This window comes from Rhizobium sophoriradicis, assembly GCF_025200795.1.
In the GTDB taxonomy this organism is placed as follows: domain Bacteria; phylum Pseudomonadota; class Alphaproteobacteria; order Rhizobiales; family Rhizobiaceae; genus Rhizobium; species Rhizobium sophoriradicis.
Window position 1 is genome coordinate 566,892 of the sequence record NZ_CP104152.1, and the last position, 111,517, is coordinate 678,408.

Here is a 111,517-nt window from a genome sequence, read left to right on the forward strand (position 1 = left end):
GCCACAATCTCGGCTTCAAGGCCTCCTACGCCAATGACGAGAACATGCTGATCGTCAAGGGCGACCGGGCGCTGGCCGAGGCCTATGCCGTCCATATTCTCGATGTCTATGATCACTACCGCTTCCGTGCCGTCGAGGCGGAGCTGAAGCGTCAGGGCAAGAAGGGCTGGTCGGGCTTTCTCAATGTCGATGACAGCTGGCAGGACCGCTACGTCAACCGCACCAAGGGTGCGCTGATGCGCTATTTCGCGGCGGGTTGAATTGTCTGCCGCCGTCAGCCTTCCGGCAGCGGCACGAATTCCTCCTCGTCGCCGGGAACGATATCGAAGCGGCCGGTGCGCCATTCCTCCTTGGCCTTTTCGATCCGTTCCTTCGAGGAAGAGACGAAATTCCACCAGATATAGCGCTTCGAGTTCAGCGCCGCGCCGCCGAAGAGCATCAGATGGCAGCCGTCGCTGCCGGCTTCGAGCGTGATCGGATCGCCCGGCCGGAAGACCAGCAGCTGATCGGCGGCGAAACGGTCGCCCGATATGACGACCTCGCCGGAGAGCACATAGACGGCGCGCTCCTCATGGCCCGCGCCGAAGGGAAAGCGCACGCCGGGTTGCAGGTTGAGATCGACATAGAGCGTGTCGGAGAAGGTGCCGACCGGCGATGTCATGCCTTCGAACGAGCCGATGACGACCCGCCCGCGCACGCCTGATGTTTCGATCAGCGGCATCTCTGTCTTTTGCGTATGGGCGAAGGAAGGATCGATCTCCTCCTTGTCGTCGGGCAGCGCCAGCCAGGTCTGCAGCCCCGACATCAGCAGCGGATGGCCGCGCAGATTGTCGGGCGTGCGCTCGGAATGCACGATGCCGCGGCCCGCCGTCATCAGGTTGATGTCGCCGGGGCGAATAACCTTTTCGGTACCGAGGCTGTCGCGATGGCGGATCTCACCGTCGAAGAGATAGGTGACGGTCGACAGGCCGATATGCGGATGCGGCTTGACGTCGAGCGCCTCGTTCGGCTTCAGGATCGCCGGCCCCATGCGGTCGAAGAAGATGAACGGCCCGACCAGCCGCCGCTGCCTTGTCGGCAGCGCGCGCCGCACCTGAAAGCCGCCGATATCACTGGTGCGCGGAATGATCAGATTCTCGATCGCATCACAGGCGAAGGCGTCGCCGGGCAGGGGATCTTTGCCTGGAAAGAAGGACATGACGGGTCTCCGCTTTTAAAGGATGTCGGCCACAGATAGCGCCTCACACCTCGCGCGTCCAATCGAGATAGGCTTGCGCTCAGATGGCAGTGAAGCCGTTATCGACGAAGAGGTGGGCGCCGTTGACGAAATTCGACTCGTCGCTGGCGAGATAAAGGGCGGCGCGCGCCACATCCTCCGGCTCGCCGATCCGGCCCTGCTGCGCGGCGATGGCGGCATCCGAGACATCGACGCCGAGCGCCTGCAGGTCGGCCACCTCGCGCAACCCGTGCGGCGTGCGGATGAAGCCGGGGCAGACGGCATTACAGCGGATGTTGCGGTCGCGGAATTCCACCGCAATCGCCCGGGCAAACATATGCACGGCGCCCTTGGTCGTGTCGTAGAGCACCTCCATCGGCGTGGCGGCGACCGCCGAGATCGACGAGGTACAGACGATCGATCCACCGCCCGCGGCAATCATCTTCGGCAGCACGGCCTTGGTCATCAGGAACATCGAGCGCACATTGACGGCGTGCAGCCAGTCCCATTCCTGAAGCGTCGTTTCCAGGAAGGGCTTGATGACGATCGTGCCGGCATGGTTGAAGAGCACGGTCACCGCGCCGTAGCGTTCCTCGACGCCGGCGACGGCGGCATTGACAGCGGCTTCATCCGAAACATCGGCCGTCCAGCAATCGGCCTCGCCGCCGGCATTGCGGATCGCCTTGACGGTCTCATCAGCCGCTTCGCCGTTGCGGTCGATGATCGCGACACGCGCGCCTTCGGCTGCAAACAGCTTGGAGGCGGCACCGCCCATGCCGGTGGCGCCGCCCGAGATGATGGCGACCTTGCCCTTCAATCTATCCGTCATTTGTCTATCCCCTCATGGTTCTGGAGGGGATCATAGATCGGACGCAAGCCGATCGCCAAGCGGCTTCGAAAGGCTGCTCCGATCGTTCAGGCGCCGTCCAGCGGCTCGACGCCCTGCGGCTTGCCGGCGCGGTCGAGCCGGATCTTCTCGATGCGGTTTTCGGCGGCCGAAAGCAGCGTCTCGCAATGTTTCTTCAGTGCTTCGCCGCGCTCGTAGATCTCGATCGATTCATCCAGCGCCACGTCGCCGCGTTCCAGCCGGGCGACGATGCTTTCGAGTTCGGCGACCGCCTTTTCGAAGGAAAGGCCCGATACCTCAGGCTTGGCGCTGTCAGTCATTCTCAACCCTTCATCATTCGCAGAATATGCATGCCCGCCGATTCGGCGAGACCTTCGAGATCATAGCCGCCTTCGAGCAGGCTGACGACCCGGTTCTTCGCGTGCCGGTCGGCCAGTTCCAGGACGCGGCCGGTCGCCCAGTCGAAGTCCTCGCCCGTCAGGTTGATCTGCGCTAAGGGATCGCGGTGATGGGCGTCGAAACCGGCCGAGATGATGATCAGATCCGGCCGGAAATCGTCAAGCGCCGGCAGCACGCGCGATTTGAACGCCTCGCGGAAATGGTCGCTGCCGACATTCGGCGACAGCGGCGCGTTGACGATGGTATTGTGCTTGCCCTTCTCCTCTTTGGCGCCGCTGCCGGGATAAAGCGGCATCTGATGTGTCGAGCAGAACAGCACGGAAGCATCGTCCCAGAAGATGTCCTGGGTGCCGTTGCCGTGGTGGACGTCCCAGTCGACGATGGCGACACGCTCGGCGCCATGCCTTTTCTGCGCGTGGCGGGCGGCGATCGCCGCATTGTTGAAGAAGCAGAAGCCCATCGCCGTCGTCTTCTCGGCATGGTGCCCGGGCGGGCGGGCGGCGACGAAAACATTGTCGGCGGCACCGGAAAAAACGTCGTCCACCGCCGCCATCGCGCCGCCGATCCCGGTCAGCGCCGCCTGCAGGCTCTTGACGCTGGCATAGGTATCGGCCTCCAGCTGGTTGATCCGATCGTCCTCCTCGGGGATCTCCCGCATGACGGCCATCAGGTGCTCTTCCGGATGCGCCAGCAGCACCGCATCCTCGCTCGCCTGCGGCGCCTGTCGGCGCTGCAGCCGCTCGAAATTCGGATGTTCCAGCGCCACATTGATGGCGCGGATCCGATCCGATCGCTCCGGATGGCCGGAAGGCGTCACATGTTCCAGGAAGATCGGGTGTTCATAAAGACGGGTGCTCATGGAGACACTCTATCGGCCGCTTGTGTCATGTTCCACAGCAGATGGGGCATCGCAGGACGATTTCAACAAGCGCTCCGCCGCATCATCTCGCCGGCGGCGACATTATAAATTCGTGTCATCTCAGCCGTTTACTTCGAAAAACCACGTGCTACTGTCGTTAACGGGGAATTTTGCAGGCAGAGTTGTTGATGAGTCAGTCGAAACGCCCGGGTGTGACGGAAATACATGTGCCGTTTCGCGATGTCGATATGACCGGCCGGATGTTCCTGGCCTCCTATATTTCCTATGCCGAGTCCGTCATTGCGAGCTTCTGGTTGGCGCGGCCTGAAGTCGAGGACGAGCCGGTCTATAGCGCCAGCAAGTTTACCTGCATTCTCCACCGCCCGCTGCATTACGACGAGCCGGCGATTTTCACCGCCGCCGTCGACAAGATCGGCGTGCGCTCGATCGGCTTCCTCGTTTCGATCGACACCGGCGAGGAGCGCGCCGCCGAGGTCGAGATCATCTGGCAGGCCCGCAGCCGCGAAGATCAGCAGCCGGTCTCGCTGCCGGAGGAAACACGCGACTGGCTCTATCGGTTCTTGGATTAGGCAATTCTATCTCGCTGCCATGCTTGCGACCAGATCGCTGAACCTTTCTCCCTGAATGCCGACATGGGTTCGCAGCAGGCGGCGGGCTTCGTCTCCGTCTCCTGTAAAAATCGCATCGACGATGGCGCAATGTTCCGAGAAGGATGTCGACAGGCGGTTACGCACCCGCAACTGCAGACGGCGATAGGGCCGCAGGCGGCGATGCAATTGCGCACATTGCTCCTGCAGGAAATCGCTGCGGCTCGCGGCGTAGATCGCCTTATGAAACTCCTCATTGTCATAATAATAGGCATCGCTGTCACCGGCAGCGGCTGATTTCTCGCAGCGGCCGTGGGTGGCGGTGATCGCTTCGCGTGACGCCTTGTCCAGCCGGCGTGCGGCGAGCGATCCGGCCAGGCCCTCGAGCTCGGCCATGACCTCGAACATTTCGTAAATGCGGTGCGGCCCCGGATCGATCACGATGGCGCCGCGGCGCGGACGGATTTCGATCAGGCCGATCGCGTCGAGCTGCATCAACGCCTCGCGCACCGGCGTCCGCGACACGCCGAACCGATTGGCTAGCACGGTTTCATCCAGCCGTTCGCCGGGGGCGAATTCGTAGGAAAGTATCGCATTTTCAATCTCATCCCGGAGCCACCGGCCGACATTCTCGGACATTTCTCGCGCTTCCTTCATACATAATTGCAGATCTTGTATACACAAACGTTGACGTCGTGTACGAAGAATGGCAATGTACATACTACAGACGAAGCCCGGCGATGGGAAGCAGCTGGTCCAACGGCGCGCACACCGCCATCAGAAGAGAGGAGAATGGCATGGCCGAGGCGTCTTTCTTCACCGACATGCTGCAAAGCATCACGGATCACGGACGCCAGCTGCTGTTTTCCGGCTCGCGCAATACGCAGGCCGCCGCCAAGGCCGATCTTGAGACCCTTTGTGAAATGTTGCTGTCGAGCCGCGGTGAAGCCTCCGGCATGGCCCTTGCAGCCGAGATCCTCGATCGCTGGGGCGCGCTCGACAGCGAGGGTGCGCAGAAATTCTTCCATATGCTTCAGCAAAAATTCGGCCCCGACACCGCCAGGCTCGATCAGGCGATTGAAGATTACCGCACGGACAAAAGCTCAGCCGCGGTCATCGCGCTCCACCAGGCAGCAGAGCCGCGGCGCCAGGAGTTGCTGCGCCGATTGAATCACGCGCCGAACGGCACTGCCACGCTCGTCCGCATGCGTCAGCAGCTGCTTGCTTCCAAGGACCGATCCGAAGCCTATCACGCGCTGGATTCCGACTTCACGCATCTGTTCGGTTCCTGGTTCAATCGCGGCTTTCTGACGCTGCGGCCGATCGACTGGACGACGCCGGCCTATATTCTCGAAAAGATCATCCGATACGAAGCCGTGCACGAGATCGCCGGCTGGGAGGAGTTGCGCCGTCGTCTGGCGCCGGCCGACCGTCGATGCTTTGCCTTTTTCCATCCCCGTTTGGCGGATGAGCCGCTGGTCTTCGTCGAGGTGGCGCTCACCCGCTCCGTGCCGAAGGCGATCGCGGATGTGCTCGACGAGGGGAGGGAGCAGATCAATGCCGACGAGGCGACGACGGCCGTCTTCTATTCGATCTCCAACTGCCAGGATGGCTTGCGCGGCATCTCCTTCGGCAATTTCCTGATCAAGCAGGTCGTCGAAGATCTGCGCAAGGATCTGCCGGGCCTCAAGAATTTCGTGACGCTGTCGCCCGTTCCGGGCTTTGCCCGCTGGCTTGCCAAGGTGCGCGTGACCGGCGATCGGTCCCTATCCCAAGCGGCCCTGGAAACGCTGACCCTGCTCGACGATCCGAACTGGCCGGGCAGCGAGAGCAGCGCCGCCGAAGTGGAGCGCGTGCTGCTGCCGCTTGCGGCGCGCTACTTCCTGACCGAACGCACACCGGAGGGCCGCCCCGTCGATCCCGTCGCCCGCTTCCATCTCGGAAACGGCGCCCGGCTTGAAAGGGTGAATTTTCTCGGCGACCGCTCGCCCAAGGCTCTGCAGCAGGCGCACGGTCTGATGGTTAACTATTTCTACAAGCTCGATGACATCGTGGCCAACCACGAGGCCCTGGCGCAACGCGGCGAAGTGATTGCCTCGCCTGCGGTCAAAAGCTTGCTCAGCCAGAACGACGAGGGCCGCCGCGGCGGCACTGGCCAGCAAGGTTCTCGAGCCTTCGCGCAACTGATGAATTCCACGCTTAGAGGAGGGCGAAAGTGAGCAACCATCTTTTCGACGCCATGCGGGCCGCCGCACCCGATAACGCACCGTTCATCCGGATCGATAGCACCCGCATATGGACCTATGAGGAGGCCTTCGCCCTTTCCGGCCGCATTGCCGGCGCGATGGACACGCTCGGCATTCGCCCCGGCGACCGGGTTGCGGTGCAGGTGGAGAAAAGCGCCGAGGCATTGATCCTCTACCTCGCCTGCGTTCGAAGCGGCGCGGTCTACCTGCCGCTCAACACCGCCTATACGCTGGCCGAGCTCGATTACTTCATCGGCGATGCCGAGCCGCGTCTGGTGGTGGTTGCCTCGGCCGCTCGGGAAGGCGTGGAGACGATCGCCAAGCGTCACGGGGCGATCGTCGAAACGCTCGACACCGACGGCAGCGGCTCGTTGCTGGATCTTGCGCGCGACGAGCCGGCCGACTTTGTCGACGCTTCGTGCGCCGCCGACGATCTCGCCGCGATCCTCTACACCTCGGGAACGACGGGGCGCTCCAAGGGGGCGATGCTCACCCATGGCAACCTGCTCTCGAACGCCCTGACCTTGCGGGACTATTGGCGCGTTACATCAGACGACCGGCTGATCCACGCCTTGCCGATCTTCCATACGCATGGGCTGTTCGTCGCCACCAACGTCACGCTGCTCGCCGGCGCCTCGATGTTCCTGCTGTCGAAATTCGACGCCGACGAGGTCATTTCACTGATGCCGCAGGCAACAATGCTGATGGGCGTGCCGACCTTCTATGTGCGCCTCCTGCAAAGCCCGCGCTTCGGCAAGGAGGCGGCAGCCAACATCCGCCTGTTTATATCAGGCTCGGCGCCGCTGCTTGCAGAAACACATACCGAGTTCCAGGCCCGGACCGGTCACGCGATTCTCGAGCGTTACGGCATGACGGAAACCAACATGAACACCTCCAACCCTTATGAGGGCAAACGCATCGCCGGAACGGTCGGCTTTCCGCTGCCCGACGTGACGGTTCGCGTCACCGATCCCGCCACCGGACAAGTGCTGCCGCCGGAGGAGATCGGCATGATCGAGATCAAGGGGCCGAACGTCTTCAAGGGCTACTGGCGCATGCCGGAAAAAACCGCGGCCGAATTCACCGGCGATGGGTTCTTCATCAGCGGCGACCTCGGCAAGATCGACCACGACGGCTATGTCCATATCGTCGGCCGCGGCAAGGACCTGGTGATCTCCGGTGGCTACAACATCTATCCGAAAGAGGTCGAAAGCGAGATCGACCAGATCGAGGGCGTGGTCGAGAGCGCCGTCATCGGCGTGCCGCATCCCGATTTCGGAGAAGGCGTAACCGCCGTCGTGGTGCGCAAGCCGGGCGCCGTGCTGGATGAAAAGACCATTGTCGGCGCCCTGCAGGACCGTCTCGCCCGCTACAAACAGCCAAAACGCATCATCTTCGCCGAGGACCTGCCGCGCAACACGATGGGCAAGGTCCAGAAGAACATCCTGCGGCAGCAATACGCCGATCTTTATACCGGGACGTAAGACGGCCGCCCTCTGGGAGGAGGGTCGGCGGCATCCGCATCAATTGCAAACAGCAACCACGGCGCTGGAGGCGTCGGAGGGAGGGGAATCATGGGTATTGAAATACTGGCCATAGGCCTGCTCGTCGCCATGTTCATCGTTGCGACGATCCAGCCGATCAACATGGGCGCGCTCGCCTTTGCCGGCGCCTTCGTGCTCGGCTCCATGACCATCGGCATGAAAACCACCGATATTTTCGCCGGCTTTCCGAGTGACTTGTTCCTGACGCTCGTCGCCGTTACCTACCTCTTCGCCATCGCGCAGATCAACGGCACCATCGACTGGCTGGTCGAGTGCGCCGTCCGGCTGGTGCGTGGACGCATAGGCCTGATCCCCTGGGTAATGTTCCTCGTCGCCGCCGTCATTACCGGTTTCGGCGCGCTTGGACCGGCTGCCGTCGCCATCCTCGCGCCGGTCGCGCTGAGCTTTGCCATCCAATACCGCATTCACCCGGTCATGATGGGCCTGATGGTGATCCACGGTGCGCAAGCGGGCGGCTTTTCGCCGATCAGCATCTATGGCGGCATCACCAACCAGATCGTTGCCAAGGCCGGCCTGCCCTTCGCGCCGACGTCCCTTTTTCTCTCCAGCTTTTTCTTCAACCTGGCGATTGCGGTGCTGGTCTTCTTCGTTTTCGGCGGCGCAAAGGTCATGAAGCAAGTTCCCGCAGCATCCCTTGGCCCCTTGCCCGAACTGCATCCCGAGGGCGTGTCGGCATCGATCAGAGGTCACGGCGGCACGCCGGCAAAACCGATCCGCGAACATGCCTACGGCACGGCGGCCGATACTGCTGCGGCGCTGCGTCTGAACAATGAGCGGATTACCACGCTGGTCGGCCTGATCGCGCTCGGCATCGGCGCGCTGGTTTTCAAGTTCAACGTCGGCCTCGTCGCCATGACCGTCGCCGTCGCCCTGGCGCTGCTGTCGCCGAAAACCCAGAAGGCGGCAATCGACAAGGTCAGCTGGTCGACCGTGCTGCTGATATCGGGCATCATCACCTATGTCGGCGTCATGGAGAAGGCCGGTACGGTCGATTACGTGGCAAACGGCATATCCAGCCTCGGTATGCCGCTGCTGGTGGCGCTCCTGCTTTGCTTTACCGGCGCCATCGTTTCGGCCTTCGCATCCTCGACCGCGCTGCTCGGCGCCATCATCCCGCTTGCCGTCCCGTTCCTCATGCAGGGGCATGTCAGCGCCATCGGCGTGGTCGCGGCCATCGCGATCTCGACGACGATCGTCGATACCAGCCCATTCTCCACCAATGGTGCGCTTGTCGTCGCCAATGCGCCGGATGAAAGGCGCGAGCAGGTCCTCAAGCAGTTGCTGGTCTACAGCGCGCTGATTGCCATCATCGGCCCGATCGTTGCCTGGCTGGTCTTCGTCGTGCCGGGACTGGTTTGACGACGGGCCGGCGAACCATTGCTTTCCGCCGTGGGCCATCGCCCGCGGCGGTCAAGGCATTCACGCTGTGAGCAGGCGTTCCGGAGTTCCACTCATTCCCTGCCGAAAGCGTTGATCGGAAATCTAACTCCGCCGAAGCTATAACATGCTTGAGTTGTAGTATTGATCGTCTCGCGGAATAGAGAAGATGTCGACTATTAATGTTTGAATTTCGTTGCATTTGGAGAGCCGACACTATTCAATATTTGGAGATGCTTATTTCCGTGATGTTGAAAATTGATCATGGTTCAATCGACCGACGTCTCATCTCTGCTGACGGATATGATTTATGGAAGTCTGTTCGGAGAGTGCAGCTGGCAGGATTTCCTCGATCGCCTTGCACAGACGTCGCCGGGCGGCAAGGCGGCGCTTCACTATCATGATCTGACCGCGTCCGTCGCCCATGTTCCCTTCATGTCGGGATTTTCGCAGTCCGAGATCGATCAGTTCGTGAGCCACTTCGCCTCGGTCAACCCCTGGATTCCGAGACTGGATCGCGTGCCGGTCGGCCAGGGCCTGTGCGGCGACGAGATCGTTCCACGCGAGGAGCTGGTCAGGTCGGAGTTTTACAATGACTGGCTGAAGCGGCAGACCGGATGCGAGACGAGCGTCGGCGTCTCGATCATTCGCGAGGAAAACCGCACGTTCATCCTGTCGGCCTGCACATCTTCCGCTGACCCCGATCTCAACAGCGAGGCGGCCAAGCTTTACACGCAGCTCGCGCCGCATCTGAGAAGAGCTTTCGACTTCATTCGCAAGCGCGATCTTTTCGCACCGCACGAACAGGTGACGCAGACCCTGTTCGACAGCATCGGCGTCGGATTGATCTATGTCTCGGAGCAACGCAAAGCCCGTCGCTGGAATAAAAGCGCAGAGGCCCTGCTGGCCGCCGGCTTGCCTGTGCGGATCGGCGCCGACGGCACGCTCGCACTTCAATGCGAGAAGACGGCTGCGGTTCTCGAATTCCTGACCTCCAGAAACGGCGTGCAGACCCAGCCGCACGCGGCGATCGTCAAGGGCGGGAACCAGGACAAGTACCGCATCACCCTCGTCCGGCTGCACTCCGATGCGTTCACAGAGTTTCTGGAGGGGCCGACCGTGGCGGTGATCGTCGAGCCGATCGTGGCGACGCCGCTCAACGAGCGGCGCGATTTGCTGATGCAGCTTTATAAGCTGACGGCAACGGAAATCAGGATCGCGACGAGCATCGCATCGGGTCATTCGCCAAGGGAAGTGGCGATGGCCGACGACATCAGCTACGAGACCGTCAGAACTCACCTGAGAAACATCTATGCCAAGCTCGGGGTCAATTCCCGTGTCGGCCTGGTGTCGCTGCTGATGCGGTGAATTCGGGAGGCGCAAGCCCGGTCTTCATGCGCGTGCGGGGTCGCCTGGCTCAAAATTCCGAACCGCTGCTGTTGTTGCGCGCAATGCACGGGAGGAGCAATCGGCCTAAACGCGGATCACGGTGCTTGTTCGAAACGGCCCTTGGTGATAGGAAAAGTGCATGGACAACACCGTGATCACCACTTTCGTGATGATGATGCCGCGCTCATAGCGTGGCGGGTTTCGTGCGTCCATAATGCACCAGCGACCGCCCTCGAGGCGGTCTTTTCATGGGTCGATCCGTCTCGCCGGCAACAAAGCCTTTGAAAGGAAACGCCGATGAACGAGATCTACATCACCACCTCGATCCCCTACGTCAATGCTGCGCCGCATGTGGGCTTTGCCCTGGAGCTCGTCCAGGCCGATGCCTACGCCCGTCATTTCAGGCTTCTCGGCCACGACGTCAGGTTCCAATGCGGAACCGACGACAACAGCCTGAAGAATGTCAGGTCGGCGGAAGCCGCGGGACAACAGGTGAAAGACTTCGTCAATGCGAATGCAGATCGGTTCGAGCGCCTGGGCCGCCAGCTCGATATCTCCAACGAGGAATTCGTCCGGACCTCCCGCGATCCGAGGCATGCCGCCTGCGTGCACGCCTTGTGGAGGGCATGCGCCGGAAATGGCGACCTCTACCGCAAGGCCTATGAAGGCCTCTATTGCGTCGGTTGCGAGCAGTTCTACGAGCTGTCGGAACTTGATGACGGACGCTGCCCGGAGCACGGCATTGCCCTTGAGATCATCCGTGAGGAGAACTGGTTCTTCCGTCTCTCCCGATATGGCGACCGGCTTATCGAGCTCGTCCAGAGCGGCGAGCTTCTGATCGTCCCGGCCCATCGGCGCAACGAAGTCCTCGCCCTGCTGCGGCGTGGCCTGACCGACATCAGCGTGTCGCGCAGCGCCGAACGAGCGCGAGGCTGGGGCGTTCCGGTTCCCGATGAAGATGAGGTCGTCTACGTCTGGTTCGACGCTTTGGCGAACTACCTTACAGGCCTTGGCCACGGGTCCGATCAAGCCCTGTTGCAGCGCTATTGGAAGGGCGGCCAACGCGTCCACGTCGTCGGCAAGGGCATTTCCAAGTTCCACGCCATCTACTGGCCGGCCATCCTGCTATCGGCCGGCCTGCCGCCGCCGTCGTCGATCCTGGTGCATGGCTATGTCACGGTGGACGGCAGGAAGATCGGCAAGTCGGCCGGCAACGGCATCAATCCCGAACGCATCATCCAGGCCTACGGAACGCCGGACGCGCTTCGATATTACCTGCTCCGTCATATACGCTCTGGAGACGATGGCGACTTTTCGGCCGAGCGTCTCGAAGCCGCATGGTCAGGAGAGCTCGCAGGACAGCTCGGAAATCTCGCCAATCGCGTCCTTACCCTTCTCTCGGCATCGTTCGACGGGATCGTGCCACCCGTGCCGGACAGCGACTTCGTTCAGCAGGCCATCCGCCTTCCGGAAAAGGTGGCTCAGGCTTTCGATGCCTACGAGCTTCATGTCTGCCTCGCTGATATTTTCGAGTTTGTCGGCGAGGCGAACCGGCGGTTTACAAAACAGGCGCCATGGGCGGATGCAAAAGTCCTGGCTGGCGATCCTCCTGCGGAAGACCGGAAGGCGGCCTCTGCTCGTCTTGGCGCCTGCCTAGCCGAACAGGTCTACGGCCTAGCGATCGTCGCCCGCTGTCTCCTGCCGTTCCTGCCGCACTCGGCCGCAGCGCTGCATTCCAGACTGGGAATACCGTCGCCTTGCCTCTATCGGGACCCGTTGATCGTGAATGGGGTCAAAGCCGCCCCGCAAACCGTGCTCTTTCCCCGGGGTACGACGGCGTGACGGCCACAGTCCCAGACAGAATACTCTGCGCTGTAACTTCGGCAGCGCAGAGCGAGGGCCCCAAGGTGACAAGGAGAAGGTATTCCAGCATGTCACAAAACTTTCATATTGGAGCGATTGCGAAAATCGAAAAATAATCTACTATTTTTATCAGGAAACAGGATTTCCTGAAGCAAACGAGAGGATACTGATTGGTCACATTTTTCACGAATGTCTTCCTCATGGCCTATTTCGCCCTGATTTGCGCCCTGCTCGTTGCGAGTGGCAAGCGCAGGTCGAAAAGCTCCGGCGATGGCGGGGGAGGCTGGTTCCAAGCCTCGGACGACGGCGGCTGTGACGGCGGCGGCGACGGAGGTGGAGGAGACTAGATCAAACTGAAATCGATAGAATGCCCGACCGCCTCAAGGCGGTTTTTTGTTGCCTGTGTTCCAGGCCCTACCTTGCTCGCAGCAAGGCTTTCTCCCGCAATCCATCAGCATCGAGACGCAGAGCCTGCGCCGCAGCAAGCGGTCTTGGCTTGCCGCAAACGCAAATGGCCGCCTTCGGGTGAAGACGGCCACTGCATGTATTTGCGATCGAGGCGCCTTACGCGCGCGCCGGCAGCAGGGGATAGCCGACCATGACGGCGCGGCCGAGCAGGGCGGCGACGAAAGCCTTGACCACGTCGCCCGGAATGAAGGCCATCGACCCGACGAAGGCCTTGGTGAAGCCGAGGCCGGCGACGGTCGCGAGATAGGCGACGCCGAAGGCATAGAGCACGACGATGCCGCCGGCCATGGCGGCGAGGAAGAAGCTCACCGTCTGCACCAGGCCGGATTGGCCGTGATTGACCAGGCGCTCGCTGAGATAACCGGTGACGAAGGCGCCGAAGATCCAGCCGACGAGGAAGCCGGCCGTAGGCGAGGCGAAGATGGCAAGCCCGCCGCGGCCGCCGGAAAGCACCGGCAGGCCGATGGCGACGAGGAGCAGCACGATCAGCACGGCAATCGCGCCGCGCCGGGCGCCGAGCACGACACCGGCCATCATGACGCCGAGCGATTGGGCGGTGATCGGCACGGGAATGAAGCCGAGCGAGATCGGCGGCAGCAGGCCAAGCGCCACGATGATCGCGGCAAAGAGGGCGGTAAGAACGAGATCGCGGGTGCTCATCATGAATTCCGTGGTTAAAATTGGTTAACTTCCATGCCGCCGAATGCCGCGCGCGTCAATCGCCGCGGCGATATTATCTGCATCTCGGAGCGTCAGAATGATCAGCGGCGCCAGCAGGCTCGTCGGCCGGACCTTCAGCCCGCGTGCCCTGTGCGCCTCGCGGATCGCTTGATAACGCTCGACAATCTCCGGCACGAAGCGCAGCACCAGCCCAAGCGCCAGGCCGATGTCGTCCGCCTGCACGAGGCCGGTGCGCTCGAGCGGGCGGGCAAGCGCCGTCACCTCGTCGATGAACTCCGTGATCGAAGTCGTCGCCGTCACGGTGGCGGCCAGCAGCATCAGCGCCGTCAGCCGCAACAGCGGCACGAGAGCCTGCTGCCACGGATTGAAGATCAGGTTGAACAGCGCCACGACGGCGATCGTCAGGAAGACCGGCCGCAGCCGCCTGAGCGCCTCGCCGAGCGGCAGGCCGACCATGCGGTAGACGACCGCCGTTATCAGCGCGGCGATCGAAAGCAGAACGAGGTTGTCGGTGATAAACAGCACGATGCCGAAGGTCGTCAGCGACAAGAGTTTCAGCCGCGGTGAAAGCCGGTGCATCACGCTGTTGCCTTCGACATAGAGCGACTGCATCAGGCGGCGATCTCCCTGTAGCGGGCGATCGCCTCGGTCGCCGGCGCATCGGCGGCAAGCCGCCCTTCGTGAAACAAGAGCACCCGCTCGAACCCGGCGATCAGTTCGAGATCATGGGTGATGACAATGGCGCTTTCCGGCAGGCCGGCGATGATGTTCTCGACCAGCGCCCGGTTTTTGAGGTCGAGCTGATTTGTGGGTTCGTCGAGGATGAGAATGCCAGGCCCCGTCGCCAGCACCGAGCACAGCGCGGCCACCTGCAACTCGCCGCCGGAAAGCTCATGCGCCCGGCGATCGGCGAGTGCCTCGGCGCCGAAGCGAGCGAGCACACCCTCGACCTTGGCCTCGATCTCCGCCTTGGTGAAGCCGCGCCGCTTCAGCCCGAAGGCGATGTCGTCGCGGACGATCGGCAGGATGATCTGGTTCTGCGGCGATTGGAAGATGAAGCCGACATCGGCGGACGCCGCCTTTTCGTCAGCCGTGTCGCGGCCGTTGACGATGACGCGCCCGACCGTCGGCTTGGTCAGCCCGTTGATCAGCCGCGCGAAGGTGGTCTTGCCCGACCCGTTGAGCCCGATGACGCCGATGCGTTTGCCGCTGACGCCAAGCGTTAGTGGTTCCAGCGCTACCCGCGTTCCGAAACTGACCCCGGCGCCTTCGAATTGTATGTCCAACTCAGTTCCTCGCATCCATGCGATCGTGCTGCCGCACCAGCCCCTCATCCGCCTGCCGGCACCCTGCCTGGGTCGAGCCACGCGTCTCGACCCGTCCTTTCGGACCCCCGCTCGCGGGGAGAAGGGATATGCCGCACCGTCTCCCTCTATCTCGACGCTGCGTTTGGCACGTCCCCTCTCCCCGCGAGCGGGGAGAGGGTTAGGGTGAGGGGCAGCCATTCGCGCCAACCTGACAGCAGCGCTTCTATACGGGTAATCCAGGGTGATGAAGAGCAAATCTCGATATCGGGTGGCTAGGAAGATTTTCCGCGGTATGATGCATCCATGACGAATCTGCTCTCCAATGCCGACGCCCGCCGGGTCTTCCTCGCCAAGCAGGGCCTCAGCGCCCCGCCGAACCGCGCCTTGACCAAGCAGGGCCTGCTGCAGCTCATCCATGAGCTGGGTTTCGTCCAGGTGGACAGCATCCAGACGGTGGAGCGGGCGCATCACCAGATCCTGTTTTCCCGCAACCAGACCTACAGGCGCGAGCACCTGACGGCGCTGCTCGAAAAGGAACGTGCGCTATTCGAGCACTGGACGCACGACGCCTCGATCCTGCCGAGCGCCTTCTTCGTCTATTGGAAGCACAAGTTCCGCCACCAGGAAAAGGTCTTGATCGAGCGCTGGCGCAAATGGCGCGGCGAGGGTTTCGAGGCGGCCTTCGAGGAGACCTATGAGCGTGTGCGTCGCGATGGGGCGATGCTGGCGCGCGACGTCAAGGCCGACGGCCATGTCTCCGGCGGCTGGTGGAACTGGCATCCGAACAAGACGGCGCTCGAATATTTCTGGCACACCGGCAAGCTCGCCATCGCCGGCCGCTCGAACTTCCAGAAGATCTATGATCTCACGGAGCGGGTCATTCCGGCGGAATTCCGCGAGCAGGAGGTCGGCCGCGAAGACTTCGTCGACTGGGCCTGCCGCAGCGCGCTCACCCGCCTCGGCTTTGCCACCCATGGCGAAATATCGGCCTTCTGGAACCTTGTCTCGCCCGATGAAGCCAAGGCCTGGGTGTCAGCCCATCGAGACGAACTCATCGAAGTGCTGATCGAACCGGCGCTCGGCGGCAAACCGCGCGCCTCCTGGGCTTTTGCCGATTTCCTCTCGACGCTCGACAGCTACCCCGCGGCCCCGCCGCGCATCCGCGTGCTCAGCCCCTTCGACCCGATGATCCGCGACCGCAACCGCACCGAACGCCTGTTCGGCTTCTTCTACCGCATCGAGGTTTTCGTGCCCGAGCCGAAGCGCGAATATGGCTATTACGTTTTCCCGCTGCTCGAAGGCGACCGACTGATCGGCCGCATCGACATGAAGGCGGACCGGAAGAAATCGACGCTCGATGTCAGGCGGCTCTGGCTGGAACCTGGCGTGAAGGCTTCGGCGGGGTGGCTCGAGAAGCTGGAAGCGGAGTTGGAGCGGGTGGCGCGGTTTGCCGGCGTGGAGAAGGTGGTGTGGTTGGATGGGTGGAGAGGGTAAGTGAATTAGCCGCTGCCCGTTACAGCGCCCTCGCAAGCGCGGCCGTAATAAGTGCCGGCGGAATGTAACGCCAGCAGCGGTATGTCTCTGTACGCCGACGGAGAGTTTGGCAACAACGCCAACCACACTCTCCGTCATCCCAGGCCTTGAGCCTGGGATCCATGCCACGACTGCCGGTGGATGCGGCGTGGATGCTCGGCTCAAGGCCGAGCATGACGGAGAGTGGGGTAGGCAGGAGAAAACCCATTCACCGCAGACGTTTTTCAACGCCATCCGCTAGCGAAAACGGACAGCCGCTCACGGCCTAAACTGATCTTGATGAGGGAGTCGCGAGGCCTCCCCTCAGCAAATCTCCGTCTTGCTGATCTTGATCCCGAAACCTTCGAGGCCGACATAGTGACGCTCGCGGCTGGTCAGCAGCTTGATCGAGCTGACGCCGAGGTCCTTGAGGATCTGGGCGCCGAGGCCGATTTCAAGCCATTCGCTTTCGCGGCTCTGCGCTTCGGCATGGGCTTCGCGGCCCTGGTTGCGGGCCTTGCGGCCGTTGTCGTAGTGGCCGACGCCGACGGAGCCCTCGCGGAGATAAACGATCACGCCGCGCCCCTCCGCTGCGATCTTCTCCATGTAGAAATCGACCGGGCTCTTCCTGCCGAACAGGTCTTCCGCCACATTTTCCGGATGCAGGCGCACCGGGATATCGATGCCGTCGCGGATGTCGCCGAAGACGACGGCGAGATGCTGCATCGGGTCCCAGGGCAGGGCATAGGTATGGGCACTGGCCTTGCCGAAGGCCGTGTCGATGTCGAAGCTCGCGCCATGCTCGACCAACGTTTCCTTGCGCTGGCGATAGGCGATGAGGTCGGCGACGGAGAGGAGCTTCAGGCCGTGCTTTTCGGCGAAATCGACCACCTGCGGCCCGCGCGTGACGGTGCCGTCATCGTTGACGAGTTCGGAGATGACGCCGATCGGCGGCAGGCCGGCGAGCCGGCAGAGGTCGACAGCCGCCTCCGTATGGCCGGAGCGCATCAGCACGCCGCCCTCGCGCGAAACCAGCGGGAAGATATGGCCGGGACGGACGAAATCGGCGGCCCCGACATTCGGATTGGCGAGGTTGCGCACCGTCAGCGTCCGGTCGTCGGCGGAAATGCCGGTCGTCGTGCCATGCTTGAAATCGACCGAGACGGTGAAGGCGGTCGTGTGGGCCGAATCGTTTTCCGCCACCATGGCGTTGAGGTTGAGGCGTTTGGCCTCTTCCTTCGGCATCGGCGCGCAGACGATGCCGGAGGTGTGGCGCACGATGAAGGCCATCTTTTCCGGCGTGGTGTGCACGGCGGCGACGATCAGGTCGCCCTCGTTCTCGCGGTCATCGTCGTCCATGACGACGACGATTTCGCCGGCCTCGAAGGCCCTGATGGCGTCGACGACGCGTTTCTGATCGTAAGACATGGACGCTCCTATTTCAGACGGCCGGTCTGGCCGCGGTCGCGAAGATAATGATCGGCGATGGCGCAGGCGACCATCGCCTCGCCGATCGGCACGGCGCGAATGCCGACGCAGGGGTCGTGCCGGCCCTTGGTGCGGACATCCACATTCTTGCCGTCGGCGTCGATCGACTGGCGTTCGGTCAGGATCGAGGAGGTCGGCTTGACGGCGAAACGCGCGACAACAGGCTGCCCGGTCGAGATCCCTCCGAGAATACCGCCGGCATTGTTGGAAAGAAAGATCGGCGTGCCGTCATTGCCCATGCGCATCTCGTCGGCATTGTCTTCGCCCGATGTTTCGGCGGCGGCAAAGCCATTGCCGATCTCCACGCCTTTGACGGCGTTGATCGACATCAGCAGCGAGGCGATGTCCTGGTCGAGCTTGGCATAGATCGGCGCGCCGAGGCCGGCGGGCACGCCCTCGGCGATCACTTCGATGACGGCGCCGATCGAGGAGCCGGCCTTGCGGATGCCTTCGAGATACTCCTCCCAGACCGGCACGATCGCCGCATCGGGGGAAAAGAACGGGTTCTGGCCGACCTGGTCCCAGTCCCAGTTGCGCCGGTCGATCTTGTGCTTGCCGATCTGCACCAGCGCGCCCCGCACGGTCACACCGGGCACGACGAGGCGGGCGATGCCGCCGGCCGCCACGCGCGCGGCGGTTTCGCGCGCCGAGGAGCGGCCGCCGCCGCGATAATCGCGGATGCCGTATTTGAGGTCATAGGTATAGTCGGCATGGCCGGGGCGGTATTGCCGGGCGATCTCGCCATAATCCTTCGAACGCTGGTCGGTGTTTTCGATCAGCATCGAGATCGGCGTGCCTGTCGTCGTCATCGTCTCGCCGTCGGCATCCAGCATCACGCCTGACAGCACCTTCACCAGGTCGTCCTCGCGCCGCTGCGTGACGAAGCGGGATTGGCCCGGCTTGCGCTTGTCGAGCCAGACCTGGAGATCGGCGAGCTTGAAGCGCAGCCCCGGAGGGCAGCCGTCGACGACGCAGCCGAGCGCCGGACCATGACTTTCACCCCAGGTGGTTACGCGGAAAAGGTGACCGAATGTATTGTGCGACATGTGTTCCCACGGCGGCGCCAGGCCGGTCGCCGCCGGCCGCGCCATTGCTTGAAAAGGCGCGACACTCATAGGCCAAAAAGCTGCTGAGGCAAAAGCCTTTCTTTGCGTCAATTCGGCCGCTGCCGAAATCCTGTTCCGTGCTGCAACAGGGATGGCCGCCACGACGCCGGCCGCCATGATAAACGCGGCGTCTTGATTATATTTAAAATCCTATTCATCAATGAGGCGGGAAAAGCCATTCTTACGGGCAATTTTCGCCATATTCAGGAGCTTATCTGTGGCCAGTCTTCTCGTGCAGCGTTTCAAAAGGATTGTTGCCATGCGTTTCGTCGTCGCCACGCTTTTGGCCACAGCAAGTTTCCTGTCGCCGATGAGCGGCTTTGCCGAGAGCGCCGACGTCGAGGCGACGATCAAGAAGGTCGACACGGCCAATCTCGTGCTGACGCTCGACGACGGCAAGACCTATCAGGCGCCTGAGGAATTCAACTTCGACGGCCTCGAAGCCGGCGTCAAAGTGATCGTCTTCTATACCGAAGTCGACGGCAAGCGCGTCATCAACGATCTCGACATCGTCAAGTAAGAGGTTTCTGGCGAATGATCCGGCGAGGTTCGCGCCGATCGCGGCCCATCACCCTAACCCTCTCCCCGTAAACGGGGCGAGGGGACTTGCCCGAGAGGTCGAGGGGAGCGAGAGAGTGCGGCATGTCCCTTCGCCCCGCGCGCGGGGAGAAGGTGGCGGCAGCCGGATGAGGGGCACATATCGGCGATCTCTTGGGCTAGAGCGTTTCAGGTTTTCACGGAAGCATATCCGGCATTGGCGAAGTAGTTGCTGCATTCGCTGGGCTCGATGGTTGTGACGAGGTGTCCGATGTGGCGCCAGGTGTCATCGATGGTTCGCTTCTGAGCCAGGCGCATCCAGTGCTTGATTTTGGCGAAAGCCTGTTCGATCGGGTTAAGGTCGGGGGAGTATGGCGGCAGGTACCAGAGCCGAGCACCAGCGTTGCGGATCATCTGACGGATGGCGACCGACTTGTGGGAGCCGAGATTATCCATCACGACGATATCGCCGGGTTTGAGCACCGGTACGAGTTGCTGTTCGACATAAGCACGAAAGCACTCACCGTTGATCGGTCCATCGAAGACACAAGGCGCGGTGAGCCGATCGCAGCGCAACGCGCCGAGGAAAGTCAGGGTGCGCCAATGTCCGTGCGGGGCGAAGCTGCGCAGCCGTTTGCCCTTCGGCCCCCAGCCTCGAAGCGGCGCCATGTTGGTCTTGATCCAGGTTTCATCGATGAAGACCAGCCGGCTTGGATCAAGGCCAGCCTGCCAGGATCGCCAGCGCTGTCGCCGTCGCGCGACGTCAGCGCGCGCCTGCTCAAGGGCGAACAGTGTTTTTTTTGAACCGTAGTCCCTCGCGCCGCAGAAACTGCCATACGGTGTCGTGGGATACCTTCACCCCTCGCGCGGCCAGTTCTTCCTTCAACCTGTTCAGTGACACATGCGGCGTCTGGTTGATCCGCTCGGCGATAAACGCTCGGTACGGCTCAAGAACCCGCTTGCGGTGGCCGCCCATCTTCCCAGGCGCGACAGATCCGCTCGAACGGTAGCGCTGAGACCACTTCACCGCTGAAGACACGGCAATACCGAACCGCACCGCCACCGACCGGCAGCTCTCGCCGGCTTCGATTGCATCAACAACACGCTTGCGAAGATCATTTGAAAGAGGTCGAGTCATCCGATGCTGGCCTCCACTCCAGCCAGCATCTTGAATCACAAAACAGCCAAAAACGGAATCCCTTCCGATTCAACTAAATCCAGATACGCTCTAACAACTTGCTCGTAACGCAATCCGACCTACTGAGCGAAAGGTGGCTGGTGACGACCTACAGCCAGACGATCGTCCGCTCGTTCGTGTCGATCCTGACGATCTGGTCCTGCGGAATGCCGCCTTCGGCCGCACTGCTCTTCGGCAGGTCGGCGATCATCTGGAAAAGCGTGCGGATGACGCCGCCATGGGTGACGCAGACGGTCGGGCGATCGACGGAGCGCAGCCATGCGCCGGTGCGCCAGGAGAGAATCTCATAGCTTTCCGCATCGTCGCCGGGCGGGATGAAATCCCATTTCGAGGCATTGCGTTCGGCCACCCGCTCCGCCTGCGTCGCCTTCAGCTCCTTGAGCGTCGAACCCTCCCAATCGCCGAAGGAAATCTCCACCAGCCGCGGATCGGTGCGATAGGCAAGCGGCGGCAGGCCCATGGCGGTGCGCATGATCTCCATGGTCGCGCGCGTCCGCCCAAGCGGGCTGGCGACGAAATCGAATTCGCCGACCGTATCGCCGAGAATCTCCGCCAAAGCAATGCCGTTCCGCCGGGCCTGTTCCAGGCCGATGGCGTTCATCGGAATGTCCTTCTGGCCCTGCAGGCGGCGCTCGGCATTCCAGTCCGTCTGACCGTGTCTGATCACATAGATAAGCACGGTCAAGACTCCGGCGGCATTTAGTCCTTGACGACCGAAATGTCCGGCGCGTCGACCGCCTTCATGCCGATGACATGATAGCCGCTGTCGGCATGGTGCACTTCACCGGTGACCGAGCGCGACAGGTCGGACAGCAGATAGAGGCCGACATCGCCGACTTCTTCGATGGTGACGGTGCGCCGCAACGGGGCGTTATATTCGTTCCACTTCAGAATGTAGCGGAAATCGCCGATGCCGGAGGCGGCAAGTGTCTTGATTGGTCCGGCCGAAACGGCGTTGACGCGGATGTTCTGCGGCCCGAGGTCGACGGCGAGATATTTGACGCTGGCTTCGAGCGCGGCCTTGGCGACACCCATGACGTTATAGTTCGGCATCACCTTCTCGGCGCCGTAATAGGTCAGCGTCAGCATCGAGCCGCCTTCCGTCATCAGCTTCTCGGCGCGGCGTGCGACCGAGGTGAAGGAATAGACGGAGATCTGCATCGTCTTGTTGAAATTGTCGGGCGATGTGTCGATGTAGCGGCCGGTCAGCTCGTCCTTGTCGGAAAAGCCGATCGCATGCACGAGGAAATCGATCTTGCCCCAGAGCTTTTCGACATTCTCGAAGACCGCGTCGATGGTGGCTTCGTCGGCGACGTCGCAGTGGCCGACCAGCGTCGCTTCGATTTCGGCGGCGAGCGGCTCGACACGCTTCTTCAGCGCATCGCCCTGATAGGTGAGCGCAACTTCTCCGCCCTGCGCATGAATGGCCTTGGCAATACCCCACGCAATCGAACGATTGTTGGCGACACCCATGATGACGCCGCGTTTGCCTGCCATGAGGCCGGATGCTTGAGCCATATTTCGCTCCCTAGGATTCTGATCGATCCTGCCTATGGCATAGGCCGTTAATCGGTTCAAGCTTGGCCTGGATCATCAACTGTTAGGGATCGTAACAAAGGGTGCGAAAGTCATAAAAATTTCATAGAAACAGACCTTCGCGCATGCTGCGCATGAGGTCGGTGATCTTGTCGTCTGGTTTTTCCCACAGGATAATGCGCAATTCGACGACGAGATCGCCTCTGCTGCCGTCTTCCCGCGGCAATCCCTGAGCAGGAATCCGGATCGTCTTGTCCGAGCCCGACCAGGCGGGAACGGTGATATCAAGCGGCCCGGCCGGCCCGTCGATGCGCGCTTCGGTGCCGAGCACGGCATTTTCGATGCTGAGCGGCAGCACGGCGTGCAGGTCGAAACCGTCGACGGTGAAGCGCGGATCGGGGGCGATGCGGATATTGACGACGGCGTCGCCGCGCTGCATGCCCGGCAGCTTGAAGCCCTGTCCCTTGAGCCGGATCTCGTGACCATCCGTCGTGCCCGCGGGCAATGCGAAGCCGATCTCGCGGCCCTCGGGCAGCGATGCGGTGATCCAGCCGCTCTTCAGCACGTCGTCGATCGTCACCGTCGCCGTCGTCACCTCGTCGGGCGCTTTTTCGAGGCCGGTATCCTTGGCGCCGGTGAAACGGCGCACCAGCGATGTCAGAATGCTGAGCGGCAGCGGCAGGTTGGCGCCGGCATTATTGGCCGCCTCGCCGGTTTCCTCATCGGCTTCGGCGGCGTCGCCCTCGGCGCGCTTGCCCGCTTCGGCCTGTGTCTGGCCCTGCGTCTGCTGATTGTGAGTCTGCTGATACTGGGTTTGCTGATTCTGGGCATGCTGCGCGCGACCCTGCGCCTGGCCGCCCGCCGCAGCGCGGGCCTGAGCGCCGAAAATGCGTTCCACCATCTCCTCGGCGCCTTCGCCGGCGGCCGCCTGCTGCCTGGAGCCTTCGGCCGCGGTCTTCTGGGCAGCCCGGGCAAGCTCTTCCATCACCCGCTCGGCATTGGCCTGCGCCGCCCTGGCGCGGGCCGCGGCCTCGCGTGCGGCCTGGCGCTGCTGCATGATCGTCTGTTCCTGCTTCTTGGCTTCCGCCATGCGCACGGCATTGTCGAACAGGCTGCGTTTGCGCGGATCCCTCAGCGTTTCATAGGCGCGGCCGATCTCGGCAAACCGGGCCGTCGCTGTCGGATCATCCTGGTTGTGATCGGGATGGGCAGCCTTGGCCATGTTGCGCCAGGCCGCCTTGATCTCGTCCGCCGCCGCGTCGCGCTTGACGCCCAGAATTTTGTAAGGATCGCGCATGTCAAAACCGCCGGTGTTGCGATGCGGGCGCCTGTCCTTGCCCGGCATTCCCGCCCAATATCAAAGTCCAATATTAACGCTGTGAGGCGCCACCGGCCGCGAAGGCAGGCAGAGCCACTCTCAACGCCGATCGTGCGGCCGAGTTGCTAATCACTTCTTATTTCTGTGGAGGGATTGGGAGTGTTTTGCCGGAAATGGTTAGCTCTTTGCTAAGCATTCGGCGGAAAGCCGGCAGGCGTTAACCTGTCGGCGCGCCGGATTAGTGTCAGCTTTTCCCGCCGGATTAGCGTCAGCTTTCCGGCTGGAAGCTCAGGAGTTGCCAGTTGCCGCCGCCGACGAGGCAGGTCTTGCCGTAGAATTTGGCAATGCCGACATAGGAATGCCGGGTGGTGCGGAACTGCCGGCAGACCTGGCCGGATTCGTTATTCTCGACGATCGTATCGATGACGCCGGCGCTGCCGGTCGATGCGTTCGCCCAGGGAAGCGGCTGGCCTTCGAGCCTGTTCACATCTGCCGAAGTTACGGCGTTGCGCACCGTCATCTCGTCCGAAAGCGTGTCGGTGCTCGGCGGCGTCTGCGGCACCGTGCCTGTCGCCACCGACCGGTCGACCTTGGCTTCGCTCAAGAAATCCATGCCGCCGCCAACGCAGCCGGAAAGCGACAGCATTGCGGCGCCGATGACCAGGAAGGCGCTGGCGCGTTGCCGCAGGCCCTTTGTATGGCGATATGACTTTGCTATGACTTCCACCCTGCATCCTGTCCAGTCATCAAAAGCTGGGCGAGTTTTGAATAATCCGGGGCATTTGAACCAATATGTCGGCAAACGAGTTAACAAGCGGTGACTTTACCGAAAGTGGCGAGCCCTTCAAGCTCTTTGCCGAATGGCTGAAGGAGGCGGAGGCCTCGGAGCCGAACGATCCGAATGCCGTGGCGCTGGCGACGGTCGACGAGGATGGTCTTCCCAATGTCCGCATGGTTCTCCTGAAGGGATTCGATGACGACGGTTTCGTCTTCTACACCAATTTCGAGAGCCGGAAAGGTCACGAAATCTTGGGTCAGAAGAAAGCCGCCATGTGTTTCCACTGGAAAAGCCTGCGCCGGCAGGTCAGACTGCGCGGCCCGGTCGAGATCGTCAGCGACGCCGAGGCCGACGCCTATTTCCAAACACGGGCGCGCGGTAGCCGCATCGGCGCCTGGGCTTCCAAACAATCCCGCCCGCTCGAAAGCCGATTCGCGCTCGAGAAGGCGGTGGCCGAATATACCGCCCGCTATGCCATCGGCGATATTCCGCGGCCCTCCCACTGGTCTGGCTTCCGCATTCGGCCGACCTCGATCGAATTCTGGAAGGATCAGGCATTCCGCCTGCATGACCGCATCGAATTCCGCCGCCCGTCACCGGTCGGGGCGTGGGAAAAGGTGCGGATGTATCCTTGAGAACCCTACCTGCCCATGAGCTTCAGCGGTATGCCGGAGGCAAGCGCCGAGACGTAGCGCCGCTTCTGGTAGAAGCCGTTCAGCGACATGCGCGGCAGATAGGCGGTGCTGGCGGCTGCCGGCAGCCCCGGCTGCGTGGTAACGGCGACCGAAAAGCCGAGATCGCCGGCAATCCGCGCCTCGCGGGCGGTGGCAGCCTGCGGCGTGCCGTAGGGATAGGCGATCGTATCGGGGCGGATGCCGGTCAGCCCCTCGACATAATCGGCCGAAACCTGCATCTCTATCCGCGCTTCGGCTGCCGGCAGCCGGGCAAGGGCGCGGTGGCTGATCGTGTGTGCCCCAAGTGCGGCGAGCGGACGTCTGGCAAGCCATTGCAGCTCACCGGGTCCCATGACCAGCTCACGCACGATTTCCGTCGGCTCGATGCCGTTTTCCCGCGCCAGGCTGTCGATGGCGGCAACGGCGCGTGCCTCGTCCGTACGGTGGATGTAAGCGGCAAAGCGGTCGAAGGCGTTCCACTGCTGCTGCGGACGGTCGAGCGCCAGCCGCTCCCGGCCGCCGCCGAAGTCGAAACGGATCTCGTTTCGGCTACGCAGCAGCACGGCGAGCGTCTCCCACCAGATGCTGTGGGAGCCTTCGGCAAAACCCTGGCTGACGAAAACCGTGAACGGCGCCTGGTGCCGTTCGAATACCGGCAGCGCATGCTCCAGATTGTTGCGGTAACCGTCGTCGAGCGTGAAGGCCGCAAACGGCCTGCCGCCCTCCGGCTCCGCCAACAGCGCCGGCACCCGATCGAGCGGCACGAAACGATAGCCCTCCCGCGTCAGCCGGCGCAGCGCCGCATCGAGAAAGGCAGGGGTGATTTCCAGATGCGCGTTCGGCTCGAAGGCCTGGCTCACATGCGGGCGGACATGATGCAGCGTGAAGACGACGCCGCGCCCGCGCGCCTCGCGCATCAGCCCGGCAGAGGCGATCAGCCATGACGCCTCGAGCCCGGCGCCGATCGCCACGCGTTTTGCCAGCCGCTTCAATTGTCCCGTCATGCCCCGCCCATCGCCTTTTACGGCAAACTAGCAAGAGCGGCTTAAGCCTTGCTGAATCCCGTTTGCGCACAGCTTCTTTCGTTTTTTGTTAACCAAGACGATGAAAAGACTAGAAAAATGTTAGGCGTTGCCGCAAAGTCGCGACAAACTTGCGGCTTCTGTCACATTACGACACAGGGCCGGCCATCGAGAGCCAGCGCATCAGGGGGAATTCCATGAGAAAGCTATTGGCGGCTGTTTTGACCGTGACGCTGGCCGTTTCGGCACCGTTTGCGGCTCTTGCCGGTAGCGCCTCGCTGATCCTCGATGCCCGCACCGGCAAGGTCCTTGCCGCCGAAAACGCCGATACGCTGAACCATCCGGCCTCTCTGACGAAGATGATGACGCTTTATCTCACCTTCGAGGCCTTGAAGCGTGGCAAGATCGCCTGGGATACGCCGATCAGAATGTCGAAATACGCGGCCGCGCGGCCGCCGACCAAGCTCGGTGTCAAAGCGGGCGGCACCATCACGGTGCGCGAGGCGGTCTATGGCATGATCGTCAAATCCGCTAATGACGCCGCCGCCGCCATGGCCGAGACGCTCGGCGGCTCGGAGAGCGGTTTTGCCCGGATGATGACGGCAAAAGCCCGCCAGCTCGGCATGAGCCGCACCGTCTTCCTCAACGCATCCGGCCTGCCGAACAGCAGCCAGGTGACGACGGCGCGCGACATGTCGATGCTCGGCGTGGCGCTGATGAAGAATTATCCGAATGAATACCGCCTGTTTTCGATGGCAAGCTTCAATTTCCGCGGCAAGACCGTGCGCGGTCACAATAACCTCATGTACCGCTACCAGGGCATGGACGGCATCAAGACGGGCTATACCAACGCCTCCGGCTTCAATCTCGTCAGCGCCGTCAGGGACGGCAACCGCCGCGTCGTCGGCGTCGTGCTCGGCGGCCGCACCGCCCGCAGCCGCGACGCCAAGATGGCGGCGCTGCTCGACCGCTATCTCGGTCGCGCCTCGTCTTCCGGCGGCGCCAGGCTGATGGCGAGTGTCGGCGCCAAGGAGGCCGTCGAAGTCGCTTCCGCCGCCGATGCGTCCGACGTTCCGGTGCCGCTCAACGCGCCGCGCCCTGCCGACGACCTCGCGTCGAAGAGCCTGGCCTATGCCGATGACGCCGTCGTGCCGTTGGACCGTCCGGTCGCGATGGACGAGATCCTGAACGCCGGCAAGACATCGAAGACCTCGGCGAAAAAGGCCGATGGCGACTGGCAGATCCAGATCTCGGCCGCCCCGAGCGCCGATGCGGCGCGTGCCCTTCTCGCCCAGGCGCAGTCGGAAGGCGGCGCGCCGCTCGTTTCAGCCTCGCCCTATACCGAGGCGGTTGGGGAGGGCGCCAACCGGATCTACCGTGCCCGCTTCGTCGGCTTCGCCAGCAGGGATGCCGCCGTCTCGGCTTGCGATGCGCTGAAGCAGCGCTCCTATGACTGCATGCTGCTGCCGGACCACGGCTGATCGCCGCCCGGCACTCAAGTTAATCCACTCTGGACAAGCATCGGGAATCAGCGTCTCCTCCATAAACAAAAGGAGAACGCTGATGTTGCGTCGTCTTGCCGACCAGTTCGAAATCTCATCCGCCGCCCATGTCGCTGCAAACGGTATCGAACGCGATGCCGATTGGTTTCTCTTGAAGCTGCAGGAAGAAATGGGCGAGTTGACACAGGCCTGGAACCGGCTGACCGGCCGGGGTCGTGCCAAGGGCCGTTCGCCCGAGGAAATGCGGCGCGATCTGGCCGACGAGACCGCCGACCTCCTCGGCCACCTGCTGCTGTTTGCCCGCAGCAACGATATCGATCTTGCCGCGGCGATCGAACGCAAGTGGCTGTTTCAGCCGGCGGAGCTGCCGAAGAGCTAAGGCATATCGGCTGCGTGAATCAGCCGAGCTTGTAGCGATAGAACTTGTTGTCCACCGCCATCAGCGGGAAGGCGCGGGGCAGGGCGCTCCTGGCAATCTCGGTAAAACCGTTCTTCTCGTAGAAGCGATGGGCAGCGACGAACTTGTCGGTCGTGCCGAGGAAGATATCGGTGAGGCCGGCGTCCCTGGCATGGGCGAACATGCGATCGAGGAGCAGCGCCGCCACGCCGTGTTCGCGGCCGCGCACCTCGGCGGCGACGAACATCTTGCGCAGCGCCGCTTGGTTGTGGCCGATATCCTTCAAGCCCAGCGTGCCGACGATCGCGCCGTCCTTGACGGCGACCCAGAACTGCCCTTTGCCGGATTGGTAGAAATCCGGGATGACCCTCAGGTCCGGCTGCGCATCGGCGGTGATGTCGATGCCGAATTCCTCGCGCTGGATCGGCAGGATCACCGACAGCACGTCGTCGGCGTCGCCTTCGGCAAAAGGTCTGATTTCGATCTCCGCCATCAGCTCCTCCCGCCTCAGGTCTGCGTGCCGCCGACCGTGATCTGATCCATGCGCAGATGCGGCTGGCCGACGCCGACCGGAACCCATTGGCCGGCCTTGCCGCAATTGCCGATGCCGGTGTCGAGCTTCATGTCGTTGCCGATCATCGTGACCCTCTTCATCGCATCAGGGCCGTTGCCGATCAGCATCGCGCCCTTGATCGGCGCGCCGACCTTTCCGTTCTCGATCAGATAGGCCTCGGTGCATCCGAAGACGAACTTGCCGGAGGTGATATCCACTTGGCCGCCGCCGAAGGAGACGGCATAAATGCCCTTCTTCACCGAGGCGATGATTTCATCCGGCGTCTTGTCGCCGCCGAGCATGTAGGTGTTGGTCATACGCGGCATCGGCACATGCGCATAACCCTGGCGGCGGCCGTTGCCGGTGGGCGCCATGCCCATCAGCCGGGCGTTCTGCCGGTCCTGCATATAGCCGACGAGCTTGCCGTTCTCGATCAACACGTTGTAGCCGGAGGGCGTGCCCTCGTCGTCGATGGTGATCGAGCCGCGGCGGTTGTCGATCGTGCCGTCGTCGACAACGGTAACGCCGGGTGCTGCCACCATCTGGCCGAGAAGGCCGGCAAAGGCGGACGTCTTCTTGCGGTTGAAATCGCCTTCCAGCCCATGACCGACCGCCTCGTGCAGCATCACGCCCGGCCAGCCGGAGCCGAGAACGACGTCCATCGTGCCCGCCGGCGCATCGATCGCCTCGAGGTTGACGAGCGCCTGGCGCAGCGCCTCGTCGGCGCCGAACTTCCAGCTTCCCGTCGCGATGAAATCGCCGAAGCCGATGCGGCCGCCCTGGCCATAGGAGCCGCTTTCCTGCCGGTCGCCATCGCCGACCACGACCGAGATGTTGATGCGCGTCATCGGACGGATGTCCTGGACGCGATGACCGTCGGCGCGCAGGATGTCGACCATCTGCCAGCTTGCCGCCACCGAAGCCGTTACCTGTCTCACCTTGTCGTTCTTGTTCCTGAGATAGGCGTCGATCTCGGTCAGCACCTTCACCTTTTCCTCGAAGCTCGGTGAGCCGATCGGATTTTCGTCGGCATAGAGTTTGCGGTTCGTGCGCTGGGGTGCCGCTGCATAGCTGCCGGCATAACCGCGCGTGACCGCACTGACGGCATCGGCCGCCCGTTTCAGCGCCGTGACGGAAAGATCGCCCGCATGCGCATAACCCACCGCTTCGCCGGCAACGGCACGAAGGCCGAAACCCTGCTCGGTATTGAAGCTGCCGCCCTTCAGTCGGCCATTGTCGAAGGTCAGCGCTTCGGCCTGCGCATGCTCGATGAAGAGCTCGCCGTCATCGGCGCCGGCGAGCGCCTCGGCGACAAGGCCCCGCATCGTGGCTTCGTCGGCATCGAAAAGCGTCAGGAGATCGGTGGTCATGGTCTGGCTCCAATGGGCATGCGGGAATGCGCTTACTCACCTAGATAGGGCTCTACCTGATAAAGAGTGAAGCCCTGCGGCGGAATTATTCTTTGTTGGGAGAAGGTACTCGGTCTTGTGCGACACTGGCCCGTTCAGCGGATGCTGCCCCTCACCCTAACCCTCTCCCCGTGAGCGGGGAGAGGGGACGTGCCCTGCGAAACGTGGGCGGGGAACCGAGAGGTTGCGGCGATGCCCCTTCGCCCCGCGAGCGGGGAGAAGGTGCCGGCAGGCGGATGAGGGGCGGACCAGGAGACGGAAATTGCCCTTACGGCAGCGCGTCAAAACCCTCGGCAAAACCCTTGAGGTCGACGGGGATGCCGATGCCTTCTTCGGGGGTCTGGAAGACGATGAAGGTTGCCTGGGCGCCGCTGCGGAAGGTCTTCAGCAACTCGTCCTCGAGCACGACTTCGGCATAACAGCCATCGGCGAAGCAGCGCACGAAATAGGCGCGGCCGATATCCTTGCCGTCGACATTGAGGCCGAGGCCGTTCGGCAGCAGCACCCCGAGCGGTGCAAGCACGCGCAGGATCTTCGACTTGCGGTCGGCCGTCTTCAGGACGACGACGGAAAGCCCGACTTCCGGCCTGTCTTCGGCGATGACGTTCTGCATCAGAGCGCATTGTTCGGCCGAAGCGCCGGCCGGCTTGTCGCAGACAACGGACCAGGCGCCATGATTGGATTTCACCGTGCCCGGCGCCTGCGGCTGCGTCTGGCCGGGCGTCACCGGTTCGACTTTCGGGCTGGCGGCGTTCGGCTGCTGCGGGGCAGGCGCCGGGGCGGCCGGTGCTGGTGCGGTGGGCGGGGCTGGGGAGGGAGCGGGTTGCTGTGCGAAAACGGGCGTCGCCGCGGCAGCCGCGATGCTGACAGTCACGACGAGCGACTGCGCGAGGGAACGGAAACCCATGAAAACCTCTGGATATCGAATCATTGCGGCTATTGTTGAAGCTGCCCACCGGAAATGAAAAGCCCCACCCCGTGAAAACCGGGGGACTGCGGCAGAAATTGGACCTTTCGGCAAGAATGTGCGGCGGCCGGATTGGCCGGAAAGGTGTTTTTTCATATGCTGATGAAAAACTTGTGATGTTTTGCCCTTCGGGCCTGCCTATGCTTTAAGCAAAAATGCCGCATAGACAATTGCTCTGGCCTGTTGCGGCAAATGCCAAACTGTGGTTTGAAGCGCTGAAGATGGCAAGGATTCTGCATTGGTTTTGCAGGTCAAGCGCTCGAGGGAGATAATAAGGTGATGAAGAAGGCTTATGCAGCTCTGACCGCGCTGGTCTGTCTGCTTTTTGCTTCCGGCACATATGCCGACCAGCCGACGCCGTGGCAGGCGACGCTGCAGCCGGCTGCGACCCCGATCATGCGGGAAATCCAGTGGTTCGAACAATATACCCTGTGGTTTATCGTTCCGATCACGCTCTTCGTTCTGATCCTGCTCATTCTCGTCTGCGTCAAGTTCCGCGCCAGCGCAAATCCGGTGCCCTCGAGAACGAGCCACAACACGCTCATCGAGGTCATCTGGACCGTGGGGCCGGTCCTGGTGCTGCTGCTTCTCGCCATTCCTTCCTTCAACCTGCTGACGGCGCAGCTGACGCTGCCGGAAAATCCTGACGTCACGGTCAAGGCGACCGCCACCCAGTGGCAGTGGAATTATGAATATGAGGGCTCGGGCGAAACGCCGCTGGCCTTCGATTCCTATCTCCTGAAGGATCAGGACCGTGCCGCCGCAGGCAAGGAAGACAAGTCGGTCTATCCCCGGCTTCTCGCCGTCGACAACGAGCTGGTGCTGCCGGTCAACAAGACCGTCCGCGTTCTCGTCACTGCCGCGCCGACCGACGTCATCCACGCCTTCGCGATGCCCTCCTTCGGTGTCAAGATCGACGCCGTTCCCGGCCGCCTGAACGAGACCTGGTTCAAGGCCGAGCGCGAAGGCCTGTTCTACGGTCAGTGTTCCGAGCTTTGCGGCAAGGACCATGCGTTCATGCCGATCGCCATCCGCGTCGTCTCCGAGGACAAGTACAAGCAGTGGCTGACCACGGCCGCCAGCGACCTGCCCGGCGCCTATAAGACACTCATGGCCGCAACCGATGGTCCCGCAAAGACCGTCGACGTCGCCGAAGCACAGTAATTAAAGGGGATCGGGACAATGGCTGGACCTTCCGCTCACGACGATCATTCTCACGGTCATGCCCATGATGACCACGCCCATGATCATGACCACGATCACGGGCACACGCCGAGCTTTGTCAATCGCTGGCTGTTTTCGACCAACCACAAGGACATCGGCACGCTCTACCTGATCTTCGCGATCATTGCCGGCATCATCGGCGGCGCTCTGTCGGTGGCCATGCGCATGGAGCTGCAGGAGCCGGGCATCCAGATCTTCCACGGCCTGGCCTCGATGGTCTACGGCTATGAGGGCGATGCCGCAATCGACGGCGCCAAGCAGATGTTCAACATGTTCACGACCGCGCACGCGCTGATCATGATCTTCTTCATGGTCATGCCGGCGATGATCGGCGGTTTCGCCAACTGGATGGTGCCGATCATGATCGGCGCCCCCGACATGGCCTTCCCGCGCCTCAACAACATCTCCTTCTGGCTGATCGTACCGGCCTTTATCCTGCTGCTGCTTTCGATGTTCGTTGAAGGTCCCGCAGGCGCTTATGGCGCCGGCGGCGGTTGGACGATGTATCCGCCGCTGTCGACCAGCGGCATGCCGGGGCCGGCAGTCGACCTTGCGATCTTCGCGCTCCATATTGCCGGCGCCTCGTCGATCCTCGGTGCGATCAACTTCATCACCACCATCCTCAACATGCGCGCGCCCGGCATGACCCTGCACAAGATGCCGCTGTTCGCGTGGTCGGTGCTGATCACTGCCTTCCTGCTCCTCTTGTCGCTGCCGGTTCTGGCGGGTGGCATCACCATGATGCTCACCGACCGCAATTTCGGCACGGCCTTCTTTTCTCCGGAAGGCGGCGGCGATCCGATCCTCTACCAGCACCTGTTCTGGTTCTTCGGTCACCCCGAGGTCTACATCCTCATCCTGCCGGGCTTCGGCATGGTCAGCCACATCATCTCGACCTTCTCGAAGAAGCCGATCTTCGGTTACCTCGGCATGGCCTACGCCATGGTCGCGATCGGCGCCGTCGGCTTCGTCGTCTGGGCCCACCACATGTACACGGTCGGCCTGTCGCTCGACGCGCAGCGCTACTTCGTCTTCGCCACGATGGTCATCGCCGTTCCGACGGGCGTGAAGATCTTCTCCTGGATCGCGACGATGTGGGGCGGCTCGATCTCGTTCCGCACGCCGATGCTCTGGGCGATCGGCTTCATCTTCCTGTTCACGGTCGGCGGCGTCACCGGTGTCCAGCTCGCCAATGCCGGTCTCGACCGGTCGCTGCATGACACCTATTACGTCGTGGCGCACTTCCACTACGTTCTGTCGCTCGGCGCCGTCTTCGCGATCTTCGCCGGCTGGTATTACTGGTTCCCGAAGATGACCGGCTACCTCTACAGCGAATTCCTGGGCAAGCTGCACTTCTGGATCATGTTCATCGGCGTCAACCTGGTGTTCTTCCCGCAGCACTTCCTCGGCCTCGCCGGCATGCCGCGCCGCTACATCGACTATCCCGATGCCTATGCCGGCTGGAACTACGTCTCCTCCGTCGGCTCCTACATCTCGGCCTTCGGCGTGGTGGTCTTCCTCTTCTGCGTCTTCGAGGCCCTCGCCAAGAAGCGCGTGGCGGGCGACAATCCGTGGGGCGAAGGCGCGACGACGCTCGAATGGCAGCTGCCTTCGCCGCCGCCCTACCACCAGTGGGAACAGCTGCCGCGCATCAAGTAAACTGTGCGGATAACAGGACGCCGCATCTCGATACGGCGTCCTGACATTGAGACATTCAGGACGGAATGATGACGGTCATCGACAATCACGAGGCGCTTGCAGAGGACGGCGAATTGTCGGAAGCCAGCGCACGCGATTACTTCGAACTCTTGAAGCCACGGGTGATGTCGCTCGTGGTCTTCACTGCTTTTGCCGGCCTGGTGCTGGCGCCGGGCCATATCAATCCGGTCCTCGGCCTGATCGCCATCCTCTGCATCGCCGTCGGCGCCGGCGCCTCCGGTGCGCTCAACATGTGGTACGACGCCGATATCGACGCCGTCATGAGCCGCACCGCCAAGCGTCCTATCCCGGCCGGCCGCATCGCGCCCTCCGAGGCGCTGGCCTTCGGCCTGGTGCTGTCGGGCTTTTCGGTCGTCATTCTCGGCCTTGCCGTCAACTGGCTGTCGGCCGGCATCCTCGCCTTCACCATCTTCTTCTACGCCGTCATCTACACCATGTGGCTGAAGCGCTCGACGCCGCAGAACATCGTCATCGGCGGTGCCGCCGGCGCCTTTCCGCCGATGATCGGCTGGGCCTGCGTGACGAACACGGTGACGATCGAGAGCACGGTGCTCTTCCTGATCATCTTCCTATGGACGCCGGCGCATTTCTGGGCGCTTGCCCTCTTCAAGATGCGCGATTACGAGGCTGTCGGCGTGCCGATGCTGCCGAATGTTTCCGGCGAGCGGGTCACCAAACATCAAATCGTCGCTTATGCGGTGCTGACGGCCGTCTGTGCGGTCCTGCCGTCCTTCCTCGGTTTTGCCAGCTACGGTTACGGCCTCGTCGCCGCCGCCCTCGGGGCGATCTTCGTCTACTGTTCCATCGCGGTCTGGCGCATGCCGGACGGCGATCTGAAGATGATCCCGGCAAAGAAGCTCTTCGCCTTCTCGATCTTCTATCTGTTCGCCGTCTTCTCCGCCCTGATGATCGACCGGCTGGCCGCCATGCTGGTTTCGCAAGCGGGAGGCTTGTTCTGATGGATCTCGTCAAGCTCACCGAAAAGCAGATGAAGTCGCGCCGCAACCGCAACATCGCCCTCGGGCTGGTGCTCGCCGGTCTCGTCGTTCTCTTCTACGTGATGGCGATCGTGAAGATGGGTGGGGGAGCAGCCGGATGAGCGACAAGGCCGCCGCACCGAGGAAGCAGGGGCGCAACAACGGCGCCGTCGTCATGATGTGCCTGAGCTTCGTCTTCGGCATGGGGGCGATGAGCTATGCCGCCGTGCCGCTCTACCGTCTCTTCTGCCAGGTGACGGGCTATAACGGCACGACCCAGCGCGTCGAGCAGATGTCGAGCGTCGTCCTCGACCGCAAGATGCGGGTGACCTTCGACGCCAATGTTGCGCCGGGCCTGCAATGGAATTTCAAGCCGGTCGAGCGCGAGGTCAATCCGAAGATCGGCGAAACCATCCAGGTCAATTTCGTCGCCGAGAATCGCTCGAACGAGATCCAGCGCGGCCAGGCGGTGTTCAACGTCACGCCGGGCGAAGCGGGCGCCTATTTCAACAAGGTGCAATGTTTCTGCTTTACCGACACGGACCTGAAGCCGGGCGAGAAGCTGGAAATGCCGGTCGTGTTCTACATCGACCCTGATATCGTCAAGGCGGTGGAATCGAAGGATATCCACACGGTGACGTTGTCATATACGTTCTATCCGAAAGAGGGTCCGAAGCCTGTCGCTTCGAATGAGGGTGGAGCGGTGAAGATAGAAAAGAAACTTTGATCAAGGCTCGTTTCCGGCTATGCCGGGAGCGAAGTGAGGAAGACATCCGGGGATAGCTACATGGCCGATGCGCACCAGAAGAATCACGACTACCACATCATCGATCCGAGCCCGTGGCCGATTCTCGCCTCGTTCGGCGCCTTCATCATGGCGATCGGCGGCGTCTGCTACATGCGCTACCTGAACGGCGGCTCGTTCAAGGTTGCCGGCGCCGAGCTCGCCAATCCCTGGCTCTTCTATATCGGCCTCGTGCTGGTTCTCTACGTCATGTACGGCTGGTGGGCCGATACGGTGAAGGAAGCCCATGAGGGCGCCCATACCCGCGTCGTCTCGCTGCACCTGCGCTACGGCATGATCATGTTCATCGCTTCCGAAGTGATGTTCTTCGTCGCCTGGTTCTGGGCCTATTTCGACGCCAGCCTCTATCCGAACGAGGCAATCCAGGCCTCGCGGCTCGCCTATACCGGCGGCGTCTGGCCGCCGAAGGGCATCGAGGTCCTCGATCCCTGGCACCTGCCGATCTACAACACCGTCATCCTGCTGCTGTCCGGCACGACGGTCACCTGGGCGCACCATGCGCTGCTGCACAATGACCGCAAGGGCTTGATCCAGGGCCTGACGCTGACCGTGCTGCTCGGCATATTCTTCTCCACCGTCCAGGCCTATGAATATGCTCATGCGCCTTTCGCCTTCAAGAATTCGATCTACGGCGCGACCTTCTTCATGGCGACCGGTTTCCACGGTTTCCACGTCCTCGTCGGCACCATTTTCCTGCTGGTCTGCCTGCTGCGCGCGCTGCGCGGCGACTTCACCCCGAAACAGCATTTCGGCTTCGAGGCGGCCGCCTGGTACTGGCACTTCGTCGACGTCGTCTGGCTGTTCCTGTTCTTCTGCATCTACGTCTGGGGCGGCTGGGGCGCACCCGTCGCAGCCGGTTGATCGGGAAGATATTGAAACGAAAGGCGGGCCTGGTGCCCGCCTTTTTTGTATGGTTCGCTCCATCCTCCGTCATTGCGCGGCTGCCCGGTTCGGAACAATGGCTGCCCCTCACCCTAACCCTCTCCCCGTAAACGGGGCGAGGGGACGTGCCCTGCGAGAGGTTAGTGGGGAACGGAGAGGTCGCGGCTATCCTCCTTCGCCCCGTTTACGGGGAGAAGGTGCCGGCAGGCGGATGAGGGGGCCGTCCCCGCGATCTCCTGGGACAAGACGGAGCGCGTGCATGGATGCCGAGCATGACGAACAGTGAGGCGTACGATTGGCAGGAGGCGGACACTCATCCATTCTTTGTCATCGATAGAGCATTGGCATGATCCGGGAGAGGTCTTGAGTGCTCCATCTGCAAAATTCCTGAATTCATAGAGGAGTAGGCAATTTGCAGATCCCCGATCGTTTTCATGTTGTCGAGACGGATGGATGGCTGGTGAACCACCGGGTGAATTCCGCTCTTCCCGGTTATCTCATGATCAGTTCCAAGCTGGACACCAACGATCTTTCCGATCTGTCCGAAGCCGCATTAACGGAGCTTGGTCCATTGCTGGCGAAAGCTCAGGACGTACTGAAGCGGAAACTGGGAGCGCAACGCATTTATATCGGCCGGTTTGGACACTCTCCCGGCTATCCCATCCATTTTCATGTGATCCCGATCTATGCTTGGGTGGAGGAACTGTTCTGGAAAGACAGCCGCTATCGCGTGCTTCAGAATTTTGCGGACGGGCCGGGAGAAACCCCGACAGACGGCGCTGAGCTGACGCTGTTTGTCTGGCGCGAGTTTTGCGAGCGCGCGCTGCCGCCCCAGGTTGAAGGCCGATCCGTCACGCAGACCATTGAATTGCTGCGGGAAGCAATGCGAGCTTGATCGCCAAACGCCGCTTACACCTGCTGGCATCCTATCGCCATCAGCGCCCGCCAGCGATTCTCTCGAAGGCTGAAGGTTCGGGGCTGCCGAGATCGAGCCGGTGGCGGATCGCCTCGGCGCATTCCAGAGCGGTCAGCACCGACGTATCGACCTCGATGTCGTAAATGCCGGGCCGGTGCACTTCGTCCTGCCATCGCTGCACCGGTTCGGGGATCGGCACGTCGTCGGTGGCGCGCAGATACAGTGTCTCGCGGCCCTCCTCTGCAACCTCCCGCCGCTGCATGATCGTCTCGATCGGACAGCGCACGCCGACGAACAGCACGGAAAATCCTTCAAGGCGCCGGGCGCAATCGCCGAGAATGCCGAGCGGCTGTGAGTAGCTGTCGTGATGGCCGAGATCGGCGACGACGTTGAGGCCGAGCCCGGCATGGATGGCGATCGATTCATAGAGGGCGGCATAGAGGAATGGTATCAGCTCTTCCAACTCCGGCCGCTCGCCGCCGGGTCTGAGGCCGATGCCGGGCAAATAGCGCCGTGGCGTCATGGCATTGTAGCTGTCGACGCCGAGGTTGATCCACGGTCCCTCGAATTCCTCCTGGATTGCCCGGGCGATGCTGGATTTGCCGCTCCGCGGGGCACCGTTCAGGATGATGATCTGCCCTGCATGGCTGTCATGGGTCATCGTTCTTCTTCTTCTTCTGTTTGGCGCGAATCGGTGAGGCGAAACCGCGCAGGCCTTTCCATTCGGGATGCGAATACATTATGGGAGAGTTAAGGCAGCATTGAACAAGCCGCGACCGCGAAGGCAACTGCGGGAAGGAATGGCATGAACGAGGACAGCGCTCATTTTCCCCCCGTCGATCCTGTTAAAACAGGTATCAAGGGCTGCTGCCCGCGCTGCGGTCAAGGCCAGCTGTTCGATGGCCTGCTCGGGGTAAAGCCGCATTGCGCCTGCTGCGGCCTCGATTATTCCTTCGCCGATTCCGGCGACGGTCCTGCTGTCTTCGTCATCCTGATCGTCGGCTTTGTCATCATCGGCATGGTGCTCTGGCTGCAGGTGAATTACGGCCCACCGATCTGGGTGCATATCCTGCTGTTCGGGCCGCTGACGATCATCCTGTCGCTGCTGACGCTGCGCTGGTTCAAGGGCATCCTGATCGCCATGCAATACCGCCACAATGCCCGCGAGGGACGCCTGAGTGACTGATATGGACCGCGCCGCCCCGCGCCGCCGGCTGCCTGTGATAACAGGCGTGCTGGTGCTGATTGCGCTCGCCATCCTGATCTCGCTCGGCACCTGGCAGGTGGAGCGTCTCCACTGGAAAGAGGGCCTGCTCGCCGATATCGCCGCGCGCCAGGCTGCCGCGCCCGTGCCGCTCGCCGATATCGAGGCAATCGCGGCATCCGGCGGCGACATCGAATACCGCAAGGTCACCGCTACCGGCCGCTATATCAACAACAAGGAGCGGCATTTCTTCGCCACCTGGCGCGGCCAGACCGGCTTTTACGTCTACACCCCGCTCGAGCTTGCCGACGGCCGGGTCCTCTTCGTCAATCGCGGCTTCGTTCCCTATGAGAACAAGGAACCGGAAATGCGCATGCAGGGCCAGTTGACGGATCAGCAGACCGTCACCGGCCTGGCGCGGGCAAAACTTCCCGGCAAGCCCTCCTCGCTGGTGCCGGACAATGACGTCGCCAAGAACATCTTCTACTGGAAGGACCTCGACGTCATGGCCGACAGCGTCGGGCTGGAGAAGGGGCGTGTCATCCCCTTTTTCGTCGATGCCGATTCAGCGCCCAATCCGGCCGGCCTGCCGATCGGCGGCGTCACCCAGGTCGATCTGCCGAACGACCATCTGCAATATGCCTTCACCTGGTATGGCCTGGCCGCCGTGCTCGTCGTCGTGGTGGCGATCTCCTGGTTCCGCAAGCCGGGCAACAAACACTCGCAATAGTATCGCTTCAATTCTCGACTATATTGGGCTAGACGTCGATTACGACCTCGCGGGACGTCGCTGTTGAAGCTGGACCTGGCCACGTTCTCCCTCATTCCTGTGACAGGTACAGGAATATGAATTCTTGACGGAAAAGACATGAATATTGCGGCGAAACCTCCCCTGACGATCAGGCTCTGCGGGCCGCGCGGCTTCTGCGCCGGCGTCGACCGCGCCATCCAGATCGTCGTGCTGGCGCTGAAATCCTATGGCGCTCCGGTCTATGTGCGCCACGAGATCGTCCACAATCGTTATGTCGTCGAGGGGCTGGAGGCCAAGGGCGCCGTCTTCGTCGAGGAACTGGACGAGATCCCGGCCGAGCATCGCGCCCAGCCGGTGGTCTTCTCCGCCCATGGCGTGCCGAAATCCGTGCCGGAGGATGCGGTTAGCCGAAACCTCTTCTATCTCGACGCCACCTGTCCGCTGGTTTCCAAGGTCCACAAGCAGGCGATGCGCCACAACCGCCTCGGCCGCCATGTCGTCCTGATCGGCCATGCCGGTCATCCTGAGGTGATCGGCACGATGGGACAGCTGCCGGAGGGCTCTGTCTCGCTGATCGAGACGATCGAGGATGCCGACGCCTACGCGCCCGCCGACCCGGACAATCTCGGCTATGTCACCCAGACGACGCTGTCGGTCGACGATACGGCCGGCGTCATCGCCCGCCTGCAGGAGCGTTTTCCCAAGCTCACAGCGCCGGCGGCCGATTCGATCTGTTATGCGACGACCAATCGCCAGGAAGTGGTGAAGCAGGCGGCCCCCGGCTGCGATCTCTTCATCATCGTCGGCGCGCCGAATTCCTCCAATTCCAAGCGTTTGGTCGAAGTGGCGCTGAGGGCAGGGGCGAAGAAATCGATCCTGGTGCAACGCGCCGCCGAACTCGACTGGGACGAGATCGGTGCGATCTCGACGCTCGGCCTTTCCGCCGGCGCTTCCGCGCCCGAGGTCATCGTCAACGAGATCATCGAGGCGTTCCGCGCCCGCTTCGACGCCCGTGTCGAACTGGCCGAAACGGTGCAGGAAACCGAGAATTTCCTGGTCAATCGCGAGCTGCGCAGCATCGAGCTGACGGCGGCCGACATGGCCTTCGTCAACGGCTAAGCCGAACCGCGGTCCGGCCCATCCACCATCCATAACGCGAAGACGAGACCTCACTTGGCAGTCTATACCGATATCGCCGAAGACGATCTGAAGTGGTTCCTGACCGAATATGATGCGGGAAGCCTGCTCTCCTACAAGGGCATCGCCGAAGGTGTGGAAAATTCCAACTTCCTGCTGCACACCTCCAAGGAGCCGCTGATCCTGACGCTTTACGAGAAGCGAGTGGAAAAGGCCGATCTGCCGTTCTTCCTCGGCCTGATGCAGCATCTTGCCGCCCGCGGCCTGTCCTGCCCGCTGCCGCTGCCGCGCCGCGACGGCGCGCTGCTCGGCTCACTCTCCGGCCGCCCGGCGGCGCTGATCTCCTTCCTCGAAGGCATGTGGCTGAGAAAGCCGGAGGCAAAGCATTGCCGCGAAGTCGGCCGGGCGCTCGCCCAAATGCATGTGGCGGGCGAGGGTTTCGAGCTGAAGCGGCCGAACGCGCTGTCGATCGACGGCTGGCGCACACTCTGGGAAAAATCCGCGGCGCGCGCCGACGAGGTCGAGCCCGGGCTGCAGGATGAAATCCGCAGCGAACTCGATTTCCTCGCCGCCGCCTGGCCAGCCGACCTGCCGGCCGGCGTCATCCATGCCGATCTTTTCCCCGACAACGTCTTCTTCCTCGGTGATGAGCTCTCGGGCCTGATCGATTTCTATTTCGCCTGCAACGACCTGCTCGCCTATGACGTCTCGATCTGCCTGAATGCCTGGTGCTTCGAGAAGGACTGCGCCTACAACATCACCAAGGGCACGGCGATGCTCGAGGGTTACCAGAGCGTGCGCCCCTTGAGCAGCGAAGAGATCGCCGCCTTGCCGGTGCTGTCGCGCGGTTCGGCGCTGCGCTTCTTCCTGACCCGGCTCTACGATTGGCTGACAACGCCGGAGGGCGCCATGGTCACCAAAAAGGACCCGCTCGAATATCTGCGCAAACTGCGCTTCCACCGCCAGATCGGCTCGGCCGCCGAATACGGGTTGAGCCTATGAAACACGTCGATATCTTCACCGACGGCGCATGCTCCGGCAATCCCGGTCCCGGCGGCTGGGGCGCGGTGCTGCGTTACGGCGACGTCGAAAAGGAGCTTTGCGGCGGCGAAGCAGACACGACCAACAACCGCATGGAACTCATGGCGGCGATCTCTGCCCTGCAGGCGCTGAAAACCCCTTGCGAGGTCGACCTTTATACCGACAGCGCCTATGTCAAGGACGGCATCTCCAAGTGGATTTTCGGCTGGAAGAAAAACGGCTGGAAGACATCGGACAAGAAGCCGGTGAAGAACGCCGAACTCTGGCAGGCGCTGGAAGAAGCCCGCAACCGCCACAAGGTGACGCTGCACTGGGTCAAGGGCCACGCCGGCCACCCGGAAAACGAACGTGCGGATGAACTTGCCCGCCGGGGCATGGAGCCGTTCAAGAAGGGTAAGGCGGTTTCGGTTTAGGGTGTGGCGGCGATTAGGGGGCTTACACCTGTGCCTGAAGGCTGCCCCTCACCCTAACCCTCTCCCCGTAAAAACGGGGCGAGGGGACGTGCCATACGAGACCTTGGCGAGGGACGGAGAGGTCGCGGCATATCCCCTTCTCCGCGCCCGCGGGGGTCCGAAGGACGGGTCGAGACCCGTGGCTCGACCCCAGTGGGGCCGGCAGGCGGATGAGGGTTGTTCTGTTCAGGAGGTGGATGTGTCATCTATTCCCACGACCATCGAATTGAGCTCAACGATAGATCGTATGGAGAACGTGTATCGTCGGCAGGACGAGGCAAGAGCACTTTTCGATGTCTATGAAAAGCTCTGTCAGCGTTTCGAACAGGATTTGGCGGACGAGCGCGATCTGTTACTTAGCAAGGCGGCAGCGCTGATGATGATTAAGTATTCGGTTGAGCAGACAGGGTCGCACCCGTCGCGCGGTTGAAGCAGGACACGGCGATGCCACGATTCCCCTTCGCCCAGCGGGGAGAAGATGCCGGCAGGCAGATGAGGGGGTGAGCGACGACAGGAGCGAGGCACTGAGCGCGAGCGAAGGGCAATGAATGGTGTGCCGTGCGGCCAGCGAAGTTCGTGCAGCATTTACCCCACCTATTGCCGCGCCACGACGGCGGCCCCCTGGATCAGCCGGTGCAGATATTCGAGCTTGGCCACAACAGGCGAGGAGAGCACGAAGGGATAGGCGTCGGGCTGGCCCATGCTGCGTTGGATGGCGTTGATCGCCAGGCTGAGCGGTACCCAGGCGCTGACCAGCTGCTCGGCGCTTTTTGCCCTGTAAGGGATGAAATCGACCTCGCCTGATATTTCCTCGTGGCCGCGCGGATCGATGGCGATGCCGAAGGCGCGCGCCGTCTCCAGCGTGTCGACAATATGGAGGTAGTGGGCGAAGCACTCGGCGAAATCTTCCCAGGGGTGGGATGCCGCATAGGCGCTGATGAAATTGTCCTGCCATCCCGGAGGCGGGCCGCCGGCATAATGTCTTTGCAGTGCGGCCGCATAGTCCTGCCGTTCGTCGCCGAAGACGGCGCGGAAATCCGCCAGGCCGTCGCGGTCGCGCACCAGCTTGTTCCAGATGAAATGGCCGGCCTCGTGGCGGAAATGGCCAAGCAGCGTGCGATAGGGCTCCTTCATCGAGCTGCGCGCCTGTTCGCGCGTCGCATCGTCGGCTTCCGCGGCGCGGATGGTGATCAGGCCTTCCTCGTGGCCGGTCATCGCAGGCACGACATGGCCGTCATTCTGCAGCGAATCCTCGAGGAAATCGAAGACCAGGCCGCCTTGCGGATCCTCGAGGCGGTCGGGGTGCGGCAGTTTCCAGCGCAGGAGCGAATAGAAGAGGTGCCGCTGCGCCTGGCCGATCCGCCGCCAGCGGCCAATGCCGTCCTCGGTATCGGTGTTCGGCACCAGCCGGTTATGGCGGCAGGCGGAGCAGAAGTCGCTGTCGCCCTCCACCAGCCAGTTGCAGATGTCGAGGCCGGCATTGGCGCAGAAGCGCACCTGCCGCTCGGGATCGGCAACAAGCTGCCAGACCGTCTCGTCGCCCGGCTCCAGCGCATGCATGGCGAGATCGCCGGGCAGAAACCCGAGACGATGGTTGCAGCGCACGCAGTGGCGGTTGTCGAAATGGACCACCTGATCGCAATTGTCGCAGGCGAAAAGCTTCATCGTCTTAATCTCAGCAAAGCAGCGGCGGATTAAAAATGCCCGCCGCGCGAAGGGCGCAGCAGGCATGGTTCATCAAGGATGCGCTTTCTGGTCAGAGCCGGTCGACGGCGCCCTTGAGCTTGCCCTTGACCTTGCCGGTTGCGACCTGCCCCTTGCCCTTGGCTTCCTGGACGGCGCCTTTGGCCTGCATGTCGCGATCATCGGCAGCCTTGCCGACCGCCTGCTTCGTCTTGCCGGCGATTTCGTTGGCCTTGCCTGAGATCTTGTCGCTGGTGCTACCCATGTAATATCTCCTTGTTGGCGTCGGACCTCTCGTCCGCGCGGGAAGGAAACGTCACTTGCAGCTATTCGTTCCAGCGACCGCCAGCCACGGCGCCACAGGCGTCAGGCGTGGCCGGCCTCGGCCGAAAGCATGGCGGCGGTCACGCCCATGCCGGCGAGCGCCCGCTCGTATTTGTCCTCGAGGCTGCGGTCGAAGATCAACTCCTCATTGGCCGGGCAAGTGAGCCAGCCATTGTTGGCGACCTCGTTTTCGAGCTGGCCGGCCCCCCAGGAGGAATAGCCGAGCAGCATCGTCGCGCGCTTCGGCCCGACGCCCTTGGAGATGGCGCGCACGATGTCGAGCGTCGCCGTCAGGCAGATGTCGTCGCTGACCGGGATCGAGGAGTCGCTGGAATAATCGTCCGAATGCAGCACGAAGCCGCGGCCGCTTTCCACCGGGCCGCCTGTCTGGATCGGGAAGTCACGGGCGCGCTGCGGCAGCACGATCGGCTCTTCCTGCTTGATCATGTCGAGATGCAGCAGCACGTCGGTGAAGGTGAGGCTCTGCGGCCGGTTGATGACGAAGCCCATGGCGCCTGCATCCGAATGCGCGCAGATGTAAATCACGGTGCGCGCAAAATTGCGGTCCTCCATGCCGGGCATGGCGATGAGGAACTGGCCATCGAAGAAGCCACGTTCCCGTCTGTTCTTCAGCGTCGATAAGGACATCGTTCCTCCTGCCGCCAGACCGCAAAAAGGCCCCGACAAGAGAAAGATGGGCCAATGTCACCAATCAATCAACTGAAAATGAAGATTATGTGGCCGTCCGCTTCTGGCGACCAAACGACACTTTCTGTAAACCTTTGTTCCATGATGATTATTTGTTTGGCACCCCGCCAGCTTTTCATGGCGGCCATTTCACTGGCCGCGACCGTTGCCCCCTTTTGTTCCGCCCGGGCGGAGATGAGCGCCTGGGCCGAGGCCGAAGGCGGCCGCATGCGCCTCGTGGCGCTGGCGCCCGATGCCGGCGGCAAAATCCGCGCCGGCCTGCAGATCGAACCGAAACCCGGCTGGATCACCTATTGGCGCGAGCCCGGCAACAGCGGCATTCCGCCTCAAGTCACCATCGCACCGGCAAGCGGCGTCACGCTTGAAACCATCGCCTATCCGGTTCCGAAGCATTTCTTCAAAGGCGCCATCGAGGATATCGCCTATGACGCGCCGGTGACACTGCCGCTGTCGCTGATGGCGGCCGGCAAAGGTCCGGTCGCGATCGACGCGACTGTTTTCATCGGCATCTGCAGGGATATCTGCATTCCCTTCCAGGCAAATCTGGCGGTGACGCTCGGTCCCGCCATCCAGTCGCATCCGCAGGAGGAGGCGATCCTTGCGGCCGCCGATGCGGCGCTGCCGAAGCCGCCTTCGGCCGATTTCAAGGTCACGGCGCATGCGGTCTCGCCGGACAGGAAGACGTTGTCGCTGACGCTCAGGCTGCCGGGCGGGGGAAGCGGCGGCGTCCCCGATATCATCGTCACCGGCCCGAGCGGCTATGCCTACACCAAGCAGATCGGCGGCAAACGCGACGGCGCCACCTTCAAGACCGACATTGCAATCGGCAAGCTGCCGAAGGATTATGATCTATCGGGCAAGCGCTGGAGCGTGCTGGTCATCGATGGCGGCAAGGCGATGGAAACCACGCTTGCCTTCGACTGAGCGGCACCTATAGTCGCCTGCGATCTTCTCGCGGCGCCCGCCAAGCCGGCATCCGCCGCAAACCAGAACAAAGGAGAAAACCCATGACCATCGCGATCGGCGACAAGCTTCCTGCCGCCACCTTCAAGGAAAAGACTGCCGACGGCCCGGTCGAAATCACCACCGATCAGCTCTTTGCCGGTAAGCGCGTCGTGCTCTTTGCCGTGCCGGGCGCCTTTACGCCCACCTGCTCGCTGAACCATCTGCCGGGTTATCTCGAAAACCGCGACACCATCCTCGGCAAGGGCGTCGACGACATTGCCGTCCTCGCCGTCAATGACTGGCATGTCATGGGCGCCTGGGCGCAATCCTCCGGCGGCCTCGGCAAGATCCACTTCCTCGCCGATTGGGACGCCGGCTTCACCAAGGCCGTCGGCCTCGAAGCCGATCTCTCCGCCGGCGGCCTCGGCCTTCGCTCCAAGCGCTATTCGATGCTGGTGGAAGATGGCGTCGTGAAGGCCCTCAACGTCGAGGAAAGCCCCGGCCAGGCCATCGTCTCGGGTGCTGCCGCGATGCTGGAACTGCTTTGAGTTTTCATTGCTGACAGTAAAAGGGGCGGCCGGTCGGCCGCCTTTCCGAGTTGTCAATCGTCGAGAAACTCGCTCAGCGCAGCATTGAACGCCGATGCCGACTCGACATTGACGATATGCCGCCCCGGCAATGACAGATGACGACCCTGCCGCACACGAACGGCGATGCTCTCCAAATCGGACGGCGGACATACCGGATCTTCTTTTCCGGAGACGGCAAGCAGGGGGTTGGTGATCCGCGTGATTTCTTCCCGCAAATCCGTGGTTGCCAGAGCCGCGCAACCGCCGATATAGCCCTGGACCGTTGTCGCGGTGAAACGATAGAGAATGTCTCGCACGATGCCAGGTTGGCCAGCGTTGAACGCCGGCGTGAACCAGCGTTCTGCCGTGGCCGCGGTAAGCCCGCCAAGGCCGTTTTCCTGCACGGCCTCCATACGCGCGACCCAGCTTTCGGCGGTGCCGATCCTGGCGGAGGTCGCACACACAACGATCTTGCCCAGACGTTGTCCGGCATGAATGCCCAGCCATTGCCCGGTCAGGCCGCCGATGGACAGGCCGCAGAAATGCGTCCGCTCTATCTCCAGCGCATCGAGCAGCGAAAGGACATCCTTGCCGAAGTCTGACAGCGCATAAGGCGGTGGCGGCGCCGACGAGCGACCGTGGCCGCGGCGGTCATAACGCAGCACGCGGTGGTGCTGTGACAATGCGGCTGCCTGTGCATCCCACATGTGCAGATCGGTTCCAAGCGAATTGCAGAACATGAGCCACGGCTTGCCGGCCGCACTCCTGTCACCGTCGATGCGATAGTGCAGGCGGTGGCTGGCGAGATCGAGATAGGGCATGGCTTGACGACTTTCGGTTTTTAGAAGTGTCTGGAGGTAATTTCCCGACGATCCGGCCGAACCTCCTATCCAGGCGTCGGCGCAGTTGCGACGCGAAGGCGCCGGCGGCCACATCGGGATGGCCGTCGGCGGAAGCATGCGTTCCGCACTCTTATGCGGCAGCCAGCACGACGGCGCCGGCGCGGCGGGCGTTGCTGATCGCGAAGATCAGCATGGCGAGCGCCGAGACCGCCGCGGGGATCGCGAAGATCAGGAAGTTCTGCTGCAGCGGCAGCTGTTGTGCCAGAAGCACGCCGCCGAGGGTCGGGCCGACGATGGCGCCGATACGGCCCACGCCGGACGCCCAGCCCAGCCCCGTCGAACGGACGGAGAGGTTATAGAGCTGCGCGACGCTCGCATAAAGCAGGATCTGCGTGCCGATGGTGGTGGCGCCGGCGATGAAGATCGCCAGGAACAGCAGCCCGGCAGGCAGATTGAAACCAATCAGCGCGATCGACAGGGCCGCCGCCACGAAGAAGCCGACGACGACCTTCGGAAGGCCGAAACGGTCGCCCAGCCAACCGCCGGCGATGGCGCCGACCATGCCGCCGAAGTTGAGTGAGAAGAGGCTGACAAGGCTCGCTCTTTCGGCATAGCCGGCTTCCTGCAGCACTTTCGGCAGCCAGGACGACAGCAGATAGACAAGCAGCAGGCAGCAGAAGAAGGCCACCCAGAGCATGAGCGTGCGCAACGTGCGCTGGTGGCGGAACAGTTCGGCGACCGATGCGGACGCGCCCTTGGTTTCGGTGAAGACCAGCATGTCGTCTTTGCCGAGGCGCGCCGACGGATCGATCTTCGCATAGATCCGTCTGGCTTTCTCCTGCTGGCCCTGGCGGATCAGAAAGCCAAGGGATTCGGGCAGCTTCCAGAGCACCAGCGGCAGCATCAGCAACGGCAGGGCGGCGACGAAGAACATCGGCTGCCAGCCATATTGCGGGATCATGCCGATGCCTAGCCCTGCGGCAACCATGCCGCCGACGGAATAACCGGAGAACATCAGCGCCACGATGGTGCTGCGGAGCCGCTTAGGGGCATATTCGTTCATCAGCGCTACCGCATTGGGCATCAGTCCGCCGCAGCCGAGACCGGCGACGAAGCGAAAGATTTTGAACTGGTCGGGCGAACTGGCAAAACCGGTCAGAAGGGTGGAAAGGGTGAAAAGCACGAAGCTGATCGCAATGCCCTTCTTGCGTCCGATCCTGTCGGCCAGGGAGCCGAAAGCGAGGGCTCCGAACATCATCCCGAACAGCGCCCAGGCCTGCAGCGCACCGGCCTGCGGTTTGGTCAGGCCCCATTCCGCAATCAGCGTCGGCAGCACGGTGCCGGCCACGAAGACGTCATAACCGTCGACGATCAGCAGCAGCGCGCAGAGCGCCACCACCGACCACTGAAATCTTCCGAATGGATTGTTGTCTATCGCTTCATTCACATCGATCGTGCGCATCATGGCTCCTCCCTGAGTTTTAACGCAGTCAGTATTGAGATGTCAGCCGGTATCGCCCCCGGCCACGGGCAGTACGCTGCCGGTGATGTAGGACGCTTCGTCCGAGGCGAGGAACAGGATCGGCGCCACCTGTTCCTCGATGGTCGCGTACCGCTTCATGAGACTGGATTGCTTCACCTGGCAGACGACTTCGGCCATCCAGGCCTTCTCCGCATCCGTATCGCCCGCGCCATTGCGCGGAATCCGACGCGCAGGCGCTTCCGTGCCGCCCGGTGCGGTGGCGACGACGCGGATGTTGCGCTCAGCCAGTTCCATGGCAAGCGACTGGGTAATGGCGTTCACGCCGCCTTTGGCCGCCGAATAAGGCACGCGATGGATGCCGCGCGTTGCATTCGAGGATATGTTGACGATGGTGCCGCCGCCCCGTGCGAAGAGATGCGGCAGGACGGCATGGCAGCAATAGAGCGTCGGCATCAGCGAGCGGCGGATCTCCGCGTCGATCTGCTGCGCTTCGAATTCCGCGAAGGGGCGCATGCGGATGGCGCCGCCGACATTGTTGATCAGGATATCGATGCCGCCGAAGCGTTGCTCGGCGAAGCGCATCGCGGAAACCGCGCCGTCATAGGTCTCCAGATCGGCATTGAAGGCGGCAGTTTCGGCGGCGCCGGCTTCGGCTGCGATCTCCGCCACGAAATCGGCGCGGTCGACGAACAGCACCTTGCCGCCCTCCTTCGCGGCACGGACGGCCACGGCACGGCCGATGCCCTGCGCGGCGCCGGTAACGACCAGCACCTTGCCGTCAAACCGACCGGTAACGCGCGGCGCGCTCATGCTGCCTCCTTCGCCGCCGCATTGGGCGTGAATTTTTCGTATTGGAAGCTGTTGGGCTTCACGCCGTTGGCGTCGAAATGTTTGCGCACCGCATCGACCATCGGCGGGGGACCGCAGAGATAGACGTCGATATCGCCGTCATGAAGCAGCTTGGCCGGCATATGTTGCGTAACCCATCCCTTACGCGGATGGCTCGAGGCCTCCTCGGCCACCACCGTGGTGAAGCTGAAGTTGGGCAGGCGCGCGGCATAGGCCTCGATCTCGTCGACGAGAACCAGATCGAGATCGCGCGTCACGCCGTAGATCAAATGGATTTCCTGCTCCGATCCTGCGCGGGCAAGAACCTCGAGCATCGAGAGGAACGGCGCAAGACCGGTGCCTCCGGCCAAAAACAGAAGCGGCCGCTCGACAATGCGCAGATAAAAGCTGCCCAGGGGCCCGGTCAGATTGAGCCTGTCACCGGGCTGGGCCTTGGCAAGCCAGCTGCTCATCAATCCACCCGGGATTTTCTTGATCAGGAAGCCGATGCGTTGCTCGCCCGGCGCTGTGCTGAACGAATAGGAACGGCTCCGGCCGCTGCCCGGCACGTCGATATTGACATACTGGCCGGGCAGGAAGGAGGGAGCGGCCTCTGCGTCCACATCCAGTTCCAATACGATCGCCGCATCCTTGTGCGGCACGACAGCCGCCACCGTGGCGGTGAATTTCTGTTGCCCGGTCTTGCAGGCGGTTGATGTCGTCGGCACCGCTATGACGCAGTCGGATGAGGGCCTCATCTGGCAGGTCAGCACCAGCCCGGCCTCTGCCTCGTCGGCGGTAAGCGCGTCATCGATAAAATCATCGCCGAGATCGTAGGAGCCGCTTTCGGCGCGACACTTGCAGGTGCCGCAGACGCCGTCGGAACAGTCCATCGGCAGGTTGATCTTGGCGCGATAGGCCGCGTCGAGAACCTTCTCGCCGCTCTTGCACCCGATGAAACGGGTTACGCCGTCTTCAAAATTCAATGCGATCTTGTAGCACATGACTCCTCCTCAAGGTCTCGGCTGCGCGCGCCGGCCTTCAGATGTGGTAGACGTCGATGACCTGGCGGATGTAGTCGTTCTTCAGCACGATTTTCTTCTTTGCGATCAGAAGGTTGTCACCGTGCTTGCGCAGAGTGACGAACATTGTGCCGAAGAACTGGTCGGTGACCTTGTAGCGGTGGTTCAGCGTGTGGAAGTTGTAGCGCACGTCCACTTCCCCGCTCCGATCCGCCAGTACCTCGACATTGGTCACGTTGTGGCTGGTTCGAGGCTCGGGGGTCGACGCGCCAGACCGCTCGGTCTTGATCCGAAACACGCGGTCTTCCAGGCCGTCGCGGTTCGGGTAGTAGATCAGCGAAATCTGCGACTGAGGGTCTTCGGTAATCCGATCGTCGTCATCCCAGGCCGGCATCCAGTAGGTCACGTCGGGTGCATAGCAGGTCAGCCATTCGTCCCACTCGCGATCGTCCAGGAGACGCGCTTCCCGATAAAGGAACGCGCAGATGGCGTCATGGGAAATGCTCATGGGACAACTCCGTTCTTTTCGGCGGACAGTGCCTGGCGCATCACCCTGGCCCAGTATTCGTGCTGGCGAACGAACAGGCCCTCGTCCTCGCTGCGCTCGCCCGACAGCAGCGGTGCGATGCCCATCTGCTTCGCGTTTTCGTCAGGACCATCGATCCAGAGCGGCGCACCCCGCGACAGGTCGTTCCAGAGCGCTGCTGTGCCTGCATATCCGGACTGGCAGGCGCGGAATTCTTCCAGGTCGTCGGCCGTGCCCATGCCGGACACGTTGAAGAAATCCTCGTATTGGCGGATGCGGAGCCGGCGATCGGCCTCGCTTTCGCCCTTCGGCGCGAAGCAGAAGATATTGATTTCGGTCTTGTCGACGCTGATCGGGCGGGTCACGCGGATCTGCGTGCTGAACTGGTCCATCAGGAACACATTCGGGTAGAGGCAGAGGTTGCGGGTCTGGTTGACGATGAAGTTTGCCTTCTCGGCGCCGACGCGGGCTGCGATCTCGTCTTTCTGGTCGTAGATAGGACGCACTTCGGGGTTCATCGTGTTGGTCCACAACAGGATGTGGCCGTTCTCGAAACCATAGACGCCGGCAATCGATTTGCTCCAGCTGTTGGCGTCGACCGCCTTCGTGCCCTCTTCCTTGCGCCGCCCCATTGTTGCGGCGTAGTTCCAGTGCACGGAACTGACGTGATAGCCGTCGCAGCCGTTTTCCATCTGCAGCTTCCAGTTTCCGTCGTAGATGTAGGACGAATTGCCCCGCAGCACTTCAAGCCCGTCCGGCGCCTGGTCGACGATCTGGTCGATGATGACCTTCGTCTCGCCGAGATAGTCCGCGAGCGTCGCGACCTCATCATTCAGGCTGCCGAACAGAAAGCCCCGATAATTCTCGAACCGGGGAACGCGCTTCAGGTCGTGCGAACCGTTCTGCGCGAACTGAGGCGGATACTGGGTGGTCTTCTCGTCCTTGACCTTGAGCAGCTTGCCGGTGTTGGAAAAGGTCCAGCCGTGGAAGGGGCAGGTGAAGCTGCCCTTGTTGCCGTGCTTGCGGCGGCACAGCATCGCGCCGCGGTGGGCGCAGGCGTTGATGACCGCGTGCAGCTCGCCGTTTTTATCGCGAGTGATGACGACCGGCTGACGGCCGATATAGGTCGTGTAATAATCGTTGTGTTCCGGAATCTGACTCTCATGGGCCAGATAAACCCAATTGCCTTCGAAGATATGTTTTATCTCCAGCTCGAAGAGGTCTTCGTCGGTGAAGATGTCCCGGCGGCAACGGAACAGGCCGGCCTCCTTGTCGTCCTGCACGGCAGTGGCAAGCAGATGATCGAGGTCTCTTGCTTTGTCGATGATCGCAGACATGGTTTTTCTCCCGCAAAGTGCGCAATAACCGGCGCAACCTTTGCAACAGTGTCGATGATGACGATGATATGCGGGCTGGCGGCTATTCAGCCGCCCTCCTTGCCGTTTACGCGGCGGCGCGTTTGCGCTGTTCGTTGATCTGGTTGTCGATGCCGTCCACCAGTGCGGTCAGATGGATGTCGAACGTGATCTCGGCGAATGGGCCGCTCAAACCATTGGCCTTGATGCTGGCCTCGTCGCTGCGCTCGATCAGGGCCGGAACCAGGCCGTCTCGCGTCGCATAGGCAAAATCGTCGTTGACCAGCGGATCGCCTTCGATGTTGATCTGGGTCGTCAGCTTGCGATGGCCGTCGGCGCTGATGAAGAGATGGATATGCGCCGGCCGCTGGCCGTGGCGCCCGAGGGCGGAAAGCAGCTGTTCCGTCGGGCTGCCCGGCGGCACGCCATAGCCGTGCGGCACGATGCTCTGGAATTTGTAACAGCCCTGTTCGTCAGTCACGATCGTGCGGCGCATGTTGAACGGCGCCTGCTTGCCGGTCGGGTCGAAATGCGAATAGAAACCGCGGGTGTCGCAATGCCAGACTTCGACAGTCGCACCCGGCTGCGGCTTGCCGTCAGAACCATAGACGGTGCCGTGCATGATCAGTGTGTGACCATTGGCGTCGGTGCCGTCATCGAGACGGGCAAAGCCGTGACAGACCGGTGCGCCGGCCACATAGAGCGGACCCTCGATCGTGCGCGGCGTCGGATTTTCGATGCCCAGCGCCTCATCGATCGCATCGAGGCGTTCGTCTAGGAAATGATCGAGACCGAGACCGGGCGAGATCAGGCCGGCCTGGCCGGCGGCGCCGATCTCATTGAGCCAGGCAATGCCGCTCCAATATTCGTCGGGGGTGATATCGAGATCGTCGATCGCCTTGAACAGGTCGGACATGATCCGATGGACGATCAGTTTGACGCGCGGATTGCCGCCGTCCTTGTCGAGGCCGCTGAGGACACTCAGAAAGTCCTGAATGTCGGGCCTGCCGAAAATCTTCACGCTCATTTTTTCCTCCTCTTGGATTGCTCAGAAAGTCGATGCGGCTTCCGTCCCGCGCCGAACATGGCGCTAGGTGTCGTCCTCGCGGATCGCCGAGGGATGCCGCAGCAGCGGCGTCACTTCGATGTCCATGAACTTGAACAACGGCAGCCCCGACAGGATCTCGTGCAGCTCCGTATTGTCCGTCACGTCGAAGATGCTGTAGTTCGCGTATTCACCGGCAATGCGCCAGATATGTCGCCATTTGCGGCTGCGCTGCAGCTCATGCGAATAGGTCTTTTCCCGAGCGATGATCTCCGCCGCCTCCGCCGAGGGTAGATCATGGGGAATCTTCACATCCATCCTTACATGGAAAAGCATCATCGCCTCCCTTATCCGGCAATGCTGATCGTCTTGCGCACTCTGCCCCGAACAAAGAACGCCATGCGATCCTCGTCCAGTTCGATCCCCAGTCCCGGTCCGTTGGGAATGGTCAGTTCGAAATCGCTGTAATCCAAAGGCGTGGCGAGGATCTCTTCGGTCAGCAGCAGCGGGCCGAAAAACTCCGTGCCCCATTGCAGATCCTTCACGCCGGCCATCAACTGCGCAGCAGCGATCGTGCCGATCGGCCCTTCGAGCATGGTGCCGCCATAGATGCCGATGCCGGCCGTCTCGGCGATGGCGACGACCTTGGCGGCGGCGAACAAGCCGCCTGCCTGCTCGATCTTGATCGAGAACACGTCGGCTGCGTGCGCCGTCACCGCTTCGAGTGCGCTTTCGGGACCGACGAGCACTTCATCGGCCATCATGGCGATCGGCGACCCGCGCGTCAGCCGGGCAAGCGGCGCCACACCGCACACCGGCTGCTCCACCAAGACGCAGCCCGCATCGGTGAGTGCCGCAATCGCATTGCGCGCCTCGCGTTCCCGCCAGGCCATGTTCACGTCCACACGAACCGAGGCCATGTCCGGCAGCGCCTTGCGGATGGCCGCCACGTGGCGGATATCCTCCTTGATCGACTTGACGCCGATCTTCAGCTTGAAGTCCTTGTGGCGGCGCCGGTCGAGCAGCGCCTGCGCCTCTTCGATATCCTTTGCGGTATCGCCGGACGCGAGCGTCCAGGCAACCGGCAGTTTCTCGCGACGCCGGCCGCCGAGCAGCTCCGACATCGACACGCCGAGGCGGCGGGCCTGGCAATCCAGCAACGCGGATTCAACGGCGCATTTGGCAAAGTGATTGCCCTTTACCGCCTTCCGAACGAGATCCATCGTCGCCTGTACGCGCGTCGGGTCGCGGCCGAGAAGCAGCGGCGCGATATATTCGTCGATGGTGAGCTTCATGCCTTCCGGGCTCTCCGGCCCGTAGGCGAGACCGCCGATGGTCGTGCCTTCACCGAGGCCATCGATCCCATCGGAGCAGCGAACACGCACGATCGTCATGCTCTGGCGGCTCATGGTGACCATTGAGAGCGTGTGCGGCCGGATGGTCGGCAGATCGAGTATAGTAGCCTCGATGGAAACGATCCGAATTTCCGCGCGCACTGCACTTCCTCCCTTAATTTGCAGGAAGGCTAGCCCTCGTTTAGGGTAAGGTCCAAGACTATATAGGTCGAACTCTATACCTGGGAGGTATAATAGGAATGGAGCTGCGCCAACTCCGCTATTTCGTGGCGGTCGCCACCGAGCGCAATTTCTCGCGCGCCGCGGAAATTCTCCACATCGCCCAGCCGCCGCTCAGCCGGCAGATCCAACAGCTGGAGGAGGAGCTCGGCGTAAGCCTGATCGATAGGTCCAGGCGGCCGCTGAGCTTGACGGAGGCGGGACGGTTCTTCTTCGACCAGACCTCGCAGATCATCGCTCGGCTCGAGCATATCCGTGATCAGACCCGGAGAATAGGAAAGGATCAGCGCGAACGGTTCGTCATCGGCTGCGTCGGCTCCACCCTCTATGGAGGCATGCCGGACCTCGTCAGGCGCATGCGGCAGCGCTGGCCCGACCTCGATATCGAGATCCGGGAAATGATGTCGACGGAACAGGTGACTGCGCTCAAGGAACGACGCATCGATCTGGGTTTCGGCAGGGTGCGTTTCAACGACAGGGAAGTCGAACGGCTGACGCTCCGAGAGGAGCGGCTTGTCGTCGCCTTTCCGAAGAACCATGCCAAATCCATCGCCAAGGAGCCTATCGCGCTTTCCGAGTTGGAGGGGGAATCCCTGATCATCTATCCCTCGACGCCCCGGCCAAGCTTTGCGGACGAGACGCTGAACCTGCTTGGCGAGATCAACGTCAATCCCGGACATGTCGAGGAGGTTCGCGAAATCCAGACGGCGCTGGGCATGGTCGCTGCGGGCGCCGGCCTCTGCATCATCCCCGCGGCCTCGCAGCGCCAGCGGCCGGACGATGTCTGCTATCGCATGATTGCCGACGAGAGAGCGACCTCACCCATCATCATGAGCTATCGCCGTGACGAAGCCGGCGGTCGGATCGAATCGATAAAGCTGCTTATCCGCGAAATGTATGCCGACAATCCACCCTGGCTCCAACTCTCCAATGTCCATCTGGATGCGCTCGAGAGTTGACGCAGGCCCGCCGGATGTGCCTCGTTCGCTCCCTTGAGGATGCATCGCGCTCAGGCTGACCCCGACCGGCATCCTAAGTGGAGCGCACGCCCGACGGCGAGTTTGCCAGAAACGCACCCCCAGTCTCCGTCATCCCAGGCCTCCGAGCCTGGGATCCACGCCCAGTCCGATCGAGGGCAGAGTGGATCCTCGGGTCAAGCCCGAGGAGGACGGAGGGTGGGGTGGCTTACGGAGCAAGACAGCACGGTATGGCAGAATGCACGCGTGCGGCACGGCCGCAGCATCATGAACCAAATTCGGCTCTGAAGCGTCCGGCTGTCAAATGGCCGCACCTTGCCGTCCCGCAATATCAAACCCGTCAAGAGGCTCCGCCTCAATCCCGCCGCAATCGTTATAACATAACAGTAATGTTATTACATTGTCAGGATGAGCCATGCCCCCGAACCCCGATCGCCCCCCCGTCAGCCTGCTGGGGCAATCGGCCTTCTCAAGGGTGATCGGCATCTCGCTGGTCATTGCAGCGCTCTGGCTGGCCATTCACTGGGCGGTTCTGCTGCCATGACGCGATTGATCCGGCTTGAAGATCTCACGGTCGCCTATGACAGACACCCCGCCGTCCATCATCTCTCCGGCGCCTTTGCGCCAGGCAGCCTGACGGCGATCGCCGGGCCGAACGGGGCGGGCAAGTCGACGCTGCTGAAGGCGATCATGGGCGAGCTGCGTCCCGCCGAGGGCAGGGTCGAGCACCGGCTGGGGCGGGCGGAATTCGGCTATCTCCCGCAGGCGGCCGAGATCGATCGGCGTTTCCCGATCTCGGTCATCGACACCGTCATGCTCGGCGCCTGGAAGAGCAGGGGAGCCTTCGGGCGTGTCGCGCCGGCCGATGTGAAAAGGGCGGGCGAGGCGCTTGCCGCCGTCGGTCTCGAAGGCTTCGGCAGACGCCATGTCGGATCGCTCTCGGCCGGCCAGTTCCAGCGCGTGCTCTTTGCCCGCCTGCTCTTGCAGGATGCCGGCGTCATCCTGCTCGACGAGCCGTTCACGGCAATCGACGCCCGCACGACCAGGGATCTGCTCGATATCGTCGCCCGCTGGCACGGCGAGGGCCGCACCGTCATTGCCGTGCTGCATGATTTCGAGCTCGTCCGGACACATTTCCCTCAGACCCTGCTGCTCGCCCGCGAGCTGGTGGGATGGGGGCCGACCAGCGATGTCATGTCGTCCGCCAATCTCATGAAGGCGCGCGCCATGGCCGAGCGCTGGGATGAGGATGCCGAGGCTTGCAGCCCGGCGGAGGCGCCGGCGGCATGACGGCTTACGATCTCTTCCTGGCGCCCTTCGCCGATTTTGGTTTCATGCGCCGCGCCCTTGTCGCCTGCCTCTGCCTCGGGCTCGGCTCCGGGCCGATCGGCGTCTTCCTGATGCTGCGGCGCATGAGCCTGATGGGCGACGCCATGAGCCACGCCGTGCTGCCGGGGGCGGCGATCGGTTATCTCGTCGCCGGCTCGCTCTCCTTGACGGCGATGGGCCTCGGCGGCCTTGTCGCCGGGCTGTCGGTGGCGCTGCTGTCCGGCGCCGTCAGCCGCATGACCGTGCTGCGCGAGGATGCAAGCTTTGCGAGCTTCTATCTCGCTTCGCTGGCGCTCGGCGTGCTGATCGTCTCGCTGCGCGGCTCGAACATCGATCTGCTGCACGTGCTCTTTGGCACCATCCTGGCGATCGATGCGCCCGCCCTTTATCAGATAGGCGCCATCACCTCGCTGACGCTCGTCATCCTTGCCGCGATCTACCGGCCGCTGGTGGCCGAATGTTTCGACCCGGGTTTCTTGAGGGCCGTCGGCGGGCGCGGGCCGGTCTATCACGTCCTCTTCCTGCTGCTGGTGGTGCTGAACCTCGTCGCCAGCTTCCAGGCGCTCGGCACGCTGATGGCGGTCGGCCTGATGATGCTGCCGGCGGCAATCGCCCAGCTCTGGTCGCGCAGCTTGGCCGTGATGATGCTGATTGCGACCGCCAGTGCGGCCGCCTCCGGCTATCTCGGCCTGATCGCTTCCTACCATCTCGAGCTCGCCTCCGGCCCGACGATCATCATGACTGCGGCGCTGTTTTACGCCTTCTCGATCCTTTTCGCGCCCTCCGGCATCGCCCGGCGCTTCTTTCCCCGCCCGCATCTGAAGGGCTGATTTCAAGGAGACTTCGATGATATCGCGCAGACTGCTTCTCTCCGCCGCCGCACTTCCCGCACTGATGGTGTTCTCGGCCGCACCCGCTTCGGCCGCAACGCTGAAGGTTGTGGCGTCCTTCACCGTGCTTGCCGATGTCGTGAAACAGGTCGGCGGCGACCATGTTCATGTCACGAGCCTCGTCGGACCGAATGGCGATCCCCATGAATTCGAGCCGTCGCCGGCCGATGCGAAGAACTTGAAGGCGGCCGAAGTCACCTTCGTCAGCGGCGAAGGGCTGGAAGGCTGGATGGATCGGCTGATCACCGCCTCGGGCTACAAGGGCAAGCCGGTGACGGTTTCCGAGGGCATCAACACCCGCACCATGGAGGAGGACGGCAAGACCATCACCGATCCGCATGTCTGGAACAGCCCTGTGAACGTCAAGGTCTGGGTCGCCAATATCGAAAAGGCGCTGTCATCAGCCGATCCGGCCGATGCCGCCGCCTTCAAGGCCAATGCCGAGAAATATACCCAGAAGCTGGATGAGCTGAACGCCTACGCCCATTCGAAATTCGACGCGATCGGCGAGGACCGCCGCAAGGTGCTGACCAGCCACGACGCCTTCGGCTATTTCGGCCGCGAATACAAGGTGAGCTTCCTCGCGCCGCTCGGTCTCTCCACCGAGAGCGAGGCCTCGGCCGCCGACGTCGCCAAGCTGATCGAACAGATCAAGAGCGAGCATGTGAAAGCCTATTTCTTCGAAAATTCCAACGATCCGCGGCTGGTCAAGCAGGTCGCCAAGGCAACGGGTGCGGCACCGGGCGGCGAGCTCTATGTCGAATCGCTCTCCGACGCCAAGGGACCGGCGCCGACCTATGAGAAGATGTTCCGCTACAATGTCGACCAGCTCGCCACCGCCATGGCGAAATCGAGCTGAGGGCGGTCGGATGGTGAAAAGCATGATGCCGGGATTCGCTTCGGCGTCATGCTCCCATGTCAAATCGCTTCGCGGCGTCGCTCGACGCCTTTGGCCGCCAGGACGTCATCCACGGCTGCCGACACCAGAAATTCCGAGAGCTGCCCCGCAGCTTCCGCGTCGCTTGAATCGGCGCCGATGCCCACGTCAAAGTCGATGTAACTTTGGAGTTCTGCCGGAAACCGGCCGACAAGCATGACGTCGGGCGCAGCAGCGAGAATTGACGTCACGGGGACGACGGCCAACTCGGCTTCCCCACGGGCGACAGCCGATGCTGTCTGTCCTCCTGGCGCAGCCACCAGCCGGGGCTTTACCTCATCTGCTATTCCCAGCCGATCCAGCAGACTGGAAAAATAGCCGCCGCTGGTTCCGTCACTGGCATAGGCGATGGATCTCGCGTTCTTCAAAGTTTGTTTGAACGCTTCTGTCGATCCGATGTCGAGTGGTCGGCTGCCTGCCTTGGCCGCCACCCCCATCCCGATTCTGCCGAACGCCACCTGGCTTCCCGCCTTGACTTTTCCCGAGGCGGTCAGCGCCTCAACCATATCAGGGTTGATGATGACGAGGTCGAAAGGCTCGCCGGCTTCGATCTGCTTCTTGACCGTGGGATTGACCTCCCACTTGGCCGCAACAGTCAAACCTGTGGCCATCTCGAACCGGGGGATGAGAGCAAGGACGGCGGGTCGGACAGCGATCGCGCCAAAAAGCCGGATTTCCTGATTCATGGCCCAGCCGTCCCAGATGCGCATTTACATATTGAGATCGAAGACCAGAATGCCGGCGAGGCCTCCGTCGGTCGAGGAGACGATGCGCTCGCCGACGACCACATGTTCGGGATGGACGAGATAGGCGTCCCGGGCTTCAGGGCTTTCGAAGGTGACGGCAAAGCCGTCGACGAAGCCGCCATGCAGCCCCTCGGGCGAGACATTCGGCCCGTATTTGATATCCACAATGCCGGGAATCACCTGTTTCAGCGCGACGATCGCGGCAAACAGCGCCTGCTTGTCGTCGATCGTCATGGCGGTCTTCAGCCGCAGGAACACGCAGTGCAGGATCATCAGTGGTCCTCCCGATTGTCGTTGCCGGCAGAATAGCGGCGAAAGCCGGGAGGGCAATCAGATTTATCGTCAACCGGACGTGGCCGGCAGGCGAGGTTACATCTGATCGCTTTCAGCAGGTGCGCGATTGTAGAGCTTGCGGATGAGCTCGCCGGACAAGGCGCGGGCTTCATCCTTCTGCGCCGGCGTCATCGGCCGGCAGGTATTTCTGAGATTGGAGCGGTCGAGCACCGTCGCGGCACCCGAATTGACGATGACGAGGTACCAGCTGCAGGAGGCGACCCTGTCGATGGCGACGGCGCCGTGGCAGCCGGAGTACAGGCAGAAGGCCACGGTCTGCTGGGCGACGTGATCGCCCTTCTGCGCCAGCGCCAGCGATCTCTTGAACTCATCGGTCCATCGCTCGCAATGCGGCTTGCCGGGCACGCAGGCCTTGGTGGCGGGAAAAAGGTCGGTCGCCTGAACCGGCGAGACGAACAGGGTGCTGACCGAAAGGGCGAGCAGAAACTTGAGCATTGAATTGTCCTTATGCAATGGGAAAGGAGGCGCATATCGCCGGTCGTTGGTCAATGACCATTCATGGGAGAGGCGCGCTGCGCAGGCGGAAAACCGGTCAGCCCGTTCGCCTGCGTTCAAGCCCTTTTCGTCAGCGGAAACCGGTCGCGCAGCAGCCGCAGCACCGATTCCGATGGGATCGGCGGCCCGAACAGATAGCTCTGCCCGTAGCTGCAGCCCATCTTGGCGAGCTCGATCGCATCCTCGTTGGATTCGATCCCTTCGGCCACCACCTTCATTTCCAGCTCGCGCGCCATCGCTATGACCGAGCGGAGCACGGTCGCCTTCTTGTCGCTGCCGTCGCGCACCAGCGCCTTGTCGAGCTTGATCGTGTCGAAGGGGAAGCGGGTGAGATAGGCAAGCGAGGAATAGCCGGTGCCGAAATCGTCGAGCGCCAGGCCAATGCCGGCTTCCTTCAGCTTCTGCAGTACCAGGCGGGCCTGCTCCGGATTTTCCATCACCATGGATTCCGTCAGTTCCAGCTTGAGCCGCGAAGGCGCGCAATGGGTTTTGGCGAGGACCGAACGCACGTCGTCATAGAGCTCGTTGTTGAGCAGCTGCACGCTCGACAGATTGATCGACACGAAGATCGGCAATTCGCCGGTCTGGGTCTGCCAGCTCATCAGGTCGTTGGTCGCCTGTTCCAGCGCGAACATGCCGAGCGGGCCGATGAGATCGGAGGCCTCGGCGATCGGGATGAATTCGGAGGGCGGGATATTGCCGCGTTTGGGATGTTCCCAGCGCATCAGCGCCTCGAAGCCGGCGACCTCGACATCCTCCAGCCGGGCGATCGGCTGGTAGACCATCGACAATTCCCTGCGTTCGATGGCGCGGCGCAGATCGGTTTCGAGCTGCAGCCGGTCGGTGCCGAAATCGCGGAAGGCCGGCAGGAACGGTTCGACGCGGTTGCCGCCGCCCCGTTTCGCCCGGTACATGGCAAGCTCGGCGTCGCTGAGCAGACCGCTGGCGCTCTCCTGCCTGTCCACCCAGGATGCGAGCCCGATCGACGCGGTCAGAATGATCTCGCGGTTGGAGAAGTTGATCGGCACCATGATCGCCTTGCTGATCGCATCGGCGAAATCGGCAACCTTGGCCGGATTGTGCTCGGATACCAGGATCAGGCCGAACTGGTCGCCGGCAAGCCGCGCCAGCGTATCCTGCGGCTTCATCAGCCGGCGCAGCCGCCGGGTCAAGGCGATGAGGATGTTGTCGCCGGCCGCAACGCCGAGCGCGTCATTGACCAGCTTGTAGCGGTCGATATCGATCACCATCACGGTGGGCCTGAGCGTGTCGCCGCCCGGCGCCAGCGCCAGCACCGCCTGCAGCCGGTCGAGGAAGACCTGCCGGTTCGGCAGGCCGGTCAGATTGTCGTGCAGCGCATCCTGCAGCAGCCGCTCGACGGAGTTCTTCTGCTCGGTGACGTCGACGATCGTGCCGACGCAGCGGATGATCTCGCCGTTGGAGCCGAGCACCGGCCGGGCGCGGATCAGCAGCCAGTGGAAATGCCCGTCCTCGGCGCGGATGCGGAACTCGTGATTGAGCCGCCCGCGCCGGTGTTCGAGCAGCACGTCGAGCGTGGCGCGAAAGCGGTCGCGGTCGTCAGGGTGCAGCCGCGGCAGCCAGTTGCGCGCCGCCCCGTGCATAGTGCCGGGGGAGAGGCCGAGTTTGACCGAGACATCGGGAATGGTGACGACGCGGTCGCGCGCCACGTCCCAGTCCCACACCATGTCGCCGGAGCCGGTCAGCGCCAGCGATTGCCGTTCGAGATCGGAAAACAGCCCCTGCTGGAAAGCGCCGCCGGCAAAGGCGTGCTGCATCACGGTAAAGCCGATCAAGAGCACGATCAGCACCAGGCCGCCGCCGAGCGCCGGCTGGATGATGTCGTTGTCGAGCCGGCCGGTGACGGTCAGCCACGCCCCGAACAGCCAGACGAGCGTCAGCGCCCAGGCCGGCACCAGCAGAATGGCGCGGTCGTAGCGGTTGAAGCCGAGATAGATGATCAACAGCAGCCCGGTCGCCGCCGTCAGCGCGAAGGACAGCCTGGCGATGCCGGCGGCAATCGACGGATCGTAGATCGCCACGCCGAAGAGCAGCGCCAGGCCGAGCACCCAGGCGAGCGTGGCGTAACCGAGATGCGCATGCCAGCGATTGAGGTTGAGATAGGTGAAGAGGAAGATGACGAAACTCGAGGCGAGCGCCACTTCGGCGCAGGCACGCCATATTCGCTGGTCGGCCGAGGCGACGCTGATCAGTTTGCCGAGAAAACCGAAGTCGACGCAGATATAGCCGAGCACCGCCCAGGCAAGCGCGGCCGTCGCCGGCAGCATCGAGGTGCCCTTGACGACGAAGAGGATGGTGAGAAACACCGCCAGCAGGCCGGCAATGCCGAGCACGATGCCGCGATAGAGGGTGAAGGCGTTGATCGTATCCTTGTAGGCGTTCGGCTCCCAGAGATAGATCTGCGGCAGCTCCGGCGTTGACAGTTCGGCGACGAAGGTGATGACGGCGCCGGGATTCAGCGTGATGCGGAAGACATCGGCCTCGTCGCTCGGCTGCCGGTCCAGCGCAAAACCTTCGCTCGGTGTGATCGCGCTGATGCGCTGCGAGCCGAGATCCGGCCAGAACAGCTTGGAATTGACCAGACGGAAATGCGGCGCGACGATGACGCGCTCCAGCTGTTCCTCCGAGACGTTGGCAAGCGCAAACACCGCCCAGTCGCCCTGGTGATTCTCCGAACTCGCCCGAACCTCGATGCGGCGGCGAATGCCATCGGCGCCGGCCGCCGTCGACACCTGGAAGGCCTCGCCCTGGTTGGCATAGATCTCGGTCGTCGCCGTCAGGTCGAGCGCGGTATCGTCACGGGAAATCTTCACCGGTTCGGCCGCCCGGGCAACACCCGCCGCAAGGGCGAAGGCCGCCAGGAAAAGGGCTGCGATCACCGCGATCACTCGTCCGGACGGTGACTTGGGCAGCATGCGGTCTCTGGTCATCGGCTGTCGGTTATCCTGCCTTTATCCGTATCGGTGGCGAGCCGTGAAAACATCACATGGTCGTGCCACTGACCGTTGATCTTCAAATATCCGCGCAGATAGCCTTCCCGCTGAAACCCGGCCTTTTCAAGCAGACGCATGCTGCGCGCGTTATCTGGAATACAGGCTGCTTCGATACGGTGCAACTCAAGCCCGGTGAAGATGTAAGGAATAACCAATTGCAGAGCGGCGAACATATGCCCCTGGCCGGCATGGCGTTCGCCCATCCAGTAGCCGATCATGCAGCTTTGTGCCGCACCCCGCCTGATATAGCCGATGGTGACGCCGCCGACGAGGGTGCGTTTTTCCTTGAGGAAAATGAACAGCGGGATCGCCTGGCCGGAAGCATATTCCTGCTTGCCGCGGATGACGCGGGCGCGGTAGGAGCCCTCCGTCAACTCGTCGCGCCGCCAGGTCGGTTCCCAGGGTTCAAGGAAGTTGCGGCTTTCCGCCCGCAGCCGGTGCCACTGGTTGAAATCCTGGTAGCGCGGCAGGCGTAGGAGATATTTGTCGTTTTCCAGTTCGACTGCATCCGGCTGCCGCGACAGGAACCGAAACACCGATTTTGGCATCGATCACTCCCGGCAGACGGATGTCGGCTCAGCGGCCTGCCTGCATCGTCCTCGGCGCCGAGACCGAAAGCGAGGCGGTGATGTCTTCCATCGGTGCGAGCTGTTCCAGCGGCCCGATCGCCGACAGCGTCGGCACCGTGTCGTAGAACAGCCGGCCGGCGAGATCGGTAAGCCGCTCGATGGTGATGCCTTCCAGCCGTTCCATCATCTCCGGATTGGAGATCGGTCGGCCGTAGAGCATCATCTGCCTTGCGATCTGGCCGGCGCGGGCGGCCGGGCTCTCCTGGCCCATCAGCAGCTGGGCGCGGATCTGGGCGCGGGCGCGCTCGATTTCCTTCTGGTGGATCTCATTGGCGGATTTGTGCAGTTCGTCGATGATCACGGGCACCAGCTCCGGCAGGTTTTCGCCGCCGGTCGCCGCATGAATGCCGAAGATGCCGGTGTCGGAAAAACCCCAATGGAAGGCATAGACCGAATAACAGAGACCGCGGAATTCGCGCACTTCCTGGAACAGCCGCGAGGACATGCCGCCGCCGAGGATATTGGCGAGGATCTGCGAGCAGTAGAAATCGCGGGCATGGTAGGGCTTGCCTTCGAAGCCGAGCAGGATCTGCGCATCCATCAGATCGCGCGGTTCGCGCACGCTGCCGCCGACATAACGCGCCGCTTCCATGACCGGCGGGGCGGATGGCGACGTTGGCAGGCTGGCGAAACGATCCTCGACCATGCGGAGGAATTCTTGATGATCGACGGCGCCGGTCGCCACCACGAACATGCGGTCGGTCGTATAGTTGCGGCCGAGATAGGCGCGGATCTGCTGCGGCGTGAAGGAAACGACGGTCTGCGGCGTGCCGAGGATCGCCCGGCCGAGCGTCTGGTCGCGATAGGCGGCCTCGGAGAAGCGGTCGAACACCACGTCGTCGGGCGTGTCGTTGGCAGCGTTGATCTCTTGCAGGATCACCTGCTTCTCGCGCTCCAGCTCCTCCTCCTCGAAGGCCGATTCCGTCAGGATGTCGGCGAGGATATCGACGGCGAGCGGCACGTGGTCTTTCAGCACGCGGGCGTAATAGGAGGTCGTCTCGGTCGAGGTGGCGGCGTTGACCTCGCCGCCGACATCCTCGATTTCCTCGGCGATCTCACGGGCCGAGCGGCGGGCCGTGCCCTTGAAGGCCATGTGTTCGAGCAGGTGGGCGATGCCGTGCTCGTCTGCCGTCTCGTTACGCGATCCCGATTTGATCCAGACACCCAGCGCAACGCTTTCAAGGTGCGGCATGGTTTCTGTGACTACTGTCAGCCCGGATTTCAGCCGGGTGCACTCAACTGTCATTGGCTATCTTTCTGCGCCTGCCGTCGTCTTGCCGCGGGCGTGTTTGCCGATAAAGGTTTGAACGGCTTTAAGCTCCGGTTCGATGATCTGGAAGCGCTCCTCCCTGTGCATCAGATCAGCAAGCCACGTCGGAAGCGCCGGGTCAATACCGCTGGCCGATTTTACGGCGGCCGGGAATTTCGCCGGATGCGCGGTCGAAAGCGTCACCATCGGCGTATTCGGCTTCTCCTTCTTGGCGGCGACGAAGACGCCGATCGCCGAATGCGGATCGAGGAGATAGCCGGTTGCCGCATGGGTCTTGCGGATCGTCTCGGCGACTTGCCTCTCGCTGGCGCGGCCGGCGCGGAAGTCGCGGCGGATCGCCTTCAGCGCTTGCGGGCCAATCTCGAAGCCAGTGGATTGCTTGAGGCTTTCCATCGAAGCGCGCACCTTCGAGGCATCGCGCCCATAGGCTTCGAAGAGCAGCCGCTCGAAATTCGAGGAGATCTGGATGTCCATCGACGGCGAAGTCGTCGCCTTGACCGCCTTCATGTCGTAGCGGCCGGTCTTCAGCGTGCGGGTCAGAATGTCGTTTTCGTTGGTGGCGATGACCAGCCGGTCGATCGGCAGGCCCATGCGCTTGGCGCAGTAGCCGGCGAAGATGTCGCCGAAATTGCCGGTAGGCACCGTGAACGAGATCTTCCGGTCCGGCCCGCCGAGCGCCACCGCCGTGGTGAAGTAATAGACGATCTGGGCCATGATGCGCGCCCAGTTGATCGAGTTGACGCCCGACAGGCTGACCTTGTCGCGGAACGCCGCGTCGTTGAACATCGCCTTGACGAGATTCTGGCAGTCGTCAAAATTGCCTTCGACGGCCAGCGCATGCACATTGGCGGCCGTCGAGGTCGTCATCTGCCGCTGCTGCACCGGCGAGACCTTGCCGTGCGGGAAGAGAATGAAGATATCGGTGCGCTCACGCCCGGCGAAAGCGTCTATCGCCGCGCCGCCGGTATCGCCCGAGGTGGCGCCGACGATCGTCGCCCGCTCGCCGCGCTTCTCAAGCGCATAATCCATCAGCCGTGCCAGCAGCTGCATCGCCACGTCCTTGAAGGCGAGCGTCGTGCCGTGGAAGAGCTCCATGACGAAGCTGTTCGGCCCGGTCTGGACGAGCGGCGCGATTGCCGGATGGCGGAAGGTGGCGTAGGCCTCGTCGATCATCGCCCGGAAGGTCGCCGCGGGGATCTCGCCATTGGTGAAGGGCGACAGGATGGTGAAGGCGATCTCCTGATAGCTCTTGCCCCTCAGCGCGCGGATCTCCTTCTTCGAAAACTGCGGCCACTCCCGGGGAACATAGAGGCCGCCATCACGCGCCAATCCCGTCAAAAGGGCGTCGCAAAAGCCGAGGGCAGGGGCCTCGCCGCGGGTCGAGATATAGTCCACGTTGGTCATCCTTGATCTATCGCTGGAAGAAATTCGGCCGGGCAGAGCCGGGGCCTGCTCTGCCGGAAACCGGCAAGCGGCTGCCCTCAGGCCATACCATTGCCGTTATCTTGTTGAAGTTGCCCGCATCCGGCGGCGAAAAGTGCATCAAAACGGCGCGTACCCAATCGATTTTTGTTTGCGCCGCTGATATAGACCATCGCAAACCGTCGTGAAAGGCCTCGCGAAAAAGACTGGGGCCTCCAAGAAACGCTTGTGCAAAGGGTGGAACATAGTGCTCGGCAAGGTCTCGCGTCTTATCATCTCCACGTCTTTCGTTGCCCTGCTTGCCGGCTGCAACTCGCTCGGCATCGGCGGCGACAGCAAGCCGGAGGCGGCGCCGACCCAGCCGAACGGCAATGCTCAGATCATGCCGCTGGCGCCGGCCAACCCCTCCTCGAACAACCCCTCGATCGGCACGGCCAAGACGGCGCAGGGCGCCGTCGCCCCCGTCGTCCAGGGCGCCTGCCCGCAGATTTTCCTGCGTGACCAGGATGCGATCTTCCGCACCTATGCCAAGGGCAAGAAGGACGATCCGCAGCAGATCGTCTTCCAGGCCTCCTTCGGCGACTACACCCGCCAATGCACGCTGAACGACACGGCCCTGACGATGACCGTGGTTGCCCAGCTGCGGCTGATCACCGGCCCGGCCGGCAATCCCGGCCCGGTGACGCTGCCGGTCCGCGTCACCATCCTCGATGGCGAGAACGTGCTCTATTCCGAGGTCACCAAGTTCCCGACCGAGATCCCCGCCGGCTCCCCGGGCACGCAGGTCATCTTCCGCAAGGAAGGCATCCAGATGCCGGTCGGCGCCGGCGCGCTGGTGCGCGTCAACGTCGGTTTCGACACCCAGCCGGCGAAGAGCAAGAAGAGCAGCTGATTATTTCGGGTAAAGTGCGGTCTGGCCGCCGCGTGATCCGGCCGGTTCGAGCAACATCTGGCAGCCTCATCGATCTGTTCCGGGGTCATCGCGCGGACAACGTTTCGCATTTGGCTGCTGATATCGTTTTGACGTGAGACGGAGACGAACGCCGCCCCTGGGATCCACAGCTCCGCACTCGACTTCTTTACTTTCCCTGGGGTTGGATGCCGTGTCTCTTCACGGGGTGGCAGCCGCATGGATCCCAGGGTCAAGCCCTGGGATGACGGAGGAGATGTGGTGCCTGGTGACATCGGCTCAGCAGCCGCGATAGAGCGACGGCAAAAACAGCGCCTCAAAATTGCGCCGGCGGTGCGTCTGGCGACGAAGCCAACCCCACACTCCGTCATCCCAGGGCTTGACCCACTGCTGTCCGGTTTAGCAAAAACGGTTGCAGAGGATTCCGAGACTCGCAGTAGATGTGCCGCTTTACTGTTTTGACTCGTTATTTTCGCGACAAGACGAAAGATGGCGAGACTTGGCATCCGCGTCAGAGAAAGTTCCGAGGCGGAAATTGTGCAAAAAATTCGATTTCAGCCTGCATCACGTACTATAAAATCGATACCTATTTCCCAATAACGGTTTGTTTTATAAGCATTTAAAAAGGGAAATTTAAACCGGACAGCCGTGGGCTTGACCCTGGGATCCACAACCTCGCACTTGGCTCGCTAATTTCCTTGCAGATGGATGCCGTCGCTCTTAACGCAATGCCCGCTGCATAGGCTCCGGATTAAGGCAGAGGACGACGGAGCGAGGGGAGGCCGGAGAGCATCCGGCAGCGGCGGCGGGCGATGGTCGTAGCCTGCCCGCGCAATGACCGCAGGTCCCTACAGCACGCCTTCCCAGGCCGCCAGCGCGGCAACCACGCCCGGCAGGTCGTTCATGCGGGAGATCACCGTCTCGGCGCCGGCATCGGTCAGCTTGTCGGCATGGGCAGGGTAGCTGTGCGAGGCGCCGGTAAAGCCGATGACGCGCATGCCGGCGGCGCGCGCCGCATGCACGCCGTGCACGGAATCTTCGACGACGACGGTCCTGTCGGGCGAGATGCCCATGCGGCTTGCGCCGTGCAGGAAGATGTCGGGCTTCGGCTTGACGCGGTCGGGACCGAGATCCTTGGCGGAGAAGATGTTAGGTGCAAACAGCGGCTTCAGACCCACCTTGGTGAGCATCATGTCGAGCCGCTTCGTGCTCGAATTCGAGCAGATGCAGCGCTTCATCGGCAGCCGGGAGACGGCGAATTCGACGCCCGGTATGGCCTTGACGTCGTTCGCCAGCCTGACGTCGAGCACTTGCTCCGACTTATCAAGCAGCGAGGCCGAAAGCGGGATGCTCGCCTCGCGCTCGATCTGCAGCAGGATGTTGTGCCATGTCATGCCGGCGAAGCGCTCGCCCATTTCCTCGGCGCCGATCGGATATCCGGCTTCCGTCAACAGCGCGGATTCGACCTCCGCGGCGATGATTTCGGAATCGACGAGAACGCCGTCGCAATCGAAGATGATGAGGTCGAAGCCGTCCATATGTTCACGCCTTGCTGAAAGTCTGGTCTTGTCAGGGGATGCTGCGGCTTTACACGATGGCAGGCCAAAGCTCAACCTGATCTCCAGCATGGCTGCGATGCGGCAGGCGACCGGCTCGGTGGAACCACGGTCGCCGGACGCCCATGAAGCGGGCACTTCAGGCCGTTGCAGGCTGCCCCGCCGCTTCGTAACGAGCTCGGCTCAGGCTGACCAGGCCGGCGATCGCCGTGCAGCCGGCTGCAATGGCGACCGCGAAGTCGAGCGCCGCCGACAAGGGCAGCGTTGCGAAAATGATCGACATCGCGACCCCGCCCAAGGTTTGGCCGAGAAGCCGCGCGGTCCCTTGCATGGCGCCCGCGGCACCGCTTCTGGCTTTCGGTGCCGAAAGCAGCAGAATTCGGTTGTTGGGAGTCTGGAACAGTCCGAAGCCGAGGCCGGCGATCACCGTGCCGACGAGAAATCCGATACCTCTCGGGTCGGGCGGTGTGAGACCGGCCACCAGAAGGCCAAGCGCCATAAGCGCGCCGCCGATTCCACAAAGCCATGAGGTCTTGAACCGGTTTGCCAGACGTCCCGAGATCGGCGCGATGATTGCTGTCGCGGCAGGCCAGGGCATCATGTAGAGACCAGCCAGAACCGGCGTCATGTGCAGCCTGTGTTGGAGGTAGAAGGGCAGGGCGATGTAGCTCAGCATCTGTCCGCAGAAGCAGGAGATCGAGGCGATCACCGCCATGCGGAATGCCGGCGCCGCTAACAGGTCGGTCGGAATCAGAGGCAGGTCACTGTTTCGTTCCAGACGCAGCAGGGCGAATAGGCAGGCGAGTGAGGCGGCGATGAGGGCGGCACCGCTGACCGGCGCGGTGGCTATCCGGTCGGCGCCTGAGAAGAACAGGATGAACATCAGCGTATTGGCCAGCAACGCCTTCGCCTTCAGCTTCCGCTTCGCGCCCTCAACGTGGCCGAGCAGGCCGCCGCCGAGGAGAACGATAACGCCGAGCGGTATATTGACCGCAAACAGCCAAGGCCAGGTCGTGACGGAGAGGATGGCGCCGGCAATGCCGGGGCCGGCGGCGGAGGAAATTGCGATGACCATGGCATTGATGCCGATGATCGGACCGAGCATGCGCTGCGGCAAGGCCTGGCGCAGGATCATCATCGCCAGCGCCATGATCGCGCCCGCGCCAAGGCCCTGGGCGAAACGCGCAAGGATCAGCAAGGGCAGGTCGCCCGCCAAGGCGCAGGCTGCGGAAGCCGCGGTGAACAGCGCGACGCCGATCAGGAAGACCCGCCGGGCGCCGTAGATCTCTCCGAGCGCCCCGCATGGAAGAATGGCGACGAGCACGGCCAACTGGTAGGCCGAGACGACCCATACGGTGTTATCCGCTTCCGCCTGCAGCGAGAGTGCAATCGACGGCAAGGCGACATTGGCGATCGCTCCATCCAATACGACGAGAACAACCGCCAGAAGCAGGAGGGCGACCGCCAGATAGCGTCGGGGCGCCGCCAGACCTTCTTGAGAAACCGGTGTGGTGTAGCTGAGAGACATGGGGAAATCCTCGGTGTGCCTGGGATGGTGACTAGTTACTCCCAGCTCACCCATTGCGCCAGACGCAACGGAAGCAATGATCAGTTGCGCGTGGCGCCACGTCTGCTAGGATCGCGCCATGTCTGATCTCGATCTGAACCTTCTGGTGGCGCTGGACGCTTTGCTGGCCGAACGAAGCGTATCGGCTGCCGCGCGCCGGCTTGGCCTCAGCACGTCCGCCATGAGCCGGACACTGTCACGCTTGAGGACTGCGCTCGGTGATCCGATCCTGGTGCCGGCCGGCCGCGGCATGGTTGCGACGCCCCATGCCCTGGCCATTGCCGAAGATGTGCATCTGTTAAAAGACGCTGTGAAAGCGGTGCTGAGCCCGCCGTCGACCGTCGACATTCGGGAGGTGCAGCGCCACTTCACGATCCGCGCCAACGAAGCCTTCGTGCTTCTCTACGCCGCGGATCTGAGCGCCGCAGTGACGAAGGCTGCACCGGGAATAAGGCTTCGTTTTGCGCCGAGATCCGACAAAGACGTTCAGGCATTGCGGGAGGCGGCGATAGATCTGGACATCGGTGTGCTCCCGCGAGACAGCGGCGAGCTGCGTTGCCAGAGCCTTTTCGAGGATCGCTACGTCGGCGTCGCAAGGGTGGGGCATCCGATCTTCGACGCAGACCGGATAACGGCTGAGCGTTATGCTGCCTGCGGCCACGTAGTCTTCTCGACGCAGGCGGACTACGCCGGTCCGGTCGACAGAGCGCTTGCCGAACTGGGCTTGGATCGGGATGTCAGACTGATCGTGCCGAGTTTCCCGGCGGTGATTTCAGTTGCAGCCTCATCCGATCTGATCGGTTCGGTTCCGAAGTCCTATTGCAGATCCGCGGCGACGAGAGAGATCAGAACCTTCGACCTGCCGGTCGCCGTGCCGGGTTTCAACATCGTCCAGGCCTGGCACCCGCGCATGGACGCAGATCCCGCTCATCGCTGGCTGAGGGCGCTTATCTTCGAGACGTTCCACTCGATGAACTGAACACGGGCCGGTCAGGGTCTAGCTCTTCACGAAGACGCAGAATGTCAGCAAGCACTTCGGCTCCGGCCCATCGAGGGCCATGGGCTCGCCTCCGTCCGAGTGAAGCGAGCCCTCCTGACCTACTGCTCCGGCAGGATGATTTTATTGGTGGTGGTACTCTTGACCGGCTTCTCGCCGGGCACATGCGACATGGTGCGGGTCGTGCTTTGCAGCGAGTCGCCATCGGTGCTGGTCTTGGTGCGCGACTTGCTGAACGTTCCCTGGTCGACCGCCTGGGCCTTGGTCTGCGCCTTCAGCTTGTCGCCATTGTCGTTGATATGAGTCTTGCTTTGCGCCTTGCCGTCGGTTGTGGCCGCACTTCCCCCCGATCCGATCGAGGATGTCGTGCCGCCGTCGGTCTGGCAGGCGCCCGCCGTTCCCACAGAGCTGGCGGATGTACCGCCGGCCGAAGCGCTTCCAGCCGTTCCGACGGTGCCGGCCGCATTGCATTCTTCCGCAAGGACGGCCGAACTCGACGCGAGTAGAGCGATCGAGGCGGCCGCGATAAGATTGATATGTCTCATTGCCATCTCCTATTTCGCAGGTTTCGTTATCGAACAGGTGCCATCGGAACGCTTGGTGATGACGGTGCCGTCAGGCCGGGTGATGCTTGCAGTGGAAAAGCTGTCGACGCTTCCGGAGCTGGCCGAGGAGCCGGCAGAGGCGGATGACGAGGACGAGCCGGCCGACCCGCTCCCTGTTGTGGTCGAGGAAGACACCTGCCCATTGCCAGCCGTCACGGTGGTGGAAGTGTTACCCGCCTGTGACTGAACGATCGTGCAGGTCGTTCCGTCGTCGAGCTTGATCTCCTCCGACATGGTTGGGCCGGCGATCAGAGCGAGCGAAGCGGCGAGTGCGATTATGGAAAACCGGGTCATTGGTTTATCTCCCAAGGGTTTGGCCGGCGCCCCAAGGGCGCCGGCCCGGGATCATTTGCAGTCCTCGGTGCCGGCGGCATCCTTCTTGACCTGGCCGGGCGCGCAGCCCTTCTTGCCCTGGTTGTCGTTGGAGCCTGCAGCGCTGCTGCCGGTGCCGACCGTGCTGCCCGTTTTGTCTCCGTCAGCCGACGAGGCGCCGGTGCCGACACTCGAAGCCGAATTCGCATCGCCCGAGCCTGCGGCGGAGCCGCCTGTGCCGACTGAGCTGCTCGATGTGCCGCCACCGGCCGAGGAGCCGCCCGTGCCGAGCGTCGAAGCGGAACCGGAGCCTGATCCCGAGCCCGCGGCCGAGCCGCCGGTACCAACCGAGCTGCTCGATGTGCCGCCGCCAGCCGACGAGCCGCCTGTGCCGACTGTCGAGGATGAACCGGGGGTGCAGTTGGTCGCGCCGGCAGGGCAGGTGCCTCCGGCAGAGCTGCCACCAGTACCGACCGTGCTGCTCGCAGTTCCGCCGCCGGCCGACGAACCGCCGGTGCCGACCGTGCTCGAGGATTGGGCGAAGCCGGAAGCCGCCGTGCCGGCCAGAAGGGCCGCAGCCAATGCCAGATGTGTTACCTTCATCATGGTATATTCCTCCATTTGTCGTTGAGCTGCTGTCGCCTTCCAAGAGAATGGACAGCTGCCTGACAAACTTCGGTTACATCGTGACTGTTCCTATCCTGGGCCCTCAGTCGGATAGGCGCCGGACCTTGGTCTGGTCCCGTCGCCCCGGGTTGCGGAGCTACAAAAAACTTCAGGTCTATGCTTATGCATCGACCGGAAACAGCTTCAGGAACTGCCGGTCGCCTTCCGGCGAGAAGAGGATCGAGCGGCTTTCGGCGGTGCGTCTGGCCCAGCCCTTGTCGAGGAAGCTGGACAACAGCGCCTTGCCGAGGCTGCCGGCCAGATGCGCCCGTCTTTCGCTCCAGTCGAGGCAGGAGCGGCAGAGCGGTCGGCGTGACGATTTGAGGCTGCCGACATCGATGCCGATGCGCTTGAGGTCGCCTTCACCCTTTTCCGTGAGTGCCAGGCCGTCGCCGACCGCTGCGATCGAACCCGACGCAATCAGGCTGTCGAGCATGCGCACGCCGTAATCGCCGGCCAGATGATCGTAGCAGATGCGCGCCTTGCGCAGCGCCGGTTCCTTCGGTCCCGGCCGGTGGCGCAGATGCCCGCGCCCGGCGGCAAAGCCCATCATGCTTTCGATCAGCCGGGCGACGGCCTCGTCGGCCAGCGTGAAATAGCGGTGGCGCCCCTGCTTGCGCTGGGCAAGCAGGCCGCCCGCTTCGAGCTTGGCCAGATGCGTGCTCGCCGTCTGCACGGTGATGCCGCCGACCCCGGCAAGCTCGGTCGCCGTCAGCGCCCGCCCGCCGGTCAGCGCCGCCAGCATGTTGGCGCGGGCGGGATCGCCGATCAGTGCGCCGATCTGCGCAATGTCAGGACCTTCCTTCATAGTTCGATCGTAACCGAAGCATCGCCGTCAGGCAATGTGCGAAAAACGGGGAAGCAAAAAGGAGACCCCGATGATCACCTGCTTCATCCGCTACGAGATCGACCCCTTCAAGAAGGAGGCATTTGCCGAGTATGCCCGCAACTGGGGCCAGGCGATCCCTCGGAACGGCGCCGACCTGATCGGCTATTTCGGCCCGCACGAGGGTTCGGCGACGACCGCTTACGGCGTCTACAACATCGAAAACCTCGCCGCTTACGAAGCCTATCGCGCCAGGCTGGCCGCCGACCCGCTTGGCCGCGACAATTACGAATTCGCCAGGCGCGAAGGCTTTATCCGGAAGGAAGACCGCATCTTCCTCAAAAACGTCTCCGCCCCTCACGCCAAGCTGGTGCTGCCATGATCGCCGTCATCTTCGAAGTCGTGCCCTATATGGGCGAACGCCACAAATATCTCGATCTCGCCGGCGAATTGCGATCGGAGCTCGAAAAGATCGACGGCTTCATCTCGATCGAGCGTTTCGAGAGCCTGACGAACCGCGGCAAGCTGCTGTCGCTCTCCTTCTTCCGCGACGAGGAGGCCGTCAAAAAATGGCGCAACCTCGATGCTCACCGAGCCGCCCAGCAAGCCGGCCGCGGCGGCATCTTCGCCGACTATCGCCTGTGCATCGCCAGCGTCCTGCGCGATTACGGCATGTTCGAACGCGACGAGGCGCCGGCGGATAGCCGCAAGGTGCATGATGCGGCGTGATGGTGTTTCTCGCTGGTTGGGGCACGCGCAGGAGCTCCATATTAAGCGAAATTCCGGCCTGGGAGATCGGCGAGGGCGCCCCTCATCCGGCTGCCGCCACCTTCTCCCCGCGCGCGGGGCGAAGGGGATATGCCGCATCCTCTCGGTCCCTCTCCAGCGTTTCGCAGGGCACGTCCCCTCTCCCCGTCGGAACGGGGAGAGGGTTAGGGTGAGGGGCAATCATTAGTATGAACCGGACAGTGCCATCTCTGCCGACTCGGTCCGACTACTGGCGCAATAAATTCCCGAAATCAGCCACCCCTTCAGCCTTTGGTAACTAAGTTGCGTAACCATAACGGAGAGTTAAGCGTATAGCGTATGAGTGAGTATCAGAATGGCATCAGTTTTTCCGCTTGCCGACCTCAAGGCCTCCGTCAAGTCGGATTCCCGGCCGGACTCCTGGGTTGACACGATCATCAAGGGCGACTGCGTCAGCGCCCTTGAAGCCTTGCCCACCCACTCCGTCGACGTCATCTTCGCCGATCCGCCATACAATCTCCAGCTCGGCGGAACGCTGCACCGTCCCGATCAGTCGCTGGTCGATGCCGTCGATGACGAATGGGATCAGTTTGCCTCCTTCGAGGCCTATGATGCCTTCACCCGCGCCTGGCTGCTCGCCTGCCGCCGCGTCTTGAAGCCGACGGGCTCGATCTGGGTGATCGGCTCCTACCACAATATCTTCCGCGTCGGCGCGACGCTGCAGGATCTGAACTTCTGGATCCTCAACGACATCATCTGGCGCAAGACCAATCCGATGCCGAATTTCAAGGGCCGCCGTTTCCAGAACGCCCATGAGACGATGATCTGGGCAAGCCCCAATGCCAAGGCAAAGGGCTATACCTTCAATTACGATGCGATGAAGGCCGCCAATGACGACGTGCAGATGCGCTCGGACTGGCTGTTCCCGATCTGCAACGGCAATGAGCGGCTGAAGGGCGAGGACGGCAAGAAGGTGCATCCGACCCAGAAGCCGGAAGCGCTGCTCGCCCGCGTCATCATGGCCTCGACAAAGCCGGGCGATATCGTGCTCGATCCCTTCTTCGGCTCGGGCACAACGGGCGCCGTCGCCAAGCGTCTCGGCCGTCACTTCGTCGGCATCGAGCGCGAGCAGGATTATATCGATGCGGCCTCCGCCCGCATCGCCGCCGTCGAGCCGCTGGGGAAGGCGGAACTGACCGTCATGACCGGCAAGAAGGCCGAGGTGCGCGTCGCCTTCAACGTGCTCGTCGAAAGCGGCCTGATCAAACCCGGCCAGGTGCTGACCGACGCCAAACGCCGCTACAGCGCCATTGTTCGCGCCGACGGCACCGTCGCTTCAGGCGGCGAGGCCGGCTCTATTCATCGTCTCGGCGCTAAGGTGCAGGGTCTCGATGCATGCAACGGATGGACCTTCTGGCATTTCGAAGACGGGCAGTCCCTGCGCCCGATCGACGATCTCAGGTCCGTCATCCGCAGTGATCTGGCAAAGGTGGAGTGAGCAACGCCTTCGGCGGATCGAAATACCTTCTTCCGGTTTCCTCCAGTTGCGGAAGAAGGCCAAGGCGCCCGGAGTTCAAGCTCCGGGCGTCTTCTATTTTTGGAAATCCTTGTAATCGGTGACGTCGACGCGGGTGATGCGGCCTTCGGCATTGAAGGTGATCGTCTCCTCGCCCTCGCGGATCAGCGGCTTGCCGGTCTTGCTGTGGGTGGCGCGGAGCGACCAGACGGCCCGGCCGGACAGCGGCGTCAGCGTTTCAACCAGCGAATTCTCCGCCGTCTGATCGGGATAGTCGTCGAAATAGCGCCGGAAGGCGGCCATGATCTCTTCGCGGCAGGCAAGACTGCCGACGCCGTTCGAGACATAGGTCGCGTCCTGGGCGAAATAGCCCTCGATAACAGGGAAATCGAGGGCGTTGATCGCGGCGTGGAAGCGTTCGATTTCCTCGGCCGGGTCGAAAGCCATGGCTCAGACCTTCAATCCGTAGGCGGCAAGATCATTGCGTAGCTTCTCGGCGCCCGAAAACAGCACCGCGTTCCAGCCGAAGGCCTTGGCGCCTTCGACATTGGCCGGCGCATCGTCGATGAAGATCGTCGCCTTCGGATCGAGACCGAAGCTGTTCGTATGCGTTTCGTAGATCGCGATATCCGGCTTGATCAGGCCGATATCGCCGGAAACGGTGACGCCGCGCGGCAGCTTGAGGAAGGGAAAGCGCTCCTGCGCCTCGCGAAACGTGTCGGAGGCGAAATTGGTCAGCATCGTCACGTCCCGTCCGTCGGCGATCAGCCCTTCCAGGATCGCGACGCTGTCGTCATAGGCGTGCGGCACCATCTCGTGCCAATGTTTGCGGAAGGCGCGGATATGCTCTTCGCGAGCCGGATGTTCAGCAATCAGCAGCGCTTCGGCATCCGCCCAGGTGCGGCCGCGGTCCTGCTCGACGTTCCAGTCATGGGTGCAGATATTGGCGAAGAACCAGTTGCGCTCGGTTTCATCAGGAATGAGCCGGCTGAAGGGAAGATGCGGATCGTAGTGAATGAGGACTTTGCCGATGTCGAAAACAATATGCTGTATGTCGGTGGTCATGGTTATGCCCTGGATGTTTTGAACGCGAGAGGAATAGCCGCTGCGATCGCTTTTTTCATGACGGTCGGCAAGGCCTGCGCTTCAAGATTTGTAACCGGCTCCCACCATCCGTCATCCGCTTCCAGCTTCTGAACGATCGCCGCGCGCCAGATCGACAGCCTGAGCTCGAAATGGGTGAAGACATGGATGACGGTGCCGCAGGCCTGCCAGGCGGCGGCGAAGGGCGCGGCCGTGACGGAAGTCTCGCCGTCGAGGCGCGCCGTCCAGGCCGTCGTCGGCACCTCGGTCATGCCGCCGAGCAAGCCGCTTTCAGCGCGCCGCCTGAGCAGGATCTCGCCGTCGCCGGTCACCGCGATGAAGGCGGCACCCTGCCGCACAGGCTTTTCCTTCTTCGCCGTCTTGACCGGAAAGAGTTCGGGATCGCAAAGCTTCAGCGCCTGACACGATCCGCGGAACGGACAGAGCGAACAGGCCGGCCGCTTCGGCGTGCAGATCGTCGCGCCGAGATCCATCATCGCCTGGGCGAAATCGCCGGGCCGGTTCGCAGGCGTCAACAGCGTCACCTTGTCCTTCATCACAGGCTTGGCGCCCGGAAGTGGCGCCTCGATCGCATAGAGCCTGGAAATCACCCGCTCGACATTGCCGTCCATGACGGCCGCCTGCCGGTTGAATGCGATGGCGGCGACGGCGGCTGCCGTATAGTCGCCGATGCCGGGCAGCGATTTGAGACCGGTTTCGGTATCGGGAAAGACGCCGCGATGGTCCTTCGCCACCGCTTCGGCGCATTTCTTCAGGTTGCGGGCGCGGGCGTAATAGCCCAGCCCCGCCCAGGCGGCCATCACCTCGTCGTTCTCGGCGGCGGCAAGGTCGGTCACCTCAGGCCAGCGCTCGAGAAACTTGGCGAAATAGGGTTTGACCGCCTGCACCGTCGTCTGCTGCAGCATCACCTCTGACAGCCAGACGCGATAGGGATCGGGTTTGACGCCGCGTGCCGCCATGCCGGGCGACACCCGCCAGGGCAGGTCGCGGTGATGGCGGTCGTACCAGTCGAGCAGGGGCTTTGCAGAGAGGCTGTCTAGTGTCGTGATCGTCATGATTTGCCGGGATCAGGGGAAGGCCCTATACTTGGCGAAGCAATGCCGGCGGATCAAGCCGGCGATGCGAATTGCCTGCGCGATTGGCAGGGGCGTCCAAGGGTTTCGATGAGTTATCCACGCAAAGATGTAAAGCAGATTTCCGAGCTGGCGAACGGGCTGATCGATCCCGTCCTGGCGCGCCGCGCCGGCATCAACACGGCGCTGCTCGGCTCCTGGAGCGAAATCGCCGGCGAGGATTTCGCCGATTGCACCCGGCCGGAAAAGATCGCCTGGGCCCGCGGCGGCGGCGACGACGGCAGCTTCCGCCCCGGCGTGCTGACCATCGCCTGCGAAGGTGCGCGCGCGCTTTTCCTCACCCATGCCCAGGGCGAGCTCATCCAGCGCATCAACAGCTTCTTCGGCTTCGCCGCCGTCCACCAGATCCGCATCGTCCAGAAGCCGGTCTCCCAGGCCGTGCGCCGCTCCCGCACCCCGCCGCCGCTGAAGGGCGAAGCCGCCCGCAAGCTGGAAGGCATGATGGAAGGGATAGAGGGCGACAAGCTGCGCCAGGCGATCCAGCGTCTTGGCACGGCGGTGATGGGGAAGCGGGGGAGTGGGCGCTGATGAGCAAGATGCCTGAATTGGTCCGAAACGCTGAGACTGGCTGTGATCGGCGTAGGGATGCGAGCGATGAAATCACGCGTCGACAAATCCGGGAGGCTATAGACGATCCGAGCACGGATATCGATGTCGATGCGGTTTTTGAGCGATTGGAGCGATTGCACGCTGAGCGGATGAAGGCTGAGGACTCCGTCGCTTAGCCCGCGCCGCGCATTCATCAGCGGGCTATGGATCCCAGGCTCAAGGCCTGGGATGACGAGATCGAGGAGGGCGACAGGGTGGAGGCGCCAATGCTGGATGCGCTTCACCCGTCGCGGCAAGAGCGATGTGCGCGAGCGTCGCGGAACTGCTGCACATTTCCAGGCGATAAGGCGTTCGCCTCTTGCCAATCTCCTCAACCTCCGTCATCCCAGGCCTTGAGCCTGGGATCCACGCGTCAGGGCTCGGCTGCATGGCTGATCCAGCGGTCCTCGAAAACCACGGACGTCCAAGCGAAGGCCTACTGGCGATGGGAGCTTCTGAGCGCTATACCCAATAGCGGACGGGAGAAAAATCATGCTGGCCTTGCGGTTGCCACCTGATATCGAAACGCGCCTCGATGAGCTTGCCAGGCGTACGGGGCGCAGCAAAAGCTTTTATGCACGTCAAGCCATCATCGAACATCTTGACGATCTAGAGGATATCTATCTCGCCGAAAAACGCCTCGACGAGCTTCGCGAGGGCGAGAGCGATAGTGTGCCGCTGGCCGAGCTGGTCGAGTGCCATGGTATGGAGAATTGACTTTCACCGAGCAGCCGAGGGTGAGCTTGGAAACGTGGGCATGCTCCCATCGGCAACCGCCGCGATGTCTATCGCTAATCAGCAAGCCGACAGCTCGCATTTCGTCTAGCCGTCCCATCACGGTCACAATTCTTTGAAGGAAGTTGGCGAACCGTGGCTTGTGAGTGGCCGCCAGCCGTTATATCGCACAGTCACGCCGTCACTCTCATACCTATGGGGAACCCATGCAGATGTCCGAAATGCAACTGACGAAACGCCGCCTGCTCAGCGGTATCGCCATCGCCGCCGCTGCCGTAGCGCTTGTCGCCTGCAACGACAGCAAGGACGCTGCCGATGCTTCGTCCTCCGGCAAGACCATGGCCGACGGCACCAATGTCGATACCATCGAGACGGCTGCGACGTCGGCGACCGACATGCCTCAGTCCGACGGCGATGTCGACATGGCCGAGGTGCTGAAACCCGGCGCGCTGCCGGAGATGGCGCTGGGCAAGGCCGACGCCCCGGTCAAGATCGTCGAATATATGTCGATGACCTGCCCGCATTGCGCCCATTTCCACAACACCACCTTCGACACGATCAAGCAGAAATACATCGATACCGGCAAGGTTCAGTTCATCATCCGCGAATTCCCCTTCGATCCGCGCGCCGCCGCCGCCTTCATGCTCGCCCGCTGCAGCGCCGCCAATCCGGGGCAGATGAGCACGCCGGAGCAGTATTTCCCGATGGTTTCGATGCTGTTCAAGCAGCAGCAGGTCTGGGCCGCCGCCGATGATGGCCGCGCCGCATTGCTGCAGATGTCGAAGCTCGCCGGATTTACTGAGGATAGCTTCACGAAATGCTTGACGAACCAGAAGCTTCTGGATGAAGTGAACGCCACGCGGGAAAGGGGATCCAAGGATTTCGGCGTCGACGCCACGCCAACCTTCCTCATCAATGGCAAGCGCTATTCTGGAGACATGCCGGTTGACACCATGTCGAAGCTCATCGACAGCCTCATCTGAACCGGACCGTTTGACGAAGACGGGCGACGGCGAAAGCCGTGCGCCCGTTTTTTCTTTTCAGCGCAGTTTGCGGATGAGGGGGCTTCCTGCCGTGGATTTTTCCGCATGAAGTTCAACAAGCTGCGCCTGGTCGGCTTCAAATCCTTCGTCGAGCCGACGGAATTCATCATTGAGCGGGGGCTGACCGGCGTCGTCGGCCCGAACGGCTGCGGCAAGTCGAACCTCGTCGAGGCGCTGCGCTGGGTGATGGGCGAGAATTCCTACAAGAACATGCGCGCCTCCGGCATGGACGACGTGATCTTTTCCGGTTCCGGCAACCGCCCGGCCCGCAACACCGCCGAAGTGGCGCTCTATCTCGACAATGGCGAGCGCACCGCGCCCGCCGCCTTCAACGATGCCGACGAGATCCAGGTCACCCGCCGCATCGAGCGCGAACAGGGCTCGCTCTATCGCATCAACGGCAAGGAAAGCCGCGCCAAGGACGTGCAGCTGCTGTTTGCCGACGCCTCCACCGGCGCCCGATCGCCCTCGATGGTCGGCCAGGGGCGCATCGGCGAGCTGATCCAGGCAAAGCCGCAGGCCCGCCGCCAGCTCCTGGAAGAGGCGGCCGGCATATCGGGCCTGCATTCGCGCCGCCACGAGGCCGAACTGCGCCTGCGCGCCGCCGAAACCAATCTCGAACGTCTCGACGACGTCACCTCGCAGCTCGAAAGCCAGATCGAGAGCCTGAAGCGCCAGGCCCGCCAGGCGAACCGCTTCAAGACACTGTCGGCCGATATCCGCGGCCGCGAGGCGATGCTGCTGCATATTCGCTGGGTGCAGGCGAAGGAGGCCGAAGCCGAGGCCGACAGCGCCCTCAACCAGGCAACCGTCATCGTCGCCGAAAAGGCGCAGATGCAGATGGAGGCGGCGAAGAACCAGGGCATCGCCAGCCTGAAGCTGCCGGAACTGCGCGAGGGCGAGGCGCGCGCCGCCGCCGCGCTGCAGCGTCTGCAGATCGCCCGCAGCCAGCTGGAGGAGGATGCCGGCCGCATTCTGCGCCGCCGCGACGAGCTGACCCGCCGTCTTGCCCAGCTCGCCGAAGACATCCGCCGCGAGGAGCGGCTGGTCGCCGACAATGCCGTCATTCTCGCCAAACTCGACGCCGAAGAGGCCGAGATATCGGAAATTCTCGCCGATTCCGGCCGCTATGCCGAGGAAACCCGCCAGGCCTTCGAGGGCGCGGCGGCAAAGCTTGCCGACAGCGAACGCGTCTTCACCCAGCTGACCGCCGAGCGCGCCGAGGCCGCGGCCGGCCGCAATCAGCTGGAGCGCGCCATCCGCGATCTCGCCGACCGCCGCATGCGTCTCGAACGGCAGATGAACGAAGCAAACCAGGAACTTGCGGCCATCGGCGAGAAGATTGCCGGCCTGCCCGATCCCGAGGAGAAGCGCGCCATCGTCGAAGCCGGCGAAATCGCGCTCGCCGATGCCGAAGCCGCCGTCCAGGGGGTCGAGCTGGCGCTGGCCGCCGCCCGCCAGACCGAAGCGCTGTCTCGCGCCCCGGTCGAGCAGGCTCGCTCTGGCCTCAATGCCATCGAAACCGAGGCCCGCACCATTTCCCGCATGCTCGCCGCCGGTGCGGCCGCCGGCAAGTTTCCGCCGGTCGCCGACGAGCTGAAGGTCGATCGCGGCTTCGAAACCGCGCTGGGGGCTGCGCTCGGCGACGATCTGGAATCGCCGCTCGATGCCGAAGCGCCGGCCCATTGGTCGGAGAATGGCGATGGCGCCGGCGATCCCGCGCTTCCCGCAGGCGCCACACCGCTGCTGACCCATGTCCGCGCCCCCGCCGCGCTCACCCGCCGCTTGCGCCAGATCGGCCTGGTCGACGAGGCCGAAGCGCAAGCGCTGATGGCGGCGCTGAAGCCTGGCCAGCGGCTGGTGACGAGAGAAGGCGCCGTCTATCGCTGGGATGGCCATGTCGCCGGCGCCGACGCTCCGAGCGCTGCCGCCCTGCGCCTTGCTCAGAAAAACCGCCTGGCCGAGCTCGAGGGCGAAGCGGCGATCGCCCGCGACGTGCTCAATGAGGCCGAGGAACGGCAGGCGGCGGCCGCCGAGGCGATCCGGGTGGAAGAACGCAAGCTCACTGAGGCGCGCGACATGAGCCGGCTGTCGGCGCGTCATCTGGCCGAGGCGCGCGATGCGCTGGCCGCGGCCGAGCGTGCCTCCGGCGATCTGATCCGCCGCCGCGATGTCGTCAGCGAGGCTGCCAGCCAGCTCGGCGCGCAGCTGGAGGAGATCGGCATCCAGGAGGAAAATGCCCGCATCGAGCTGGAGGATGCGCCCGATCTGACCGAGATCGACGAACGGCTGCGCTTCCAGCAGGCGGAGGTGGCGACCGATCGCGGCGCGCTCGCCGAAGCCCGCGCCCGCCATGAAAGCCTGGCGAGGGAAAACGAAGCCCGCCAGCGCCGCATCATGGCGATCGCCCAGGAGCGCGAGACCTGGCGCCAGCGGGCGGCAAGCGGCGAGGATCATGTCGCGACACTGCGCGAGCGCGAGGAGGAGGCGCGCGAAGAGGCGGCCGATCTGGAAATGGCCCCTGATGAATTCGACGACAAGCGCCGGGCGCTGCTCAGCGAATTGCAGAAGGCCGAAGAGGCGCGCCGCAATGCCGGCGATCTGCTGGCAGAGGCCGAACGCATCCAGCGCGAGGCCGACCACAAGGCGGCGACCGCGCTGTCGGAACTTGCCGAATGCCGCGAACGCCGCGGCCGCGCCGAGGAGCGCCTGGTTTCGGCCCGCGAAAAGCGTGGGGAAAGCGAAAGCCGCATCCGCGAGGTGTTGAACGTGCCGCCGCACGAGGCGCTGCGGCTCACAGGCCTGCAGCCGATGCAGGCGCTGCCCGATCCGCGCGAGGTCGAGCGCGATCTCGAGCGGCTGAAGATCGAGCGCGAGCGGCTCGGCGCCGTCAACCTGCGCGCCGACGAGGAACAGAAGGAGCTGAGCGAGAAGCTCGAAGCGCTGATCAAGGAGCGCGACGACGTCATCGATGCGATCCGCAAGCTGCGCGGCGCCATCCAGAGCTTGAACCGCGAAGGCCGCGAGAGGCTGATCGCCGCCTTCGACATCGTCAACGGCCAGTTCCAGCGGCTGTTCACCCATCTCTTCGGCGGCGGCACCGCCGAACTGCAGCTGATCGAATCCGACGATCCACTGGAGGCCGGCCTCGAAATCCTGGCGCGCCCCCCCGGCAAGAAGCCGCAGACCATGACGCTGCTCTCAGGCGGCGAGCAGGCGCTGACGGCAATGGCGCTGATCTTCGCCGTCTTCCTCACCAATCCGGCGCCGATCTGCGTGCTCGACGAGGTGGACGCGCCGCTCGACGACCACAATGTCGAGCGCTACTGCAACCTGATGGACGAAATGGCGGCCTCCACCGAAACCCGCTTCGTCATCATCACCCACAATCCGATCACCATGGCCCGCATGAACCGCCTCTTCGGCGTCACCATGGCCGAACAGGGCGTCTCCACCCTCGTCTCCGTCGACCTGCAGACCGCCGAGCGCCTGCGCGAGATCGCCTGAGGTTTGCGTGGCGGCTTTGGATCCCAGGCTCAAGGCCTGGGATGATGGAGGAGAGGTGGTGCCTGGATGGCGGAGGAGAGGTGTTGCCGGGGCGACGGAGGAGAAATGGTACCGACTTGACCGGGGAGGGTGGGGAGGCAAATAGGGCGCGCCGGCGCGATGAAGCTAAGGCAGGCGCGGCGAGGCAAACAGCCATCGCCGGTGCGTCTGGCGAGAACGCCAACCACACTCTCCGTCATCCCAGGGCTTGACCCTGGGATCCACGACCAAGCACGCGGACTTCCATTTCTCTGCGGTGGAACGCCACCGCCGTTCGCCCAATGCCAGCCGCATGGATCCCAGGGTCAAGCCCTGGGATGACGGAGGAGAGGTGGTGCCCGGATGGCGGCGGAGAGGTGGTGCCCGGGTTGGCGCAGGAGAAGTAGTGCCGGGCTGACGGTGCAAGGGTGGCTGGGTTGGCGGTGGAGAAGGTTAGTGCTTAACTTGCGGTGGAGAGGAGGTATCGGTGGACGGAGCAGAGGTGGTGCCGGGACCATAAGCTGCGCCGGACGCAATGAAGCGAGCCGCGAGCGCGGCGAGGCAAACAGCATCGCCGGTGCGTCTGGCGAGAACGCCAACCACACTCTCCGTCATCCCAGGGCTTGACCCTGGGATCCACGACCAAGCACGCGGACTTCTAATTGCTCTGCAGTGGGGCGCCTTCGCGGTCCACCTAGTGCCAGCCGCATGGATCCCAGGGTCAAGCCCTGGGATGACGGAGGAGAGGGTAGTGTGCGGAAGGTTCTGCAAAATTCGCTGAGAAGGGCGGCCATGGCAGGCTGGTGATGTTCAACGTCACCTGATTCCCTGGAAGGAACGCCACCATGACCAAGATTGAAGATAAGACTGCCGTTGGCGCCGTCAAAGATATTTTGCTTTCAAACCCCGACGGGCTGCACGAGGTGATCCGTGCTGTCATGCAGGAGGTCCTTGAAGCCGAGATGGACGAGGCTTTGGGAGCTGCGAAAGGCGAACGCACGCCCGAGCGGCTCGGCTACCGCTCCGGCCACTACGGTCGCACGCTGATGACGCGGGTCGGCAAGTTGGAGCTCCGGGTGCCGCAGGACCGCTCCGGGCACTTCTCCACCGAACTGTTCGAGCGCTACCAGCGCTCGGAGCGGGCGCTGGTGGCGACGCTGTATGTGCAGGGAGTGTCGACGCGCAAGGTCAAGGCGATCACCGAGGAACTGTGCGGTCATTCCTTCTCGGCGTCATCGATCTCAGCAATCAACAAGCGCCTGGACGAAAGCCTGAAGGCCTTTGCCTGCCGCCCGCTTCAAGAGCCCTTTCCCTATCTCATTCTCGACGCTCGCTATGAGAAGGTCAGAGAGGCCGGCGTCGTCAGGAGCCAGGCGGTGCTGATCGCCGTCGGCATCGATTGGGATGGCCGGCGGCAGATCCTCTCCGTCGAGATGGCCGGCCGCGAGAGCCGGTCGGCCTGGAAGGACTTCCTGCTGGGGCTGAAAGCCCGCGGCCTCAAGGGTATCGAGTTCGTCGTCTCTGACGATCATGCCGGTCTCGTCGCGGCGATCGGCGAAGTCATTCCGGAAGCCGCCTGGCAGCGCTGCTACGTGCACTTCCTGCGCAATGCGCTCGACCACCTGCCGCGCAAGCACGGCGACGATTGCCTGCAGGAACTGCGATGGATCTACGACCGGCGTGACATCGACGAGGCGAAGGCCGATCTTGCCGCCTGGCTGGGCAAATGGTCCGGCAAATATCCGCGCCTCACCGGCTGGGTCGAGGAGGCCATCGAGCAGACGTTCACCTTCTTCCGCCTGCCGCGCACTCACCACAAGCATCTCAAGAGCACCAACATGCTCGAGCGCCTCAACGAGGAGATCAGGCGCAGAACCTATGTCGTGCGCATCTTTCCCAACACCGACAGCTGCTTGCGCCTAGTCCGGGCACTAGCCGTCGAAACCCAAAACTGGATGGAGGCCAACCGCTACATCAACATGGACGACCTCAGAGAGCACAAGAAACTCGCTCTCCGCAATGCCGCATGACCAGTCTCATGACTGCCCCATTTTGCTGAACTTGACGCACACAACCGAGGAGAGGTGGTGCCCGGATGACGGCGGAGAGGTGGTGCCTGGGTGGCGGAGGAGAGAGGTACCAGACTGACGGCGGAGGTGGTGCTCCGCTCGACCGAGGAGAGAATATCCGAGTGGACGGAGCAGAGGTGGTGCCAGGAGACACGAGCCGCGCCGGGCGCGATCAACCGAGCGCGGAGCCGCAAGCTGCATCGCCGGTGCGTCTGGCGGCAAAGCCAACCACACTCTCAGTCATCCCAGGGCTTGACCCTGGGATCCACAACCAAGCCACTCGGCTACCGTGGGACTGTTCACCGACCCGGCATGCCCCCCGATCACCCACTCGATGCCGCCTGGAAGACCGCCAGCTGTGCGGCGAAGGCGCGTTGGTAGGCCGGGCGGGCTTCGGCGCGGGCGACATAGGCGGCGAGGTTCGGGTATTCATCCAGGATGTTGGATGATTTCAGCCGCAGCAGCACCGTGACCATCAAGAGGTCGCCGGCGCTGAAGGCGCCATCGAGCCAGTCGGCATCGCCGAGGCGGGCGGAAAGGCTGTCCAGCCGCTTGCGGATGCTCTCCTCGAGTGCGCGCAGGCGCTGCTCGTACCAGGGCTGGTCACGTTCGAGGATTCTGGCGAGGCTGTGATCGAAGACCGGCGGCTCCACGGTGTTGAGCGCGGCAAACATCCATGAAATCGCCCGCGCCCGGGCATTGGTTTCGTCCGGCAGCAGGCCGCCGTGACGCTCGGCGATATGCAGGACGATCGCGCCGGACTCGAACAGGGTGAGATCGCCTTCCTCATAGGTCGGGATCTGCCCGAAAGGCTGCAGCGCCAGATGCGCCGGCTCCGTCATCGCCTTGAAGGAGACGAGACGAACCTCGTAAGGCTGCCCCACTTCCTCGAGCGCCCAGCGAACCCGCATGTCGCGCGCCAGGCCGCGGCCGCGGTCGGGCGAACGTTCAAAGGCGGTAATGGTAATCGTCATCGCTTCCTCCATCGCTGTCCGTCCTGAAGACGTCCGGCCGGACGGGATTCCGACATCTATATTCGGGATAATCCTTGCCGCGGCTCCGCAGAGGGCACAAGGGATCCGCCCTGCCGGCGCCGCGCGTCAGCCTTCTGTCTCGCCGCATTTCGAGAGGATCTCGTCGACGATGACGGCGAGCGGCGCTGTGGCGTCGATGCGCTGCGCATGCTTCGGGACATCCTCGTTCGTCGCATGCAATCGCATGATCAGCGCCCGTTCGGCCGGTCGTCCGCCGTACTCGTCTTCGGGCCTTGCGGCAAGCCGCCGCTTCAGCGTGTCGAGATCGACATCGAGCTCGAAGACGGCGTCGAACCAATCGACGAAACGGGGAAGATTGCGACAGCCACCGCAGAAGAAGGAGATGAGGCTGCGCCGATCGACGATCATGGCTCTGACCTTCCCGACATCCCAGATGTGATGCGCGTGCACCCATGCGCTGCGGTCCGCCACGCGCTCGTCGGCAGGCCCGTCCACCGGTTTCCCGGTCGTCGGATCGCCGCAATAGGCAAGCTCCCGGTCGCCATGGACGACATGGTAACCGCGCCGCTGCAGCTCTTCGGCCACCGCAGTCTTTCCGGCGCCGGAAACGCCTTCGATCAGATAGTTTCTGACGCCCATTTCGTTGATCTCTGAAACAGCCGTCCTCATGCAACGGCGCGATTGACTTAACATGGTTGCCGCCGCTCCGAAACGGCCGGCAGCGCCGGCCGGCACCGGCGGCATCCTGCTCAGGCCGAGATGAAGCCACCCCGATAAAAAGGGAGGCGGCCAACCTTCGTCTCCCCTCAAGCGGCGGAAGATGCAGATCGCCGCCCGTGGCGTGACTCCAGGTCGAAGGCCTGCGACGACCGAGAGTGGGCCAATTCCGTCGCCGTCTATCGAAATCAAGAGGACATCTCTGGTCGGGCCGCATCCGCCGACCGGTAACAAGGATTAGCCCGGCCTTGAGGGCCTCGAGCCAACAAATCGCGCGCATTTTTCGCGCTTTCGGCGATAAACACCAAAAAAGGTCGGCTGTCTTGCGCCCCGTACCCCATTTGGGTGATGCTCTTTTCGCTGACTTGCATTAGAAGTTGTTTCAACGCAACCTGATTACTTCGCTGAAAATGGCGGGCGCTCAGCGTTGCGGATGTCGAAATTTGCGATGCGCTTTCCGGGTAGAGGGCAAGAATCCGGGGAGCTGTTTTGAGCAATGACGGGGGCGTAAGGCGGCTTTCCAAGCATTGCGGAAAACAAGGATCGGAGCGGTTCCAGGAACCGTTCCGGGTTGCGGGACCCCCCGTCCGGTTTTCCTGGCCGGACGGAAACAAGGCTTTGCGGGGCAATGTTGCAGCCCCGCAAAGCTTTTTTTGTGCCTTCTTCATTTCCTTCTCATCGTCTCGACCGCTGACGGCGTGCAAGATTTATTGTGCAACGCAACATTTTGCCGCATTTGTCGATTTTCATTTGAACTCCAAGGGATTAAGCTAGTCCCTAAGTTTGTTGACGGATGTCGCCTTTTACTCGGCGTTGTCGGCAGTCTGAGGGATCACGCTGATCCCTCCGTGGTGTTGGGGGGAAGATGACCAAGTGGGTCTATAGGTTCGGCGACGGACAGGCTGAGGGCGGCGCGCGCGATCACGAAATTCTGGGCGGCAAGGGCGCCAATCTCGCCGAAATGTGCGCGCTCGGTCTGCCGGTTCCACCGGGGCTGACGATCGTCAGCCGGGCCTGCGAGACCTATTACAAGAATGGCGGCCATATCGAGGACGGGCTGAAGGCCGAAATTCGCGCCGGCATAGCGGCGATCGAGGCGATCACCGGCCGGCATTTCGGCTCGGTCAGTCAGCCGCTGCTGCTTTCGGTGCGCTCCGGCGCCCGCGTCTCCATGCCGGGCATGATGGACACCGTGCTCAATCTCGGCCTCAACGACGAGACCGTGCAGGCGCTCGGCCACGATGCCGGCGACGCGCGTTTTGCCTGGGACAGCTACCGCCGCTTCATCCAGATGTATGCCGATGTCGTCATGGGCCTCGGCAACGACGCCTTCGAGGAAATCCTCGAAGACGAGAAGGCGAGGCTCGGCCATGAATTCGATACCGAGATCAGCGCCACCGAATGGCAGCACATCGTCTCCCTCTACAAGCGGCTGATCGAGGAGGAGCTGGAGCAGCACTTCCCGCAGGATCCGGAGGTTCAGCTCTGGGGCGCGGTCGGCGCGGTCTTTTCCAGCTGGAAGAGCGCGCGCGCCGTCACCTACCGCCAGCTCCACAATATTCCCGACGGCTGGGGTACGGCCGTCAACATCCAGGCGATGGTCTTCGGCAATCTCGGCAATGCGTCTGCGACCGGCGTCGCCTTCACCCGCAATCCCTCGACCGGCGAAAAGGCGCTTTACGGCGAATTCCTCGTCAATGCGCAGGGCGAGGATGTCGTTGCCGGCATCCGCACGCCGCAGAGCATCACCGAGGAGGGGCGGATTTCCTCCGGCTCGGAAAAACCCTCGATGGAAAAGCTGATGCCGGAGGCCTTCCACGAACTCAGCCGCATCTGTTCCGAGCTCGAAGTCCATTACCGCGACATGCAGGATATCGAATTCACCATCGAGCGCGGCAAGTTGTGGATGCTGCAGACCCGCGCCGGCAAGCGCTCGACCCGGGCGGCGATGAAGATCGCCGTCGACATGGTCGATGAAGGCGTGATCACCGAGGAGGAGGCGGTGCTGCGCATCGAACCCTCGAGCCTCGACCAGCTCCTGCATCCGACGATCGATCCGCGTGTCACCCGCCAGGTCATCGGCACCGGCCTGCCGGCCTCGCCGGGGGCTGCGACCGGCGCCATCGTTTTCACCGCCGAAGAGGCGGTCGAGGCAGAGGCCGAGGGCCGCAAGGTGATCTTGCTGCGGGTCGAGACCAGCCCGGAAGACATTCACGGCATGCATGCCGCCGAAGGCATCCTGACGACCCGCGGCGGCATGACCAGCCATGCGGCGGTCGTCGCCCGCGGCATGGGCACGCCCTGCGTCGTCGGCGCCGGCACCATGCGCATCGATCAGCGCAACGAGCGGCTGCTCGGCATCGGCGTCACCCTGAAGAAGGGCGACATCATCACCATCGACGGCTCGGCCGGCCAGGTGCTGAAGGGCGAGGTGCCGATGATCCAGCCGGAACTATCCGGCGATTTCGGCCGCATCATGGGCTGGGCCGACCGCGCCCGCCGCATGACGGTGCGCACCAATGCCGATACGCCGGCCGATGCGATGGCCGCCCGCTCCTTCGGCGCCGAGGGCATCGGCCTTTGCCGCACCGAGCACATGTTCTTCGAGGGCGAGCGCATCCATGTCATGCGCGAGATGATCCTGGCCGAAAACGAGAAGGGCAGGCGGCTGGCGCTCGACAAGCTCCTGCCGATGCAGCGCTCGGATTTCACCGGCCTCTTCACCGTCATGCACGGCCTGCCGGTGACGATCCGCCTGCTCGACCCGCCGCTGCACGAATTCCTGCCGAAGACCGATGACGAGGTGGCCGAAGTTGCCTTCGCCATGGGCATGGAGCCACTCGCATTGCGCCAGCGCGTCGATGCACTGCACGAGTTCAACCCGATGCTCGGCCATCGCGGCTGCCGGCTGGCGATCTCCTATCCCGAAATCGTCGAAATGCAGGCCCGCGCCATCTTCGAGGCGGCGGTGGCCGCAGCCCATGAGACGGGCGCTGCCGTCGTGCCCGAGATCATGGTGCCGCTGGTCGGCCTGCGCTCGGAGCTCGATTACGTCAAGGCGCGCATCGATGCCGTCGCCGGCGACGTCATGCGCGAGGCCGGCATGAAGATCGATTATCTCGTCGGCACGATGATCGAGCTGCCGCGCGCAGCCTTGCGCGCCCACGTGATCGCCGAAGCCGCCGAATTCTTCTCCTTCGGCACCAACGACCTGACGCAGACGACGTTCGGCATCTCGCGCGATGACGCCTCCGCCTTCATCCCCACCTATCAGCGCAAGGGCATCATCGAGCACGACCCGTTCATCTCGCTCGATTTCGACGGGGTCGGCGAATTGATCAGCATCGCCGCCGAACGCGGCCGGCGCACCCGCAACGACATGAAGCTCGGCATCTGCGGCGAACATGGCGGCGACCCGGCCTCGATCCGCTTCTGCGAGACGATCGGCCTCGATTATGTCTCCTGCTCGCCGTTCCGCGTGCCGATCGCGAGGCTCGCGGCGGCGCAGGCGGTGATTTCAGCGGCGAGGTAAAGAGCCGTCGGCGGCTGCGGCGGTCAGTAACGATACCGCCAGCGATCGCGGTAGACATAGGGCCCGTTCAGATCCCAGGCCATGCGGTTCATCATCTCGGCACTTTGCGCCCGTGATTCAGCCCGCCGGTCGAGATCGATGCGCTGCAGGCAGGTGGCAAAACCATCCGAGCCGCGGCGGAAGCCATAACTCAGGCACTGCCGCTCATCCGCCGCCCGCCGCTCCTCCGGCGTCATCGTCTGGCAGGCGGACAGGCCGGCGGCCAGGGTGGCAATCGTGATGAGGGGAGCGATGCGCATCGGGGCTATTCCTTGCTTTTCCCTGAGGAAATGCCATTCGGCTGCGGGCGTCAAGCTGTAGGCGCGGGGCGTGCCCCTGGTTTCGCTGGCGGATGGCTGACAGGGATGCCTGTGAATGGGTCTCCTGCCCACCCCACCCATCGGCAGCAGTCGCATGGATCCCAGGGTCAAGCCCTGGGATGACGGAGAGTGTGGTTGGCGTTTCGCCTAACGCGCCAAAGTAGGGAGGCTCCGCACAAGAACGAGCGAGTGTCCGCCCCGCGCTCCGTCACGCTCGGCCCGCGCCGCCAGAGTAGGGGAGACTCCGCACAGAGGAAGCGTGTGCCCACCTCACCCTCCGTCATGCTCGGCCCTGAGCCGAGCATCCACGCCGCATCCATCAGCGGCAGTGGCATGGATCCCAGGCTCAAGGCCTGGGATGACGGAGAGTGTGGTGGGCGGTGTTCGCCAAATGCGCTGCCAGAGGGAGAAGGGAGGCTAAGCCGCCCCAGCCGGATCGCCGATCGGCAGCAGGGCCGGGTCGAGCGGCGGATCCTGCGGGTTCTTCGTATCGGACGGGTCCTGCGCCGGCGTCAGCGGCGGCTTCTGCTGCGTGGGGTCGGGAATGCCGGGTGTCGGCGTCGGGCCGCGCGGCGTGTCGGTCGTCGGTGTCGGGATCGGATCTCTGTTCGGCATGATCGCCTCCTTTTCCAAAATGGGAACGGCATGCCGGATAGATGGTTCCACTTTCGCTGCCCACCTTGCTAGGCATGAAGGGCATTCCTCTGTATGAGGAAGCCTCTCAAGCATGGAAACCAGCATGGCCATTCGCGATCGATTTTCGAAGAAACTGAGCTGCCCGCAATGCGGCAACACAGGCTTTGCCGAGGCCTCGGAGATCGACGATGCCAAGCGCAAGCATCCGGATTTCAAGGTCGATCAGCTGCCGCGCGGTTTTGGCGTGCAGCGCGCTTCCAACCACCAGGAAAGCTTCATGCTGAAATGCGAATGCGGCCGCAAGTTTCCCTTCCGCAGCCTGGCGGAGGCCGCGGCCGAGCGGCGGTAGGTCATCATTTCGAGGCTTCAGATCCGCTCCAGCACTTCGACGAAGGCATCGGCGAAGCGCACCAGATGCGCGGTCTCCGCGTCGGGCGCCTGCATGCGGATTTCGGTGCCGGCATAATCGAGCAGCGCCAGCACGACGCGCATCTCGCTTTCGCCATCGGGAATGCGCAGCACCGCGATGCGCCGGCAATCGGCGACAAGGCCTGCGGCCGGCAGGTCGAACAGAAGCTCGCCGCCCGCCCGGCCTGCCGCCTGGCGCACCGCCTCGCAGAAACCGGCATCGCCGTCGGCATAACCTTCGAGCGAAAGTTCGAGCTCGACGAGCTCCATCGGCAGCATCGGTTCGCTGTGGTCGATCCCGCCAAGCGCAGACGCCTGCGGCCTTGCTGCTATCTCGGGTGAAATCATCCCGCCTCTCCTTGCCTTTAAATCAGGAGATGAAACCGCGGCAGAATGACCTGTTTTCGACATATCAGCAAGGGCTGATCAATCGGGCCGGCCATCGGCTCGACCATGTCAGGAGAATTCCATCGGATATTCCGAGACAACAGTTTCAATTCAGCCGAATCTTGCCCAGATCCGGATCATTTTAGGCCGGGCTGGCCGAAAATCTGAATCCGGATCTAGAGCCTTTCCTGGTTAGATTGAAGCATTCTGTTGGCTCAAACGGAGTCGGATGGTCGACCGGCCGGCGCGCGTCGTAGCCCAGTTCTACGGCCAAGCCGGCCGGTCGATCAGCCGGCCCGTTTCAGCCAACCTGAAAGGCCGGGCATGTTTCCGCCAGGATCAGAGGCGATCGGCTCGGACGTACCAAGGGGTATGCCCATCGCCAATCGCCTCTGCCCTGACGAAAACCTGCTCCGGCAGAATGCTTCAATCTAACCAGGAAAGGCTCTTAATCAAAGAAATAGAGCATGATGTCGTCCGAAAACCGCTTCACACTTTTCGGCATCATGCTCTAAACAGGGATATGGCGATTTGCGTGGTTGAGGGCGCGGCGCTGACGAGCAACCGGTAAGTTTGATGGCCATCCGTTACGACCGTCCCGTTTCCAGCGCCGCCCGCGTTTCGCGGCTGCTCGGGGCGTTTTCCCTGGTTCTGGCGCTGGCGGTGCTGATCGCCCATCGCTTCGGCGGGCTTGCCACCCCCTATCTCGTGCTGCTGCTGTTCACCGCCGCCGGCTTCGCGCTGCTCGCCGCGCTGCTGGCCGCCGTCGGCCTGCGCAGCCTCTGGATGACGGGGGCCGAAGGCGGGCTGGCCGCGCTCGCCGCGCTGATCTATACCGCCTTTCCGCTCGGCATCGGCGCCTTTGCCGCCGAGCGTTACATGACGCTGCCCGCGATCTACGACGTCTCCACCGATCCGATCTCGGCCCCGGACTGGCTGTCGACCCCGAAGGCCGATCAGATCTGGCTGAAGCGCAACCTCGTGACACCGGAGGACCGCGAAAAGCAGCTGGCCGCCTATCCCGAGCTGACCGGCCGGCGTTATGAAGGCGCGCTCGACCGCGTGCTGGAGGCGGTGCGCAAGGTCGCCAAGCAGAGCGGCTTTACCATCGTCAGGAGCACCGGCACGACAGAGCCGGACCGCGACCCGGAAGACGGACCGGCACAACCGGCAGCCGGCGACGAGGCCGTCGCCGATGCGCCCGGCATCATCCCCGTGCCGACGCCGCGCCCCTATGACGACGACGTCGCCAAGCTGATCCGCGGCGCCAACGGCGTCATGCTGCAGGCGACCAACCGCACGCTGATCCTCGGCCTGCGCTTCGATATCCTCATCCGCCTGCGCGAAGAGGCCGAAACCACCTTCGTCGACATCCGCGTCGCCTCCCGCTACGGCCAACACGACCTCGGCTTCAGCGCCGCAATCGCCGGCGATTATCTGAAGGCGCTGGACGCCGAACTGCTGGGGCTTGCGGGTGGGTGAGCCGCGGTGCCGCCAGAGGCGGCAGCAATCGATCCAGTGAATCGATTGCAGCGGCGAACGCCCTGAGCCCAAAGCGAAGGGCCGGGAGAGGGTGCGGCAGGTTCGACATTCTTATACCGCACCAAAGGAGCTGTCATGGGAAGCAAGGGCGATTTTCTGACTGTGTCTGACCAGGACACACTTGATGAAGCCGGTTTCGTCAAGACGCGCTCAGGTAAGATCTATCTAAAATTTGTCGGCGGCTGCCACTTTTTAGACTTCCCCATAGGAACGGTCTTTTCTCTTCATGTCCCGAATGACTTTTTGGAGTTTGATCGGGTTGTTAAATGTGTACTGCAGATCCGGCCCGACGTTAAAAATTCAGTCATCCATACATTTGCCGTTAGAAAGAAGGGAGGTGTGAGTGTCGCTGCAGAGAAAAGGCCGGACGATCTTTATATCTATGTTCCTGAGCAATGTGAGATCGATGTTCAGCTATTGAGCAGTGTGACAATCTCAATTCTCTCCATGGAATACGCGACTGAGCCTCACCCCTTGAACAAGCTCTATGTTGGTTGACCAGGCGACAGGCCTCTCATCTCTCCGAACGCTCAGTGGCATCGGCTGTGGCTGCGGTGGCCAGCCCCGTCCTTCGAGGCTGCGCCCTGCGGGCTACGCACCTCCAGGATGAGGATGGAGAGGGCGCGCCGTGCCGGCCCCCCTCTGCCCTGCCGGGCATCTCCCCCACAGGTGGGGAGATCACAAGTGGCTCAAACTTCGCACTTCGCACCCCTCTACCGTCCCGGCGCGCTGCAACGTCGGTTGTTTGGGGAAGCCAGCGCTCCCAGCCAATCTCCCCACCTGTGGGGGAGATGCCCGGCAGGGCAGAGGGGGGCGGCCACGGCACACCGCAAAGAGGCTGGCAGGCGAAAGGCACAACGACCAGCCCTCATCCTGAGGTGCCCCGCAAGGGGCCTCGAAGGACGAGGGTGGGTGGCTGCGGTGGCCAGCCCCGTCCTTCGAGGCTTCGCCCTGTGGGCTACGCACCTCAGGATGAGGGTGGAGAGAGGGCGCGCCGTGACGCTGGCGAGAGGGCGGCATGCGGCTGGAGATCGCCGTGCCCCTCATCCGGCTGCCGCCACCAACCGGGGTCGAGCCACGGGGCTCGACCCGTCCTGCGGACCCCCGCTTGCGGGGCGAAGGGGACAAGTCGCCACCTCTCCGTTCCCCACTAACCTCTCGCGGGGCACGTCCCCTCGCCCCGTTTACGGGGAGAGGGTTAGGGTGAGGGGCAGCCATCGGCGCATCAAGGGCCAGCATCCCCTCACTCCACCACCAACCACCCCGTATACCGCACCACCAGCCCGGTCAGCCGCCCGCCGATCTCGACGTGAAAGTGAAACCGCCCATCGCGCTCCTCCTCATAAGTCTCCCCGCCCGGCGCCAGAAACAGCGGCAGCGGAATCCCTAAAAACCGCCAGCCGCGCACCACCAGCCGCAGCCTCTGCCCCTCCGGCACCAGAGCGAGCAGCACCCGGAACGGCCCGAACACCTCGGTGAGCAGATGCCGGTCGCGGCCCTTGCCCTCCACCAGGATGCTGCGGAAGCTCTTGTCCCCGAACGTCCGCGTCCAGATCTCCCCGTCGCCCGCGGCGGCAAAGCGTACCGTCACCGGCACATCCTCACCCGCCTTGGGAAAGCCGATCAGCCGCGCCACCACCCTTGCCAGCCAGCCACCACCGCGCTCGATCTGCGCCCGGCCGGAGGCGGTGCGCGCCCCGCCGGCATGGATGGCGGCAACGGCCGGCGGCAGCCGGTCGAAGGCGCTGCCGAGAATCTGCCGGTAGAGCGGCTGGGCTTCCGCCTCGCATTCCCTGCGGATGCCGGTGGTGATCGAAAAACGCCGGAAGGCCGCCTCGAAATCGGCAAGCCGCAATTCACCGGCCGCGGCCCGCGCGCCGGGCGCCGGCCGCGCACCGGCAAGCAGCCGGCGCACCAGCACCTCGACGGCGATCACAGGAATGAACGGCCCGTCATCACCCTCGGCAATCAGATGCCAGCCCGCCGTCAGCCGCTTGCCGGCGGCATCGATGCCGCTGGCGCGCACGAACATGCCGCCGCGATGTTCGCCAAATGCAAAAGCATGGCTGGCGCGCTGCATGAGCCGCGCAAACGGCGTCAGCGACGGCAGCAGCCGCATGCGGACGAGCCGGGCGGAAAGGCCGAGCAGGCGCTGCAGCGGCTGCGGCTCGGTACCGACGCCGGTGAAGCTCGATTGCAGCCCGGCAAAACGCGCCGGCAGCAGCGCCAGATCCGGCGCATCCACCAGCAGGAATGTCCGGCTGCGCAGCGGCACCGCGCCGGGCGGCGCCACCGTCAGCCGCATCGCCTCGATCAGCCCATGCCCGCTCGACGCCTTCCCATCGCTGAGCCGCGACACCTTTTTGCCGGCATAGCTTGCGATCGCGCCGACGACATTGCGGCCGATCTTCACATGCGAGGAGGGGGCAATGCCCGCCGCCACGGCCTCGATCCGGGCAAACAGCGGCGCCATCACATCGAGTGCTGCGAAGGAAAGCGCCGGCAGGCTGCTGAGCCCGGAGAGCGCAAAAACGCCCTTCGCCCTCGCCTCGGCATCGAGCCCGCCGATCGCGGCGACAAAGCCGGTGCTGTCGGCAAGATCGGCATAATCGATATCGAGGCCGATGCAGGCGCGCACCACCTTGTAAGGGTCTTGCCCGAAGCTTTGAAACGGCCCGGAGGCATCGACGACGAGATCCGGCCGCAGCCGCGTCAGCTGTTCGGCGAGATCGCCGTCACGATCAAAGGCCACCGCCTGCAGGCTCGCCCCGAGCGCGCTGCTTCCGAGACCCTCGGATCCATCTTTCGGCGATCTGAGATCGGCAACGAAATCATCGGCCTTTTCAAGCGAGCGCCCGGCGATCAACAGCCTGAGGCGCGGTTCATCGCCAAGCAGCCGCGCCAGCCGGCCGCCAAAGGTGCCGTAGCCGCCGATGATCAGCAGCGAAAGCCGCTCGCCGCTCATGCGATGAAGCGGCTGCGCTGCTCCGCCGTCGGCACCATGCAGCTCTGGCGGCCGGCGATCTTCAGCCGGTTGCGGGCGATGAATTCATAAAGCGCATCGGCAAGGCGGCGCGGCAGCAGCCGGAAGACCTTCGCCAGCGAATAGGGAAAACCGAGGCCGGCCACCATGCGGATCGTGCCGTCCGACTTGAAGAAGGCGCGGCCGCCTTCGATCAGGATATTGGTTTCATAGTCGCGCTCATTCAGCCCATAATGCCGGTAGAGTGCTTCGCCGAGCGGCGTCTGGGCGGCGAGGAAGCGGTATCGCCGCTCACTGTCGTGCTTCAGCACGAATTTCACCCAGCCGGAGCAGAAGACGCATTCGCCATCGAAGACGATCAGCGGCTGGTCATCGGCAAAATCCGGCACATCGGCATCATCGCGATAGCTGTAAGCGGCGCGCGTCATGGTAATCTCCCCATCTCCCGCTTACAACAGCCGGTAGGTGGCGGCAAGAGAAGGCGGCCCATCCGCCGCGATCTCGCCGCGCTCGACGAGGTCCTCGATATGGGCGAGCACGGAAAGCGCGGCCGCCCCATGCAGCTTCGGATCGGTATCGCGATAGATCGCCTTCACCATCTCCGTTATCCCTCGGTCGCCCGCCCTGATGCGCTCGAGGATCGCCCGCTCGCGCTCCAGCCGGTGCGCCTTCAGGCCCCGCAGGAAGGCGTCGGGCTGCGTGACCGGCCCGCCATGGCCGGGCAGCAGCAGGCGGTCCTGGCGCTCTATCAGCCGCTCGAGCGAGGCCATGTAATCGGCCATCGAGCCATCCGGCGGTGCGACGATCGAGGTCGACCAGGCCATGACATGATCGCCGGAGAACAGGATATCGCGGCCTTCGAGCGCGAAGGCGGCATGATTGGCCGTGTGCCCCGGCGTCGGCACCGATGTCAGCGCCCAGCCATCGCCCGATAGGGTCTGACCGTCACCGAGCGCGATATCGGGCACGAAGGCGAGATCCGAGCTTTCGGAAAAGGGATTGATCTCGCCGTCCCTGAGCGGCCGCGCCGGCCGATGCGGCCCCTGGCCCACCGTCACCGCCCCCGTTGCCGCCTGCAGCCGGCGGGCCAGCGGCGAGTGGTCGCGATGGGTGTGGCTGACGAAGATATGCGTCACCTCCCGGCCGGCGAGCGCTGCCATCAGCGCGTGATAATGCGCCTCGTCCTCCGGCCCGGGATCGATGACCGCGACCGAGGAGCCGCCGACGATATAGCTGTTGGTGCCGTAAAAGGTGAAAGGCCCGGGATTCTCCGCCGTGATCCGCGCGACCTGAGGCGCCACCGGCACGGCGCGCCCATAGGCCGGCTCGAAAGCAAGGTCGAATGCGGGGCTTTCCATGAAGGCGATGATCTCGCGGCCGATGACGTCGCCCATTCCTAGCACGGCCCTTGGCACTCTGCAGCGCATAAATCTGCGGCGTACGCAACTTAGTCATTGTGACAGACGGAGAGCTTTGCTAATCAGGCGTCGATTTGAGCCGGCGCTTAGCGCCGAAAGCTCTGGTGGGGCGTAGCCAAGCGGTAAGGCAGCGGTTTTTGGTACCGCCATCCCCTGGTTCGAATCCAGGCGCCCCAGCCAGTTTTTCATCCAAGAAACTGTTCTTGACGAATTGGTTCAAGGAAAAGTTTGCAGCAGATGTTTGGGTGCACGAAGCCGTCCGAAGTAACTTGATCATATAGCGCAGGGGGTTGGCAGTTCGCCTGTGATAACGCCTGCACCGACTAAGCGCCGGCCGTGGAGGAGCGACAGAGCGGTTCCCGACGGCTTCAGAATGATATCGCGCGCCAGTTAGTCCTCCTCAGTTTACCGAAAAGGCCTTGTTCTTCGCAGGGTCGTTAGTCGCCCGGTGTTAAGGACGAAGGCTTATGTGGCGATCAAAGAAAATCGCGCAGTAACGCCGCGTGGATGTTTGGCGTTCACCAAATGGTTGTGGATAATTAACTGTTCTCCCAGAGGAGGGATTGCCAGTTTGTCGGCGACCGCGAAAGTTGGGTGCGGAGGAAAATTATGGCGCAGTTCAGTAAAGTCTTTAAGATCTCAGGAAATCAATCAACTTTTGACTTCGTAGACATCGATCTTAGTAAAGATACTCGTCTCTACCTGGATCCGTACGCAATACAGATACGGGAGGACGAATGGTCCGCGAAGTGTACTGATCACATCCGATCGTTCTTTGTCGAAGTGTTGGCAGCGCTGCGAAAGGAAAACGATCATCGTGTAATTCATCTGCTCAGCCAGCTGCATGAGCCTAACGAGACCTTCCTAGGGCAATCTAGAGGCGCGCCTAGCGGAAGAGGATGGGGCAATGACAAGGCCGCGCTATTGGCAGCAGCTCTTCGCAACAGCCGTGCCTTCAATACCGGCCTAATTAGCGACATTTCGGAGGCAGAATTGTTCATTCGTGGTGTGGGACCGGATATGATTTCCGACCTCACGACGAATATCCTTAGAGGCTTACTCGCAGAGTATACCGCTCAACAATGTGACTTGCATGGTGTCAAACTTCAACCGATAAATGCTCTCGGGCCAATCTGGAACCTGGCTAGACGAGACTGGGAAGCTCAGGCCCTTATGCTTCCCCGGCACCGCCAGCGCCCTATCCTCCTGGTTCCCAAGTTTTCCGTCCGGTTTCGCCTTAGCTTAGATAGCCAAGAATTCTACAACAAGCACATGATTGAGTTTCTGCGATCGGAATATCTACAAGCGGGTGGTGCCCTCGTCGAAACGCTTAAAAACAAGAAGAAGGTGGTATATAAGTACAAGGTCGAAGAGAAGCATCCATTAATCAAGGATGACCTGGCTGCGTTTGTGGTAATGCATCCAGAAATACTTGAGATCTATAAGGCTTTGAAAGGAGCGGCGGGACCACTCGGATCGGAAGACATCGATAAATCTTTTAACGAACGTGAGTATGCACTTCTTTTGGCCAACGCTCTCGCAGGAATTCCTACAGGTAATAAAGATGCAACCAGGTATCATGATCACGCACTCGCAATCTGCACCTTTCTTTTTTATCCCCAGCTCATAACGCCCGTTAAGGAAGCGGAGCTTCATGAGGGCCGCAAGCGGCTTGATATCAGGTTCTCGAACTCCGCCGAGGCCGGATTTTTTCATAAGATGATCGTCAGCAATCAAGCGCGGGCGGTAAGCGTGCCGGTGGAGTGCAAGAACTATCAGAAACAGATTGCAAACCCTGAGTTGGATCAGCTGTCCGGTCGATTCGGCCACCAGCGGGGCTTCTTTGGTTTGTTGCTTTGCCGATCGATGGATGACAGGGAAGCCATTATCAAGCGCTGCCGCGACACCGCAAACGACCAACGGGGATACATGCTTGTGCTGGACGATACGGACGTTATTGCTATGCTCAACTACGTGGCCGAAGGGCGCCGGCGTGAGATTGATAAGCTACTCGATGCGCGGTTCGCTGAGATAACACATTGAAAAGCAAAGTGGTCGAACGACAAGGCACAGCATAGTACATCTGACGCCGACGATTCTATTCTGCCGCTCGACCACCCGCTGCCGCCAATCGAAACAACCAAAATTGCTTTTACTAATAAGAGGCCCCAGCGAGCTTTTTTGGACGCGACCTTTGATTTTTTGAAATATCTAGCGGCGCGGAGGCTGCCTCGAAGAGTTGAAACAAATGTTCAACCCGTTCTCGCTCGAAGCGAAATCCAGAACGCCGATATAAGCGGTCAATTGCGCGGTCGAGGTTCTCATGCGCCTTGCGAAGCAAAGGCGGCATGTTATCGGCATCGTAAAGATCTTCAAGTGTGGCCTTGGGAAAAGCCAGGCGGGCGTTCAAAACTTTTTGCGCTGCCTCCTCAACAATCTTGATTTTGGTGTCCGAAAGTTCCGGCCAAGGAAAAGAGTTATAAACGGCAGGTGCATAACTGTAATCGCTCTTCATTCGACCGGTAACAGTTCGCATCCATGACATATGCATCGCTGAAGTTAGAATACCGAAATAGAGCAGCGGCGCTCCCACAATTATTTGAAGCTTGTTAGATGCGATTACCTCTGGCTGCAGCACTGCCATCGGAATGTAGTCGCGCGTTTCCGATGATACCTCAGGCAGGCCCAAATAGGATGTGTTAGGTTGGCGGTCCTGAGTAAATAGAGTCGGATATTTGGAGAAGGCTCGAACGCTTGCGGTCGGACTTTCCGAGCGACCCTTTCGAACCCGTTCAAGTCGCTCTTGGATGGCGGGCGAGTTTCGGATCTCTTTCGGGTCAGCATCTTTGAGCCATAAACACCAACGCCATTCCCCCGAAATTAGCTCGTCGCCGCCAACATAGGGCCGCAGCCATTTCTTAGCGGTCGGGTCGCGTCTCAGTAATTCATCACGACTCTCTTTGTCGAGGATCAGGTTGCTTTGCAGGGGATAATAACCCCCACCTGGCTTACGCCGCCGCGCTCCATCTGTAGGTTGGCTACCCTTGTGCATCCGCAGTTGGTTCTTCGGCGGCTTTGAGCGGGACGGGACCGCATACTGCGGACCTTCGATCAAATATCCATTTAGTCGGGAAACAGGTGAGGCGTGCGGATTTCCTCGTACATGGTCATACTCGAAAACGGTGCACTTTCGACCATCGTCCCGTGTCATTCCGACTATCACGCAATGAACGGCTGCTCGTCCCCGCGCCTCTGAATTCCATTGGAACGTTCGGTGGGCGAAGTGAATTTTGATTCCTTTACTGAAAATCCAGGGCCACAAGATGCCGCATTGTTCGCCCTGCGTAATCGAGTTTGTTGATACCAAGGCCATTTCGATATTGGAATTGAGACTCGAATACTCAACTGCTTTCCGAAACCAGCAAGTTACGTAATCAAGGCGATTTACCTGGCCTTTTTTCCCCCAGACACGGGCCATGTCCTCTTGCTGGTCTTCAGTCCGCCATTGGTGCCCGCGAAAAGGTGGATTGCCAAAGAGGAAGGAGCATTCTGCGGAAGGCAAAACCTCATTCCAATCCAACTCAAGCGCGTTGCCAACCACAATATGGGGGGAGCTCTTCAGCGGAATACGAGAGTAATAAGGGCCGAATTCCAGACTCAGTCTGTTGTTCATGATGTGGTCCATCATCCAAAGGGCAGTCTCAGCAATCCGGGCAGGAAACTCACCAATTTCGATTCCGAAAAACTGATCGACATTGATGCGAGAGAGGTTGGAGACATCAAGCGGAGCACTGAACTGGCCGCTTGCGTCTCGCTCATAATCGATCAACTCTCGAACCACCTCGATTTCAAGAAGTCTCAGTTCCCGATAAGCAATAATCAGAAAGTTTCCGCAGCCGCATGCCGGGTCAAAAAATTTCATATTCCCCAGGCGCTCTTGGAATCGTTGCAGTTCCGCTTTTCGGCGCGTGTCCTTTCGCGCCTTCAACCGTTCAAAATCCTCCCTCAAGGTGTCCAGGAACAATGGTTGGATTGTTTTGAGGATATTCGTTTCGTTCGTGTAATGTGCTCCTAGTTGCCGCCGCTCATCCCGGTCCATCACCGACTGGAAAAGACTTCCGAAGATTGCCGGGGAAATTTCTGACCAATCAAATCGGCAGGTCGCCATTAGCCGCTCTCGCATTTCGGCGTTGAACGACGGCAGACGAAGGTTTTCACCGAACAGTTGCCCGTTGATGTAGGGAAAAGCGTTAAGATCTTCATCCAACGTTTTTGGGCGGGCTCCACCTTGAGGGGTGTTAAGCGTTTGAAAAAGCTGTGCGATCCAACCGCCAAGGTCAGATCCATCGACATTGGTCCGGCGCTCCACCAAATCCTCGAATATACCTCGGGGTTCGAAGATGCCGGTATCGTCGGCAAAAAGACAAAACACGATCCGGACCAGGAAACGTTCTAGATCATGGCCAGTGTAACCCGAATCTTCCAAAGCATCATGGAGCTCACCGACGAGTTCAGCGGCCTTGATATTGACGGGGTCCTGATCCTTGAATGTCTTTTTCTCAAGCCCATTTATGAAACCAAACTTATGGGTATTCTTTGCTAATTCGTTCAAGGGGAACTTGAGTTCAGCGCCTTCGGGGCTGTCCGCTTCGAGATCGTATAGTTCGAATGTCTGAAAATCGCTGAGCAATATATACCTGGGAAGCTCATCATCTTTTAGGCTGGGAAAGTAATCTAGAGCCTGAGTTTTTGCCTTAGACAGGTCTAGCCCGATACTTTTCTGTTCGACGAGTAGTTTTCCTTTCCAAAATAGATCGATAAAGCCTCGCTTTCGAGTGTCTGCGTGTTTTACAGGTTCCTCGAACGTAGCCACTCGTCGAACGGGAACGCCGAATACATCAAAGAATTCTCGGTAGAAAAGCTGAGTTTGTCCTTTTTCATAGCCGTGTCCGGCCCATTCTCTCGAAAACCTTGCCGCTCGTGATTTTATTTCGTTCGGAGATAATGCCACTCTGCAACCCGCCAAATATTGGACAATTTTATCGCGTATTCAATCTGCTGATGCGATTCTACGCAAGCTGAACATGTCGCTTACCGAATAAATTTCCTCAACGAAATTTTTCTTAAGAGAAGTAACGGGAGCAAACCGCGATTGCTCTGCAACTCGGCGAGATGGCATACATCGCTATTAGCGCCGCCAACTCTACAGCTGACCCAGTTTCTCCGTCAGCCGCACCAGTCATTCCGCCGCTTCGGGCTCCACGCCCTGGCAAACCCTTCCCGGAGCAGAGTTTTCCCAATCTCTTCACCGTTCATTCGATAGATGTTAACGAGCGGCCGGTGGGCCTCTGTTTTGTCCACTGCGCCACTGAGCACGACACGCAATCCCTTTTCAGCCAGTAGCTCTCTCAGGCGGCGCTTTGCGATCAGGGCAAGCTTTCGCTCCTTCAAACACTTAGCGTGCGATCCGATCTCCGGCGTGTCGATGCCCGAAACGAACGGAATACCTCCCCCCAGCAGCCGCATATTTTGCCCGTCGCATTTCACGGTATCGCCATCCACTACGGTCAGCGATACGCAAATAATCAGTTCAGCTATCATTGCACGGTGCTCTTACGCGCGACGTCTGTTAGCGATCCAGTATCGCAGCAGATTTACACGTGACTTGGTCCGAGCTTGCAGGCTGAGGCTGGTTGTCAGCCGCCTGCCGTTCCGGCTCTGATTTGCAGAGAGGAAGGTTCCACAACATCGTGTAACTCTTATTTTCCAAGCAGCGCATAATGTAGCGATCCCTCAAGCCGGCATTTTCATCATACGATCTGGAGATGGCAGGGACATCGACCCTCCCACTACGGTAACAGGACGTGTTGCCTCCGATTGTCGAACAGTTCAAAGTTCCTGGATTGTAGTAGCCGGGGGTGACGCTGGTGGCCATGGATTGAGGTATCTCTTGAAACGAGGCGATTCGGCATTGGTCAAATGCCAGTTGCCTGTCACTCAGGTTCGTTCCTGCTTTGTAAGGCGTGACGGCCATAGACCTAGGAGCAGGACTATCCTGGCAGCCGGCAAGGGCGGCCAACGCGACGGCGGCCACTGCTCTGATTCTCATTGTGAGTCCCTCATTATCCCTCTCTGAGACCTAATCGCGTTCCATTAAAAGTTGCAATATGCAAACGCTACAACTGCTGCCCCTCAGCATATCGGTGCGGCTCATTCATCCCCATCACAGGAGTGGCTTTGGCTCGGCATTGCCAGATTTCCGGCGTCGTCTATCAGCGCCTCCAAAGGCGCCTTACCCCGCTCTCCGAACAGCCGAATTCCCATCAAATCCTCCAGCGTCCCCCTCAACGCATTCTGAAATCCGATATTACCAGCCTCCACCGCCGCCTCCCGGCGCTGCCGGTGATACCAATAACCGCCGCTGACCTTGGCGGTTTCTGCATCGTTTGCCGCAAGCTATGTCGGGGTGAGGTGCCCCATTTTGAGGTCGTCGGTCGCGCCGGCGGCGCCTATCTTGGTCGGCACCCAGCCGGGGTCGAGGCCCAATCCTAGCAAATCGACCCTCGCCGGCAAATTATCTGGACAAGGGCGACAAAGCGAATAGAAATTCCAGTACAATTTGCGGTCAGGCCTGGGGCAAAATTTTGAGCGATATCAAACTCTTTCATTTCGGCGGCGCGCAGGTGAGCGAGTTGCCCGGCAGCGCCATGCAGGTCGAGAAATCTCTGCAAGTTCTGTTCGAGGCTAATCTCGAGGCGCTGCTCGGCATCCGTTTCTTGGCGACCGAGCATTCGACCGGTCACGTACACGGCGGAAGGATCGATACGCTCGGCCTGGACGAGGACAACTCACCGGTCATCATCGAATACAAGCGGTCGGTGAACGAGAACGTCATCAACCAGGGCCTTTTCTACCTCGATTGGCTGCTTGATCACCGCAAGGAATTCCAGTGGTTGGCTATGGAACGCCTTGGCCAGGACGTGGCCAATTCCGTGGATTGGTCTGCTCCGCGACTGCTCTGCATCGCCGGCGACTTCACGCGCTATGACGAGCACGCCGTCAAGCAGATCGCCCGAAACATCGAGCTGATCCGCTACCGGCGGTTCGGTGAGAATCTGCTGATGTTGGAACTAGTGCATGTGCCGAAGACCGGTAAACTCAATGGCCCCAAGGTGGTAGCCGAGGCGAAAAGTCTAAGTTCCCCGCAGCCCACAGCCGATGCCAGTCAGGAAAACGACCCCTATCTCAGTCAACGGATGAGCTACCGGTTATCGCAGTCGTCGGCTGACCTTCGAGATATCTATGACGCTGTTCACCAGTTTCTGATCGGGCTCGGGGATGATGTGCAGGTAAAGGAACTGAAACTCTACACAGCATTTAAGCGGTTGAAGAATTTCGTCTGCATGGAGATCTATCCCCAGGCGCGGACTGTGACGCTTTTTCTAAAGCTCGATCCAAACACCTTGGCGCTTGAAAGCGGCTTTACGCGCGACGTCAGCAATGTTGGCCACTTTGGTACTGGTGATCTGCAGGTAACGCTGAAGTCGATGGCGGATTTTGAGAGGGCGCAGCCGTTACTGGTTCGGGCTTACGAAGGTGGGTGATCAGAGGAGCGCCACCTGTACGGAGCAGACTGCCACGCATGTCTGCTTATTGGAGACCTCATGCGAGGCCCGAAACGTCGTTGGTTGCAGATATGCTTGTTTCGAAGTCGTTTGAAGCGCTGAGGGTAGTTGAATTAGTGGGTGAAGGCACATGGCTGTGAACGAACAGGTGATGGACCTCGTTGCCGTGCTCGATAAGGAAGGGTTTTCGGTGCTGGCAGGAGAGATCTTGATGGAGATCGCGCTTGGCCGCGAAAGTGAGTTTGGGGAAGGCGACGATGCTTCGGCGCGCATTCCGATTCCGGATGACGAACAGTTGCGAGAAGCGGTCAAGCTCCTGAAGCTGCGCTTGACAGAACCTGCGCGCAGATTGGCTGAGGCGGAAAATATCGCGGGAGAATTGAACGGCGGCGGTATCGTGCCGATTATATTCATCGATACCAACGGTGAGCCGGTGGCCAAACCGGCGCCGGTGCTGGAGGGCGTGCAGGCGCGTAGCACCGAGGCGATTGACAAACTGGAGGAAGGGCTTGCCCGCCTCTTAGTCCCGCGAGATGGAGCGGCCTAGTGGCGCTGCCTTCAGCTCAAAAGCGTGAGCTCAGGAACCTTCTTAGGGCATTCCGCGCCGCTCATGGTCCCGCAGCAGTTCCTTCGGGTGCAGGCAAGGCGATGGAAGCCTGGGTCCTCATGCGGCTCGCGAGGACTGCATCAGTTTTATCTCAGTGGAACGTTAGTCTACGGCAGGGAGACGGGACACCTTTAACCCCTGGTGCCCCGTTCGCCTTACCTGCTGGCCCGTCACAAATACCAGGAAATAGCCCCCACGGACCTTCCTTTGTTTTGCTGGAACGAGTAGGCGACCCGTCGTTCAATCTTGAGCTTCGAGGCAGTGTACAGTGGAAAGGTCGAAGCGAGGCGAAACACGAGCTCGACATCTCAGTCATTCCTGCCTCGATATCCCGCACGATCCGAATGAACGGCGGCGGCTATCCGAGAGGACTGCCGATCGTCGCCATCGAGTGCAAGGACAAAACGAACAACGGAAATCTCGACGAGACGCGGCAAACCGTTGCTCGTCTTTATGATCTCGCTCTTGTCACCATGCCCACCACGATCGGCATGCCGTGCAGAATATTCGAAGACAACACCCTCACTTGCTGGGGAAGACGCAGCTCGCGTTACCTCTCCTTCTTCAAGAAGGGCACATTCGGAATCGTGCGCGCGGGAGACTTCCAATCCGGCACTGAAGCACTGGCCAATCATTATTCGATCCAGCGCCTTGGCAAGGCGTACGATCCACTGCCAAAAGGCCTTTCGAAGCTAGAGATGAGCTTCCGAGAAACGCTCTACGCAGTGAAGAGCTTTTAAAGCGCTGGAATGTGACTGCGGTCGTTGCAACCAAAGAGCATCAAACGTGCTCTCATCCCCCACCGCCGCCTGGCGCGGCTGCCGATGATGCCAGTACCCGCCGCTGACCTCGGCGGCGCCATCATTGCCCATCGCAAGCCACGTCTACGTGAGATGCCCCATCTCAAGATTGTCGGCGCGCCGGCACCGCTCATCCTGGTCGGCACGCAGTCGGGATCCACCGCACTAAACACCAAGAAAACCGAGGGCCTGCGCCTTCGAAAGTGCCGGACTGTCATCCGCCGGCAGCCACCAACTCTTGTCCGTCGGTGACCAGCGCGCCCCGATGCCCTTGGCTTCGTCCTTGCGCGCGTACGGGACCGAAAGAAGTACTCGCGCCACGTGCGGCGCTGAATCTGCATGCGCGGCTTTGTTTCCTCCTTTGCCACGTTTTCGGTCGAGGGCCGCCAGTGCTATGTCGATTGCGGGATCGTCAAGCGGTCGTAATCTCGCCTGGGCCGCCCATAGCGGCGCTTCAATTCTTCGCCATGTCTTGTAGGTACCAGCGACTGGTACTATCGCAAGGCCTTCTTTCAGACCTCCCTCAAGATCGTAGACATCCATAAGAACCGACGGATTGCCGAAGTAAGGAGCGGGCTTGGTAAACATTCCGACGCGAATGATGCGCGCAAGGGTCTGGCCCCAGGTGGTCCGACGTATCCAGAACCCTGGACCGCCGTTGGCAACGAACATTTCAAAGATATTCTGGCTATCGCTGTCTCTCCAATCATCTTTGTCCATGCTTGAGCCCTTCTTTGAAATCCCGAATATTTGCCGATATGTACATTGTAAAGAAGAGGCTAACTAGGAAAAGTCCTCGCTTGTGACTGAACTTCAAATAAAAAGCGCGAGTCCAATTGGTGTATACGCCTCACTCACCCTGTGGGAACAATTGCACACCAGTCAACTTCGCCAGCCTCCCCACCAACGCATCCTGAAACCTAATATCACCAATCTCCGCCGCCGCCTCCCGCCGCTGCCGATGATACCAATACCCGCCGCTCACCTTCGCCGCACTATCATCGCTCGTCGCCAGCCACGTCTGCGTGAGATGCCCCATCTCAAGATCATCCGGCGCGCCGGCGCCGCCCATCTTGGTCGGCACCCAGCCGGGGTCGACGGCGTTGCTGAAGACATCCGGCCAGTGGCGGGCGAGGGCGGCGGCGAGGGTGGCGATGTAGAGTTTGCTTTCCGAATAGGCCTGGCTGGCGTTCCATGGACGTCGCTTCCAGTCGATATCGTCAAGGCTGCTGCCGCCGCTGCGGTGCATGCCGCTACTGAGATAGATCAGGCGGTCGGGGCGGGTGATCCAGGCGGTGAGGAGATAGGGGGCGAGCACGTTGACCGCCAGCGTTTTCGCGTGGCCTTCCGGCGTTTCGCCGCGGCTGCGTTCGAGGTAGATGCCGGCATTGTGGATGACGGCGTCCATGCGGCCGATGGCGTTGACCTGTTCGGCGATGGAGCGCGTCTCGGCGGCGCTGGCGAGATCGCCGATGACGAGGCCGAGGGCTGCGGCTGATGTGTCCGCGATGGCGGCGGCGCGCTCGCGGGAGCGGGCGTGGAGGACGACGTCATGGCCTTCGTGCATGAGGGTGCGGGCGGCGGCAAGCCCGAGGCCATCGGTGGAACCGGTGATGAAGATGCGGCTCATGGGGTTTCCTTTCGCGGTGGCGTGGTGGGGGCAGAGTGCTTGGGTGGGGGTGCTTGGGTCAAGCCCGAGGACGACGTGGGGTCGGGGAACGCGATTGGCAAGAGCCGGTTGGTGGGCAAGTCCGTTAGAGTGTGGGTGCGGGGAGGTCGGAGCTTGGCAGGGCGCCCCCACACACTCCGTCATCCCAGGCCTTGAGCCTGGGATCCATGCGGCGAGCGCGGCGTAGGTGGCCGGCGCTGGGAAAGGCAGGGGGCACGCCCTCGTAAATTGTGTACGCCGAGTGCTGCGTGTGGATCCTCGGGTCAAGCCCGAGGATGACGGAGAGTGGGGTGGGCTCGGCGAAAACGGCAGCGTCGTCAGCCTGCGCTACTCCCCTCAACGCGATCCTCACTCTCCCTGCCGCCGCCGCTCCGCCCCGGCCGCGATCGTTTGCACCAGTTCATCCACCTCGCGCGCCAGCCGTTCCAGCGGCAATCCCACGAAGCGCCCCTCCAGGCTGATGCTGACCACGCCGTGGACGGCGCCGAAGAGGGTGCGGGCGCGGATGGCGCGGTCTTCGGGGGGCATGTCGGGTTGCAGTTCGGCGAGCGGTTCGGCGATCACGTCCATCAGGAAGAGGTGTTCGTCGAGGTGCCATTGCGGCGTCGGGCTGGTGTCGGGGGGGAAGTGGTCGAACAGCGCCTTCCAGAGGTTGCGGTGCTCGACGGCGAAGGCGAGGTAGCCCTGGGCGAGGTTGCGCAGGCGGTCGGTCGGGCTTTTGTCGCGGGCTTCGGGCAGGGTCAGCTTCGCTTCCAGCGCCTTCAGCGTAGATGAGTTGACGTGGATGACGAGCTCGGCGAGGTCGGTGAAGACGGTGTAGAGGCCGCCGAGCGCGCAGCCGGCGTCCTGGGTGATGTCGCGGGCGCGCAGATTGGTTAGCCCGTCGCGGGCGATGCGCTCGCGCGCCGCCTCGATCAGCCGGGCCTTCAGATCCTCGCGTTTTTCTTCTCGCCTGCCGGCCATTAACCATTCCACTTCGATTTTTTGAACGACGTTCAAAATTTATCTTGAACGTCGTTCATGAT

At 62.3% G+C, this 111,517-nt stretch carries 113 protein-coding genes, 1 tRNA gene and 2 pseudogenes (1 of these 116 running past the window's edge); 52 read left to right on the forward strand and 64 right to left on the reverse strand.

Going from position 1 to position 111,517, the window contains the following annotated elements; genetic code table 11:
• On the forward strand, positions 1-260 hold the final stretch of the coding sequence (locus tag N2597_RS02675) for a phospholipase D-like domain-containing protein (RefSeq protein WP_077991010.1). It extends 1,720 nt beyond the left edge of the window; 260 of the gene's 1,980 nt are visible here — the last part of the coding sequence; its start codon lies off the left edge, out of view; the stop codon is at positions 258-260.
• A 14-nt stretch (positions 261-274) separates the two neighbouring features.
• Here N2597_RS02675 and N2597_RS02680 read toward each other — a convergent pair whose 3' ends face one another.
• The 4 genes from N2597_RS02680 to N2597_RS02695 all read right to left on the reverse strand — a co-directional run bounded on the left by N2597_RS02680 (position 275) and on the right by N2597_RS02695 (position 3,321).
• Complete coding sequence (locus tag N2597_RS02680) at positions 275-1,198, reverse strand: pirin family protein (RefSeq protein WP_077991009.1); 924 nt, start codon at positions 1,196-1,198, stop codon at positions 275-277.
• 79 nt (positions 1,199-1,277) lie between these two features.
• Entirely contained in the window at positions 1,278-2,045 is a 768-nt protein-coding gene (locus N2597_RS02685; protein ID WP_077991008.1) for an SDR family NAD(P)-dependent oxidoreductase, read from the reverse strand.
• Positions 2,046-2,131: 86 nt separating this feature from the next.
• Entirely contained in the window at positions 2,132-2,383 is a 252-nt protein-coding gene (locus N2597_RS02690) for an exodeoxyribonuclease VII small subunit (protein WP_003545921.1), read from the reverse strand.
• Positions 2,384-2,385: 2 nt separating this feature from the next.
• On the reverse strand, positions 2,386-3,321 hold the full coding sequence (locus tag N2597_RS02695) for a histone deacetylase family protein (RefSeq protein ID WP_009993068.1): 936 nt from the start codon (positions 3,319-3,321) through the stop codon (positions 2,386-2,388).
• Between the two features lie 188 nt (positions 3,322-3,509).
• On the opposite strand from N2597_RS02695, the gene N2597_RS02700 reads away from it, so the two are divergent.
• Positions 3,510-3,911, forward strand: a complete 402-nt coding sequence (locus tag N2597_RS02700) for an acyl-CoA thioesterase (protein WP_077991005.1) — start codon at positions 3,510-3,512, stop codon at positions 3,909-3,911.
• A 6-nt stretch (positions 3,912-3,917) separates the two neighbouring features.
• Here the strand turns inward: N2597_RS02700 and N2597_RS02705 are convergent, their stop codons facing one another.
• Entirely contained in the window at positions 3,918-4,568 is a 651-nt protein-coding gene (locus N2597_RS02705) for a GntR family transcriptional regulator (protein ID WP_077991003.1), read from the reverse strand.
• A 158-nt stretch (positions 4,569-4,726) separates the two neighbouring features.
• Between N2597_RS02705 and N2597_RS02710 the strand changes: the two genes are divergently transcribed.
• The 5 genes from N2597_RS02710 (at position 4,727) to metG (ending at position 12,348) form a co-directional block, all read left to right on the forward strand.
• Positions 4,727-6,148, forward strand: coding sequence for a malonyl-CoA decarboxylase (locus N2597_RS02710; protein ID WP_183597340.1), 1,422 nt, complete (start codon positions 4,727-4,729; stop codon positions 6,146-6,148).
• The gene (locus N2597_RS02715) at positions 6,145-7,659 is read left to right on the forward strand and encodes a malonate--CoA ligase (protein ID WP_183597338.1); all 1,515 of its coding nucleotides are present in this window, start codon (positions 6,145-6,147) and stop codon (positions 7,657-7,659) included. Before N2597_RS02710 ends, N2597_RS02715 begins: the two co-directional genes overlap by 4 nt.
• Positions 7,660-7,749: 90 nt before the next feature.
• Entirely contained in the window at positions 7,750-9,099 is a 1,350-nt protein-coding gene (locus tag N2597_RS02720; RefSeq protein WP_183597336.1) for an SLC13 family permease, read from the forward strand.
• A gap of 282 nt (positions 9,100-9,381) precedes the next feature.
• On the forward strand, positions 9,382-10,485 hold the full coding sequence (locus N2597_RS02725; RefSeq protein WP_183597334.1) for a helix-turn-helix transcriptional regulator: 1,104 nt from the start codon (positions 9,382-9,384) through the stop codon (positions 10,483-10,485).
• 318 nt (positions 10,486-10,803) lie between these two features.
• A complete protein-coding gene (metG, locus tag N2597_RS02730; RefSeq protein ID WP_183597332.1) occupies positions 10,804-12,348 on the forward strand; it encodes a methionine--tRNA ligase in 1,545 nt (514 codons plus the stop codon).
• Positions 12,349-12,933: 585 nt separating this feature from the next.
• Here the strand turns inward: metG and N2597_RS02735 are convergent.
• Genes N2597_RS02735 through N2597_RS02745 form a run of 3 tightly spaced genes read right to left on the reverse strand, consistent with a single transcriptional unit; the run spans position 12,934 to position 14,804 of the window.
• Positions 12,934-13,497 (reverse strand): biotin transporter BioY, encoded by a 564-nt coding sequence (locus tag N2597_RS02735; protein ID WP_183597330.1) that lies wholly within the window; start codon positions 13,495-13,497, stop codon positions 12,934-12,936.
• A gap of 24 nt (positions 13,498-13,521) precedes the next feature.
• A complete protein-coding gene (locus N2597_RS02740; protein WP_106797181.1) occupies positions 13,522-14,130 on the reverse strand; it encodes an energy-coupling factor transporter transmembrane component T family protein in 609 nt (202 codons plus the stop codon).
• The gene (locus tag N2597_RS02745; protein WP_183597328.1) at positions 14,130-14,804 is read right to left on the reverse strand and encodes an energy-coupling factor ABC transporter ATP-binding protein; all 675 of its coding nucleotides are present in this window, start codon (positions 14,802-14,804) and stop codon (positions 14,130-14,132) included. Before N2597_RS02745 ends, N2597_RS02740 begins: the two co-directional genes overlap by 1 nt.
• 324 nt (positions 14,805-15,128) lie before the next feature.
• Between N2597_RS02745 and N2597_RS02750 the strand changes: the two genes are divergently transcribed.
• Positions 15,129-16,319 carry a winged helix-turn-helix domain-containing protein gene (locus N2597_RS02750; protein ID WP_183597326.1) on the forward strand — a complete coding sequence of 397 codons (1,191 nt, stop codon included), beginning with the start codon at positions 15,129-15,131 and terminating at the stop codon, positions 16,317-16,319.
• Positions 16,320-16,661: 342 nt separating this feature from the next.
• Here the strand turns inward: N2597_RS02750 and ribB are convergent, their stop codons facing one another.
• Both ribB and aroC read right to left on the reverse strand, forming a co-directional pair.
• Positions 16,662-17,765, reverse strand: a complete 1,104-nt coding sequence (gene ribB / locus N2597_RS02755) for a 3,4-dihydroxy-2-butanone-4-phosphate synthase (RefSeq protein WP_183597324.1) — start codon at positions 17,763-17,765, stop codon at positions 16,662-16,664.
• An 8-nt stretch (positions 17,766-17,773) separates the two neighbouring features.
• Positions 17,774-18,871: a chorismate synthase gene (gene aroC / locus N2597_RS02760; protein ID WP_183597322.1), complete on the reverse strand. Its 1,098-nt coding sequence runs from the start codon at positions 18,869-18,871 to the stop codon at positions 17,774-17,776.
• 319 nt (positions 18,872-19,190) lie between these two features.
• Here aroC and N2597_RS02765 point away from each other — a divergent pair, with 319 nt between their 5' ends.
• Positions 19,191-19,451 (forward strand): DUF1344 domain-containing protein, encoded by a 261-nt coding sequence (locus tag N2597_RS02765; protein WP_003569889.1) that lies wholly within the window; start codon positions 19,191-19,193, stop codon positions 19,449-19,451.
• A 206-nt stretch (positions 19,452-19,657) separates the two neighbouring features.
• On the opposite strand, the gene N2597_RS02770 is transcribed toward N2597_RS02765, so the two are convergent.
• The 5 genes from N2597_RS02770 to N2597_RS02790 all read right to left on the reverse strand — a co-directional run bounded on the left by N2597_RS02770 (position 19,658) and on the right by N2597_RS02790 (position 24,247).
• Positions 19,658-20,606, reverse strand: a protein-coding gene (locus tag N2597_RS02770) for an IS630 family transposase (protein ID WP_097622115.1) whose coding sequence is annotated in 2 segments (ribosomal slippage) — positions 19,658-20,269 and positions 20,271-20,606 — 948 coding nt in all. Because the reading frame shifts where the segments join, the coding sequence is not laid out codon by codon here.
• A gap of 148 nt (positions 20,607-20,754) precedes the next feature.
• Positions 20,755-21,345 carry a histidine phosphatase family protein gene (locus N2597_RS02775; protein ID WP_096762690.1) on the reverse strand — a complete coding sequence of 197 codons (591 nt, stop codon included), beginning with the start codon at positions 21,343-21,345 and terminating at the stop codon, positions 20,755-20,757.
• 20 nt (positions 21,346-21,365) lie between these two features.
• Complete coding sequence (fabI, locus tag N2597_RS02780; protein ID WP_038687296.1) at positions 21,366-22,184, reverse strand: enoyl-ACP reductase FabI; 819 nt, start codon at positions 22,182-22,184, stop codon at positions 21,366-21,368.
• A gap of 121 nt (positions 22,185-22,305) precedes the next feature.
• Positions 22,306-23,499 carry a DnaJ C-terminal domain-containing protein gene (locus N2597_RS02785; RefSeq protein WP_183599169.1) on the reverse strand — a complete coding sequence of 398 codons (1,194 nt, stop codon included), beginning with the start codon at positions 23,497-23,499 and terminating at the stop codon, positions 22,306-22,308.
• A gap of 289 nt (positions 23,500-23,788) precedes the next feature.
• Positions 23,789-24,247 carry an RT0821/Lpp0805 family surface protein gene (locus N2597_RS02790; protein ID WP_096762598.1) on the reverse strand — a complete coding sequence of 153 codons (459 nt, stop codon included), beginning with the start codon at positions 24,245-24,247 and terminating at the stop codon, positions 23,789-23,791.
• Positions 24,248-24,312: 65 nt separating this feature from the next.
• On the opposite strand from N2597_RS02790, the gene pdxH reads away from it, so the two are divergent.
• On the forward strand, positions 24,313-24,933 hold the full coding sequence (pdxH, locus tag N2597_RS02795) for a pyridoxamine 5'-phosphate oxidase (protein ID WP_096762597.1): 621 nt from the start codon (positions 24,313-24,315) through the stop codon (positions 24,931-24,933).
• A 5-nt stretch (positions 24,934-24,938) separates the two neighbouring features.
• On the opposite strand, the gene N2597_RS02800 is transcribed toward pdxH, so the two are convergent.
• Positions 24,939-25,976 (reverse strand): polysaccharide deacetylase family protein, encoded by a 1,038-nt coding sequence (locus N2597_RS02800; protein WP_096762596.1) that lies wholly within the window; start codon positions 25,974-25,976, stop codon positions 24,939-24,941.
• A 215-nt stretch (positions 25,977-26,191) separates the two neighbouring features.
• On the opposite strand from N2597_RS02800, the gene N2597_RS02805 reads away from it, so the two are divergent.
• The gene (locus N2597_RS02805; protein WP_183599167.1) at positions 26,192-27,475 is read left to right on the forward strand and encodes a D-alanyl-D-alanine carboxypeptidase family protein; all 1,284 of its coding nucleotides are present in this window, start codon (positions 26,192-26,194) and stop codon (positions 27,473-27,475) included.
• 82 nt (positions 27,476-27,557) lie between these two features.
• Positions 27,558-27,875, forward strand: a complete 318-nt coding sequence (locus N2597_RS02810) for a pyrophosphohydrolase domain-containing protein (protein ID WP_009990581.1) — start codon at positions 27,558-27,560, stop codon at positions 27,873-27,875.
• 19 nt (positions 27,876-27,894) lie between these two features.
• Here the strand turns inward: N2597_RS02810 and N2597_RS02815 are convergent, their stop codons facing one another.
• The 3 genes from N2597_RS02815 to N2597_RS02825 all read right to left on the reverse strand — a co-directional run bounded on the left by N2597_RS02815 (position 27,895) and on the right by N2597_RS02825 (position 30,786).
• On the reverse strand, positions 27,895-28,386 hold the full coding sequence (locus tag N2597_RS02815; RefSeq protein WP_096762594.1) for a GNAT family N-acetyltransferase: 492 nt from the start codon (positions 28,384-28,386) through the stop codon (positions 27,895-27,897).
• Between the two features lie 14 nt (positions 28,387-28,400).
• Positions 28,401-29,816: a metalloprotease TldD gene (tldD, locus tag N2597_RS02820; RefSeq protein ID WP_096762593.1), complete on the reverse strand. Its 1,416-nt coding sequence runs from the start codon at positions 29,814-29,816 to the stop codon at positions 28,401-28,403.
• A gap of 307 nt (positions 29,817-30,123) precedes the next feature.
• Complete coding sequence (locus tag N2597_RS02825; protein ID WP_077990964.1) at positions 30,124-30,786, reverse strand: invasion associated locus B family protein; 663 nt, start codon at positions 30,784-30,786, stop codon at positions 30,124-30,126.
• A gap of 315 nt (positions 30,787-31,101) precedes the next feature.
• Here N2597_RS02825 and coxB point away from each other — a divergent pair, with 315 nt between their 5' ends.
• From coxB to N2597_RS02860, 7 genes are all read left to right on the forward strand, one after another.
• A complete protein-coding gene (gene coxB, locus N2597_RS02830; RefSeq protein WP_077990963.1) occupies positions 31,102-31,986 on the forward strand; it encodes a cytochrome c oxidase subunit II in 885 nt (294 codons plus the stop codon).
• Between the two features lie 18 nt (positions 31,987-32,004).
• Positions 32,005-33,705: a cytochrome c oxidase subunit I gene (gene ctaD / locus N2597_RS02835; protein WP_038687311.1), complete on the forward strand. Its 1,701-nt coding sequence runs from the start codon at positions 32,005-32,007 to the stop codon at positions 33,703-33,705.
• A gap of 68 nt (positions 33,706-33,773) precedes the next feature.
• On the forward strand, positions 33,774-34,724 hold the full coding sequence (locus tag N2597_RS02840) for a heme o synthase (RefSeq protein ID WP_077991119.1): 951 nt from the start codon (positions 33,774-33,776) through the stop codon (positions 34,722-34,724).
• Entirely contained in the window at positions 34,724-34,864 is a 141-nt protein-coding gene (locus N2597_RS02845) for a cytochrome c oxidase system small membrane protein (protein ID WP_038687313.1), read from the forward strand. Before N2597_RS02840 ends, N2597_RS02845 begins: the two co-directional genes overlap by 1 nt.
• On the forward strand, positions 34,861-35,469 hold the full coding sequence (locus N2597_RS02850) for a cytochrome c oxidase assembly protein (RefSeq protein WP_077990962.1): 609 nt from the start codon (positions 34,861-34,863) through the stop codon (positions 35,467-35,469). Before N2597_RS02845 ends, N2597_RS02850 begins: the two co-directional genes overlap by 4 nt.
• A gap of 60 nt (positions 35,470-35,529) precedes the next feature.
• On the forward strand, positions 35,530-36,408 hold the full coding sequence (locus tag N2597_RS02855; RefSeq protein WP_010055616.1) for a cytochrome c oxidase subunit 3: 879 nt from the start codon (positions 35,530-35,532) through the stop codon (positions 36,406-36,408).
• 433 nt (positions 36,409-36,841) lie between these two features.
• A complete protein-coding gene (locus N2597_RS02860; RefSeq protein ID WP_009992277.1) occupies positions 36,842-37,324 on the forward strand; it encodes an HIT family protein in 483 nt (160 codons plus the stop codon).
• A gap of 40 nt (positions 37,325-37,364) precedes the next feature.
• Here the strand turns inward: N2597_RS02860 and N2597_RS02865 are convergent, their stop codons facing one another.
• Positions 37,365-38,006, reverse strand: a complete 642-nt coding sequence (locus N2597_RS02865; protein ID WP_096762592.1) for a chloramphenicol phosphotransferase CPT family protein — start codon at positions 38,004-38,006, stop codon at positions 37,365-37,367.
• Between the two features lie 144 nt (positions 38,007-38,150).
• Here N2597_RS02865 and N2597_RS02870 point away from each other — a divergent pair, with 144 nt between their 5' ends.
• From N2597_RS02870 to N2597_RS02895, 6 genes are all read left to right on the forward strand, one after another.
• Positions 38,151-38,531: a DUF983 domain-containing protein gene (locus N2597_RS02870; RefSeq protein WP_096762591.1), complete on the forward strand. Its 381-nt coding sequence runs from the start codon at positions 38,151-38,153 to the stop codon at positions 38,529-38,531.
• Positions 38,524-39,279 carry an SURF1 family protein gene (locus N2597_RS02875; protein WP_096762590.1) on the forward strand — a complete coding sequence of 252 codons (756 nt, stop codon included), beginning with the start codon at positions 38,524-38,526 and terminating at the stop codon, positions 39,277-39,279. The genes N2597_RS02870 and N2597_RS02875 overlap by 8 nt, the downstream gene beginning before the upstream one ends.
• Positions 39,280-39,417: 138 nt before the next feature.
• Positions 39,418-40,419 (forward strand): 4-hydroxy-3-methylbut-2-enyl diphosphate reductase, encoded by a 1,002-nt coding sequence (gene ispH, locus N2597_RS02880; protein ID WP_039618273.1) that lies wholly within the window; start codon positions 39,418-39,420, stop codon positions 40,417-40,419.
• 54 nt (positions 40,420-40,473) lie between these two features.
• Positions 40,474-41,439, forward strand: coding sequence for a homoserine kinase (locus tag N2597_RS02885; RefSeq protein WP_096762589.1), 966 nt, complete (start codon positions 40,474-40,476; stop codon positions 41,437-41,439).
• On the forward strand, positions 41,436-41,891 hold the full coding sequence (gene rnhA / locus N2597_RS02890) for a ribonuclease HI (RefSeq protein ID WP_009994544.1): 456 nt from the start codon (positions 41,436-41,438) through the stop codon (positions 41,889-41,891). The genes N2597_RS02885 and rnhA overlap by 4 nt, the downstream gene beginning before the upstream one ends.
• Positions 41,892-42,129: 238 nt before the next feature.
• Positions 42,130-42,360 carry a hypothetical protein gene (locus N2597_RS02895; RefSeq protein ID WP_125461962.1) on the forward strand — a complete coding sequence of 77 codons (231 nt, stop codon included), beginning with the start codon at positions 42,130-42,132 and terminating at the stop codon, positions 42,358-42,360.
• Between the two features lie 164 nt (positions 42,361-42,524).
• Here N2597_RS02895 and N2597_RS02900 read toward each other — a convergent pair whose 3' ends face one another.
• From N2597_RS02900 to N2597_RS02910, 3 genes are all read right to left on the reverse strand, one after another.
• Positions 42,525-43,595, reverse strand: coding sequence for a zinc-binding metallopeptidase family protein (locus tag N2597_RS02900; RefSeq protein ID WP_106797196.1), 1,071 nt, complete (start codon positions 43,593-43,595; stop codon positions 42,525-42,527).
• A gap of 91 nt (positions 43,596-43,686) precedes the next feature.
• The gene (locus N2597_RS02905; protein ID WP_009992169.1) at positions 43,687-43,878 is read right to left on the reverse strand and encodes a CsbD family protein; all 192 of its coding nucleotides are present in this window, start codon (positions 43,876-43,878) and stop codon (positions 43,687-43,689) included.
• A 101-nt stretch (positions 43,879-43,979) separates the two neighbouring features.
• Complete coding sequence (locus tag N2597_RS02910) at positions 43,980-44,585, reverse strand: YqgE/AlgH family protein (protein WP_038687330.1); 606 nt, start codon at positions 44,583-44,585, stop codon at positions 43,980-43,982.
• A gap of 177 nt (positions 44,586-44,762) precedes the next feature.
• Here N2597_RS02910 and N2597_RS02915 point away from each other — a divergent pair, with 177 nt between their 5' ends.
• Together N2597_RS02915 and N2597_RS02920 are read left to right on the forward strand one after the other, a co-directional pair.
• Positions 44,763-45,569 (forward strand): protein-disulfide reductase DsbD domain-containing protein, encoded by an 807-nt coding sequence (locus tag N2597_RS02915; RefSeq protein ID WP_096762587.1) that lies wholly within the window; start codon positions 44,763-44,765, stop codon positions 45,567-45,569.
• Between the two features lie 83 nt (positions 45,570-45,652).
• A complete protein-coding gene (locus tag N2597_RS02920) occupies positions 45,653-46,138 on the forward strand; it encodes a peroxiredoxin (RefSeq protein WP_009986679.1) in 486 nt (161 codons plus the stop codon).
• 53 nt (positions 46,139-46,191) lie between these two features.
• Here the strand turns inward: N2597_RS02920 and pcaD are convergent, their stop codons facing one another.
• The 9 genes from pcaD to N2597_RS02965 all read right to left on the reverse strand — a co-directional run bounded on the left by pcaD (position 46,192) and on the right by N2597_RS02965 (position 54,756).
• Complete coding sequence (gene pcaD, locus N2597_RS02925) at positions 46,192-46,980, reverse strand: 3-oxoadipate enol-lactonase (protein ID WP_077991117.1); 789 nt, start codon at positions 46,978-46,980, stop codon at positions 46,192-46,194.
• Positions 46,981-47,131: 151 nt separating this feature from the next.
• The gene (locus N2597_RS02930; RefSeq protein ID WP_096762586.1) at positions 47,132-48,466 is read right to left on the reverse strand and encodes an MFS transporter; all 1,335 of its coding nucleotides are present in this window, start codon (positions 48,464-48,466) and stop codon (positions 47,132-47,134) included.
• 39 nt (positions 48,467-48,505) lie between these two features.
• Positions 48,506-49,294 (reverse strand): benzoate diol dehydrogenase BenD, encoded by a 789-nt coding sequence (gene benD, locus N2597_RS02935; protein WP_009997077.1) that lies wholly within the window; start codon positions 49,292-49,294, stop codon positions 48,506-48,508.
• Entirely contained in the window at positions 49,291-50,316 is a 1,026-nt protein-coding gene (benC, locus tag N2597_RS02940; RefSeq protein WP_077990941.1) for a benzoate 1,2-dioxygenase electron transfer component BenC, read from the reverse strand. Before benC ends, benD begins: the two co-directional genes overlap by 4 nt.
• Positions 50,317-50,353: 37 nt before the next feature.
• On the reverse strand, positions 50,354-50,842 hold the full coding sequence (gene benB / locus N2597_RS02945) for a benzoate 1,2-dioxygenase small subunit (RefSeq protein WP_009997079.1): 489 nt from the start codon (positions 50,840-50,842) through the stop codon (positions 50,354-50,356).
• Entirely contained in the window at positions 50,839-52,197 is a 1,359-nt protein-coding gene (locus tag N2597_RS02950; RefSeq protein ID WP_009997080.1) for a Rieske 2Fe-2S domain-containing protein, read from the reverse strand. The genes benB and N2597_RS02950 overlap by 4 nt, the downstream gene beginning before the upstream one ends.
• Before the next feature lie 106 nt (positions 52,198-52,303).
• Positions 52,304-53,242, reverse strand: coding sequence for a catechol 1,2-dioxygenase (gene catA, locus N2597_RS02955; protein ID WP_077990939.1), 939 nt, complete (start codon positions 53,240-53,242; stop codon positions 52,304-52,306).
• A 63-nt stretch (positions 53,243-53,305) separates the two neighbouring features.
• A complete protein-coding gene (gene catC / locus N2597_RS02960; protein WP_009997083.1) occupies positions 53,306-53,596 on the reverse strand; it encodes a muconolactone Delta-isomerase in 291 nt (96 codons plus the stop codon).
• Positions 53,597-53,607: 11 nt separating this feature from the next.
• Positions 53,608-54,756, reverse strand: a complete 1,149-nt coding sequence (locus N2597_RS02965; protein WP_077990937.1) for a muconate/chloromuconate family cycloisomerase — start codon at positions 54,754-54,756, stop codon at positions 53,608-53,610.
• Positions 54,757-54,854: 98 nt separating this feature from the next.
• Here N2597_RS02965 and N2597_RS02970 point away from each other — a divergent pair, with 98 nt between their 5' ends.
• From N2597_RS02970 to N2597_RS02990, 5 genes are all read left to right on the forward strand, one after another.
• Complete coding sequence (locus N2597_RS02970; RefSeq protein ID WP_009997087.1) at positions 54,855-55,793, forward strand: LysR family transcriptional regulator; 939 nt, start codon at positions 54,855-54,857, stop codon at positions 55,791-55,793.
• Between the two features lie 433 nt (positions 55,794-56,226).
• Positions 56,227-56,355 carry a hypothetical protein gene (locus tag N2597_RS02975; protein ID WP_280950813.1) on the forward strand — a complete coding sequence of 43 codons (129 nt, stop codon included), beginning with the start codon at positions 56,227-56,229 and terminating at the stop codon, positions 56,353-56,355.
• Positions 56,352-57,101: a metal ABC transporter ATP-binding protein gene (locus N2597_RS02980; protein ID WP_106797199.1), complete on the forward strand. Its 750-nt coding sequence runs from the start codon at positions 56,352-56,354 to the stop codon at positions 57,099-57,101. Before N2597_RS02975 ends, N2597_RS02980 begins: the two co-directional genes overlap by 4 nt.
• On the forward strand, positions 57,098-57,970 hold the full coding sequence (locus N2597_RS02985) for a metal ABC transporter permease (RefSeq protein ID WP_039618285.1): 873 nt from the start codon (positions 57,098-57,100) through the stop codon (positions 57,968-57,970). Before N2597_RS02980 ends, N2597_RS02985 begins: the two co-directional genes overlap by 4 nt.
• Before the next feature lie 16 nt (positions 57,971-57,986).
• Entirely contained in the window at positions 57,987-58,889 is a 903-nt protein-coding gene (locus N2597_RS02990; RefSeq protein WP_086156074.1) for a metal ABC transporter solute-binding protein, Zn/Mn family, read from the forward strand.
• A 59-nt stretch (positions 58,890-58,948) separates the two neighbouring features.
• Here N2597_RS02990 and N2597_RS02995 read toward each other — a convergent pair whose 3' ends face one another.
• The 7 genes from N2597_RS02995 to thrC form a co-directional block, all read right to left on the reverse strand.
• Complete coding sequence (locus tag N2597_RS02995) at positions 58,949-59,653, reverse strand: molybdate ABC transporter substrate-binding protein (protein WP_183599165.1); 705 nt, start codon at positions 59,651-59,653, stop codon at positions 58,949-58,951.
• A gap of 24 nt (positions 59,654-59,677) precedes the next feature.
• Positions 59,678-59,986: a Dabb family protein gene (locus N2597_RS03000; protein ID WP_038687345.1), complete on the reverse strand. Its 309-nt coding sequence runs from the start codon at positions 59,984-59,986 to the stop codon at positions 59,678-59,680.
• A 96-nt stretch (positions 59,987-60,082) separates the two neighbouring features.
• Complete coding sequence (locus tag N2597_RS03005; RefSeq protein ID WP_096772257.1) at positions 60,083-60,502, reverse strand: hypothetical protein; 420 nt, start codon at positions 60,500-60,502, stop codon at positions 60,083-60,085.
• Between the two features lie 116 nt (positions 60,503-60,618).
• Complete coding sequence (locus N2597_RS03010) at positions 60,619-63,531, reverse strand: sensor domain-containing phosphodiesterase (RefSeq protein ID WP_183599163.1); 2,913 nt, start codon at positions 63,529-63,531, stop codon at positions 60,619-60,621.
• Positions 63,528-64,142 carry a GNAT family N-acetyltransferase gene (locus N2597_RS03015; RefSeq protein WP_009994254.1) on the reverse strand — a complete coding sequence of 205 codons (615 nt, stop codon included), beginning with the start codon at positions 64,140-64,142 and terminating at the stop codon, positions 63,528-63,530. The genes N2597_RS03010 and N2597_RS03015 overlap by 4 nt, the downstream gene beginning before the upstream one ends.
• 28 nt (positions 64,143-64,170) lie before the next feature.
• The gene (locus N2597_RS03020) at positions 64,171-65,469 is read right to left on the reverse strand and encodes a M16 family metallopeptidase (protein ID WP_086156075.1); all 1,299 of its coding nucleotides are present in this window, start codon (positions 65,467-65,469) and stop codon (positions 64,171-64,173) included.
• Positions 65,470-65,472: 3 nt separating this feature from the next.
• Positions 65,473-66,897 (reverse strand): threonine synthase, encoded by a 1,425-nt coding sequence (gene thrC, locus N2597_RS03025; protein ID WP_086156076.1) that lies wholly within the window; start codon positions 66,895-66,897, stop codon positions 65,473-65,475.
• 2 nt (positions 66,898-66,899) lie between these two features.
• On the opposite strand from thrC, the gene N2597_RS03030 reads away from it, so the two are divergent.
• Positions 66,900-67,103, forward strand: coding sequence for a hypothetical protein (locus N2597_RS03030; RefSeq protein WP_039618299.1), 204 nt, complete (start codon positions 66,900-66,902; stop codon positions 67,101-67,103).
• 56 nt (positions 67,104-67,159) lie between these two features.
• Positions 67,160-67,807 carry a hypothetical protein gene (locus tag N2597_RS03035; RefSeq protein ID WP_179363813.1) on the forward strand — a complete coding sequence of 216 codons (648 nt, stop codon included), beginning with the start codon at positions 67,160-67,162 and terminating at the stop codon, positions 67,805-67,807.
• An 866-nt stretch (positions 67,808-68,673) separates the two neighbouring features.
• On the opposite strand, the gene N2597_RS03040 is transcribed toward N2597_RS03035, so the two are convergent.
• Positions 68,674-69,363, reverse strand: coding sequence for an HAD family hydrolase (locus N2597_RS03040; RefSeq protein ID WP_096772269.1), 690 nt, complete (start codon positions 69,361-69,363; stop codon positions 68,674-68,676).
• 157 nt (positions 69,364-69,520) lie between these two features.
• Positions 69,521-70,909, reverse strand: coding sequence for an MFS transporter (locus N2597_RS03045; RefSeq protein ID WP_183599161.1), 1,389 nt, complete (start codon positions 70,907-70,909; stop codon positions 69,521-69,523).
• A gap of 118 nt (positions 70,910-71,027) precedes the next feature.
• On the opposite strand from N2597_RS03045, the gene N2597_RS03050 reads away from it, so the two are divergent.
• Positions 71,028-71,927 (forward strand): LysR family transcriptional regulator, encoded by a 900-nt coding sequence (locus N2597_RS03050; RefSeq protein WP_106797206.1) that lies wholly within the window; start codon positions 71,028-71,030, stop codon positions 71,925-71,927.
• A 119-nt stretch (positions 71,928-72,046) separates the two neighbouring features.
• On the opposite strand, the gene N2597_RS03055 is transcribed toward N2597_RS03050, so the two are convergent.
• The 4 genes from N2597_RS03055 to N2597_RS03070 all read right to left on the reverse strand — a co-directional run bounded on the left by N2597_RS03055 (position 72,047) and on the right by N2597_RS03070 (position 74,336).
• Positions 72,047-72,490 carry a hypothetical protein gene (locus N2597_RS03055; protein ID WP_096772267.1) on the reverse strand — a complete coding sequence of 148 codons (444 nt, stop codon included), beginning with the start codon at positions 72,488-72,490 and terminating at the stop codon, positions 72,047-72,049.
• A gap of 9 nt (positions 72,491-72,499) precedes the next feature.
• On the reverse strand, positions 72,500-72,844 hold the full coding sequence (locus tag N2597_RS03060) for a hypothetical protein (protein ID WP_038687366.1): 345 nt from the start codon (positions 72,842-72,844) through the stop codon (positions 72,500-72,502).
• 51 nt (positions 72,845-72,895) lie between these two features.
• Complete coding sequence (locus N2597_RS03065; protein WP_086156430.1) at positions 72,896-73,468, reverse strand: hypothetical protein; 573 nt, start codon at positions 73,466-73,468, stop codon at positions 72,896-72,898.
• A 181-nt stretch (positions 73,469-73,649) separates the two neighbouring features.
• A complete protein-coding gene (locus N2597_RS03070) occupies positions 73,650-74,336 on the reverse strand; it encodes an ArsR/SmtB family transcription factor (RefSeq protein WP_086156082.1) in 687 nt (228 codons plus the stop codon).
• Between the two features lie 70 nt (positions 74,337-74,406).
• Between N2597_RS03070 and N2597_RS03075 the strand changes: the two genes are divergently transcribed.
• The 3 genes from N2597_RS03075 (at position 74,407) to N2597_RS03085 (ending at position 76,599) form a co-directional block, all read left to right on the forward strand.
• Positions 74,407-74,736 (forward strand): NIPSNAP family protein, encoded by a 330-nt coding sequence (locus N2597_RS03075; RefSeq protein WP_009989779.1) that lies wholly within the window; start codon positions 74,407-74,409, stop codon positions 74,734-74,736.
• A complete protein-coding gene (locus N2597_RS03080; protein ID WP_183599159.1) occupies positions 74,733-75,083 on the forward strand; it encodes an antibiotic biosynthesis monooxygenase family protein in 351 nt (116 codons plus the stop codon). Before N2597_RS03075 ends, N2597_RS03080 begins: the two co-directional genes overlap by 4 nt.
• 373 nt (positions 75,084-75,456) lie before the next feature.
• On the forward strand, positions 75,457-76,599 hold the full coding sequence (locus N2597_RS03085; RefSeq protein ID WP_039618319.1) for a site-specific DNA-methyltransferase: 1,143 nt from the start codon (positions 75,457-75,459) through the stop codon (positions 76,597-76,599).
• Positions 76,600-76,692: 93 nt separating this feature from the next.
• Here the strand turns inward: N2597_RS03085 and N2597_RS03090 are convergent, their stop codons facing one another.
• From N2597_RS03090 to mutY, 3 genes are read right to left on the reverse strand one after another with little or no spacing between them, the layout of a single operon-like run.
• Complete coding sequence (locus tag N2597_RS03090) at positions 76,693-77,064, reverse strand: nuclear transport factor 2 family protein (RefSeq protein WP_038687371.1); 372 nt, start codon at positions 77,062-77,064, stop codon at positions 76,693-76,695.
• A gap of 3 nt (positions 77,065-77,067) precedes the next feature.
• On the reverse strand, positions 77,068-77,682 hold the full coding sequence (locus N2597_RS03095; RefSeq protein WP_096762575.1) for an HAD family hydrolase: 615 nt from the start codon (positions 77,680-77,682) through the stop codon (positions 77,068-77,070).
• A gap of 2 nt (positions 77,683-77,684) precedes the next feature.
• Positions 77,685-78,776, reverse strand: a complete 1,092-nt coding sequence (mutY, locus tag N2597_RS03100; RefSeq protein ID WP_086156085.1) for an A/G-specific adenine glycosylase — start codon at positions 78,774-78,776, stop codon at positions 77,685-77,687.
• 108 nt (positions 78,777-78,884) lie between these two features.
• Between mutY and N2597_RS03105 the strand changes: the two genes are divergently transcribed.
• From N2597_RS03105 to N2597_RS03125, 5 genes are all read left to right on the forward strand, one after another.
• Complete coding sequence (locus N2597_RS03105) at positions 78,885-79,382, forward strand: DUF721 domain-containing protein (protein ID WP_038692305.1); 498 nt, start codon at positions 78,885-78,887, stop codon at positions 79,380-79,382.
• Positions 79,383-79,934: 552 nt separating this feature from the next.
• Entirely contained in the window at positions 79,935-80,159 is a 225-nt protein-coding gene (relB, locus tag N2597_RS03110) for a type II toxin-antitoxin system RelB family antitoxin (RefSeq protein WP_010038558.1), read from the forward strand.
• A 230-nt stretch (positions 80,160-80,389) separates the two neighbouring features.
• Positions 80,390-81,160, forward strand: a complete 771-nt coding sequence (locus N2597_RS03115; RefSeq protein WP_183599157.1) for a DsbA family protein — start codon at positions 80,390-80,392, stop codon at positions 81,158-81,160.
• 105 nt (positions 81,161-81,265) lie between these two features.
• Positions 81,266-84,727 (forward strand): chromosome segregation SMC family protein, encoded by a 3,462-nt coding sequence (locus tag N2597_RS03120; RefSeq protein ID WP_183599155.1) that lies wholly within the window; start codon positions 81,266-81,268, stop codon positions 84,725-84,727.
• Between the two features lie 863 nt (positions 84,728-85,590).
• Positions 85,591-86,775 carry an IS256 family transposase gene (locus tag N2597_RS03125; RefSeq protein ID WP_183599153.1) on the forward strand — a complete coding sequence of 395 codons (1,185 nt, stop codon included), beginning with the start codon at positions 85,591-85,593 and terminating at the stop codon, positions 86,773-86,775.
• Positions 86,776-87,137: 362 nt separating this feature from the next.
• Here the strand turns inward: N2597_RS03125 and N2597_RS03130 are convergent, their stop codons facing one another.
• The 3 genes from N2597_RS03130 to N2597_RS03140 all read right to left on the reverse strand — a co-directional run bounded on the left by N2597_RS03130 (position 87,138) and on the right by N2597_RS03140 (position 89,194).
• Entirely contained in the window at positions 87,138-87,788 is a 651-nt protein-coding gene (locus N2597_RS03130) for a glutathione S-transferase family protein (protein ID WP_086156087.1), read from the reverse strand.
• Positions 87,789-87,914: 126 nt separating this feature from the next.
• Positions 87,915-88,448, reverse strand: a complete 534-nt coding sequence (locus N2597_RS03135) for an AAA family ATPase (RefSeq protein ID WP_183599151.1) — start codon at positions 88,446-88,448, stop codon at positions 87,915-87,917.
• A 266-nt stretch (positions 88,449-88,714) separates the two neighbouring features.
• Positions 88,715-89,194, reverse strand: a complete 480-nt coding sequence (locus N2597_RS03140) for a hypothetical protein (RefSeq protein WP_183599149.1) — start codon at positions 89,192-89,194, stop codon at positions 88,715-88,717.
• 197 nt (positions 89,195-89,391) lie between these two features.
• Here N2597_RS03140 and ppdK point away from each other — a divergent pair, with 197 nt between their 5' ends.
• Complete coding sequence (gene ppdK, locus N2597_RS03145; protein WP_183599147.1) at positions 89,392-92,058, forward strand: pyruvate, phosphate dikinase; 2,667 nt, start codon at positions 89,392-89,394, stop codon at positions 92,056-92,058.
• Positions 92,059-92,081: 23 nt separating this feature from the next.
• On the opposite strand, the gene N2597_RS03150 is transcribed toward ppdK, so the two are convergent.
• Both N2597_RS03150 and N2597_RS03155 read right to left on the reverse strand, forming a co-directional pair.
• Entirely contained in the window at positions 92,082-92,357 is a 276-nt protein-coding gene (locus N2597_RS03150) for a hypothetical protein (protein ID WP_096762569.1), read from the reverse strand.
• Positions 92,358-92,834: 477 nt separating this feature from the next.
• A complete protein-coding gene (locus N2597_RS03155) occupies positions 92,835-93,032 on the reverse strand; it encodes a hypothetical protein (RefSeq protein WP_086156433.1) in 198 nt (65 codons plus the stop codon).
• A 124-nt stretch (positions 93,033-93,156) separates the two neighbouring features.
• On the opposite strand from N2597_RS03155, the gene N2597_RS03160 reads away from it, so the two are divergent.
• On the forward strand, positions 93,157-93,402 hold the full coding sequence (locus N2597_RS03160) for a hypothetical protein (RefSeq protein WP_039618346.1): 246 nt from the start codon (positions 93,157-93,159) through the stop codon (positions 93,400-93,402).
• 17 nt (positions 93,403-93,419) lie between these two features.
• Here N2597_RS03160 and N2597_RS03165 read toward each other — a convergent pair whose 3' ends face one another.
• Positions 93,420-93,809, reverse strand: a complete 390-nt coding sequence (locus N2597_RS03165; RefSeq protein WP_039618348.1) for a hypothetical protein — start codon at positions 93,807-93,809, stop codon at positions 93,420-93,422.
• A 615-nt stretch (positions 93,810-94,424) separates the two neighbouring features.
• On the opposite strand from N2597_RS03165, the gene N2597_RS03170 reads away from it, so the two are divergent.
• The gene (locus N2597_RS03170) at positions 94,425-95,330 is read left to right on the forward strand and encodes a DUF1499 domain-containing protein (RefSeq protein WP_183599145.1); all 906 of its coding nucleotides are present in this window, start codon (positions 94,425-94,427) and stop codon (positions 95,328-95,330) included.
• 135 nt (positions 95,331-95,465) lie between these two features.
• Complete coding sequence (locus N2597_RS03175; protein WP_183599143.1) at positions 95,466-95,888, forward strand: hypothetical protein; 423 nt, start codon at positions 95,466-95,468, stop codon at positions 95,886-95,888.
• 745 nt (positions 95,889-96,633) lie between these two features.
• Here N2597_RS03175 and N2597_RS03180 read toward each other — a convergent pair.
• Genes N2597_RS03180 through N2597_RS03190 form a run of 3 tightly spaced genes read right to left on the reverse strand, consistent with a single transcriptional unit; the run spans position 96,634 to position 99,731 of the window.
• Positions 96,634-98,355, reverse strand: coding sequence for a saccharopine dehydrogenase family protein (locus N2597_RS03180; RefSeq protein WP_183599141.1), 1,722 nt, complete (start codon positions 98,353-98,355; stop codon positions 96,634-96,636).
• Positions 98,352-98,801 (reverse strand): thiol-disulfide oxidoreductase DCC family protein, encoded by a 450-nt coding sequence (locus tag N2597_RS03185; RefSeq protein ID WP_183599139.1) that lies wholly within the window; start codon positions 98,799-98,801, stop codon positions 98,352-98,354. The genes N2597_RS03180 and N2597_RS03185 overlap by 4 nt, the downstream gene beginning before the upstream one ends.
• Positions 98,802-98,822: 21 nt before the next feature.
• On the reverse strand, positions 98,823-99,731 hold the full coding sequence (locus tag N2597_RS03190; protein WP_183599175.1) for an MBL fold metallo-hydrolase: 909 nt from the start codon (positions 99,729-99,731) through the stop codon (positions 98,823-98,825).
• Between the two features lie 165 nt (positions 99,732-99,896).
• On the opposite strand from N2597_RS03190, the gene N2597_RS03195 reads away from it, so the two are divergent.
• Together N2597_RS03195 and N2597_RS03200 are read left to right on the forward strand one after the other, a co-directional pair.
• A tRNA-Gln gene (locus N2597_RS03195) sits at positions 99,897-99,971 on the forward strand.
• A 429-nt stretch (positions 99,972-100,400) separates the two neighbouring features.
• Positions 100,401-101,834: a DUF8370 family protein gene (locus N2597_RS03200; protein WP_183599137.1), complete on the forward strand. Its 1,434-nt coding sequence runs from the start codon at positions 100,401-100,403 to the stop codon at positions 101,832-101,834.
• A 112-nt stretch (positions 101,835-101,946) separates the two neighbouring features.
• Here N2597_RS03200 and N2597_RS03205 read toward each other — a convergent pair whose 3' ends face one another.
• The 3 genes and pseudogenes from N2597_RS03205 to N2597_RS03215 form a co-directional block, all read right to left on the reverse strand.
• Positions 101,947-104,802: a class I SAM-dependent DNA methyltransferase gene (locus tag N2597_RS03205; protein WP_183599135.1), complete on the reverse strand. Its 2,856-nt coding sequence runs from the start codon at positions 104,800-104,802 to the stop codon at positions 101,947-101,949.
• Positions 104,803-105,017: 215 nt separating this feature from the next.
• Positions 105,018-105,392: a thermonuclease family protein gene (locus tag N2597_RS03210; protein ID WP_183599133.1), complete on the reverse strand. Its 375-nt coding sequence runs from the start codon at positions 105,390-105,392 to the stop codon at positions 105,018-105,020.
• 693 nt (positions 105,393-106,085) lie between these two features.
• Positions 106,086-106,334, reverse strand: a pseudogene (locus N2597_RS03215) (SDR family NAD(P)-dependent oxidoreductase); the annotation flags it as partial.
• Between the two features lie 101 nt (positions 106,335-106,435).
• On the opposite strand from N2597_RS03215, the gene N2597_RS03220 reads away from it, so the two are divergent.
• The 3 genes from N2597_RS03220 (at position 106,436) to N2597_RS03230 (ending at position 108,763) form a co-directional block, all read left to right on the forward strand.
• On the forward strand, positions 106,436-107,395 hold the full coding sequence (locus N2597_RS03220) for a DUF5655 domain-containing protein (RefSeq protein WP_183599131.1): 960 nt from the start codon (positions 106,436-106,438) through the stop codon (positions 107,393-107,395).
• 151 nt (positions 107,396-107,546) lie between these two features.
• The gene (locus N2597_RS03225) at positions 107,547-107,963 is read left to right on the forward strand and encodes a hypothetical protein (RefSeq protein WP_183599129.1); all 417 of its coding nucleotides are present in this window, start codon (positions 107,547-107,549) and stop codon (positions 107,961-107,963) included.
• Positions 107,963-108,763, forward strand: coding sequence for a hypothetical protein (locus N2597_RS03230; RefSeq protein ID WP_183599127.1), 801 nt, complete (start codon positions 107,963-107,965; stop codon positions 108,761-108,763). The genes N2597_RS03225 and N2597_RS03230 overlap by 1 nt, the downstream gene beginning before the upstream one ends.
• Here the strand turns inward: N2597_RS03230 and N2597_RS03235 are convergent.
• From N2597_RS03235 to N2597_RS03250, 4 genes and pseudogenes are all read right to left on the reverse strand, one after another.
• Positions 108,716-108,990 (reverse strand): annotated as a pseudogene (locus tag N2597_RS03235) (hypothetical protein); the annotation flags it as partial. The gene N2597_RS03230 and the pseudogene N2597_RS03235 sit on opposite strands and share 48 nt — an antisense overlap.
• Positions 108,989-109,543 (reverse strand): DUF5710 domain-containing protein, encoded by a 555-nt coding sequence (locus N2597_RS03240; protein ID WP_183599125.1) that lies wholly within the window; start codon positions 109,541-109,543, stop codon positions 108,989-108,991. The pseudogene N2597_RS03235 and the gene N2597_RS03240, both read right to left, overlap by 2 nt.
• Before the next feature lie 130 nt (positions 109,544-109,673).
• Positions 109,674-110,453 (reverse strand): SDR family NAD(P)-dependent oxidoreductase, encoded by a 780-nt coding sequence (locus N2597_RS03245; protein WP_183599123.1) that lies wholly within the window; start codon positions 110,451-110,453, stop codon positions 109,674-109,676.
• A gap of 387 nt (positions 110,454-110,840) precedes the next feature.
• Positions 110,841-111,455 carry a TetR/AcrR family transcriptional regulator gene (locus N2597_RS03250; protein ID WP_183599173.1) on the reverse strand — a complete coding sequence of 205 codons (615 nt, stop codon included), beginning with the start codon at positions 111,453-111,455 and terminating at the stop codon, positions 110,841-110,843.
• Between the last annotated feature and the right edge of the window lie 62 nt (positions 111,456-111,517).

Excerpts from the sequence above, each read along its gene's own strand:
- N2597_RS02680 (WP_077991009.1), bottom strand. The coding sequence starts at position 1,198 with ATGTCCTTCTTTCCAGGCAAAGATCCCCTGCCCGGCGACGCCTTCGCC.
- N2597_RS02685 (WP_077991008.1), bottom strand. The coding sequence starts at position 2,045 with ATGACGGATAGATTGAAGGGCAAGGTCGCCATCATCTCGGGCGGCGCC.
- N2597_RS02690 (WP_003545921.1), bottom strand. The coding sequence starts at position 2,383 with ATGACTGACAGCGCCAAGCCTGAGGTATCGGGCCTTTCCTTCGAAAAG.
- N2597_RS02695 (WP_009993068.1), bottom strand. The coding sequence starts at position 3,321 with ATGAGCACCCGTCTTTATGAACACCCGATCTTCCTGGAACATGTGACG.
- N2597_RS02700 (WP_077991005.1), top strand. The coding sequence starts at position 3,510 with ATGAGTCAGTCGAAACGCCCGGGTGTGACGGAAATACATGTGCCGTTT.
- N2597_RS02705 (WP_077991003.1), bottom strand. The coding sequence starts at position 4,568 with ATGTCCGAGAATGTCGGCCGGTGGCTCCGGGATGAGATTGAAAATGCG.
- N2597_RS02710 (WP_183597340.1), top strand. The coding sequence starts at position 4,727 with ATGGCCGAGGCGTCTTTCTTCACCGACATGCTGCAAAGCATCACGGAT.
- N2597_RS02720 (WP_183597336.1), top strand. The coding sequence starts at position 7,750 with ATGGGTATTGAAATACTGGCCATAGGCCTGCTCGTCGCCATGTTCATC.
- N2597_RS02725 (WP_183597334.1), top strand. The coding sequence starts at position 9,382 with ATGGTTCAATCGACCGACGTCTCATCTCTGCTGACGGATATGATTTAT.
- metG (WP_183597332.1), top strand. The coding sequence starts at position 10,804 with ATGAACGAGATCTACATCACCACCTCGATCCCCTACGTCAATGCTGCG.
- N2597_RS02735 (WP_183597330.1), bottom strand. The coding sequence starts at position 13,497 with ATGAGCACCCGCGATCTCGTTCTTACCGCCCTCTTTGCCGCGATCATC.
- N2597_RS02740 (WP_106797181.1), bottom strand. The coding sequence starts at position 14,130 with ATGCAGTCGCTCTATGTCGAAGGCAACAGCGTGATGCACCGGCTTTCA.
- N2597_RS02750 (WP_183597326.1), top strand. The coding sequence starts at position 15,129 with ATGACGAATCTGCTCTCCAATGCCGACGCCCGCCGGGTCTTCCTCGCC.
- ribB (WP_183597324.1), bottom strand. The coding sequence starts at position 17,765 with ATGTCTTACGATCAGAAACGCGTCGTCGACGCCATCAGGGCCTTCGAG.
- aroC (WP_183597322.1), bottom strand. The coding sequence starts at position 18,871 with ATGTCGCACAATACATTCGGTCACCTTTTCCGCGTAACCACCTGGGGT.
- N2597_RS02765 (WP_003569889.1), top strand. The coding sequence starts at position 19,191 with ATGCGTTTCGTCGTCGCCACGCTTTTGGCCACAGCAAGTTTCCTGTCG.
- fabI (WP_038687296.1), bottom strand. The coding sequence starts at position 22,184 with ATGGCTCAAGCATCCGGCCTCATGGCAGGCAAACGCGGCGTCATCATG.
- N2597_RS02785 (WP_183599169.1), bottom strand. The coding sequence starts at position 23,499 with ATGCGCGATCCTTACAAAATTCTGGGCGTCAAGCGCGACGCGGCGGCG.
- pdxH (WP_096762597.1), top strand. The coding sequence starts at position 24,313 with ATGTCGGCAAACGAGTTAACAAGCGGTGACTTTACCGAAAGTGGCGAG.
- N2597_RS02800 (WP_096762596.1), bottom strand. The coding sequence starts at position 25,976 with ATGACGGGACAATTGAAGCGGCTGGCAAAACGCGTGGCGATCGGCGCC.
- N2597_RS02805 (WP_183599167.1), top strand. The coding sequence starts at position 26,192 with ATGAGAAAGCTATTGGCGGCTGTTTTGACCGTGACGCTGGCCGTTTCG.
- N2597_RS02810 (WP_009990581.1), top strand. The coding sequence starts at position 27,558 with ATGTTGCGTCGTCTTGCCGACCAGTTCGAAATCTCATCCGCCGCCCAT.
- N2597_RS02815 (WP_096762594.1), bottom strand. The coding sequence starts at position 28,386 with ATGGCGGAGATCGAAATCAGACCTTTTGCCGAAGGCGACGCCGACGAC.
- tldD (WP_096762593.1), bottom strand. The coding sequence starts at position 29,816 with ATGACCACCGATCTCCTGACGCTTTTCGATGCCGACGAAGCCACGATG.
- N2597_RS02825 (WP_077990964.1), bottom strand. The coding sequence starts at position 30,786 with ATGATTCGATATCCAGAGGTTTTCATGGGTTTCCGTTCCCTCGCGCAG.
- coxB (WP_077990963.1), top strand. The coding sequence starts at position 31,102 with ATGAAGAAGGCTTATGCAGCTCTGACCGCGCTGGTCTGTCTGCTTTTT.
- ctaD (WP_038687311.1), top strand. The coding sequence starts at position 32,005 with ATGGCTGGACCTTCCGCTCACGACGATCATTCTCACGGTCATGCCCAT.
- N2597_RS02840 (WP_077991119.1), top strand. The coding sequence starts at position 33,774 with ATGACGGTCATCGACAATCACGAGGCGCTTGCAGAGGACGGCGAATTG.
- N2597_RS02845 (WP_038687313.1), top strand. The coding sequence starts at position 34,724 with ATGGATCTCGTCAAGCTCACCGAAAAGCAGATGAAGTCGCGCCGCAAC.
- N2597_RS02850 (WP_077990962.1), top strand. The coding sequence starts at position 34,861 with ATGAGCGACAAGGCCGCCGCACCGAGGAAGCAGGGGCGCAACAACGGC.
- N2597_RS02855 (WP_010055616.1), top strand. The coding sequence starts at position 35,530 with ATGGCCGATGCGCACCAGAAGAATCACGACTACCACATCATCGATCCG.
- N2597_RS02865 (WP_096762592.1), bottom strand. The coding sequence starts at position 38,006 with ATGACCCATGACAGCCATGCAGGGCAGATCATCATCCTGAACGGTGCC.
- N2597_RS02870 (WP_096762591.1), top strand. The coding sequence starts at position 38,151 with ATGAACGAGGACAGCGCTCATTTTCCCCCCGTCGATCCTGTTAAAACA.
- ispH (WP_039618273.1), top strand. The coding sequence starts at position 39,418 with ATGAATATTGCGGCGAAACCTCCCCTGACGATCAGGCTCTGCGGGCCG.
- rnhA (WP_009994544.1), top strand. The coding sequence starts at position 41,436 with ATGAAACACGTCGATATCTTCACCGACGGCGCATGCTCCGGCAATCCC.
- N2597_RS02900 (WP_106797196.1), bottom strand. The coding sequence starts at position 43,595 with ATGAAGCTTTTCGCCTGCGACAATTGCGATCAGGTGGTCCATTTCGAC.
- N2597_RS02905 (WP_009992169.1), bottom strand. The coding sequence starts at position 43,878 with ATGGGTAGCACCAGCGACAAGATCTCAGGCAAGGCCAACGAAATCGCC.
- N2597_RS02910 (WP_038687330.1), bottom strand. The coding sequence starts at position 44,585 with ATGTCCTTATCGACGCTGAAGAACAGACGGGAACGTGGCTTCTTCGAT.
- N2597_RS02915 (WP_096762587.1), top strand. The coding sequence starts at position 44,763 with ATGGCGGCCATTTCACTGGCCGCGACCGTTGCCCCCTTTTGTTCCGCC.
- N2597_RS02920 (WP_009986679.1), top strand. The coding sequence starts at position 45,653 with ATGACCATCGCGATCGGCGACAAGCTTCCTGCCGCCACCTTCAAGGAA.
- pcaD (WP_077991117.1), bottom strand. The coding sequence starts at position 46,980 with ATGCCCTATCTCGATCTCGCCAGCCACCGCCTGCACTATCGCATCGAC.
- N2597_RS02930 (WP_096762586.1), bottom strand. The coding sequence starts at position 48,466 with ATGATGCGCACGATCGATGTGAATGAAGCGATAGACAACAATCCATTC.
- benD (WP_009997077.1), bottom strand. The coding sequence starts at position 49,294 with ATGAGCGCGCCGCGCGTTACCGGTCGGTTTGACGGCAAGGTGCTGGTC.
- benC (WP_077990941.1), bottom strand. The coding sequence starts at position 50,316 with ATGTGCTACAAGATCGCATTGAATTTTGAAGACGGCGTAACCCGTTTC.
- benB (WP_009997079.1), bottom strand. The coding sequence starts at position 50,842 with ATGAGCATTTCCCATGACGCCATCTGCGCGTTCCTTTATCGGGAAGCG.
- N2597_RS02950 (WP_009997080.1), bottom strand. The coding sequence starts at position 52,197 with ATGTCTGCGATCATCGACAAAGCAAGAGACCTCGATCATCTGCTTGCC.
- catA (WP_077990939.1), bottom strand. The coding sequence starts at position 53,242 with ATGAGCGTGAAGATTTTCGGCAGGCCCGACATTCAGGACTTTCTGAGT.
- catC (WP_009997083.1), bottom strand. The coding sequence starts at position 53,596 with ATGCTTTTCCATGTAAGGATGGATGTGAAGATTCCCCATGATCTACCC.
- N2597_RS02970 (WP_009997087.1), top strand. The coding sequence starts at position 54,855 with ATGGAGCTGCGCCAACTCCGCTATTTCGTGGCGGTCGCCACCGAGCGC.
- N2597_RS02975 (WP_280950813.1), top strand. The coding sequence starts at position 56,227 with ATGCCCCCGAACCCCGATCGCCCCCCCGTCAGCCTGCTGGGGCAATCG.
- N2597_RS02980 (WP_106797199.1), top strand. The coding sequence starts at position 56,352 with ATGACGCGATTGATCCGGCTTGAAGATCTCACGGTCGCCTATGACAGA.
- N2597_RS02985 (WP_039618285.1), top strand. The coding sequence starts at position 57,098 with ATGACGGCTTACGATCTCTTCCTGGCGCCCTTCGCCGATTTTGGTTTC.
- N2597_RS02990 (WP_086156074.1), top strand. The coding sequence starts at position 57,987 with ATGATATCGCGCAGACTGCTTCTCTCCGCCGCCGCACTTCCCGCACTG.
- N2597_RS02995 (WP_183599165.1), bottom strand. The coding sequence starts at position 59,653 with ATGAATCAGGAAATCCGGCTTTTTGGCGCGATCGCTGTCCGACCCGCC.
- N2597_RS03000 (WP_038687345.1), bottom strand. The coding sequence starts at position 59,986 with ATGATCCTGCACTGCGTGTTCCTGCGGCTGAAGACCGCCATGACGATC.
- N2597_RS03005 (WP_096772257.1), bottom strand. The coding sequence starts at position 60,502 with ATGCTCAAGTTTCTGCTCGCCCTTTCGGTCAGCACCCTGTTCGTCTCG.
- N2597_RS03010 (WP_183599163.1), bottom strand. The coding sequence starts at position 63,531 with ATGACCAGAGACCGCATGCTGCCCAAGTCACCGTCCGGACGAGTGATC.
- N2597_RS03015 (WP_009994254.1), bottom strand. The coding sequence starts at position 64,142 with ATGCCAAAATCGGTGTTTCGGTTCCTGTCGCGGCAGCCGGATGCAGTC.
- N2597_RS03020 (WP_086156075.1), bottom strand. The coding sequence starts at position 65,469 with ATGACAGTTGAGTGCACCCGGCTGAAATCCGGGCTGACAGTAGTCACA.
- thrC (WP_086156076.1), bottom strand. The coding sequence starts at position 66,897 with ATGACCAACGTGGACTATATCTCGACCCGCGGCGAGGCCCCTGCCCTC.
- N2597_RS03040 (WP_096772269.1), bottom strand. The coding sequence starts at position 69,363 with ATGGACGGCTTCGACCTCATCATCTTCGATTGCGACGGCGTTCTCGTC.
- N2597_RS03045 (WP_183599161.1), bottom strand. The coding sequence starts at position 70,909 with ATGTCTCTCAGCTACACCACACCGGTTTCTCAAGAAGGTCTGGCGGCG.
- N2597_RS03050 (WP_106797206.1), top strand. The coding sequence starts at position 71,028 with ATGTCTGATCTCGATCTGAACCTTCTGGTGGCGCTGGACGCTTTGCTG.
- N2597_RS03055 (WP_096772267.1), bottom strand. The coding sequence starts at position 72,490 with ATGAGACATATCAATCTTATCGCGGCCGCCTCGATCGCTCTACTCGCG.
- N2597_RS03060 (WP_038687366.1), bottom strand. The coding sequence starts at position 72,844 with ATGACCCGGTTTTCCATAATCGCACTCGCCGCTTCGCTCGCTCTGATC.
- N2597_RS03065 (WP_086156430.1), bottom strand. The coding sequence starts at position 73,468 with ATGATGAAGGTAACACATCTGGCATTGGCTGCGGCCCTTCTGGCCGGC.
- N2597_RS03070 (WP_086156082.1), bottom strand. The coding sequence starts at position 74,336 with ATGAAGGAAGGTCCTGACATTGCGCAGATCGGCGCACTGATCGGCGAT.
- N2597_RS03075 (WP_009989779.1), top strand. The coding sequence starts at position 74,407 with ATGATCACCTGCTTCATCCGCTACGAGATCGACCCCTTCAAGAAGGAG.
- N2597_RS03080 (WP_183599159.1), top strand. The coding sequence starts at position 74,733 with ATGATCGCCGTCATCTTCGAAGTCGTGCCCTATATGGGCGAACGCCAC.
- N2597_RS03085 (WP_039618319.1), top strand. The coding sequence starts at position 75,457 with ATGGCATCAGTTTTTCCGCTTGCCGACCTCAAGGCCTCCGTCAAGTCG.
- N2597_RS03090 (WP_038687371.1), bottom strand. The coding sequence starts at position 77,064 with ATGGCTTTCGACCCGGCCGAGGAAATCGAACGCTTCCACGCCGCGATC.
- N2597_RS03095 (WP_096762575.1), bottom strand. The coding sequence starts at position 77,682 with ATGACCACCGACATACAGCATATTGTTTTCGACATCGGCAAAGTCCTC.
- mutY (WP_086156085.1), bottom strand. The coding sequence starts at position 78,776 with ATGACGATCACGACACTAGACAGCCTCTCTGCAAAGCCCCTGCTCGAC.
- N2597_RS03105 (WP_038692305.1), top strand. The coding sequence starts at position 78,885 with ATGAGTTATCCACGCAAAGATGTAAAGCAGATTTCCGAGCTGGCGAAC.
- relB (WP_010038558.1), top strand. The coding sequence starts at position 79,935 with ATGCTGGCCTTGCGGTTGCCACCTGATATCGAAACGCGCCTCGATGAG.
- N2597_RS03115 (WP_183599157.1), top strand. The coding sequence starts at position 80,390 with ATGTCCGAAATGCAACTGACGAAACGCCGCCTGCTCAGCGGTATCGCC.
- N2597_RS03120 (WP_183599155.1), top strand. The coding sequence starts at position 81,266 with ATGAAGTTCAACAAGCTGCGCCTGGTCGGCTTCAAATCCTTCGTCGAG.
- N2597_RS03125 (WP_183599153.1), top strand. The coding sequence starts at position 85,591 with ATGACCAAGATTGAAGATAAGACTGCCGTTGGCGCCGTCAAAGATATT.
- N2597_RS03130 (WP_086156087.1), bottom strand. The coding sequence starts at position 87,788 with ATGACGATTACCATTACCGCCTTTGAACGTTCGCCCGACCGCGGCCGC.
- N2597_RS03135 (WP_183599151.1), bottom strand. The coding sequence starts at position 88,448 with ATGGGCGTCAGAAACTATCTGATCGAAGGCGTTTCCGGCGCCGGAAAG.
- N2597_RS03140 (WP_183599149.1), bottom strand. The coding sequence starts at position 89,194 with ATGAAGAAGGCACAAAAAAAGCTTTGCGGGGCTGCAACATTGCCCCGC.
- ppdK (WP_183599147.1), top strand. The coding sequence starts at position 89,392 with ATGACCAAGTGGGTCTATAGGTTCGGCGACGGACAGGCTGAGGGCGGC.
- N2597_RS03150 (WP_096762569.1), bottom strand. The coding sequence starts at position 92,357 with ATGCGCATCGCTCCCCTCATCACGATTGCCACCCTGGCCGCCGGCCTG.
- N2597_RS03155 (WP_086156433.1), bottom strand. The coding sequence starts at position 93,032 with ATGCCGAACAGAGATCCGATCCCGACACCGACGACCGACACGCCGCGC.
- N2597_RS03160 (WP_039618346.1), top strand. The coding sequence starts at position 93,157 with ATGGCCATTCGCGATCGATTTTCGAAGAAACTGAGCTGCCCGCAATGC.
- N2597_RS03165 (WP_039618348.1), bottom strand. The coding sequence starts at position 93,809 with ATGATTTCACCCGAGATAGCAGCAAGGCCGCAGGCGTCTGCGCTTGGC.
- N2597_RS03170 (WP_183599145.1), top strand. The coding sequence starts at position 94,425 with ATGGCCATCCGTTACGACCGTCCCGTTTCCAGCGCCGCCCGCGTTTCG.
- N2597_RS03175 (WP_183599143.1), top strand. The coding sequence starts at position 95,466 with ATGGGAAGCAAGGGCGATTTTCTGACTGTGTCTGACCAGGACACACTT.
- N2597_RS03180 (WP_183599141.1), bottom strand. The coding sequence starts at position 98,355 with ATGAGCGGCGAGCGGCTTTCGCTGCTGATCATCGGCGGCTACGGCACC.
- N2597_RS03185 (WP_183599139.1), bottom strand. The coding sequence starts at position 98,801 with ATGACGCGCGCCGCTTACAGCTATCGCGATGATGCCGATGTGCCGGAT.
- N2597_RS03190 (WP_183599175.1), bottom strand. The coding sequence starts at position 99,731 with ATGGAAAGCCCCGCATTCGACCTTGCTTTCGAGCCGGCCTATGGGCGC.
- N2597_RS03200 (WP_183599137.1), top strand. The coding sequence starts at position 100,401 with ATGGCGCAGTTCAGTAAAGTCTTTAAGATCTCAGGAAATCAATCAACT.
- N2597_RS03210 (WP_183599133.1), bottom strand. The coding sequence starts at position 105,392 with ATGATAGCTGAACTGATTATTTGCGTATCGCTGACCGTAGTGGATGGC.
- N2597_RS03225 (WP_183599129.1), top strand. The coding sequence starts at position 107,547 with ATGGCTGTGAACGAACAGGTGATGGACCTCGTTGCCGTGCTCGATAAG.
- N2597_RS03240 (WP_183599125.1), bottom strand. The coding sequence starts at position 109,543 with ATGGACAAAGATGATTGGAGAGACAGCGATAGCCAGAATATCTTTGAA.
- N2597_RS03245 (WP_183599123.1), bottom strand. The coding sequence starts at position 110,453 with ATGAGCCGCATCTTCATCACCGGTTCCACCGATGGCCTCGGGCTTGCC.
- N2597_RS03250 (WP_183599173.1), bottom strand. The coding sequence starts at position 111,455 with ATGGCCGGCAGGCGAGAAGAAAAACGCGAGGATCTGAAGGCCCGGCTG.